Origin of the sequence: Dorea sp. AF24-7LB (genome assembly GCF_003478575.1) — a bacterium.
Lineage (GTDB): Bacteria > Bacillota > Clostridia > Lachnospirales > Lachnospiraceae > Dorea_D > Dorea_D hominis.
In genome coordinates, this window is the sequence record NZ_QUFR01000004.1 from 57185 (window position 1) to 172527 (window position 115343).

A 115343-nucleotide genomic window follows, 5' to 3' on the forward strand; every position below is an offset into this window, starting at 1 on the left:
CCTTACGATATTATCCAGATGGCTGATGCTTACAAGCGCCCGGATCTCTGCAATTATTACTGCTCTCATAAATGCGAAATCGGTCATCGTTATGTCCCGGAAGTCGAAGTTTCTGACTTATCCAATATAATCCTGGAAACCATTGCCAGTCTGAATGAGATTAATCCTCTTACCACACGTCTGATCCAGATTGCCCGTGACGGTAAGATCAGCGATGATGAGATCAAGGATTTTGCTTTTATCAGTAACAAACTGGATGAAATTTCTCTGGCAATAGATTCTCTGAATCTCTGGGTTGACAAAACAGCCGGAGAGCAGGGACTAAACATTGAATTGCTCAGAGAAGAAAAAAAGAAACAGAAATAAGTATGAAAAAACAAGGCAGCGAACCTATTTATGGTCCACTGCCTCTTTCCTTTACATATGCTGTAACTGGTTTATGATGTATTCCGTTCTGCGGATAGCTTCTTCCACCTGATATCTGGCATTATTGATTCGATCCTGCACCATCCAATCCACAACAAATCCATCAAAAAAATAATCTGCAAAAGATAAGAAGTCTCCAGTATTGATGTTTAAATTACAAGTCATGTTCACATCATTTAATTCCCTACTGAAATTACGAAGATCATATTTCGCCTGTTCCATATTTTGTCTGGCTTGATCCATCTTGGAGTGTTTAAACATCGTAGAAAAGAATCCACCGCCAAACATATCCACCAAGCCCCAATTTTTTGCACTGTTCAGGTTTTCTTTTGCTGTCCGAAGACTACTTAACGCACGTTGTCCTGCTTCAATCGCTTCTCGTTTCTCTTTTTCTATATCATATCCCATAATTTCTTCCCTCCTCGTATTTTTATGAGTTAGATGATATAAGTGCAATGATTCCACCGATGATCAACAATGGAAATGCAATATAAATCAGTCCGCCAACAACCATTCCTATCAAAATCACCGGGAAAAATACAACTGTACAGAGCAGCTTTAAGATTCCCCAGGATGCTTTTACACCAAATATAAAAAATTTTCCAATAAACCAGATCATGCATATAGCAAATAGTAACGATAACATATTCTACTCCTTCTGACTCCTGTTATGATTTGAATCATTCATTTTTTTGATTGTTTACTTGATATAAACTCAGATGTATTTCTCACACCGATTTTACTACTGAATTTTGGGTTCTTCTCTATTTTTTCAATCATCCGAATTAACCTTATTCTCTGTGCTGTATCCATCTGCTCACCTCATTCTAACAGTTCTGCCTTTTGATATTGTCAGTATAACCGGATAACTTTTCAAAATATATACCTAATACAAAGAATTGAACATATGTAATTCTCAATTTTCGAGGAATCTTAAGAAAGACCCAGAGGAAATTCCCTGAGCCTATTGGTTATATAGCAGTATTTTTTTCAAACAGAATCAACTTAACATCTATTCCATCCAACTTCTCATTAAATTCAAAAGCTCCTTCTGCTCTTTTTCGTCCCTTCTCATCTGTCCCATAATCAAACCATTTCGCAAAATCTAAAACAACAAGTGTATTTTTTGATATAGCTGATGAACAGCTGCAATATACAAATACAGCATCGTATTTTTCATATTCGCTCTGATTTACTTTTTTTGTAATTTCTTCTCTGGAAGTCTTCGAAGCAAAGTGCATACTTACAAATTCAACAGCTTTTCTCCCCTGTACAAAACGTATAAATTCATCCTCTTCACAATTAATAGCACATATTCCCGGTGTTGCAATTCTCTGAATTAGTTTCTCACATTCATCAACAATTTCTGCTGCTACCGGAAGTAGCATCTTTTGATTTCCGTATATCTACACGGCACTGCAAGGCGGAAGCATCATGCACGGCTGGATGAATGATGACAAGGTCATGATTGCCTGTTGTAACGATGGGACAAGACCTGTAATTTTTAAGATTGAACGAATAGACATTGATGAATAATTATACGTTTTCTGAAAATGGGCAATTCCGTAATGGAACTGCCCATTTTTTACAAAATGGCGATTCAAGTTTTTTACAAAAGAGAGAATTCTTTTTTATAGATCAATTTTAAATTTATCCTTTTTTTCTGTCACAGTAGGTGTTTCATCGATTGACTCATCTTCACTATATCGATGATTACATACATCCTCAACATCTTTATAAATTTCATCGTCAATATCTTTTACAACCATAAATTTATTAAGTATATACTCTGGTGTCATAGATGGAAACATATCAAAACTATAACTATTTACTATCTCTCCATCACTCAAGTCAACCCTGATAGTTGCATAACGCTTTGAAAAATTATATTCCATTAGAATATAACTTAACAACACCCTTTCATCCTCTGGACACTCAAAAGGAAAAGCTGCTTCCATATCACATATACCCTTTTCATTCACAATTATTCTGCAAATAGTATGCATTTTTTCATCTACTGAGAAACGAATATTAAAAACTGTTTTATCTCCTCTCTCGTCCCTCGAATAATTCCAATTTTGAATTTTAAAGGCTTTTTCCACGAGATCTCCATATTCTTTTAATGTCATGATTTTTCCTCTTATACCTTCGGTATATCCCTTCTATAAGTGCTATAACAAGTTTTTCCACATTTTTTACAAACTTTATTAACACGATATGTAATGCGTTCTCCAGGGACATACTGTTCTTGAGAGCCTACGACTTCTCCCTTTCGATTTCTTGTATTAGTATTTACAAGTACAGAAACATTCTCTTTACTTACAACTTCTTCACCGGTTGTTTTCAAGCAAAATGGTTTTTACAAGATGGACATCGATTATCTTTACCATACCAATAATAAATGATTATATACATAATTCCTACAAATATAGCTGTCATAATAAGCATTCCTATTTTCTCTAAGATGCTATTTCCTCTATATACATCCGTCACTCCTAATACTCCGCAAATACCAGAAATAATAAACAAAGCTACTATAATTGTTACGCCCAAACGTAATTTATTCATAAATCCACGAAACATCATTTTACCCTTTCTTTAGTTCAATTTTAAATTCTTACAAATTCAGTTTGTGCCAACTGTACATCAGATACCATTTTTATTAGCACATTTTCTAGTTTCCCTTGAGATGACAAATACGATTTAACAGTTAACATATTATCATCCACAAAAAATGTTACATCCGTATACTCACAATTAAGTGTATTTAATTTTCTTAATAATGTTAATTCATCAAAATCCTTTATTGGTTTTCTGACATAAATTTCCACATCATTTTCATTTTCATAGAAGACAATCGCAATATTATATATGCAATCTTTTTCTCCTCTTTCAGGGAAAGAAACAACTACAAATCCATCCCCTCTTTCTTCATAAATAGCATTTTTGTCTATCTCTTGCGATACCACATATGCATAAAAATCATCCAAAATTTTCAACAATCCCACTTCCTTTCTTTTGCAAAATACTTCCTACCATGCTCCACCACCACCCCCTCCACTTCCAGATAGCGGGTCCTTATGTATATCATCATAAAAATCAGTCCCGTCCTTTAACTTTTCAAAAATTCCTTTTGCGATAATAAACGGTGGTGCTTTGGGTTTTTTTACTGCTAACATTTTTTTCTCTTTGTCTATTTTATATTGTTCCACTTCCTTTTCATATTTAGCCAACTCATTTCCTAACTTATGAAGAACTTTATCCACAGCTTTCGGCTTAACATGTATATCATTTTTGACCATATACTTAGCTGTTTTTTCAACTAAATCTAATACATTTGTACCTAAATCGGGAATTTCTTTTATAACTGCATAAGGATTTTGTCCTACTATAGCACTCCCCATTTTTACAAGACTTTCGCTTGTCTTCATTTTTGCTTGAATAACATCAAGTTTTCCTGATTTTCTCCATTCTTCAATATCTTGTGCATTTTCTAATGTGGTAGGAATAGCCTTCTTCAGCTTTTCCAGTGTAGGAACTTCAAAATCAATTCCTCTTCCTTTGTTAATAGCTTCTCCTACTCCACAAACTCCATCAATCAATTCTTTTGCATCATTATATACTGCAATCCCTTTAATTATTTTTCTTGCAAGAGATTTTTTGGGTTTTGCAAATTTTAATTCATCCAATTCATCTAAATTCTTACTTATTTTTGCAATCAGCCCAATTCCCGCATCAACAACATCGCTTTTTTTCTTAATACCTAATGCTGCAAAAGCCGTAGTTTTTACAAGACCCAAAGATGCTTTTGTAATATCCTGTCTTCCTTCACGTTTTTTAATAGTTGTTAATATAGCAAGCCTTTTTTTCTTCTCTTCAACATTAACACCAAACTCTTGTAACATGGTGTCATACTCACTAAACAGCTGTTCAAACAATCCTTTAACCGTGCAGTAAAATGAATACATTAGAGTACATATATAATCATTTTCGTCTGGTATATTTACTTGATATTGATCCAGTAACGTATTATATCCCGAAAACGCTCTATATACTTCATCCGAAGCATTTGGCACATATGGATTTGATGTATCGGAGTTAATCTCTCGTATATTCTGACTATGAATTACTAATCTAGAAAATATATCCTCCGTTTCGGACAATTGCATTTTTAAGTGATTAACAGAACTATCTGATGCCCTAATTTCTAATGTCAATTCTTCTATAGATCTCTTAACATCTAGAAATTCATTTTTTATTTCTTCCGATACAGAAATTTCCATATCTCTGATTTCATTTGAAAATCTATTAAACGCTTCGTAATGATATGACTCCAGATAAGTTCCTGCATTTTCTATAAATACGATTAAAGCACACGTTAATCCTTCTATTTGATCTGCAACCCTGTGAATATATGAATATGTATCTTCATTTAATTGCATATTTTTCCCCCTTCAATCAATTTAAAATTGTATCAAAATCAATTTCGGGGACTACAACCTCTTGCAGTTCGTACTTAAATTTCTTAAAGGACCTTTGTGTTGCACTACTGCTAATCGCAAAATCAACAGCAATTGAATTCTCTGATTTATGAGTGAATGGAAGTCTAAGCTTATTATAATAACTCTCATTGTTTCCTGTAACAAATAAATAATCACAAGCCTTATGACACATATAAAAATCATTAAAGTCATTATTTGATGCAACCAACACAAAAAGCATATTATAATTCATAGCATCAGTAAGTACCGATTCCATCTCTTTTGGAAATTTTCCAACCATTTCTGCTCCAATAATCCAAAAAATACTTGGAGCAAAAAGATCGATCATAGATTTACCATTTATTTCTTTTTCATAAAGTAAGTTAATTACTCTAAAATATGATTCATCAAAATCATAGTCTTCTAAAATCGCCTTTTGAATATCTGGAATATCAGCAATGGATTTGTTTTCATAATACATACTCAACTCTTGAAGTACTAGTTTTTCTTCCTCAGACAATTTCAAAATTAAATGCTCAGCTCTTAAACAAAAAGCTTCATAAGCAAATTCTTTTAATGCTGGATACTGCTGATAACTACTTATCAATGCAGCTTCTCTACTACGTCTTTTAAACACACCAATTATTTCATCAAGAAATTCTATTGAATAATATACTCTGCTGTTAGCCACATTTAATTCTCGTCCAAGATCCATTTTTTTCATAAACAAATCATTTCTAGCAAGAATATAATGTTGATACTCCTCTGCTTTCGGTGAACTTTTAAAATTCTCTGCCAGTAATTTACAAACATACACGGTATCATCAACTATAGGACTAAACACACCTATATTTTTTCTAACACCTCTCTCCAAAAATACAGTTTCATAATCATATTTCCTGTAGTTGAATACAACCGCCTCTCCTAATGTAACTATATCAAATAAACTACTATTTTTTTTCAAATACTCGGCTCGTACATCCTTAATCGCATCAAGTACATTGCTCAGTTCATCCATCCCTTTTATGCTATCTTCTTGATAAAATTTGTGTACAGAATTGAAATTAACTTTCGAACCTAGCTCTGTAATATTCTGAAGATATTCATAAAAATATTCTTCTGAAACAAATGGGACTTTAAATAATTGATTTGTATCTTCTTTGCCCGCTCCGACATTAGCAAGAACTAACCCCTTTTTTTCTAATCTAGCTGCTCCAGAATTTCCTAATATCCTCCCTGATATCTCTGCATCACAAGCCAATGCAAATCTTGCTTTAAAATTAGCAAATGTACTTTGGCTCATAGTTCCTGACATTTCCTGACTTGCAAACATTAAATGAAAACCCGTTGCTCGACCAAGCTTAGTGATTGATGTAAGCAAATCAGTAATTTGTGTTGCTTCTCGAGGTGTTGCTTCTAAAAATAACTGTTGGAATTCATCAACAATCAAAAGTACTCTCGGTAGAACAATTTGATACTTTTTTCTCACTTCACTTAATTTTTGTTGTCCGATCAACGCAAAAAAATTCTGTCTTGCAATCATACAAGTAGCTAAATAATTTAATAGGCTAAGAACATATCTTATTTCACTTGTTGCTGCTACAGCTTTAATATGTGGAACATTACACTTCGACAAATATCTACTAAACTCAACTTTTTTAAAATCCGCTAAATACAAATCTAACTCCCACGGAGAATATTCAGCCAGTAAAGAAAATATTATGCTATTCAAAAACACTGACTTACCAGAGCCAGTACGTCCTGCAACCAACGAATGCACCGCATCATCCCCCAATGTTATCGTTGTTGGGCTAGACCATTCTTCGTCTTTTAATCCAGGTCGAAGATTAATACCATTTTGAGTTGTATTAAACCATAATCCTTGTGTATCTTCACATTCCTCAATAACCTGTTCAACCACTCTAGGATCTTTTATAGCTAATAATTCTTGAAATAAACTTTTACATTCATCTTGCCCATTACACCTATTAAATAAATTTATAAATTCTAGCGGTTCTTTAATGCAAATAAATTGCTCATTATGTGATTCTGGCTTTTTTATAGAATCATATATTTTAGGATTCTTTTCATAAATTAATGTCTTAAGATTATCTAAGTAATCTTTATATGGGAGCTTGCTTTTTTCTTTTTCTCTTTGCTTTTTCAATTTCGCAAGGTCGTCTAAAGTCAACATATCCTCTGGCATAACTTCCTCCAAAATCAATCTAAAATTTGTTTTACTTTTGCTTTAAGTGCTGAAGCACCACTGCTTACAAAAGACTGTGCTTTTGCTGTCGTTGTCTGGGCTGTTGCTGCCCCCAATCCTTTTACTTTATTAGATTTATTTTCAAACTCTTGTGCCAGTTCAGCAAAACTTCCGCTTATTCCTTCTCTAAATCCAGCAATTACAATCGAAATAGACTGTATTACTACTGGCTCAATCGAAACATAAATTTCATTCTCTGATTTTCGATTTTCCATATCATTTTCATATTGGTTTTGCATTGTCTCCAGTTTTTCAATAAAACGATTTATCTCTTGCTTTATATTTTCAAAATCTGAAGCATCACATTTCCAATTTTTAGTATCAATCTCAGTTAAAGAGTCTTCAATTCCTTTCCATGACTGTATCTCCTCTTCAATTTGTGCTTCCAACTGCTTACTTCTATTTTTTGCACTATCGCCTGCCGACATTTCTTCCATTACTTTAGTAAAACTTAATTCACTGTTTTCCCAATCCTCCATTGCTTTTATTTCATCTTGTTTTAATGCTTCGTTATAGTATTTAACTGCTTCAATAGATAATTTAACCACCGGTTGATATTTAAGTTCATTTGCGAAATCAGCTAAAGTGTCAGCAATTCTTTTCGTTTCTTTATGAATTTCATCCAAACAAACTATATACAGGTTGTACATCTCATTAATTTCTTCTTCTGCAAAATTAAATCCCATCTTATCTTCTCCTTAAAATTATAATCTCTTAATATTCGTTGTAACAAAATCTGGTATTTTACCATTTATAGTAAAGAATTCGACGAAATCATATTGTGTGAAATATTCATACAACTTTTCACTAATATCATTAGTATCAACATATAACGAGCTCTTAACTGAAATAGTTTCTTCTGAATTTAAAATATCTTCAAATTCTTTAAACGCCAGAACTTTTTTCACACACAATTTTTCTTCCAAATTTTTCTTTTGATCGGATATTATTAACTCATATTCAAATTCGTTAATAATACCTTCATATCCATAAATTTGTTCTGACTCTTTAATCTTTTTTATAACCTTAGAGAATGCCCGTGCACTATTATCTTCTGACAATAAATCACGTGCTATAGTCTGTTTCATAAATAAAATAGGGATAAAGCCGAAATTTTCGCCCTCGATAAATAACTGAACTATCTCTCTATCCATTGAAGCAAAATCTCCCCCAGTAAAAAAAACAATGTTATACTTAATTGGATTTTCTCTTTTTCTTAACCTATCAGGATTGATTGTTGCAATTTTTCCATCTGCCAATGAATTCACAAGATCTCTAGTATTTTTTAAATCAGTGTATAAGTTTTGTAATTCCCGCTGAGTTCTTATGACTTTCATCATTCCACGAGTTCTACTTTCCGGAAAATGGAGTCCCTCAAAATCCACGAGCCACATGTCAATAATATCCATTGAACTTTCTCCAAAAAATCCAGTCATAAATTTCTCAATTAAAATCGCAATATCTTTTCTTAGCTTTTCACTGTTTTTTGCAGTTTCCTCATCATAACAAATAAGCATTGGCTTATAATTATGTTTAAAAGATACCAATTCTTTAACACCATACTTTTCATCATTCGCAAATCCAAGGGCAACATAAGGAGAAAGTACCCCATGATTATGATTACTATCGCCAATTAATCCGATTACTTCCTTTTCTTTAGAATTCAATTCAGCAATTAAATCTTCTGTACCTTTCATTGCCATGTCGGCTTTACTAATACATTTCTCCATTTCCACTTCTTTTTTAGCAATATCTGAACTCAATTTGTCATAATTCTTTTTGAGTGCTTCGACAATTCCCGAACTTATATATTCCACCTTTTCAGAATTCTCTTGCTGTTCTAGCGGAAGACCGTTCTTCTTGATATACTCTATTTCATTTTTCCAATTATTAACTGTTCCATTTATAAATTCTGAAAGCTTATAATCATATAATGCTTTCTCAATTTTTTGAGGGTCTGTAACTGCCATATAAATCAATTTATTTTTCAGCATATAATTCTTAGCAAAATATTTTGTTGCACAATAAATTGCTAAGTTAAGAAAAATAATTATTCCAACTATAAGAACCACCCTTGTTATGCTCATATGTATCATTTTTTCATATTCTTCAACTGTTAATGGAGTGTAAAATCCATTCTTCAGTGAAATTTTATTGTATACACCATTAACAATTTTAGGAACCAAAATAATTCCCCATATGATTATTGCTGCAATCACTCTCAGCACTTTTGGTAAAAAAGCCAAAAAATCAAAGCGAAAAATAAACCCAAAAAACTTGTTAGCTAAATAAAAAATATCGAATTCCGAATTATTTTTAACTTTCTCTGTATCAATCCCTTGGCTACAATCTAACTCATTTTGTGATACGATTTTATCTACCTCTTTGGGATTAAGCCATTTTATAACCTTTTCAAAATTTTTCTTTGCCTTATCACTTGTATTCGTGATTTCTTGCATTTGCTTTTTAACTTCTGCTTGCAAATTAAGCTTTTTTTCTTTAATCGCACTGTCTATATGTGATTCCATATATTGAATTACAATATTGGCATCCGCATAATCATATTGCTGTTGACGTTGTCGCAGTTGCTCAATTTCTGTCTTCAACTGTTCTACAGGCTCCTTGGACTCCTCTACACACTCAAGTGCTTCTTCATATTTAGAATACAATGTTTGGTATTCTTGAACTTTACTTTCCATAACTCTCATTTCCTTTCCATGTATATATTGCAAAAGCAATAACAGCTATAATAATTTGCTTCTTTCATTTTTGTTTTTATTTACCATTTAATTGATTCCTAGTAAAATTTTCGTAGAGTATCACACTCCACGAAAAAATACCATCCAATAGATAAAATCACTACTGGACGGTATCTTGACAATTTATTTGACGACTAATAACCCGGAAAGTTTCTGCATATTTTTCATTTTTAGCTCATAAGTAGGATGAACATAACGATTCATTGTGATGTTCACGGTAGCATGTCCGAGAATTTCACTAAGACTTTTTACATCAAAACCCAATTCAACGCACCTTGTGGCAAAAGTATGTCTCAAAGCATGAAAATTGGCATTTTCTATACCTGCATCATTTAATATTTTTTTGAATTTATTTTGCATCGTTCTCGGTTCTACAAATTTATAGTTATCATTAGTCAATAAATATCCTGATGACGATTTTTGATTTAAAACAAGGATTTTTGATATTTCATCAGGTAATGGGATTTTTCTAATAGAACAAGTACTTTTGGGCGTAGTCACAACAACTTTTGTCTTTGCTCCATGATCCTGATGAATTTGAATTCTTTGTAACGTGTGATGGATATATATTGATTGGTCTGAATATGAAATGTCCTCCCAACGCAAAGCACAGATTTCTCCAACACGTAATCCTGTAAACAAACATACTAGAATTCCTATATTGCAAGGTTCAGGATTTTCTAATATATGATTACATAATTGATTTTGTTCGGCTATGCTGAAAACACGCATAGGTTTAACATCTTGCCTTATCTGTACAGCACTAGCATCACATGCAACATAAATTCCTTTCCTGATTGCAAATTTTGAAATATTTCGAATTATAGCCAAAACATCACTTACCGTTTTGGGAGATAAACCATTACCTTTTTTTCCACCGGATTCCAACAAAAATTTACAATGTGATTCTATGAAGTCATAGGTTATTGCATTAACGGGTTGATTACCATATTCTGGAAGAATATAATTTATGAGCATGTTATGATATTTATTTTGCGTAGATGTCTTGGTATGCAATTTAATACTTTCAAACCACTCTGAAGCAAGACAAGAAAATATATGCGGATTTTTATTAGTTAATTGGATATTGTATGACGCAATTTTTGCTTTTTGTTTTTCTTTCGTTTCACGATAAGTTTTTGCGTACACATACCCATATATTATTTTTCCTGCTTCTGTTCGAGATTTTATATATCGTCCTTCCCATCTGCCATCTTTTCTTTTATATATGTTTTCTCCTTTTTTAGGCATAAAACCATTACCTCCTTTACATTGACTACCATTTTGACGGTTTATAGCAAATAACCAATCGATAGATTATCCGAAATGTTTAGTTTTTCGCCATTTTCTCCTGTTTTGCAGTAATTCTTGAATTGACGAATACAGCATGAAGAGGTAAAATAGATGCATATGATGTCGTAGAATAGCATTTAAAACAATTCGTGGAGTGTGATACTCCACGAAAACTTTGTCCCAAACGGGACATTATTTTTTGTTCTTCATATAGGCAATATTGCCTATCACACTCATACTTCATTATAGGCAATAATGAATATATGTCAATATCAAAAGGAGGCATATATTCATTGATTTCCTATGAGCCGCTTTGGAATACAATGCAAAAAAATGGTGCATCAACGTATACACTCCAAGTTAAAGGTGGTATTAGCAGTTCGACGATTCGAAGATTGAAAGCTGGTGAATCTGTATCAACAAATACTCTTGATGCGCTCTGTAAGATACTTCACTGTTCAGTTCAAGATATTATTCAGTTTTTACCCGAAGAATAGACTTCCGATCATATTTAGATTTCGGTGATTCTTTCTTTGAAATGAATGTATTACAAAACAATTGGACACAACAAAAGGGAGCCACAAGTGCTCCCTTTTGCCATGTCCATATCAAATACTTGATGTGTTGAATATCATCTTTTTCTATTACGCCTTTACCCGAACAAACTTCTTCATTGCTTTATGGAATTATCTGTTTGGATTGTTTCACAAGCGTATCTATGACTTCATAAATTCTGTTCCAATCTTTCGTTGCAAGTTTCTCAAGCTTTTCATTCAACATGGAGTTCTTAACGGTATATCCTGTATCCAGAACATCTACAAGAACCATATCGCCTGACACACCCAAAGCATTTAATATCTTTATGAAAGTTTCAAGTGACGGAATTTTCTCTCCACGCTCAACCATCCCAATATAATTTGCTGTCAAACTTGTTCTCTCAGCTAAATCTTCCTGTCGTAATTTCTTTGCAAGGCGGAATTTTCTTATATTCTTGCCGATTGTATCGAGCTTCATCACATCACCTCCTCTAGTATGTCTCTATAACTATCAGTATAGATTATACTAACTCATCATTACTGTCCACTCGAAGCAGTACCGGTGTCAGTACACCACTAAGCTTTACGCTTTCAATCAAATCCTGCATCTTCTCATCATCAAGAACCTTAAATGGATGATTCTTGAACACATGAATCTTATTGATCTCGATCTCCATTGCTGATTCTTCATTAACAACACCTAATAATTCATCAAGACTTGCCAGTTTAATTTTCTCACCCGGTCTATTTTTCATCATTCATAACCTCCTGTGTCAGATTCATATATGCCATAGATACTTTACCTTTCGGACAATGCGTGTAAATGCTGATTCCTTCTGCACTTGTCTCTGCCGCTTTTACTGACATTGGAATTACATTTTTAAAGATCGCAATCTGGCTTCCATAAGTTTCCTGCACAAGTGCCGCAATGTCCTTCGCATAGTTTGCTCTGAAATCTACCATGGTCAGAAGGATTCCTTCTATCGTCAATTTCCGGTTCAGTCTTTTCTTCACCATAGAAATTGTTTTGATTAGCTGCTGTAATCCCTTCACTGGAAGATAGACTGCCTGGACTGGTATTAAAACAGAATCCGAAGATACCAATGCATTGATTGTCATCATTCCAAGACTAGGTAAGCAGTCAATCAAAATATAATCGTATCGGAATCGTATCGTATCGATGTATTCCTTCATAATCATTTCCCGGCTCATTACATTTCCCATCGTCACTTCCAAAGTTGACAATTCGATATTGGCCGGAAGCAGATCTACATTTTCCTAATGATGCAGAATACCGTCTTCCTCTGATATTTCATCTTCGTTGATCACTTTTGTCATGATGGTTGCCAAAGTAACTCCCAGTTCATCCGGCTCTACATATCCAAGACTTGCTGTCAGACTTCCCTGTGGATCTGCATCGATCAATAAAACTTTTTTGCCTTCTCTTGCCAGACCAATTCCTAAATTTACGGTTGTGGTGGTCTTGCCGACTCCACCTTTCTGGTTTGTAATGGATATCACTTTACACATATGTTGTTCCTCCTGTTCTTTCATCAAAATTCTTCATCACGGAATGCTTCCAGATATTCATCAATAAGATCCAGATTAACTAACACTATTCGTTTGACATGGTATACTGCTCTGGCATCTTTCGCTAACTGTTGAAATGTATGGATCCCCATGGAATAAAGCATTGCACCTTCTTCATAACGGACAAATTTCTTACGTCCTCCTTTGACAAGCTTTTCCAAATCCGGAACCTTGCTTCGGTTATTTCCCATAACGCTTCCTCCTTCTCTTCTTTAATTCTGATACAACCTCAGGATTGCCTTCTAAAAAATCATCCAGAATATTCAGATCCACAATGGCTGTCTTTCGAATCGGATAATTGGCTTCTGCTTTTTTCGCCAGTCTGACAAAAGGCCAGTAGGACATCTTATAAATCTTTGCTCCTTGTGTGTAATTTACAAATCTGCGTTTCTTTCCTTCCAGATATTTTTCCAAGTCAGGTGTTTTTCGTTTTTTCATGGCTTCCTCCTTGTTTCCAGAAATCTGTATATTACCAGATACTCATTTTATTTGGCAGGTACGTGAAAGGATGTTATATCTTAAAAAACAAAAAGGACACATCCAAATGGTATTTCTACCAAAAGTGATGTGTCCTTGCTTAACACTATATTTTCGAAAAATGCTCCTCAAAAATAATCGATATTTTGTTCTTTAGACATATAAGATAAACAGTCAGGAATCCATAGAACCCCTTATTCTATTCTCTTATAATCCGTACGTCACCATTTAAACTTATACAGCTCCAAGCCGTTTCATGTAGCTCCATGTCAATCCGTGGAAGCACTTTTCCTGATTGGACGTCTATGACTACCAAACCGAACTCTTTTTTCTGGATTAGTACAGCTTAGCACCTGCCGGAATATGGTTATCAACCATCAGAAGATGCAGTTCTTCATCCTCTGAATCCTTCAGGTTATTCACTGCTGAAAGCAGCATACCGCAAGACTCGATTCCCATCATCTTTCTTGGCGGAAGGTTGGTGATTGCGATCAGTGTCTTACCAACTAATTCTTCCGGCTCATAGTAAGAGTGGATTCCGCTTAAGATCGTGCGGTCTGTACCTGTTCCGTCATCCAGTGTGAACTGAAGGAGCTTCTTGCTCTTCGGAACTGCTACACACTCTTTAACCTTTACGGCACGGAAATCAGATTTGCTGAATGTATCGAAATCAACCTCTTCTTCAAATAAAGGCTCAACCTTTACGTTGGAGAAGTCAATCTTCGCGTTGTCTTTGAAGAATCCGTTGTTGTCGTTTGCAGTTGCTTCTTCTACTGCTCCGGATTTTCCTGCTTTTTTGTCAGAGTCAAGACTCTTCATTGTCGGGAACAATAATACGTCACGGATTGCTTCTGCTCCTGTAAGCAGCATACACATACGATCGATACCAAATCCGATACCACCTGTAGGCGGCATACCGATCTCCAGTGCGTTCAGGAAGTCTTCATCTGTTGTGTTTGCTTCCTCGTCACCCTGTGCAAGCAGTTCTTCCTGTGCTTTGAAACGCTCTCTCTGGTCGATTGGATCATTTAACTCAGAGTACGCATTTGCCATCTCCCATCCATTCATGAAGAACTCAAAACGTTCTACATAATTCGGGTCTTCCGGTTTCTTCTTTGTAAGTGGAGAAATCTCGATCGGATGATCCATAACAAATGTTGGCTGTAACAGGTGTTTCTCAGCATACTCCTCAAAGAAGAGACTTAAGATATCACCTTTCTTATGTCTTGCTTCGTATTCGATATGATGCTCGTCAGCTAACTTCTTCGCATCTTCTTCTGTCTCAACTTCATTCCAGTCGATACCTGCATATTTCTTAACAGCATCGATCATTGTAATTCTTTCAAACGGCTTACCAAGGTCGATCTCGATTCCTTTGTAAACAATCTTAGTTGTTCCGAGAACTTCCTGTGCAACATGACGATACAGGTTCTCTGTCAGATCCATCATTCCATTGTAATCTGTATATGCCTGGTATAACTCCATCAGCGTAAATTCCGGGTTATGTCTTGTGTCCAGACCTTCATTACGGAATACACGTCCAATCTCATAAACTCTCTCCATACCACCGACAATCAGTCTCTTTAAGTACAGCTCCAGAGAAATACGAAGTTTCAGGTCTTCGTTCAGTGCATTGAAATGTGTCTCGAACGGTCTTGCTGCTGCACCACCGGCATTCTGTACCAGCATTGGTGTCTCAACTTCAAGGAATCCCTGGCCATTCAGATAATTTCTGATAGATGCGATAATTCTGGATCTCTTGATAAATGTGTCACGTACTTCCGGGTTCATGATCAGATCCACATATCTCTGACGATAACGTGTATCTGTATTGGTCAGTCCATGGAATTTTTCCGGAAGGATCTGAAGACTCTTAGATAACAGTTTTACAGCAGAGGCATGAATAGAAATCTCTCCTGTTTTTGTTTTGAAGACTTCACCTTCCAGTCCTACGATATCTCCGATATCCATCTTCTTGAAGTCTTTGTATTCTTCTTCTCCAATGCTGTCTCTTGCAACATAAGACTGAATGTTTCCACTCTGATCCAGAATGTTACAGAAAGAAGCTTTTCCCATAACACGTTTCTGCATGATACGTCCCGCAAGTGTTACGTGTTTTCCTTCCATCTCTTCATAATTGTCTTTCACATCAGCAGCGTGACATGTCACATCATACTTTGTAATCTCAAATGGATTCTTTCCATTAGCCTGTAAATCGGCGAGTTTCTCTCTGCGGACTTTCTTTAACTGATTTAAATCCGGTTCCTGTGTCTTCTTCTGCTCTCCCATTCTTTTCTCCTTCCCTTTTATGCGACTAAACCCCTCAGTCTCTGAGGGGTTGGATTGTCATCTTCTAAATTAGTTTGAGCGGCTGATATCCAGTACACGGTACTGCATAATTCCTGCCTGTGTCTCTACTTCTACGACATCGTTCACTGTCTTACCGATCAGAGCATGTCCTACCGGTGACTCATTGGAAATCTTACCTTCCAGACTGTTAGCCTCTGTAGAACCTACAATCTTGAATTCCATCTCTTCATCAAATGTAATATCAAATACTTTTACAGTACATCCAACGTTGATTTTATCATAATCTACTTCATCTTCTACAACAACTTCTGCATTCTTTAAAATGCCTTCCAACTCTTCGATTCTTGCTTCTATGTCTCTCTGCTCATCTTTTGCTGCATCATACTCTGCATTCTCTGACAGGTCTCCCTGCTCTCTTGCCTCTTTGATTTTTCCGGCAACTTCTTTACGTTTTACAACTTTCAGATTCTCAAGCTCGTCTTCCAGCGCCTTCAATCCTGCATAAGTAAGTAATCTCTTCTTTGCTTCCATTATGCTTTTACTCCTTTTCTTTTATACTTGCAACTTTGGTATACATATTCATAAATCTGTTATTTTTATTCATTATTCTGCCTGTTCAGGCACAAATAAAGACACTTTCACAATTTCATTATTATATAGAAAGTTCCTGTTAATGTCAATATTTTTCTTTTCTAATTATATGCTCTTTATATTCAAATTAAAACAGGAATAAACATCCAGCCATGTTTAATATATCTCGTCAATAGGCTGTTGATAATTAATTGTTCCTTTTCTTTTTTCCGTATCTATACTAAGCCTTTCCTTTTCGTTCTGTATATTTCTTTTTCCTATATCCGAACATCACTCTACTTTTTATTATCACAACATTTTTGAATGGTTAATATAACTTTTTTCATATCCAATGGCTTTGCGAGATGTGCGTTCATTCCCGCTTCCATACTTCTTCTCGCATCTTCCGCAAATGCGTTTGCTGTCATCGCAATGATCGGAATCGTCTTAGCATCTTCCCGGTCTAACACACGAATCACACGAGTTGCAGACAGTCCGTCCATTACCGGCATCATAATATCCATTAGGATTGCATCAAATGTTCCTTCCGGTTTTTCTATGAATAAATCTACCGCCTGTTGTCCATCTCTGACAATTGTAACGTCTGCTCCTGCTTCTTTCAATTGTAATTCTGCAATTTCCGCATTTAATTCATTATCTTCAGCGAGTAGCAATGACAACCCATCAATCGTTCCATCAATCGGAAGTTCTTCGGATTTTTTCACCTCAGATTCCTCTGCCAGCTCAAAAGGAAGCGTAATCACAAATATACTGCCGACTCCTTCTCTGCTTGAAACTTCAATCGTTCCGTTCATCTTATCAATAAGTGATTTTACGATCGCCATTCCAAGCCCCGTTCCTTTGTAAATACTTCTCGCATCGGAATGTTCCTGTGCAAATGGTTCAAATATATGCTCCAGAAATTCTTCAGTCATTCCGATTCCCGTGTCAGAGATTGTCCACTGGTATGTTACAATGCCATTTTCCATGCTGGCACAGCGCATTTTCGTCGTAATTCTGCCACCAAGTGTATTATATTTGATTGAATTACTGTATATGTTCAGGAAAATCTGGCGAAGATGCAGAGCGCTTCCATATACATATGGATATTTCACTTCGTCCATCGACCGTTCATATTCTAATGTAATTCCTGCCTCGGACGCACGCAGATCAATCATATTCAGAACATCCTGCGAAAGCTGATGAAGATCAAGTGCTTCATGCATCAGGTTCACTTCTCCATTTTCCAGCTTGCTCATCTGTAAAATGTCATTGATCAGCGATAACAGATGATTTGCTGAAATCATGATCTTCTTATAATTCTCTTTTACCAGTTCTTTATCATTTTCGTGTTTTTCATTAATACGAATCAGCCCGATAATTCCATTTAACGGAGTCCTGATATCGTGACTCATGCGCGACAGGAAGCTTGTCTTTGCTACATTTGCGCGTTCTGCTGCTTCTTTGGCTTCCCGAAGTTCTCTCTGCCTGCGCTCATCTTCTGTGACAATTGCCGTAACATCACTGTGATAACCGCCTAACACCTGTTCTTTTTCTCCTTTTTCATAACATGCCCCACCGCAACGCACATAGATCATGCCCTTATCCGGATGCTCCCATTGATAAGTATTTTCTGAAACATTTCCATCCAGCATTTCCTGCACACTGTCCTGCACAGATTGTACTGCTTTCTCCGGGATACGGGAATACCAGAAATCATAAACTTCTTCCTCTGATAAAAACTGTCCCTCGATTCCAAGTACCTCTTTCATCTTCGGATTTGCATACATCCGCGGCTTTTTTCCTTCCATTAGGCGGATATACCATATTCCAAATCCTGCAGTTTCCAGAATATTGTTTGTATCCTGCAGTTCACTTTTACTCTTTTCCTGTGCTTTAAATGCCTGCGCTATTACAATATTGATAATGATAAGCGCCGCCATAAGTGCCAGACCTAGGAGCGCCGTTGTCCCCGGAACGCTCACATTGGCTTTCTTTAACGGATATGTCACCGCAAGATTGTAATTTTTATATTTCTCACTAACCAGATAATTCCATTCTTTTTCAATCTTATCTGTCTTCTTTAACCGGACTCCTTCCTTCTTCGGAAGCGGAAGAAAACTCGCCCCGTCATCTTCCCATATGTAAATTGTCATTGTCTCTGTGAATGGCATTTTAGAAATAAATTCTGTAATGTCCGCTCCATCACCGGCATTTTTATCAATTACAGATTCCGCCTGATCCAGCACCATACCGCATGCCATTCTGGCACTTTTTTTATTCATATTTATCTGCAATTCCACACTTCCACCCAGAATAAATACAAATATAATAAATAAAATAAAATTAACCTTTCCTGCGCTCACATTTTTCCGAAACATGTGAAAACCTCCCATTTTATCCCCCTCTATCTTCAATGTCACTTTTTATCCATATTTTAGACTAAAATTCAGTCTTATTATACCATAAAGTGATACCCGAAAAAATTATTAAACAAAATCGTTACCTCTTTAAAGCAAAATTGTTATATAGTTAAGAAAGCTACGGATATCTCAAGTATGAAAGTGAGGGGGTGAGGATCTGAACAAATATTTACTGGAACAACTGTATAAACGCTACTACAGAGAACTGTATCTTTACATCTATTCACTCAGTTCAAACTGCACTGTAACTGACGATATTTTACAGGATACATTTTTAAAAGCCTGGCTTTCGCTGAAGGATTCTCACACCAATATGCGTGCCTGGCTTTATATGGTAGCGAGAAATCTTTACTACAATTATTATAAGAAAGCAAAAACTCTTGCATCACTGGAGGCAATCCATACAGAAGATGTAGCTCCTGTTTCGGAATATTTTATCAAGAAGGATGTTCTGGAAGAAATTTTACAAAAAGAAGGGACAAAACAGCTTTGGGAAGCGATCCACCATTTAAAAGGACAGCAGAAAGAAGTCATTCTTTTACAATATTTTGGAGATTTTTCCCAGAAAGAAATTGCCGCCATGCTACGGCTCACTACCGGCAGCGTGAAAATGCTTGCCTATCGTGCGAAAAAAGAGCTCAAAAAATATCTTATATCATATCAGGAGGAAACAAGATGACTTATCGTGAATTAATTGAATTATATAAAGCCGGCGAACTTGAGCTGGAACAGCAGAAAAAAATAGAACAGGACATTGAGCGTCAGGAAGCTATTGGTGATTATCTTTATGAAAAAGAGGAAATTCCGGAATTAGGCGATGTATTTACGGAAAAAGACGATACCGATTTTGTCAAAGTCGTCAACCGCTCTATCCGAAGTGCTTTCCGCAAACTTGGACTCGCTGTGCTTGCAGTCACACTTGTACTGGTGTTATTTATACAATTTTGCCTGCCGTCAGTCGTTTCCAGATTTTATTATAATCCTGCCAAAGAAGCCAAGGCCGGTCAATCCACCCAGACACAGTTCAGCCGGGATATGGCAGCTTACACAGAACTGTTTCTTCCGGGTAAGCGCAGAGTTTCTGCCACTGTGGAATCAAAAGGATATGGTGATTATAATTTTACAATTCCACAGACTTTCAGCATGACCGGAACGATGACAGATGTCTCCGGTTATATTACACGCGGAAAAATCCATTACTATGACAGCAATGTTTTAAAAACGCCAGTCGGCAATTCATTTTTCTGGAATCAGGCAGATGCAAAGTCAAAAACCTCTTCTGCTTCTGAAAATGTTGCATACATGGAAAAAGTTGCAGATTTGAAAGAAGGCGAATCTATTTCCACAAGCGCCGGTGGAAACAAAGAAGATTCAAAAGCTTACATCAAAGATCTGGATTCACGTAAAATGTACTTAGCTTATGTATCTCTGGAAAATATTATGGATTATCCTTCTTTTGCAAAATATATTCAAAAGCAGAAGATCAACGAAGTATGGTGCGGTGTGCAGACAAATGCATTTGATTCTTTAGATGGTGATCCATCCTATACACTCCATACCTCAAATATCGGTTTCGTATGCAATCCTTCTTCTTTCAGCCCGATTGCATGGAATGATAAGAAATATCCTAATTTATTTCCGGGATGTAAGATCAATAAAGATGGCTGGATTGATGAAGCAGATAGTGCAATTAAAAATCTATACAAAGGAAAATATGCGAAGCAGCATTTTCTGAGCCTTTTAAATTACCTTACCGATCAGGAAAAATTTGTACAGATGATGTCCGAATCCGGTAATACCGGAACTTTTAATGCCGGAATACTTGCACAGGCGAAATCCTATGTGAAGAAACACGGACTTCACATCTATGGATACGCAACCGTTACGGATAAAGAAACTCTGGAGGAACTGATTAATCAGAAAGAAGTCTATTCAATCTATACAGAAGAGATGCAGTAAAACTAAATTTGGGACGGGGATTTTCTAGAAAATCCCCGTCCCAAATTTAACACTTTATCACATTAAACTTATCGTTATTTTTTTAATTAATATGTTAAAAAATTATCACACTTTTTTGAAATTGTGCTATACTATAGACGACAACAAAAAGATATATATAATTTCAGGAGGTAACTGATCATGATGGAGAGACTTAGAGCAATGCGTGAACCACTCAAATATGTACAGGGCAGAGATGCACTTTTGAAATTTCAGGAAGAAATGGGCTATATGGGAAAAAGATGGTTATTTGTCTGTTCCCGGAGCGGATATAAAGCCTGCCACGATAAAATCGAGCAGAGTTTTGGAGATTTAGACGACTACAGACGTTATGAAATTTTCGGCGGCATTTCCAGCAAAAGTGAAATAGCCAAAATGCAAGACATTGTAAAAGAAGACAAAATAGACACTGTTGTTGCTGTCGGAGGTGGAAGTGCAGTCGATACAGCAAAAGCAACTGCATACTATTCAGGAAAACATATCGTTATTGTTCCTACAGTTGCTGCAACTGATGCACCATGTACCGGACTTTCCGTTATTTACAACGACGATCATAGTTTTGATAAATATTTATTCTATCCTACTAACCCGGATGCAGTCATGGTTGATACGACGGTCATCGCCAATGCGCCGGTAAAATTCCTCATTGCAGGAATGGGCGATGCACTCGGAACTTATTTTGAAGGTCGCGCTTCTATCCGTACTGAATCTGCCAGTCTGGAGGGTACTGGAATCACAAGAGCCGGTCAAGCACTTGCAAGATTGTGTTATGACACACTTCGTGAATATGGTAAACAGGCTGTAGAAGCATGCAAAGTACATGCTGTTACTCCTGCTTTGGAGAATATTGTAGAGGCAAATGTATATCTTTCCGGTGTTGGTGCTGATAATGTAAACTGTGCCGCTGCACACTCTTTCTACAATGGTGTAACTTCTCTTGGAATCGCACATGCCGACCACGGCTGCTGCGTTGCACTCGGAACATTGGTTCAGCTTATTCTGGAAGGTGCTCCAAAAGAAGAATTTGAAGAAGTACAGAATTTCTGTATGGAAGTCGGTCTTCCTGTTACACTTGAAGAAATTGGAGTTACTACTGCAGAACAGGTTGAAACAATCGCCAAAAATGCCTGTGTACCAGGTGAAACCATCCACAATCTTGCCGGCGACGTACAGCCGGTTGAACTGTATGATGCCATCCTTCAGGCAGATGCAATGGGTAAGCTCGCACTTGGCAAATAATATAATCATACATTAATAAACGGGGCTGGCGCTTTAATGATTACTAGCGCGACAGCCCCGTTGTATTTCTTAATTATAACATTTCTCTATGATTCCGCACCTACTGCATCTGATGCATTTTCCTTTTCCGGAAATAATTTTCCAAAAATAAAACGAATACACGGTCCGCAGTAAAAAATCTGCCAGAATAATGCAACCGGGAAATTAAAAAATGTTGTTTCAAACCATGTTGCAAGCACATTTGCTCCTGCATTTTTGAAAAGTACTGTCGCAATCAGACTCATAACCGGACACATAATGCATACGATCATTGCAGAAATTGCAAGCACGATTACAATCTGTCTGTCCTTCGGTGTCACAATACGGAACGCAAGTGCATGTGCCATCTTATCTACTACAAAGAACTCCAGTAAAAATGCAACCGGCCACATGATTTTCATTTCTCCAAAAGCCATCAGGAAAATTTCATTGCTCATTCCACCCATGTTCAGTGCGATATTGTAACAGACCATGACGTAGACCATCAAAAATGACATCATCAGTGTAAAAAAAATGTTTTGAAATAAAGTTTTTGGCATTGTTTGTTCTCCTTTTCTCTCATAAATTCTTAAAATGGGTACAAAAAAGACACTTGTGTTGTTCGTTAATCAAGCATACACTTGTGTCGTTTCCAATTAATACCAAAATCTTTATTTATTTTTCATACGGTTAATTATTCTAACAAATTCCCGTCGAAAATGCAACTCTCAACTCCAAAATATTCTTTGATTTTTACCAGGAAAGCATTATCTTACTTTCCTGGCATCTCTTTCATTTACATCTCATCTTATAACACATCATCATAGCATATCTAAGACAATCGCTTCTGCTATTTCAGAGTTAATGTTCTGTCCTCTGCTGCTTTTGTCACAGGTACTTCCGCTTTCACAGATGCATTATCGATTGCAACACTGTAAGTCTTATGGATCAGGCAGTTTACCGGATCTTCTGTTGCAATTACAATCGCAAGGCTATGTCCCGGCTGCACCGTATATCTGGTCGCATTCAGATAAATGTTATAATCGTGATATTCACCCTTTTTAAGTTCAATACTGTTCTGCGCTGTCTCCGGTTCGTATCCTGCTTCCGGGTTACACAGGTCTGCAAATGCTCTTGTGATCACACGGTATTTTTTATGTACTGTCTTAAATTCAGCTTCATCAAATGCCGGAAGATCTCCGCCATTTACAATGCCGCCTTTTTTTACGACCTCTACCGGAACAATATTTCTCTCCGGATCAACTGTCTGAATGCTGTCAAATTCCTCATCACACACATCGCAGAGAAGAACTGCAACTTCCACATCATCCATCTTACCGGAAATTTTTGAGTTTCCAAGCTTCATCGTAAGTGTATCTGCATCATTTCTGTTCTCCGGATGGAAATCGCATTCCGCATCTCCGTCTTTTAATGCAGCTCTCATCTTCAGGCACACAGTACCCTGCACTGTAACAGCTTTCTCAAATGGTGCTGTCACATAACGTTTGCCCATGTTGGTAGATGTAATACCCATCACGTCATCGAAGTTTTCTGCACTGATTCCGGCTTTCTCCCAGTCTGTATCGATCACTGCCTCTCCCGATTCAGCGCTGTTAAGCTTCATGCTGTCACTTACGAGCCATGACTTTTCTGTTTCCCACTTCTTCTGATCATAGTTCGTCTGTGCCAGAACTTCCGGCATCTCTTCTGCATCATTTTCCACATCAAACAGATAATGAGAAATCCATTTATTTACAACGTCATCATAGAATTGACCATTGAGCAAAATACCGTAATTTTTATTCGGCATAGTCGGTGTGATATGTGGTCCCTGATGCACGATTGTCTTCACCGTCTGTCCTGCCTGTTTGAAAGAACGGTACATCATCTCAAACTGTTTCGTTGAAACATTCTCATCATTCAATCCCTGTACGATCAGAGCGCTGCATTTGATCTTATCTGCATTTAATCGATAATTTCCGCTTCCCCAGAACTCCGGATCATAGTCAAATCCACATTTTAACTGCTGCAAACTTAATTCGTGATGAAATGCGGCGATATCATCCAGCTGCTTTTCGGATAATGTCTCGTCATTATAGCGGCTGGAGCAGTAGTAAGCCAGAAAACTATTTAACATCTCTTTTGGCCAGTAACGCTGTGCACCCTGCATATTCTGCTGTGTGTACCAGTCTGCGATTCCTGCAACCGGAACGATTGTCTTAAGACCTTCCACACCGGTTGTTGCCACTGCAAATGGCATTGTTCCTGCATAAGATCTTCCAGTCATGGCAACTTTTCCATTGCACCAGTCTGCCTTTGTCTCGGTTGTTCCTGTGCGGTCTGCGTAAGCAGTGCGGTCTCCGTGCAGCCATTCTACCACACATTTGAAAGCATCTCTTTCAAAATCTGAACCGACAAAATTAAATCCATCTGAGCCGAGTGCACCAAATCCTGCGCTGACAATCACTGCAAATCCACGCACAAGATAATAGTTGAAATTCTCTAAATTCTCGTAAACCATACTGTTGTTGTTTCCTTTATCCGGGTAATACCAGTCAGACGGATCTGCTTTAAGTGCCAGTTCCATTGCACTGACAGAACCCGTCGGTACACGCGGATCTGCCTTGTGATTCAACTCTTCCATATCAAATTTGCGGTATTCCTTCTCCGCTACATCTTTCATATGCTGATATCCGTCTTCCTGCACACCGGCACAGTACGGACGCGCCTCGAATAAAGCAGGTGCTTTATAATTTCCCTCTACAGCACTTCGCGGAACTTGGATCAATGCTTTGACAAGATCTCTTTTTCCGTCTCCGTCCATATCATAATCGGATTCAACATAAACACAATATCTCACTGTATCAGATGTCTTCGCATCGTATTTTTCTCCGCTTTTCCCATCGGTAAATGGAAATACTGGCTGAGCCATTCCATTTTCAAATACCGGTACTTTACTGTAACACTTTTCTTCCATTGTAAAACCTCCAAATGACAAATCATATCTTTTTATGATTTTCGTATTTTTTCTCCAGACTGCTCTTATAGTCTTCGCCCCAGTCTTTCATGGCATCCAGGATCGGCTGCAGGCTCCATCCAAGTTTCATCAGGGAATACTCAACTTTCTGCGACACACTTCCAATTGATTTCTTCAATTCACCGAACCGTTTCGTCCCGGTCAGCAAATCTCTCAAGATCAGCACTTTCCATTTATCTCCATTCAATGTCAGCGTTGTCTCTATCGGACATGCCGGCTACGTCTTTGCATTTCCCTGTACACTCATATACTTAACCTTGCTTTTCCTGTATCCAATTATGCAAATCGCTCTGTGCTTTGCACTCACGTAATCCTTCTCCGAATATTCATAATCCTTGAAGTTTTCGCTACATGCTTATGATAACACATTCGATTCTTTTATCCAATATTCCCATCTGTTTTTCCATCACCTTCTTAAATTTTTTGTATTTCAGAGACTCCGATTTCCCCTATAAACACGCAATCGTTTCCTCCAGGGTACTACACCACTTAATTGTGTGTACTTGTCGGAGAGTGCCTTCCCCAATAAAATAAAACCAGATTCAAGCCAGACACACATGCGTCCCGGCGCATAATCCTGATACAACGCCAATCAACAGAAAGTACTTACAACACTCTGATATTTATTTTAATAATAATATCTTCTCCTCCGGGAGATAAAGCCATGCCGGGAGACCTCGCTCTTCCAGCATTTTCCACTGGTCGCGCTGCACAAACCAGCACACATTTTCGCTTGCTTCTGTTTCTACATTTTCTTCCCGGCATTTCTCGGATATCCGCAGAAAAAATCTGTGCTCAAATGGAAGTTTTGCTACACTTTCAATTTTCACCGGGATCCGGTTGTTATTCAAATTTTCATTCGCTTTCTCCTGATTCCGCTTTCCTTCATCTGAAATCTCATCCCACACCGGCACAAAATCATGTGCGCGGATTCCTATGTACTGGATTTCTTCCGATATCTCCTGCTTCAGTGCAAGACAGATTTCCCATGCCGGCACCTGTAAATGATGGGCATCTTCACGGATTACTTTCGTGATATTTTTACACCCGGTCAATCTCGCTGCTTCTTTCCACTCCGGGTATGCAAAAATCTCTTCTGTCTTTCCGGCGCATACCACTTTTCCCTTGTCCATAATGACAAGTTCTTCACTGAAACGATAAATCTCATCCCTGCTGTGAGACACTAAAATAACCGTACCCGGATAATCTTCCAGCATTTCCATCAGTTCCTGCTGCAATTTATCTTTCAGAAATTCATCCAGCGCTGAAAATGGCTCATCCAGCAAAATCGCATCCGGTTCATATGCCATAATTCTTGCCAGCGCCACTCGCTGCTGCTGCCCGCCGGACAGTTCCCCCGGAAGTCTGTTTCCCAATCCGGTCAGCTGGAATTTCTCGATCATCTGATCCGCAATTTTTTCCTGCTCTTCCTGGCTGCATCGAAGTCCTGCCATAATATTTTTCCGCACAGACATCGTCGGAAACAGCGCATAATTCTGAAAAAGATAACCAATCTTTCTCTTCTGCGGTTTGATGTTAATCTTCTGAGTGTTGTCATACAAAATCCGCTCTTCCAGTACGATCTGCCCCTGATCCGGTGTCTCTATCCCCGCAATACACTTTAATGTCATACTTTTCCCACAGCCACTTGCGCCGAGGATACCGATTCTTTTGCTATTACTTTTCACATGCATATCCAGATGAAATCTGCCCAATGTTTTCTGTATGTTTATCTCAATCATTGTCTCTCCCACACTCCACTTTTGCCGCCGGATTTGCGCAGCAAATGTACTTCATTTATTTCCATTCCCTTATCCACTGCCTTACACATATCATAAATCGTAAGCAAAGCGACATTTACCCCAGTCAGCGCTTCCATTTCCACACCGGTCTTCCCGGTTGTCTTCGCTGTGCACCTTGTCTCAATTTCAAAAGTATTGTCATTGAAGATAAATTCCACTTCCAGTTTACTTAAGTTTAATATGTGACAAAGCGGAATCAGCTCGGAAGTCTTCTTAGCGCCCATGATTCCGGCAATACGCGCGACACCAAGCACATCTCCCTTTTTCATATCATCATTTTTTACTTTCAGGTAACACTCTTCTGACATCCGTATCCGTCCGGACGCTGTTGCCTCCCTTACTGTATCTTTCTTCTCGCTAACATCCACCATAACGGCTTCACCCTGCTTGTTAAAATGTGTAAAATCACTCATCGTTACTCTTCCTTATCTTTCTTTAACATATCTGCAATGTTTCCGCTCACTTCTCCGATATCTTTTGGCACTCTCGTCAGCAGAAAAATGACCGGTGTCAGGAAAAATGTTCCTCCCAGTGACACCGCCAGAAACAGATTGGCATAATCGTTTCCTATTATAAATAATATTATTGTGATGATATATAGCACCGGTATTGCCAGTGCTGCAATAAGTGCAATCACTCGTTTTGCGTTCATAGTATATCTCCTTTAGAATTCATCCTGTTTATTTTCTATACTCATGATATTCCTTTGTCTCTCTGTAGATTTTCATAATACTTCCTGAAAATCTGCAAATACTCTGCCTCCGCCACATCAAACGAACACACCGTATAATCCAGCTCAATGCGAAGCTCCGGCTTCCCCTCCTGCTGTTTTTCTTTCAGCAGCACTTCCAGATCATATAAGCCCAGAGCATGATCAATTTTATCTAACTGCTCCTGTTCTTCTTCCGTCAATGCCGAGCCAAGAAATTTCTCATAAATCATGCGAAGCAGACGTTCTTCGCGCTCCTCGTACTCCGGGAGCTGCTTCTTAAAAGGTGTCGGGACATCCGACATATAACACTCGCTGGCGTCATGAAGCAGGCACGCAAGCACCATGCGGTCCGGCAAACCTCTGGCTGCCGCTTCCTTCGCACAACAGATGCAATGTTCTGCCACCGACCAGAATGTATGCACATGTCCATTTCCCCGGCAAATCATCGAGAGCGCATGCGCAATGTCTTCCACCCGGATTAGCTCCGGTTCCGGTTCTGTCGGTTTAAAATGTATTCCTGTATAAGTCGTTATATATTCACTCATATGACTGTTCCTTCGTTTTATACTTTATTTTATAGTTTAAGTTCTATCTCCAGTTAAACAAGTCCAGTATAACACAATCACTAGCAATAAAAAAAGATGCCAGAACCATCTGACACCTCTTCCTGTCATTTATTTTTCATTTATAATACCAACAATAATGCACTCGCAATTGTTATAACCGCGCCACCCCCGCTTCGCTTGGTCGCGCCTTTCTCTACCAGTACTACCTTTTCTCCCTTGACTACCTTCCGTTTTCATCTTTTATTTGCATTTTGCAAAATGCATAATATATCATGTTAAATAGACTATGTTACTTCACGCATTAATGTCAAGCAGTGGTACCCCCATGCATAACCTCATATGAGATTTCTGTTCGTCAGACCAGAGATTTGTCCATGAGTTAGTCGGCTATATCCTTCTCACTACCGGGTGGATTCGGGACTTTAACCCGTTAGAAACGTGCGCCGCTAGGCGCACATATGCAAAAAAGGATTTCCAGAAACCTCCTGGAAATCCTTTTCGCATCTCATTCTTTTACTTTGTAATCTTTACTTTTTTTACAGTACTCCATCCAGAGTAGTATGTCTTTTTCGCAACTTTCTTACAAGTGCGGATACGTACATAGTATGTCTTGTTTTTGCTCAGCTTACTGATCGTACAGCTTGTTGTACTATTTTTACTGATTGTCTTTGTCTTATTTCCTTTGGCAAATTTACTGCTTGTAGAATACTGGATCTGGTAACCATTTCCGGATGTATTCTTTTTCCATTTTACCAGCATCTTTTTGCCTTTTACATTTTTCACGCTGGAAAGAGTTGTCATCTTAACTGAAACTTTGTTTGTGATATTAACCTTTTTTGTCACAGTTTTGAAAGCTTTTCCATTGCGGTAAATCGTTCCGGTGATTGTCAATGTTCCCGCTTTCTTTGGAGTCAGAATACGGTTTGGTACACCTCCGCCGGCACCAATACCAATATTGGCAAAATCTGATTTCAAACCCTTTTCATTGTCATCAATGTTAAGTGTTTTACCGTTTTGTGAAAGCTTGATCTTATAGAATGTATGAGATCCATTCTTATAGTTCCAGCCCCAGTCTGCACCACCCAAGTTAAGCCAATAAGTTTCTCCTACCTTTAATGGTTCTGTTGCTTTCTTAAATGTCTTCATATCATTGATAGAAACAGCTAATTTGCAGTTTCTAACATTCACAGCTTGCTCGTATGAATATTCCACAGGTTCTCCGTCAAAACATGGAGAGATATCTACTGTACCTTCGCCAAGAGAAGATGGTGCTTTTACCGTACAAGTAGATCCACCCTCCGCAATATTATATGCCATTGAATTCCACATATATGTAACTTTCTTACTGTCGTATCCTTTAATATTGGCTTTCAGCGTCATACTTTCTTCCGGAAGCATGTTAATCCACCCGTACGGCGAATCACATCCTTCTACCGACAGTTCAAAACAAGTACATGGTAACGTCTGTTTGAACAATGTAACTCCTGTTTCCGGAGATGTAACCTCATAAGTAATTTGGATAGAACCTGTTTTTTCTGTTGAAAGTCTGTCATCCTCTGTGCTTACAATCTTTGGCGAAGCACTTGTAAGATCCAGTGCGAAAATATCTCCCAACACACCATCACTTGTGAATTCTACCGGCATCTTACTTGCATCTGCTTTGATCGTGATCCAGTAGCTGAACTTTGCTGTACAATTCTTCGGAATGAACACCTTGTTAGTTTCTGTTGTGAGGCTATTTGTCACTTCTCCATCTTCATTTTCCAAACCAACATCAAATGTAAATTGTACTGCCTCATCTGAGAGTTTCTTATAGGATACAATTGCACCGTCATCACCGTCATCATTAAACTCTAATATTGTATAGTATGGTTTGAGATTTGGCTTTTTAGGATCAACCCAGACACCATAGTCATCGTTTCCGTCTTTTGATTGCCCAAGCTCAATGCACTGTAATGAATCCCCACTAGGTGCCCATTTGATTGTCACTTCCCGCGTAGCACTGTCATAGGAGAAGAAATCATTTTCTCCGATATTTGCCAATTTCGATTCGTCAAAATCTGTCGCTCCTGCAAAAGTATTCTTTACCTGACTGCAAAAATCTGATGCGAGAACCTTTTCCTCGCCATCCCAGAAATATTCTGCAGCAGTATATTTTGCAGCTGTTTCATCTGTTGGTTTTTCCGTGAAATAAGCGTCCTCGCCAAGCATTGCTGCAACCAACGACCACTTCTTCAACCGACTCATCTCTTCGGCAGCAGATACTTTCATCTGTGGCAATGCAGCTAACGAAAATAACATCGACATTGCTACAGCAAGCGAAAGCACTACCGCACCTGCCCTTTTCATCATCTTTCTCATGGCATATCCTCCTCATAAGCTTTGATACTCTAAGTATATAACTCGTGACATACAAACACAAGAAGATTGTTTTTTATTTTGTCACAACCGTTTTCTTGCCACTCCATCCAGAATAATATTTTACTTTGGACACTGTTTTATATGTACGGATCTGAACATAATATTTCTTATTTTTCTTAAGATGTGTGATCTTTTTGGATGTCGTCTTGTAGTTTTTAACTGTCACTACTTTTGATCCAGCCATGGAAGATTTCATGCTGTATCGAATCTGATATCCAGAAGCTTGCGTAGCTACTTTTCCCCATTTTGCTGTAAATCCATTTAATCCTCTTTTGAATGAGGTCAGTTTTGCTGATTTTGGATTGATCGTGAAGTAAACTATCTTTTTCCCTTTGTATCCATTTTTAAATGTTATTGTATATTTGTATTTACCAACATTTTTACGGCCAGATGACTTCTTTACTGTGTAATATTTGGAAGAAATCTGTTTGCCTTCTGTATTGTATACTTTGATCGTTGGATTTTTCACTTTTCCATCGTAAGTATAAGATGTTTTGGATAGAGATACTGCTTTGATTGTTGATGCTGTATTTGGTGTCACATTTGGTTTTGGGTGTTCATCGGATGAAACCTTTGAATCTTTATAGCTGTATGCTGGCTTATCTTTATTTGTAATATTAAACATAATAGAATCACCAGTTGTTATCCAGCCCTCTTCACCTTTTTCGCGAACAGCAATTGTATACCATACATACCCTGGTTTCAAAGTTGTAACTGTATGCTTATCACTATCAATCTTAAGCAGAGTCTTTCCATCTACCGTATCCCCTTTTTCATCAAAGGCCTGCACATATTCATATACAATCTCATATTTGGGGTTGTCTAAATATGATCCTGCAATATCCGTAGTGACAATTCTTCCACTTACTCCTGTTTTTACGTAAAGTTGTCCTTTGTACATATAATATTGATCTGTTTTCATATTTAAAGTCTGTTTCTTACCATTTTGATCAAAATAATATGTTTTCCCGCCAATGGTTCCGATATCCATATTTCTTAAAACACTATCAGGATCTGCAAAATACTTACCATTGCCGTAGCTTACCCATCCATCAACATAATTATAACCACTTTCTGGATTTTTTCTTCCATCTTCATACTTAAATCCATCATGCCTACCTAACCTATCACTATACGGATAATATTGCTGGAACGATGCAAGTGTTGGAAAATATAAATCTTCCATCCAAATAGAGCAAAGCCCAACTGTAGCCTCTTCATATGTTGAGCTGCATACTTCTCCATCCTGATCTACGCTATAATCATTTCCACGATTGCATAAAAGGCCGCCGTCAAGCGTAACAATATCTCCCTTATAGTATGCGGCTGTGATGGTTCTTCCAAGCGAATCGTCCATTCCAATCAAAGCTGGATCTACACCATTTCCCACAATTGATATTCCTTCCACCCAGCAAAAATAATATCCTAAGTCTGCCATCTTTTTGGCATCTGTCATATCATAGTTATCAAATAAAACATCATACATATGCCATTTTCCATCGAAATAAATCATATCCCATCCATGCCCGGCAAACTTGTGGCGGTCATAAGAATGATACAGATCATCGATCGTCCATTTTGTAAGATCAGCTTTCCATCCAGATGCATATGCTGCAGGCATTCCTAATGCACGGCAAAAATCTGCGATCAACGAAGACATTCCCTGACAGTCTCCTCTTCGATTCTTAAAGACTGCGGTAGAATAAGAACTTGTATTGGTATCATAAGTAATATTATTTTTTACCCATTTTGCAATGGCATCTACTTTCTGTTTGTCGGTAGTACATCCTTTGGTAATGATACCTGCCATCTTTTTAAATGCTGCAATATCATTCTGATCCACATGATCAATGCGTGTTGAAAATGATGGATTGGGTGAATAAATTTTATTCAAATATTCAATACTTGTCTGGGCTTGTGCATTTGCAATCGTTGAAGCCTTTGTTTGCTTCCGTATCGCAAAAGTATGTTCTTTGTTGAGATAGGTACGGGTCTGACTGATTTTCTTTATGGAAACATTGTATGACGTTGCTCCTTCAAAACTTGTACAGGCAATATAACATACAGCTCCCTCTTTTAAATCATAATAAGAAACTCCATCTCGCACAACCTCGCGTCCTGACAGATATTCCAGACGATTCTCGGATACATTCAATAAATCCAACCGTGCCGTGTTTTTTGTATCTTTATAGGTAATCTTATAACGTCCTTTTTCCGGTACCTGAAATTTAAACCAGTGAATATCTTCCGAAGAAGATACATCTACATGTTTGCTTTGTGAATTACTAAGTTGCTGTGCATTCGAAGGTATCTCTATTCCTTCCCATGTATCATATATATTTCCTTGGCTTCTAATTTCAAAGTTTCCACAACAGTCATCTACGCCGCCTAAATAAACATAATAGTCGGTATCTTTATCCATATGAAAATTGAATTGCTTGTAGCCCTTATTAAGATCCATCTCTTTTATCTTTTCATAAGAATTGCCCGATTTTTTCCAAAATTCAAAGGTCATAAGAATCTTGTCTGATTCATAATCCTTCATTGTATATTCTTTATCTGGCCAGAATTCTATCCTATGCCAGTTTGTATCTGCTCCTTTGAAATGATACCAACCTGGTAATACATCATTTTCATTCGCCTTGTCTCTCCATTCTTTGATATCATTTGCATCGACTTTTCCGGGATTTGTATTACTGCCGTATGTCGTATTTGCCGATTGTTCTGCAGATTGATCTACAGTTGTTTCCGCCTTCACACTTAATGGAACTGCGGAAGAAATGGTCGTTGCCACAACCACCGATAACAGTACTGATAGTATTCGTTTTTTCATACTCTTCCTCCTCGTATATTTGTAAATATTTCTCCTTTTCGTCTGCTTCTTCTTGCGTTATAGTTAAAAAAGGCTCTCACCAAGAGCGGGGTATCCATTATTCGTCCTCTCGATCCCATATATCATGCCAGTCTTTGGCACTTTCCCACAAGAATACCTTTCCTTTGATCAGTCTTCTCTGTGGCACAATTGCCGGTTCAATTCTTTCCACGCGCATGTCCTCCTAGTCTGTAAAAAATATGTCAGCTTACGCTGACCATAATCACACGCCAAGTCTCGCGGCTGCTCGACTTGAATATGTTGCTTATAAAATAATTTTATTCTGCATATGAAGATGAAGCAATGTTTTTTTATGGTTTTGAGACACATTTCTATAGAATAAAAAATCCCAGAAGCCTAAGCTTCTAGGATTTTTATTTGAGTTAACGTTCCTAATCCGCGATCAGTGACGCAATTTCCTCTGCCGCAATTCCATACACCACATGCTCCATAATTTCCATCGGCAGCCTCTTTACCCATCGCTTAGTGCTTTACGCACTTGATGGTGTATATATAACACAAGCATGTGTATGCAGACAAATTGCTATTTTTTATGCAAATATATAAATTGTCTATCTCGACATTTCAGTGCGATATTCGATTACTCTTTGTACATGATCTTTTAGCATATCAATTATATATTGGTCCATACATTTTTATCCCTTTTGAACCATATTGGTGACAAGCGCTATGCATTTTCTATTTACTTGCTATCCCTGATACCTTATTCTTTCAACCAGCGTTTCCTTTTTCAGATTACTGCTTAAAACGCAGGAAAGTACAATCTGCAACAGACCGACCAAAAAAATCATAATAAAAATTGGTACGATTGGAACATGATAGATATTCATTCCAAATATTCCATTATGTTTTGCATAGGAAAAAAGTGCATAACCGAGCGGCAGACCAATGAGCAAAGCTACGCATATGGTACCAACCGTAAAAATCAGTCCCTGTAACTGCAGGCATAAATTTAATTGTTTATTTGTCATACCCACAGCCTGTAATACACCATATTCCTGCTTTTTTGTCGTAATATTCATGATCATGGTGTTTGCCATATTCATAAAACCGATGAGTCCTACAACCGCCATAAACAGATAACAGCCAAGCTTCATCATGTGAGCTGTGAATTCTGCAGATTGTAACTGTGCATGATAGGTATCCATTTTTATATGCGAAGTATTAGAAATCAAAGTATTCAGCCTCTGTTCCACAGATGCCACATCTTTTTTATCACAGTCCACCCACAGATAGCCATAGGCTGTTCCCCTCGGATTCATGGAACGGTATACTCCTTCCGGAATGACAAGATAAGTGTCCGCGCTTACAAAGGATCCTGCAATCTTTCCCTGATAGGTATAGGTTCCACTTCCGTTCTCAAAGTCAAATGCAATTGCTTCATCTGGAGCATATCCATCTTGTTCCATCCACGCCGACCAGCCAAAGAAAATATCACCATTCTTTACCGCCTTATCATAGTCCATAGAACCAATATCCCCATCTTGGCGCATAAAATCAAAATCATTTTTACTCACAATATCAGCCGGAAATCTTGTTCCGTTCAGATTTACAGAGACAATCTCTCTCGTCATGACATCTGTCACTCCCGGAATGCTTTTGATTTCTTCAATCATTGAATCATTCAATGGATTATCCGTCAGAATCGTATCCAGATTATTCTCCGTATATCTTTCATCGTACTCAACAGAATAGTCAAGCTGCAGTTCAAATTGTCCATGATTAACGGAAAGACGTGCTTCATGCTCCGTATCAATATTTCCTACATAATTAGAGATAATCACAAACAATGCGCAGGAAAGCCCCAGTGTGAGGATGGTACCAATGGTTCTTTTTGGATTACCCGTTATATTTGCCATTGCCATAGAAAACACGGTGACATTTTTTCTGCCATTTCGTTTTCCTTTTTTGTGTGTTTCTGTATTTTCTAAATACCGTGTTGCTTCGATAGGTGAAATCCGTGAAACAATTTTCATTGGTTTACGCAGCGCCAAAGCAACGGTAAAAAATGACACGAAAATACAGAGAAGCATAACAGGCAGGGAAAACAGTGGCATCTGCTGATTTTGGACTCCCATAGAGCCAGTTCCGGTTGATACAAGGTTTCCCTGTTCTACCAGCCAGTTAAAACCGCATTTTGCAATCAGAAAACCAAGAAGCAATCCAACCGGTATTGAGGAAATTGTCAAAAACATACCCTCTCTGAAGATCAGTTGTTTCATCTGCTTTTTTGTCGCTCCCAGAGCCTTGATTTTTCCATACTCCTGTATCTTGTTGGCAATACCAACCTGAAAAATATTATAAATGACCACAACAGAGAAAAGTACAATTGCAAGAATCAAAACCCCGCATACCGCAATCGTTTCATAACTCGGCTGCAAGACCCATTGCAAATAGAGATCATTGACTATAACGTTTTTTTCTTCGATCCCACAAGCTGCTGCAATCTGCTTTATAACCGAATCAATATTATTCATAGATACATTTGCAGAATCATTTAAAGTAAAATAAATATTATACTGTCTGTCATTCTCTGCGACGTGCTCATCATAAAACTCCTGTGACCCGAAAGCAACATAAGATGCCTCGATGGTATACTCATCCCGGTCATATAGGATTCCACTGACAACAAATTCTTCCGGCTTATATTCTGACTGCATCCCTGCGCGGTAATCCAGTGTAACCGTATCTCCGATCTTTACATCACCATACCCCATTGCACGAAAAAATGCTCTTCCTGCGGCAATTTCCTGCATTTTTTCCGGATACTTTCCTTCCTTCAACTCATATTCTTTATTATAAGGAAGCATTTTTCTTGCAGTCTCATCCATGCAGACAAACCCGCCTTTTTCATTGCCTTTTATGATACCTTCGGTGCACATAGTGCCTGTAGCGTCTATTTCCGCACGGCGGTTTACTTCTTTTAACTGCGATCCGTCTGCGGAAACAAACAGACCATAATTGCTTCCATATGATCCTGCCGCCTGACTTTTCTGTAAATGAATTACCCCATTTCCCACAGTACTGATGATAACAAGCAGCATCGTGGTCAGACAGATTGCCATCATGATCAGTATACTTCTTGTCCTGTTCCTTTTGTCATTGTTATATGCAATCCTGCTTATTGTCTTCATCTGAAATCCACCACCTGTCCGTCCTCAATCACCAGAATACGGTCAGCGACCTGTGCAATTTCGTCATCATGGGTAATCATTACAATTGTCTGTCCATATTTTTTTGCTGTCATCTTAAGCAGAGCGATTACCTCATCACTGGTCTTAGAATCAAGATTTCCTGTCGGCTCATCTGCAAATATAATTTCCGGACGATTCACCAGTGCTCTTGCAATTGCTACTCTCTGCTGCTGTCCTCCGGATAACTGATTTGGCAGATTATAAATCCGGTTTTCAATCCCCAGAGTTGCAATAATATCATTTACATACGCTTCATCCACTTTTCTTCCATCCAGCCCCAGTGGCAGTACAATATTTTCCCAGACATTAACGGATGAAACCAGATTAAATGCCTGAAAAACAAATCCGATTTTTCTTCTGCGGAAAACAGCAAGGGCATCTTCCTTCATCCTGTATAAATCTTTCCCGGCTAAAGTAACACTGCCTTTTGTCGGGGTGTCTAGCCCTCCAAGCATATGAAGTAATGTACTTTTACCGGAACCTGACTTTCCGACAATTGCGACAAATTCTCCCTGCTCAATCTGAATGTCCACCTGATTGACCGCTTTGACCTGATTCTCACCCGCGCCATAAAATTTACAAAGCTGCTTGGTTTCTAATATCACACTCATGTGTTACCTCCTTTTCAATTCTGTAAAACGTACCTTTTCAGCACACTTTCTTTGCCTGTTTATATAATTGGTCATTTTTCAACCTACATCCAAATTGTATCAGGATAATCTTTCATTTCACTTTCAAAAAACGAGCAGAAGTCTTACAGAATTGTAAGATTTCTGCCCACTTAAAATTTAACCAACATATGGTAATTGAATCACAAACGTGCTTCCTTTTTTCTTTTTGCCGGAGGTTACCATGATTGTACCTCCGTGTTTTTCGATAATTTCTCTCGATAGAAAAAGTCCGATTCCTGTACCACTCTTTTCCATGACCTTCCTGGAACTTCCTCTGTAAAATCGTTGAAAAATTTTGTGATACTCATTCTGCGGAATACCAATTCCCTGATCCTCAATTTCCATTCTTACAAGATCGTTTCTTTTTTGTAACCGGATAAATATTTTTGAACCATCCGGACTGTACTTGATTGCATTATCCAGAACGTTGATCACAGCTTCACCAAGCCATCTTTTATCCTGCATAACCATGCATGTTTCCAGCTCTTTTGCATAGTCAAAAACGAATTCAATTTCTTTCTCATCCGCTTTTGGATAAGTACAGTTCACAGCAGATATGACAGTATCCATAAGCGGAAGTTTTTTCTTATTAATCTGAATCAGTCCAGTTTCCATCTTGGATATTTCAAGAAGCGACTGCAATAATGTCTCCAGTCCGTCCAGAGCACTCCGACAACGGATACGAAACTCCTCCTGTTCTGTGGCACTTAAGTCATTCTGCATCAGCACACTAAAACATGTATCCAAAGCTGCAACCGGTGTCTTTAACTGGTGAGAGATATCAGAAACCATTTCTTTCGTGCTCTCTTTTTCTTCCCGTGCTTCTTCCTTTAGCAACTGAATATGATGTCCGATTGCTTCAAGCTGGTCATTCAATTTTTCCAGTTCTGCTGGATTTTCCGTTTTCAGTAAAGCATCAAATTTATTTTCACGGAATCTGATCAGAATTTCTTCCAACTGATCTAAAATTTTCTGATGACACGCATCTTCTTTTTTCTTCCAATAAAGTAAAAAAGTCAAAAGAAGCACGCATATCACAGTGCTTACAGCACCGGTCACCATAATCTGATGCCGGAATTGCATATAAAATGCATTCCCTTTATTTCCCCAGTATCCATATTGCTCCAATAATCGCCTTCCCTGTTCGTTGGTTTCAATATCCTTATCCTTAAGCAATTCCGAAACAGCATCCAGCCCGGAAAATTCTTCCTTTGCAGCAATCTCTGTCATAAGATTCATTTTATATTTATAATCTTCATAAAACACATACGTGGTAAAGCAATTTAATATTGCAAACAATACTATGACAGGCACTACCAAGGAGAGCACTACTGTGATCTTCTTGCGATATCTCTTTGTCACTGCCTTACCTCCTGATTCCATATATACCCAAGACCTCTGATATTCTTTATATAGACCGGTGTAGCCGGATTGTCTTCGATTTTCTCACGGAGTCTTCTGATATTGACAGCGATTGTATTTTCATCCACAAAATCCCCTTCCAGATCAAACACATTTTCCAATATTTGTGTTTTTGAAAGAATCTTTTTCGGATTCTGAAGAAAAAAAGTCAGCATTTTCAACTCCGTTTTTGTCAGACTGATTTCACGACTCTTTATCAGGACTTTCATTTCTCCTGCGATAAATACGATATCTCCCGAAATCATCTTTCCTGCTTCCGTTTTCTCCTGTCTGCGACGGAAATGTGCTTCTATTTTCAAAAGAAGTACCGAAAGACTAAACGGCTTTGTAATATAATCATCTGCCCCTGCTTCATATCCCATAACCTGATCCATCTCCTGGTCTAGTGCTGTAAGGCAAATAATGTATGTATTATAATTGCATCTCATCCACCTTACAAATTCCAGTCCATTCCCATCCGGAAGATTCACATCACAAATGGTAACATCCACATTATTATCACTTGCAATTCTTTTCGCTTTTTTCACTGATTCTGCCGAAAAAACCTCATATCCGGATTTTTTCAGTGAGAATGTAATTCCACGATTTAAATTTTCATCATCTTCAACCACGAGTATACCTGGCATAGCATATGCACCTCTCTTTGTTAACTATTTCTCCTCTTCGTTAAGACCTAGAGCGTGTCTGAAAAAGGCTTTTCGTGAGCTGCGAGTCCCAGTTTGTGGGAGATTTTATCCGAATAAGGGCGGCGTAGCGGGCTACGGCAACCGAATGAGGGTAAAATATACCGCAAAGTGGGGCTTGCAGATTGCGGAAATGATTTTTCAGACACGCTCTAGTTCATTACCTCTGTCAATTCCGATTTTTCTTCACTTTATTTTACCATAGTGTTTTCTAAAGTGCTATTCCAATATATACAAAAGTGTAAATGAACGATCTTATCGCCTTTTTTCATTCCCTAGGCTAATCTTTCGTAAATGCTTCCTTTTGGCATTTACTCCATCCGTCTCTTTTCTTCCATGACTTTCTCGTTTTGAATATCCTGCTGTACTGCTGCATCTACAGTTTTTTTTCCAAGAACACGCACAACACGATCATACCTATCAGAAACACCTTATAATATATCTTTTTCGGCATCTGAATCATTGTTCTCACTGTCGGCTGGATAAGCTGAACGCTACCCAGGAAGAATGGAAACTGCGTGCTACGGGAACTACAATAGGTTGTCATACCATCGGTTTCTTACGTTTGGACACAACGTTATCTTGCGATAACAAATCTATTGTATATGCGCCAATCTCACGACTTCGTCGTTCGTTCGCGGGCATTCGTAAAATGCCCACTTCCAAAGCGATAAAAAAAGAGACTTGCAAGCAAGCTTGCAGTCTCTTTTTTTATCGCCTTGATTGGCGCTTTATTCATTGCTTTCGCGTATATTACTCGATGATTGTAGCAACACGTCCTGATCCTACAGTACGTCCACCTTCACGTTTGTGAGGTTCTTAAAATCCCATTATTTTCTGTGATTTTCGTGTCCATATTGTCCTGTATTGCCAATTTTCCGGGTTATATTTTTTTTCTCTTTACTTTTTAGTATCAAAATGGTATCACAGCTCCATTTTTACGCACTGGCAACTTTCCGGTTGCGGATTCCTGTCCTGACTGTTATAATCGAAACATGGGTGCTACCATAACGGTAGGCGGTTAGTCCTTCAACAGAGGGACTGTGACCCTCTGATTACATAGAAACCCGAAAGGGAATCCACTGGAAAGGAGGGCTAAGCCATGAGTATTGTTGACTTCATAGCTGTGGTTAGCTTCGGCTTAACCTGCTTTGGTCTTGGATATACCTTTGGCAAGGATAATAATAAGCCACAAAAATAGCCGCCCAAGCCTGGTAAACTGAAGCGGCAATTTTTGTCACATCATATATCGGACTAACCGTCTATCGGTAGCACTCTTTTTCTATAATCATATTATCACGCATCTGTGAAAATGTCAAAAAGTTCTTTTCCATAGTATGTAATACAAACTTGAAAATACTTATAAGCCGAAAAAATGCACCAGTACCAGCTTAATCACAGCAGCTCCACCAAAAGCGACAACTGCAGTTACAACTAAGCGAATAGATTTGGGGAAATTTTCAAACAAGAAAACTTTCCTGCTCCGCAACTTGCTTAAAGATCCTGTCGTAAATACTGCCATCATTATGACTGACACAGATACCAATGTCTCACAATAGCCGGTAAGCTTTCCTAACACATCATTATACATATATGCACCTGTTTCATGCAGAATCCAGTATAGAACCAATGCACAAACTCCCATGATACTTTGGAGCTTCATTTCCTTAAAAATCTTCTCTTTCTCTGTAGTTGCATAATCTGACATTGTTTTAGCAATTTTTCTTTCTTCTTCGTTCATCATCTCGCTTTTCCTTTCTCCACTGATAATCTCAGGAATACTGATATCATAATAATCTGCAATATCCACAAGAATACTGATATCAGGCATATTGTTTCCGGTTTCCCATCTGGATACGGTCCTTCCAGAGACACTTAATGTTTCTGCCAACTGCTCCTGTGTAATGCCTTTTTCTTTGCGAAGCTTTTTTAAAAAAGTTCCGATTTTTACTTGATCCACCTCAACTCCTCCTTTCATCATCAAATATAGAATCTGTTATCTACGAATAACACGACACAAAGCGAGAAATGTCGTATTTTCACTAATAGACACAGTTGTCTACGCGTTTTTAATTTTTTCAATTATACAAACTGGATTTTAGGATACTTTACGTATATGAAATATCAATCTTCAAACTCTTTTAACTCGTCAAGCGGGTCCTTTGAAGTATCAATTCCCATGCCAGCCTTCAACCAATCTGCTTTACTGTAACCAGTTCCTGTCAATTCAAATATTTCGCCTTTATACCCTACAGCTTTAACCCATCCCCATTCGATAAGACGGTCTAACGCCTCTATCCATCTTGCTGATTCTCTTTTTGAGTTGTCAGCCATAAACTGCTTACCCGATGTAAAAATCTGAGCAGGCGAGCTAAGTGTCTGTGTCTTTATTATTTGACCATCACCATTAGCTGCATACACTAACAGAAAAGCCGAGTCCACAGGAATATTACCAACGTCATCTTGACCTATAACTGATTTATCTCCCGCTGGATTTCCAATGATTAATGTGTTGTTTTCGACCCGAAATAATTTATCAATATCTTCACTCGTTACTGTGGGGATTTTCTCCCAACTTATCCGTTTATTCTCCATATCGGTGAGTTTGCTTCCAAATTGAGACAACATGTCTTTCATTTCTTCTAACATTTTCTGTTGATGCTCTCCAAATTCAGCGTTGACCTTGTTTCGCCCTTCTGCCTCTTCATTGATTACATCTACGATATCTCGATATCGAACCCATCCAGCATAATCATCAACGTAGTTAATGGCATTTCTAAATGTCGGTGATGCTTTATACTTTAAACTATTTATATCCGTGAAAAAATCAATAGTATTCCCGTCATTCTTTACTCTGTTTCTGAATTTCTCCAGCATTTTCATTTTCGTATATTTGTCATATTTTTCATCTCCAATATCCTGTTCACTTTCAGTGATTGCGGAGGACTCCTTAATCAATACAAGCACGGGTAGTCCCTTGTCTTTTGCATAATTGTATTCTTTCTCCGTATAGCTTATACCTGCTTCTTCATCGATTGAGCCATACCGCCCTCCAATAACAAGAAGGTAAAAATCACACTCATCAATCATCTTTGTTATAACATTCCATTGGCTTGTAGGTGCAGCGTGAAATTGCTCCATTCCCACGGGAATGAAATTATTCTCAAGTGCTACCCCCATTAATGCCTGTCTTTCATTTTTGAGGTCTTCATAGGTAGAACTAATAAAAACAGAAAACTTCCGTATATTTTTCATATCAATATTCTCCTCGTATATTTTTCTTTTATCATTTCACAGTATGAGCAATTGCCCGGAAAGTTGAAATTTACCAACTCCACAAACAACTATTTACGCTTTCTTAATCGGATGTCTAATTACAGTTTTCCATTTCTCTGGGGCAACCTTTCTTGCATCAGACATATAAATCTCGTGATGCATTCTATCTTTGTTAATATCATTAACATACCCATTTTGTTCTAAATAAGTATCCATAAGAGCAACGGTTGCTGGTTCATCATCAAAAGAACCTATATGCATAATTTGAACGCATAATCCTTCATCAATCGTAAGATACTCTGCTGACGAACAATCGAGTTTTTTCTTTTTCGTTGCTGTTTCTACTGCCCAATCAAAATCAGCTTTAGAAATAAAATCAGGCAAACGAATAACAGAAATCCAGTTAAAGGCAGATTTATTCGTATAATCTACACCCTTGACATCATCCTGCCACCAAAAACCTTCCAATGGTGGAACAACATATTCAAAAAAACCTTCAATTTTATAATCGGTCTTGTAACTCATTTTTAATGTGTATGCAACAGCATATAGAACACTGATTGCTTGTTGATATGCACCGCCTTCTTCATTCGGATTGCCTTTACCTCTAACCGCAATGTAATTAGCCTTCGGGACATTTACAATCTCTGGTTTTTTCTTTGGCATATAAAATTCTTTATACTCTTTTTTTAAATCAAAAGCCATAGCTACCTCCGTCAAATCCCGATTTTTCTTCACTTTATTTTACCATAGTGTTTTCTAAAGTGCTATTCCAATATATACAAAAGTGTAAATGAACGATCTTATCGCCTTTTTTCATTCCCCAGGCTAATCTTTCGTAAATGCTTCCTTTTGGCATTTGCTCCATCCGTCTCTTTTCTTCCATGACTTTTTCGTTTTGAATATCCTGCTGTACTGCTGTATCTACAGTTTCTATTCCAAGAACACGCACAACACGATCATACCTATCAGAAACACCTTGTAATATATCTTTTTCGTCATCTGAATCATTGTTCTCACTGTAGGCTGGATAAGCTGAACGCTACCCAGGAAGAATGGAAACTGCGTGCTACGGGAACTACAATAGGTTGTCATACCATCGTTAAGAAGGGCACTGAAGGTAATTCCATCAAGACATATGATCTGACATAATTTTTGCAAAAGAAAAAGAGCCCTTATGAGCTCTGAGTTTTTAGTGGTCTGGGTGGGAGTCTGCTTAGTATGTTAAACCGTGCAACCATAACGGTAGGCGGTTAGTCCTTCTCCAGAGGGTTGCAGAGTGCCAGTGGCACTCGTTTTGCAACGACCGAAGTGAAACGGAGACCTGTGACCCTCTGATTACATAGAAACTCGAAAGAGAATCCACTGGAAAGGAGGGCTAAGCCATGAGTATTGTTGACTCTATAGCGGTGGTAAGCTTCGGCTTAACCTGCTTTGGTCTTGGATATACCTTTGGCAAGAATAATAATAAGCCACAAAAATAACCGCCCTGTCTGCAAACTAAGCGGTTATCTTTGATAGATATTCTAAATAGTATAACGGACTAACCGTCTATCGGTAGCACTCTTTTTCTACAATCAGATTAGCACGCATCTGTGGAAATGTCAAAATTTTTTTCTTTTTGAAGTTTTGACATTTCCGATCCATGCCGGATCATCATCAGAATATCCCGTTTTTAATTCAATGTACATCAAATTATTAATCACTCTTATTTTCTCCTGATTCCAAATTTTGCAACATCTCGACAACTTGAAGTTCGTAACTCTATTCTTCCAACATAATAGTCTCTTCGTGTGTCTGAACATCCTCTGTGGTCGGGTAAGCAGAAAAAAATGCAATATTCATAACTATAAGAATAATACATACAACGATGATTACTGCAAAGGCTATTCCTATCGTTTTCCATATTCTTTTACGTTGACGATTTCTGATTGCCATCTGTTCAGCAATATGTGCTAGTTGCTCTGCATAAGCATTCTGTTTTTCTTCTGTTGTTTGCACATCACTATCTACCTTTACTTCAAGCAACTGACTTGTTTGAACCTCTAATACATCTGCTAATTTTACAAATACTTCAGCATCTGGAACCGAATAGTTTTTCTCCCATTTTGAAATAGTCTGTCTTGTCACATGAAGTCTGTTGGCAACTTCTTCCTGTGTATATCCTTTTTTCTGTCGATAAGTTTTTATATTTTCACCAAGCATCTCTAGTTACTCCTTTCGTTTGATAAAACTAGTATACTGATTAGCCATCAATACATCAAGCAACGCAAATTAACATTCATGCAACGCCCAATATTACAAGGATTCATTAAGTCCTCTATAAACTTGAATCTATTAATTCCTTTATTATCTAATCTGTTAGCAATCTATCCAACAGCATCTGCCTGTTGTTTATAAACATTTCTGTTACCTGATAACTCTCTGTTTCTTCATATTCGCATAAATGTATGCGTCCATTATCAAAACAATAGATATCTGCATCAGGTATTCCTAACAAAATTGGCGAATGCGTAACTATAATAAATTGTGCTCCCTCTTTTGCACAACCATATATTTGCATCAACAATGTAAGCTGTCTCTGTGGGGATAATGCAGCTTCCGGCTCATCAAAAAGATACAAACCATTTGGATGCAGATTGTTCTGTGTCAATGCGAGAAAACTCTCTCCATGTGATTTTTCATGATATTTGGCAGAAGGATGTGCGAGATCTGCATATTCTTCTTCCTTCGTTGCAACATTATAAAAACTTTCCGCCCTAAGAAAATAACCCCACTTTTCCTTCCGATAACCTTTGGAAATTCTTATCGCATCACACAACTCTGAATGTGTATCATGCGTAGAAAAAGCATAATTCTTTGTTCCACCCTCGGGATTAAAACCATGTGCTACGGCAAGTGCCTCCAATAAAGTTGATTTACCACTGCCATTTTCTCCGACAAAAAAGGTGATTGCTTTGTTGAAATCAAGTTTTTGAATTCCCTTAAAAGCCTTAATTCTCTTTAAATAACTATCGTTATCAATTCTATTCCAATCAAATATTATCCCTTGTAAAAATTGATCATTCATCTAATCACCTTTCTGTAAAAGACACTTTCTAATCCACCAATCCTTCGCTCTAAAGAACTCGGTCAACTGAAAATTGTCACTCTGATTTTCGCCAAAACAATCCTTCTGAGGTTGCAATTTTCTCAAACAGCATACACATTTCTTCATCTGGATTATAAATACTCATATTTAAACAATCCCATCCAAACTGAAGAAGCGCATCTTTACTTGTAAATAATATATTTACATCTCCAGAATGATTTTCCAGTATAGTATCAATGATTTTTGTTACTTGCTCAGGGGTAGGCTGTTCAACCCATTTGCCCCATTGAACCGATACAGGATAGTAACACATTGCTTTTAAAATAACGCCAACAAATCTATCCCTTAACCCACAGCAATCATAGTGGTTGAGTAGATAAGTTTCTACTTTAAAAAACTGGCCGTCACAATTCATGGGTACTTGTTTAGGAAGAAAATCCATTATGTAGCAAGGGGTTTCCAAAAGTTTGTCAATTATGTCCACTGAATCACGCTCCTTTAACAATCCCGATTTTTCTTCACTTTATTTTACCATAGTGTTTTCTAAAGTGCTATTTCAATATATACAAAAATGTAAATGAACGATCTTATCGCCCTTTCATACTTATGCATATACCATATTTTTCAATACAATTTCTTCTGCACTGAATTTTATATTATTCATCAATCTGACCCACATCATCTGATCTTGTCTCTTTAAGTTATCATTCACACCCTGTTTTTTTACCATCTGTTCTGTAAGTATTTCCACCTGATTTCTGGCTTCTTGATCAATCTGATTCAGGTGTTCCGTCAGCTTTCCAATCAATAACAAATACCGATATCTTGCTGATCTGTATTTTTTTAAGAACTGTTTTCGTAACATCCGCTGATGTACCTTTTCGGTAAGAACAGTATGCCTGATGTAGATAATCTGCTTACATCGTTCTATCAGCTTGATGATGAAGCCAGACAGGAAGTTGTGGAAACAATCCGTTTGAAACTGCAATATCATCGTGATCCGGAACGTGCTGAACAGATTAAACAGATTAAAGGCTGGTAAAAAAATTACTCCTGTGAATAGCAAACATTCGCAGGAGTTTCTTTTTGGCACCGTTTTGGCACCGCAAGCCTTATTTTTCAATTTTAAATTTATCCGTATTTCATCTTGCTGATAAATGTTTCACTGTTTCTAATCTGATAAATTTACGAACAATTCTTTTCTTAGAGTACAGAAAAACCCCAGAAACACAAGGTTTCTGGGGTTTCTTACGTTTGGACACAACGTTATCTTGCGATAACAAATCTATTGTATATGCGCCAATCTCACGACTTCGTCGTTCGTTCGCGGACATTCGTAAAATGCCCACTTCCAAAGCGATAAAAAAAGAGACTACAAGCAAGCTTGCAGTCTCTTTTTTTATCGCCTTGATTGGCGCTTTATTCATTGCTTTCGCGGTATATTACTCGATGATTGAAGCAACACGTCCTGATCCTACAGTACGTCCACCTTCACGGTATCAGAATGGTGTGTTGCAGAAGCTAAATGGTTATTTTTCGTTCATTTTGTGTGGGAAAATACGGGTTTTCCGCTGTGTCCGTGTGGTTTTAGGGGATTTTGTTATCATGGTGTTATCACTTGATATACTAATTAGCTTTTACCATTCCCACCTTTTCTTCGTGCTCCATATGCAACATATAGATTGGATAGGTTTTAAATTCTTCTTTATCTGCTAAACATAATTGCCCAAAGGACTGCTTTAACATTTTCTCATCACCTAACAAGATATATTTTCCACACTTTTCTTTTTCATCATCACATTTCATTTTAGACAATACTTCTATCTCTTTTGCCCCAAACAAGTTTTGTCTCTTTTTTATTTGCATTTTGTTAATAATATAAATATTTTTTTCTCCGAACATCTTTATTAGTTTTGTATATAAGCGGTCTGCAATTTTTAATAAATTCGGATCATGTTCCTCATCCCCATCATACGCATGAATTAAACTAAGTCCTGCCATATTCATACTACTTTCTGTTATCAAATTAAAGTCCGCTTCAAATATTTGTTTTTCAAATACATTAGCATCATATTTGAAAAGATTCCGCATAACATGGCCTTTAATGTGTGAAAGTATTGGTACTCGATAATAGTTTCCCTTATCATCTGCCACTGCAGTTTGGCAACTTGTGGAATATACAGCATTATATATATTGTTTCTTCCTCCTTGCTCATTTTTGAAAACTATTAAAGGAATATATTTTCCATCAATTTCCAAATCATATGTATGTACATTTTCCGTGAATAAATTATTCTTTTTCCCTTCTTGCAGTGCAATGAGATCCGTGAATTTTTTTATTGTAGATTCTGCAATTTCAGGAAACGGCTTTGCATACTCAAATTGTATTTGAGAAAGTAATTCATCTAATTTTATAAAAAATTGCAACTTTTGATATAAAGTTTCTGGCATTTGTACATTTTTAATCGGAAATACTTGTTCCTCAATTGTAAAGTTTTCATTTTTCATTTCCGCAAGCAAAAATTCTGCATCACGTCTCAATGTCTTAATATCGGTATTAGGCGTAAATGTAAATTTTCCTTTACTCATACTAATTTGAACATTATCACTTAAAATTATTGTCATTTCTTCTCTAGAACTTAAGGTGATTTTATAAGAATCATAAAATTGCTTTCCTGCAACGCTTACCTTTTTATTAACATCTTGTTCTATATAATAAACACTATCTTCCTGCCATTCGACCGGAACAGAAAAAGGTGTTCCTTCTAATTTTGCATAAAAGCTCACATCCCCCGTGCCAAGCTTTTTGATAAACTCATATTCATCAGAGGCTCCCACTACAGAAGCCGTGATTTCTTTCACCTTACCTATATCTGCTACTTTAATAGCATTTTGAACTAATTGCTCATGACCAAATCCTTGTTTTTTGCTTTCGTTGCTAAACTGCTTCACCACATTATAAAAAACATCAGATTTTTTTTCTACCTTAACAAATGTTATATTTATGTTCTTTTTACTCTGTTTTTTTCTTGCATTGTCTAAGTAATATTTTAATTTTGTAGGGAACAATGAAGCATAAAATATTTCCCTTCTTTTTCCATCTCTGGACATAAAAATTTCAAAATATAAAACACCTCTATCTCTAAAATACACCTCTAAATCTTCTAATGCTACCGGATATGTTATACGTTTTTTATTGCAATATTTCTCTTTTTCATCTATATGTCCTTTTATCTGAACAGGTACTTTATCATCATAATTGTCCTTATTTTGGCTCCCGTTTACATTTTTAAAAATCCATATATATCCATCCCAGCTCATCTCTTTATCCATAGAATTAAATTGGTGTCCCATTGTTTGGTGATCATCGATTAGATTTGATAATGCACCTATAGCTCTATCTTCTATTTTTGAATTAGATGGTGTGTACATAGCCGAAACATACCTCTTTTCTATTATTAATCTTATGTCAATTCGAAGTTATTGCAACCTTTTCCCATATTCATAAATCCGTTTAAGCATTCCGTCTTTGTCTTCTCCCAATTCACCACGAATCTTATCGCCAAACCCCATATATGTATTAAATCCAAGCATATATACAGCCATTGCCATAGATAACTCTCCATTTTCTTCGCCATACAGTGATGCTACTTTTCTCAATTCATCGATAACCGTATCGTGTGGTACCTCAACGCCACCTTCTTCATTTACAACAGAATTAATTACCTCCGGCAATGCCATACACATCTTGTAAAATGCATCTTCTTCACCAGTGAGAATTGCATAAAACTGATCCATGCTTACACGGCGAATCAATCTATGCTGCACGTTCTTCCCATCAACCTTTGTTGACCATTTTATATTCTGTGATTTCTTTGCAATTGCTTCAACCAACAGACACGCACAATCATCATCTTCCAGAATCTGTCCCTGCATCTTTATATATGTTTTTGCAGAAGATGCAGAATTCATAGTATTGTGTTTGTTTTTCATTTCCACATATATTGTATGCACAATATCTCCATCTGGCATTTGTATTCCATCTGGATTTCTGTAAATAACATCCCAGCCTGCCTGCGGGACTTCGCAGCCTTTGAAATAGGAAAAAATATTCTGGTGAAAATATCCTATATCATTATTATTAGACTTATCTCTCTGCCGGAAAATTTCATTATTTACAATTTCTTCCCAGCTTGTACGATACACCGATTTATCAAAAATCAGCTTGATCGGATCAATCAGGTTACTATTGAACCGCTTCAAATCATACGATTCCAGTTTTTCTCCATATTTCATAATCGTTGCACGCACATGCTTCTTAAAATCTTCTTCTGATATAAAATCTAAATTCCACGCCATTTATTTTACCCCCTCTAATGATTTATGTATCTCTAACCCAATTTCATATGCTAAATTGACAGGAACAGCATTTCCAACCTGTTTATACTGAGATTGAACACTTCCACAAAATTGCCATTCATCTGGAAATGTTTGACATCTTGCATTCTCACGTACCGTAAACGGTCTTGCTTCCAATGGATGACATCTTTCTGTTTGCTTCTGAGACGGTGAAGTCAATACCGTCAATGACGGTTCATCCAAGCTCATTCTCCTAAGAATTCCTGTTCTTCCACCTTCCATATCCCAGCAACTTTTCATATATGCTTTTGCAATCTCTGGATCAATATCTCTCCAATATCCTCCGGGTGGGACTAATTCAAATATTTTCCTTTTATTTTCTCCGTATGGTACTCCTGGTCCTTCTGGACAATCCAATAAAACATCTCTCAAAACAGGCTTATAATCATGTTCTTTAGGAAATGAAAATGAAACTTTTCCCACTAAATCATTTCTAATTCCAACAGTGATTAGTCTCTCTCTTTTCTGTGGCACACCAAAATCCCACGCATTTAAAACCTTTTTCTGAATGGTATATCCCGCCTGTTCAAAAATATTTGTTATCGTTGCATATGTTCTTCCCTTATCATGAGTCAGCAACCCCCGCACATTTTCAAACAAAAACATCTTTGGCTGTAATTTTTGTAAAAAAGTTGCATAGTGATAAAAAAGTGTTCCTCTTGCATCTTCAAGTCCTAATCTTTTTCCAGCATAAGAAAAAGCCTGACACGGTGCTCCTCCCGATAATAAATCCAATTCTCCTTTTTTTATACCAAAATAATCTTCCAAATCCAAACAAGATATATTAGCTATATCATCATGAATAACTCTCCAGTTCGGCCTATTGGTTTTCAAAGATTCTGCCGCATCTTTATCAAACTCTATTAGTCCCAATGGTTCAAATCCAGCTTTTTCGATTCCCAAAGCCAGACCTCCTGCTCCAGCAAACAGTTCTATGGTTGTAAATGCATCAATATCGATTTGTGGTGATTCTTCTTTTTTTATCTCTACAACATCTTCTATCTTGCAATTTAATGTAAAACATATTTTTTCTATTGATTCAAATGAAACTGGCTCATTCTTTCCTAATCGAGCTAATACATTAAAACTTATTCCTGACGCTTCCTTCAATTCTGTACGGTTCATTTTTTTATCTATCAGTAATTTCCATAATTTGTCATAACAAATCGCCATTAAAATTCCTCCAAAATCAAAAATAGTACAACTCATATTTTACCATATACCACAATTAGCAACAAGCAATTTTCTCACTATATCGTTAGATTTCCTCTTGTATGTTTCTTAACCCCTTTGCTATTTCTTCTGTTTTTTGATAATATATTCTTATCAGTTCAGGCAGAAAGAAGGTACCTATATGTCACGTGATTCCGCTACTGTTTCAAACAATATGCGTAAGATCCACAGCAAAGATACTTCCATAGAATTATTACTCAGAAAAGCTCTATGGCACAAAGGTTATCGCTATCGTAAAAATTATAAAGCTCTCCCTGGTTCTCCTGATATTGTTCTTACCAAATATAAAATTGCTATTTTTTGCGATAGTGAATTTTTTCACGGAAAGGATTGGGAGATTCTCAAACTTCGACTTGAAAAAGGGAAAAATCCAGACTTTTGGATCAAAAAAATCGAACGAAATCGTAATCGTGATTATGAAAATGATAAAAAGCTTTTATTCCTAGGCTATACTGTCCTTCACTTCTGGGGGCAAGACATTTCCAAACATACAGATGAGTGTTTACAAGCCATTGAAGAAGCCATTTGGGATACAAAATTTTCTGATACAGCCACCGACTATGATATATCTGAAGAATAACCCCTCCTATACAGGAGGCTGTCCACAACGCCTGCAGACAGCCTCTTTTCTACATAAAGATTATATTTTTATATACTATTTCTTCAGCAGTTGCTTTGATATTATTCATCCTCCTCACCCATTCCATCTGACCCTGCATCTTCAGTTCTTCTGTCACGCCCCACTGTTCGACCATCTGTTCCATCAACATCTCGACTTTTTTTCTTGCTTCCTTATCAACCTGATTCAGATGCTCCGTCAGTTTCCCGGTCAGTACCAGATACTGATACCTGGCACTCCGGTGTTCCTTCAAAAACTGTTTTCGCATTATTCCATATTTTCCATATGTAAGTTCTTCTTCATTGATTTCCAAATCCGGCAGATAATAATCTCCATGCAATGTGTAACTCAGTCCATTCTTTTCATCATAAATTTGTTTCTTCATATCCTTACAACTCCATTCCTCTGTACTTTGCTTTATTCTTCTTAATTTGTGCATTGTGTTCTTCACTTCGTTCTTTCGCCCACGGTATGCGATCACTTATTTTTTTCGGCATTTGCTCTTTCTGCTTTTTCGCTTCAAGTTCCGCCTGCATCCGGATATCGTCCTGCACCAGTCGTTCTACCATATTTTTCCCCAACATGCGTAAAAGTCGGTTATATCTGTCTGCAATTCCCTGCAATATTTCTTTCTCACTGGATAACTTCTGATGATCTTTCTGAACTTCCGCCAGTTCCTTTTTTGTGGCTTCATGCTCTTGCCTTTTCTTCTGAAACTTACTTTTCCAGCTATCTCTTTCTCTTGTGAGTTCTTTCACCAGTGCAGCCATCGCACCGATTTTATTCTTCATTTCAATGAACAATGGTTTGATCTTCTTATCCCGATAAGTTACCGCACGTTCTAACGTAGTAGCTTCCGGCAAAAATGTTTTGATCATTCCATATTCTTTTATTTCCTTACTGACATTATCCATCACCGGTTGCAGGAATTCTCTTCTGTCCTCCAGTTTTTTCAATTCCATTTCTGCTTTCTCCGCACGTTTTTCCGCTATCTCTTTATCTTTCTGGAACTGAATTTTTTCTTCTTCCAGAAGCTTAATATCTGCCCTTGCGTCCGCAATCTGAGAAGTCAGACCTTCATTCTCTGCTGTCAGATTTTCTTTTTCCTGTTCCAGTTCCTGCACTTCCCTCTTACGCTCTTTCTTTTTGAAATTGTAAACATCCAGATGCTCTTCATGTGTACCTTTCTGCTCCCATTCAATTCCATGTTGCTTTGCGATTTCCGCCAGTACTTCCTTTTCATGGTTTATCCACTGATTCAGTTCTGTATCATGCTTATTTCCACCTTGAAATCCAAGACTTTTCAATGCCTGTTTCAGTGAAACTCTGGTATCCATTCCTTTTCCCTTCCAGTTGGTCACATAAGGTACAAAGTCAATGTGCAAATGTGGAGTTGCTTCATCTTGATGCAGATAGCAGCTAAATACCCGAAGTGTCGGATTCCGCTTCTGGAAGTCTTTCACATATTCGTCCAATACCTTTACAGCCAGATTTCCTTCTGCCGTACCAACTGCCATATCCTCACGATTTCCTATCTGAAAAATCACTTCATGGAACAGCTTCTCCTGTTTTCCTTGCCGAATTTTTTCATAGTAATTTGTAATTTGCCGATCCTTTCTTTTCCCGATATTGTATCTCTCCACCGCATCGTCAAACAACTCTTTATAGACTTCTTTCAGATTCTCATTCTTATAACAAATGTTCAGTTGTACTCTGTCTGGATTTACATTTTCTGCTACAAAATCCCGTCTGTTATGAGCCAGTGAGCCGGCTCCGATCATGCCACTGATTGTTCGTTTTATCATATGTTTTCTCACCTCTTCTCTGTTTGAGTGCCAGATATGGCACATAATTTTTATATACGCCAGACATGGCGATATTTAAGAACCTTTCGCCGGATACGGCGTTTTTGTTACTTTTGTCAAAAGTAACGCAAAAGCACTTTCGACAGCCGTACCGTCCATCAAAAGTCCCCTTGCGCCCTGCCGGGGGCAAAACGTCCTTATGGACGTCTGTTCTGCACCGACCGAATCGGATCATAAGCCTATTTATTCCGATATCCTCGCCTGCACATATTCCAAATCTCCACAATATGGTGTCCCCACCAGATACCATTCTCTTGCCAGATTCATCTCCATTCTGGTCTGTACCCATTCATCATCTACCAACACTTCCAGTCCTTCTCCACAGTGAAATCCTGTATCAATCCATAAGTCTGATGATAATAATCCATATCTTCCATTGCTGCTGTTATATCCTAATCTTCCCTGTTTCATCATTTTTTGCTCCTTTCCAGTCTGTAAACGGAATCTGTAAACGGGGCTCAAAAGATTTTAAAAGTTAACTTTTTAAGTTTTTCCTTCGAGTTCCGTTTACATCGTTTACAATAATCTTTACTCAAACGGTATTTCTAACTGTTCCGGCACTTCCATAAATCCGTCTTTATCTTTCTTCACAGAATCTTCCATCCGTTTCCATGAACGCTGTATTCCATATTCCTTTCCGAACCGATGTGTACCATGTGGTTTCCAGCCTTCAATCGCATTGTTCATAATATTTGCAATCTCTTTGCCTTCCCACTGTTTCATTTCTCCGTTTCGATGTAATGCATCATCGAACAGAATTCTGGTACATACATAATCGTCATCGTAATCATCAAGAAATGCCTGTATGATTCCGGCATTGGTATCTTCCGGCATGAATTCCTTCTGCAGACGCTTTGCCTCTTCTTCAATTTCCTTTGTGAATCCTAAGAACACATTTCCCTGTCGATACAGCACCATTGCTTCCGCCCAGGCCTGTTCGATATAGGCTTTGCTCTCTGCCTCATTGTCCAGAATATGAACTTCTGCTTTCGACATATCTGTCATCACAGGAGCAAATCGTCTGTTTCCGGTTCTGTCCAGAGGAAGAAAATTCAGATCATTTGAAGTACCGCAAAATACACACTGTCTCGGTCTGTCTTCCGGATGAACTTCATAAGGTACTTTATAAGTTTCTTTCTGTCTGCTCAGAAACGATTTTATCTGTTCAATATTCTTTGCTGTGATAGTTGCCTTCATTTCTCCCATTTCGATAATCCAGTGGTTCTGCAGTTTTCTGTATATATTTTCATCGTCCAGATGATCCAGATTGTCGCTGAACCATTCTTCTTTTATCGCCAGATATTTGAAAAACGTAGACTTTCCGGCTCCCTGACTTCCAACCAGACACAACATAATGTCATATTTTATTCCCGGTTCATAAATTCGTGAAATCGCTGCCAGCATGTGCATTTTCATCACTCCGATTGTATAGTTGGTCTTTTCTGCTCCCAGGAAATGCGGAAGCATATTTTCTATTCTTTGGATTCCGTCCCAGATCAGATTCTCCAGATAATCTCTGATTGGGTGATATTTATTTTCATTGGAAACAATATCTACTCCCGCTTTGATCACACGCTCGCTTGTTATTTCATAATTCTCTTCCAAATACATTTTCAGATTGTACTCATCCGTATCTGTAACCGTAGGACTGTTATTCCTCCGCTCCCAGGGTACCTCTTTTACAATATCCATTCTTCCGGAAAGTTCATTTCGTTTAATCGCTTTTTTCAATACCGGATCATTTTGAAGTACGGTTACACAATTTCTGATTGTCTGCTTTGTTCTTCCTTTATCCGTATGCTCCAGCATATCATTGACATCTTCTGTTGTAAGCATCTCCTCGTTCACAATATCTTCTAATTCCATCAAGGACTTCTCGCTGATATTCGTTAATTCTTTCTTCAATTTTTTCAACCTCCCTTCTCTTCATCTTAAAAAACTCTACAATCTCTTCTCCTGTTCCAAACATCAGCACGTCCAGATAGTCATTTATCTTTCTTTCATTTGCCAATGCCTCCGTAAATAATTCGTGCCACTCTTCATCCGGATCTGGTCTGTAAAACTCTTTCCAGAACTGAATCCATTTCAGATATCTAATCAGCACATCTGTTGCCTGTTTTAACCACTGCTCCAGTTTTTCTCTGATCATCACAACTTTTGACTGCTTTTGTTTTAAGAGAGCTCTGTTTCGGGGCGTCCTTTCGTATTTGCTTCTGTTTCCTACTTTAATATCCAGTCCAAAATCTTCTATCAGCTTTTTCGCAGCTTCATACTGTGATATTCCAAATAATCTTGCTGTAAAATCTATTGCATCACCGCCCACTCCACATGCAAAACAATGATACATTTTATCCACCTTCATACTTGGGTGTCGGTCTTTATGAAACGGACAACATGCCATTCCATTTCCCTTTACTTTAATCCCGTAATGCTCTGCAGCCTGTCTCGCTGTCACACATCCTTTTACCTGTTCAAATAATGTCACTTCTACCTCCTGCCCCTCCGGGCAAGTCTCTGATGAACAGATATTCGGGAATTGTTGTATCTTCCAATTCGTGATATACTTAATCTGCCAAGATGGTATATCAGTGAATCTGATTATCAGAGAACTTGCTCAGATATTTTATCTGGGCTTTTTCTTTTTGTCTGTCAGTAGTCATAGCTTCTGCTCCTTACACAAATCTCCTTGTAGGAATAATGATAATTTCAAATTTGCTTCCGTCCTCTAATTCAAGAAGAATCACATAATCTGAATCCCGATCTGGTAAGATGGAACTTATCTTCAACTTCTTACTGTAGTTAATTGCATCAAATATTTTTCCGACTACTTTCTTTGTTTTCATCTACTTCTTCCTCCGTATTAACGTTTATTGTCCAGCATCTCAGCTACTTTTTTCTGCTGTGACGGGTACAGATGCCCATAAGTGTTCAATGTCATCTGAATATCTTTATGCCCCAGTCTTTCCTTGATGATCAACGGCTCAATTCCTTGATAAATAAGATAAGCCACATGACTATGCCGGATATCATGCACTCTGATTGGTTTTACACCAGTCAATGCTTCATATTTCTTGAGACGTTTCTGCAGCGTTCTCGCCACAATTGGGAACAACCGCTGATCTTCCGGAAATCCATAATGCTTCTTCGCATACTCCTGTACCTCTTCCTTAAGAAAATTCGGAATATCAATGGTACGAACTGAATTCTCTGTTTTTGGAGTATCAATCACATCTCTTTTCCTGATTCGATTATAGGTCTTATTGATATGCAGGAGATTTCCACTTATATCAAAGTCCGAAAGGCTCAATGCCAGAAGCTCTCCTTCCCTGATTCCTGTCCAGAACAGGATTTCAAATATCAGATAATCCTCACTCCCCGGCTCAATCCCGGCGATAAATCTGTCATATTCCGCTTTCGTCCAGAATTCCAGCTTATTAGCATCGGATTTTCCCATCTTTTTTACTTTCTTGCATGGGTTTTCCTTCAGATTGTAAATTTTCTGTGCATGATTAAACAGTGCATTTAACTGATTCTGGATCATACGCTCATAAGTCTTGCTGTATCCTTTTTCCTGAATGGTATTCTGCCACTGGATAATCTCTGCCGGTGTGATCTCATTCATTTTTCTTGTTCCAAAATACGGAACAATGTGTTTGTTCATCATATGCTGCTTATTTCGGACTGAATTTTCTTTCAGTTCATTCTTTTTATCTTCAAAATAGACTTGAATAAAACTGTTCATCTCCATTTTCATATCCGCCGCAGTTTTTCTTATGAATTCCTTTTCATAATTCAATGCTTCTTTCTTTGTCTTGAACCCTCTTTTCAGCTTCTGCGTTTTCTTTCCTGTCCAGTCAATATAACGGAAGCTCACATACCAGGTTCCCTGTGTTTTGTCCTTGTAAGCTGACATCTTAACTCCTCCTTCATACTGCTCTCTGAGAGCATCCATAAAATTTTGTTTCCCAGTAGGGACGTGGAATCTTTCCACGAACTGCTACATATCCTTCCTTTGCCAGTTCATCATTGAGCTGCTTCAGAATAGAATATGCTTTACTGCGTTTCACACCTAATTCTTCCATGACATCATCAACAGTCATCATATAATTAGTTCTCATAGCGTCCTCCTTTCCAGTCACTTTTGTGACTCTCTTGATGTTTTCTACTATAATTCACTTTTGTGACTTTGTCAATAACCTTTTGCGAATTTTATTTTTATATTCCATTCTACATTTTCGGGCTCTGCGAAAATCAACCTCTTTCGCATCATTCACTTTTGTGCTAGAATAGAATCACAAATATTATTAAGGAGGCAGCATGTTATGATAGGTAAAAAAATCCGGGCATACCGGGAATTCAGAGGATACAGTCAGATACAGTTAGCCGAGCTGTCCGGCATTAACGTAGGAACGATCAGAAAATATGAATTGGGAATCCGAAATCCAAAACCGGATCAGTTAGAAAAGATAGCAACTGCATTGGGTTTAAATGTAAGTGTTTTCCTGGATTTTAATATTGAAACGGTCGGAGATGTACTCTCTCTGTTGTTTTCTATTGATGATTCAGTGAACCTCTCACTTGCTGAAACACCTGAGCAGAAGATTTCACTGACTTTTGATAATCCTACGATGCAGGACTTTTTCAGGAAGTGGTGTCAATTTAAAAATGTCTATGAAAAGGAAAAAGCTGAAATATTAGCTATTGAAGACGAAGATAAAAGACAGGAAGAACTGGATAAGCTGAACGCTACCCAGGAAGAATGGAAACTGCGTGCTATGGGAACTACGATAGGTTGTCATTCCATCGTTAAGAAGGGCACTGAAGGTAATGACATTAAGACGTATAATCTGACTTAATCCACAATCACATCTCTGATTTGTGGATAAATCCACTTTATCTGTTATCATATTTGCGAAAATTATATATTTTGTTATCATTCTGTTATCACAAACGGTTGTCAGGACACTCTCCCGGCAACCGTTTTTTTATACTGTTCGTTATTCTTTTCCACTCTTTTTTATATTTCCAGGCAACAGAAAAACCCGTAGAACCGAAGTTCTACGGGTATCTTACGTTTGGACACAACGTTATCTTGCGATAACAAATCTATATTCAGATTGTATTACTCGATGATTGTAGCAACACGTCCTGATCCTACAGTACGTCCACCTTCACGGATAGCGAAACGAAGTCCCTGCTCCATAGCAACTGGGTGAATCAGTTCGATTGTCATTTCTACGTTGTCACCAGGCATGCACATTTCAACACCTTCTGGAAGTTCGCAAACACCTGTAACGTCTGTTGTTCTGAAGTAGAACTGTGGACGATAGTTGTTGAAGAATGGAGTATGACGTCCACCTTCATCTTTTGTCAGAACGTAAACCTGAGCTGTGAATTTGTGGTGGCATGTTACTGAACCTGGTTTAACAAGAACCTGTCCTCTTTCGATTTCAGTTCTCTGGATACCACGAAGCAGAGCTCCGATGTTATCTCCAGCCTGAGCCTCATCAAGAAGCTTACGGAACATCTCAACACCTGTTACAACAGTTTTCTTTGTTTCTTCGTGAATACCAACGATTTCAACCTCGTCAGATACATGAAGAACACCACGCTCTACTCTACCAGTAGCAACTGTTCCACGTCCTGTGATAGAGAATACATCCTCTACAGGCATCAGGAATGGCTGGTCTGTTGCACGCTGTGGGTCTGGAATGTAGTTGTCAACAGCATCCATAAGTTCCATGATCTTGTCTCCCCACTCTCCTGAAGGATCTTCAAGAGCTTTAAGAGCTGATCCCTGGATGATCGGTGTGTCATCTCCTGGGAACTCATACTCGTCTAACAGTTCACGAATTTCCATCTCTACTAATTCAAGAAGTTCTTCGTCATCTACCATATCACATTTGTTCATGAATACAACGATGTAAGGAACACCTACCTGACGAGAAAGCAGGATGTGTTCTCTTGTCTGAGCCATAACACCATCAGTAGCAGCTACAACAAGGATAGCTCCATCCATCTGAGCAGCTCCTGTAATCATGTTCTTTACGTAGTCAGCATGTCCTGGGCAGTCAACGTGTGCATAGTGACGTTTCTCTGTCTGGTACTCAACGTGAGCTGTAGAAATTGTGATACCACGTTCTCTCTCTTCTGGAGCTTTATCGATATCTTCAAAGTTCTCTGCTGTGTTTCCTGGTACTCTTGCTGCAAGTGTCTTTGTGATAGCAGCTGTAAGAGTTGTTTTACCGTGGTCAACGTGACCGATAGTACCGATATTACAATGCGGTTTTGTTCTTTCAAATTTAGCTTTAGCCATTTTGAATAATCCTCCTTATTATAGTGCCATAAAAGGCAAATTTATAATTTACGTTTGCTCGGCTATCTCTGATTATATTTCATATCAGTAGGTTTTTCAAGCACTTTTCAAGCTTTTTTCAAGCTTTTTAACGATTATTAGTCGTTTTTGCTGGATAATACTTTTTCCTGTACAGACTTCGGAACTGGTTCATATTTCTCGAAGAACATTGAGTAGTTACCACGTCCCTGTGTTCTGGAACGAAGATCTGTAGAATATCCGAACATCTCGGACAACGGAACATATCCACGAACGATCTTACCGCCGCCAAGATCATCCATTCCTTCGATACGTCCACGACGTGAGTTAATGTCACCAATAACGTCACCCATGTACTCTTCCGGCATAGTAACTTCAACCTTCATAATAGGCTCAAGAAGTACCGGAGATGCCTTCTTCATAGCATCCTTGAATGCTAATGATCCGGCAATGTGGAATGCCATTTCACTTGAATCGACTTCATGGTAAGAACCATCATATACGTTAGCCTTAAGACCAACAACTGGGAATCCTCCAAGGATACCAGACTGCATAGCCTCTTCGATACCTTCACCGATCTTCGGAATGTATTCTTTCGGAATAGCTCCTCCGACTACAGAAGATTCGAATTTGAATGTCTCCTCACCGTTAACATCCATTGGCTCAAATTTAACTTTACAGTGTCCGTACTGTCCACGTCCACCTGACTGTTTAGCATATTTGCTGTCAACGTCAACTGCTTTTGTAAATGCTTCTTTGTAAGCAACCTGTGGAGCGCCCACATTAGCCTCTACCTTAAACTCACGCAGAAGTCTGTCTACGATGATTTCCAGGTGAAGCTCACCCATTCCGGCGATGATTGTCTGACCAGTTTCCTGATCTGTATGAGCACGGAATGTCGGGTCTTCTTCAGCAAGTTTTGCTAAAGACTCACCAAGTTTACCCTGAGAAGCTTTTGTCTTAGGCTCGATAGCGAGCTCGATAACCGGCTCTGGGAATTCCATGGACTCCAGAATTACCGGATGCTGCTCGTCACAGATTGTATCACCTGTTGAAGTGAACTTAAATCCGATTGCTGCAGCAATATCTCCAGAATATACTTTTGAAAGTTCTTCTCTCTTATTAGCATGCATCTGCAGGATACGTCCCACACGCTCTTTTTTGTTCTTTGTTGCATTCAGTACATAGGAACCTGCGTTCATTGTACCAGAGTAAACTCTGAAGTATGCCAGTTTACCAACGAATGGGTCTGTCATAATCTTAAATGCAAGTGCTGAGAACGGTTCTTCATCTGAAGAATGTCTTACAACATCATTTCCGTCTTCGTCAACACCCTCGATTGGAGGAATGTCTGTCGGAGCCGGCATGTATTCAAGAATAGCATCCAACAGTTTCTGTACACCTTTGTTTCTGTAAGCAGATCCACAGCATACCGGAACAGCTGTACACTCACATGTAGCTTTTCTTAAAACTTTCTTCATATCTTCGATAGAAGGTTCGTTTCCTTCCAGATATTCCATCATAAGATCATCATCCAGATCACAGATCTTCTCTACTAATTCTGTACGATAAAGTTCTGCATCATCTTTCATATCTTCCGGAATATCTACGATAGAAATGTCATCACCTTTTTCATCATTGTAGATGTAAGCTTTCATTTCCATCAGGTCGATGATTCCCTTGAAATCATCTTCTTTACCGATTGGCAGCTGCAGACAGATAGCATTCTTACCAAGTCTTGTCTTAATCTGCTCTACGGCATTGTAAAAATCTGCACCAAGGATATCCATCTTATTGATGAATGCCATACGTGGTACGTTATATGTGTCAGCCTGACGCCAAACGTTCTCTGACTGTGGCTCAACACCACCCTTTGCGCAGAACACACCTACAGCTCCGTCAAGTACACGAAGTGAACGCTCAACCTCAACTGTAAAGTCAACGTGTCCCGGTGTATCAATGATATTGATACGGTGCTCTAAAGCGCCCGGTTTCGGTTTGCAATTCTCTTCCAATGTCCAGTGACAAGTTGTAGCTGCTGAAGTGATTGTGATACCTCTTTCCTGCTCCTGTTCCATCCAGTCCATGGTAGCAGTTCCTTCATGAGTATCACCAATTTTATAGTTTACACCGGTATAGTAAAGAATACGCTCTGTAAGTGTAGTCTTTCCTGCATCAATATGAGCCATGATACCGATATTTCTGGTTCTCTCTAATGGGTATTCTCTTCCAGCCATTGTAGCCTCCTAAATAATTAGAAACGATAATGAGCAAATGCTTTGTTTGCTTCTGCCATCTTGTGCATATCTTCTTTCTTCTTTACAGATGCGCCTGTATTGTTTGCTGCATCCAGAAGTTCGTTTGCCAGTCTCTCTTCCATTGTCTTTTCTCCTCTTTTACGAGAATACAATGTGATCCAACGAAGTGCTAAAGCCTGTCTTCTGTCAGCTCTGACCTCGATCGGTACCTGGTATGTTGCTCCACCGATACGTCTTGCCTTTACCTCAAGTACTGGCATGATGTTGTTCATAGCCTCTTCGAATACTTCGATAGCTGGCTTATCGGCTTTTTCCGCAATTCTTTCAAATGCTCCATATACAATCTTCTGAGCTACGCCTTTCTTACCATCAAGCATGATGTTGTTGATCAGCTTTGTAACCACTTTATTGTTGTATAACGGATCCGCTAATACGTCTCTTTTCTGAGTATGTCCTTTACGTGGCACGGTCCTTCCCTCCTTAAACATATAATTTAATTCATCGGTACTCACATGTGTCTTTCTAATGATCATGTGTAGCGCTGGGCATACATATCTATATACCTTGCAGCTTACTTAATCATAGTTCTGTTTGTGACTACAGTTTCTAGATTCGCTAATTATTTGATTTATTTCTTAGCGTCTTTTGGTCTCTTAGCACCGTATTTAGAACGTGCCTGTCTTCTCTTAGCTACACCTGCTGTATCAAGTGTACCTCTGACGATGTGATAACGTGTACCTGGAAGGTCTTTTACTCTTCCTCCACGAATCAGAACAACGCTATGCTCCTGAAGGTTGTGTCCTTCACCTGGGATGTAGCTTGTTACTTCAATACCGTTTGAAAGACGAACTCTGGCGATTTTTCTAAGTGCTGAGTTAGGCTTCTTCGGTGTTGCTGTCTTAACAGCTGTACATACACCTCTCTTCTGTGGGGAAGATGCGTCTGTACTTCTCTTTCTTAAAGAGTTATACCCTTTCTGAAGCGCTGGAGCTGTAGACTTCTTTACAGATGTCTGACGTCCCTTCTTTACTAACTGGTTAAATGTTGGCATTCTCTTTCACCTCCTATGATTTTAATAAGCTGCTTCATTTTCATGAATCTTTGGCGCACAAAAACACAATGCATTTTCATGCACGCCTGTTTATCTTAGTACGAATCCTCGCTGTTGTCAAGGGCTTTCACTAGTTTTTCCTGTTTTTTTAGCGGAACCTTTCTCTTGCTTTTTCACTGTAAAGCGTCACGTTTTAAAGTCCCAGTTCATCTGCAATCGCACACATTTCTTCCAACGCCACATCGATCAGATTGTCCAGGCTCAGACCTGTAAATTCGATTGCTTCCATATAATCTCTGTTAGCGCCTGCTGCAAAACGCAATTCATTAAATCGTTTCATCACGGATTTATGTTTTACACTTGCGACTTTTTTATCCGGATAAATCTGTGCAACAGCCTTTACAAATCCGCTCATCGGATCTGCTGCCAGAAGTGCATACTGGATATTTGTCTTTGCCTTCACTCCGCTTTTCGGATTGTGTGCACAGATCGCATCAAACAGCACCTGATCTTCCACACCTTCTTTTTTCAGGATTTCCACAGAAGTCGGTCCGTGTACGCTCAGGTCATTCTGCCAGTCACACTGTTCCTCATCCAGGTCATGCAGAAGTCCCGCGATTCCCCAGTATTCCACATCATCCGGAGCCAGTTTCTTCGCAAGCCCTCTCATAATCGCTTCCACTGCATAAGAATGTTGAAGGTAACGCTCTCCTTTCATATATTTGTGTAAAATCTCATATGCCTGTTCTCTGTTCATTTTCTATTCCTCCCTTGCGTTTCTTATCTTATGATGTCTGCTGAACACTTTTCATTGTGTACTCTCACAGTTCATTTTCTTTATTCATTATATAGCATTTTCTTAACTTCATTATCATTCAGATTACTCTTCGTGATCCATGTATATCCGGTATCCACGACTGATTCATTTCCCATGGAAAGGGCTGATCTCGCCGCTGCGATCACAGATGCATATCCCATTGCGTATGGATTCTGTACAACCAGGCCATCAACTTTTCCTTTTTTGAGCATATCGATTTCTTCTTTGTCTGCATCATAGCCAACTACCATAACATTGTCTTTTTTTGTTCTGTCCATGCCGGAAACAATGGTCTTTACAGCAGTCGCGTTCGTTGCAAAGCATCCGCACACATCTGGATGTTTCTGCAAATAATAATCAATAATATCATCTTCTGTGATATCAGTCGGATTGATTTTCTCATCACCGGTACGCAGTCTTGCGTCTCCGTCCGTACTTCTTGCATAAGTACCAGTGTTGATCTCAGCAGCAACATTTTTCTGTAATTTTTCAATGTTATCCATATAATAAACGCTTGCAACTGACATCTTCGGATATTTCTTTTTTAATTCTGCCTCGAATCCTGCAACTCTCTCTTTTGCCGCCATGGATTTTGAATCATGTGCAAGGATAAGAACCTTTCCTTTGCTGCTCATCGCCTCTGCCAGTTTATCTGCTGCTTCTTTTGCCGACTTGGTGTTATCTGTCGATACCGTTGCCATCAGTCCCTGATAATCACTTCCGCAGTCATATGCCACGATCGGGATCTCATTGTCTGCCGCCATATCAAACTGTACTTTACAAGACTGCTCATCGGCTATGGAAATTGCAAGTGCCGCCGGCTCTCTCGCCAGTTCTTCGTCCAGAAGATTCACCTGCTGGTCTACATCGTCCGCATCCGCCGGTGCATTGAAAGTTATTTTCACTTTATCTTTGCCTGTATAGCCCAGATTCTCATTGATATCATCAGTGGCTTTCTCTACACCTTTCTTTACTTCGCTCCAGTACTCACCGGTACTCGCCTTACCTATAATAGAAATATAAGTTCCTTTTTCCAGTTTTAATCCTTTTGCATTATTGTAAGCAGCCGGATTAACCACATCCAGCTTCGCCTGCGCAGATTCTTCTTTAGTAATTTTTTTATTCTCTGCTTTCTTCGTCGTTTCTTTCTCCTCTTCAGAAGAACTCTTCTGCAAACCGCATCCTGCTGCCAGAAGTGTTATGCTTATCAATAACGCAACGATCTTTTTGAAATTTTTCATGATTTCTTCTCTCCCTCTTCTGATCTGTCACATTTTTTTCATATTATTAAATGCAGATGTAATCTTAACAACAAACACTATACACCATAATTTTGAAAATTTGTTGAAAAATTTCTTAAATTTTCTTTTGAATTGATTTTTCTTTTGTCCTCTTGTATATTTTTTTCATTTGTATTATTATAGTGAGAGACGTAAATTGTCAATCATAAAAAGGAGGTACATACCTATGGCACACGTAATTGGTGATGAATGTGTTAGCTGTGGAGCATGCGAAGCAGAATGTCCAGTAGGAGCTATTTCTCAGGGAGCAGATCATTACGAGATCAATGCTGATTCTTGTGTTGACTGTGGAGCTTGTGCAGCTCAGTGTCCTACAGGAGCTATCTCTCAGGGCTAATCGTTATTCATATGAACGTAACAAAGAGCATTGTTTCCGGATTTTCCGGGAGCAGTGCTCTTTTCATGTAATTAAGAAACTTCGTTTTTATTTATTCACCTTTCACCGTTTGACGTATTTCGCACATTGCACATGCTATACTTGTCCCGTCAGAAGTTCTATTATTATAATAAGGGGGTTTTACAATGAGCAAGGCACTGGAACAACTCAGACGTGAAACAAAGGACGATGCCAGACTGTATAACTGTGTAAAAGAATTATACGAACAGGGAGTACCTTTTTCCGAACTCAAAGCATTGATCCCGGATATCCGCCGCACAAAAGAACAGTTACATATGAAGCGGATGCTGGAAAATAACAACGAAGTACTGCTCTCCATGTTCAGTAAGGAAATGTCATTCCTACTGGATGCAAAGGAGCGTCAGGAAGAACAGGAGTTTAAAAAACTGGACCAGCTAATCCGGCAACAGCAATCCTTCCGGAGAGCTGCCGCAGACCACGGTCCAGTCAGTAAACTAAGGCGTATTTTCCTGCCTGCTTAGATTTGCGAACTTCGTGTATTCGCCGAGCCAAGCCAGATGAACGGTCCCTACCGGGCCGTTTCTTTGTTTTGCAATAATAATCTCTGCCTGCTTCTTATATTCAGAATCTTTGTTGTAATATTCATCACGGTAAATAAACATAACAACGTCCGCATCCTGTTCGATTGCTCCGGATTCACGCAGATCCGAAAGCATTGGACGCTTATCCGGTCGCTGTTCTACTGCACGGCTAAGCTGTGACAGTGCGATCACCGGCACATTCAGCTCTCTGGCGAGCGCTTTTAAAGATCTGGAAATATCCGAAATCTCCTGCTGTCTCGATTCGGAACGTCCTCCGACACTTCCGCTCATCAACTGCAAGTAGTCAATGATGATCAAATCCAGTCCGTGTTCCATCTTGTATTTTCTGCATTTGGACCGCAGTTCTGAAATCGAAATACTCGGTGTATCATCAATGATCAGATTCGACTGCCCGATAATTCCTGCTGCTTCAATCAGTTTCTCCCAGTCAGAATCCTTCATATTACCGGTTCTGAGTGCCTGCGCATCTACCTGTGATTCCAACGAGAACAGTCGGTTTACCAGCTGTTCCTTCGACATCTCAAGGCTGAAAATAGCGGTGCATTTATCTTTCTTAAATGCAACGTACTGTGCAATATTCAAAACAAACGCCGTCTTACCCATGGAAGGTCTTGCCGCAACCAGAACGAGATCCGATGGCTGCAATCCGGACAGTTTATAATCCAGATCAATAAATCCGGTCGGAATTCCCGTAACAGTTCCCTTGCTCTTCGATGCTTTTTCAACTTTCTCCAGTGCATTCATAACAACCTGTCTGATTGGCACATACTCTCCGGCATTCCGGTTCTGAAGTAGCTGAAATACAGATTTTTCTGTCTTCTCCAACACAGATTCCAGTGGTTCATTTCCCGCATAGCAGATATTCGACAACTCGTCATTCATCTTGATCAGCTTACGCATGACTGCTTTATCCGATACGATCTGCGCATAGTAACGCACATTTGCCGATGTCGGCACTGCCGCAACCAGATCACGCACAAATTCCAGACTGGAGATCTCCGGCGGCACTTCCTTCTCTTTCAGACGTTCCTGCAAAGTGATCAGATCCACCGGCTTGCCTTCATTAAAAAGCTCTACCATAGAATCAAAGATTACACCGTACGCATTCTGGTAAAAATCGTCACCGCAAATAATCTCCGAAGCTGCAAGAATGGCATCCTTGTCCATCAGCATCGCACCAACTACTGACTGCTCTGCTTCCACGCTGTGAGGCATCACCCGTTTGATGAGTGTCTCTTCCATCGTTTTCCTCCTACGCTTCCTCTTTCACGACAACCTTTAATTTGGCTGTTACTTTCGGATGTAATTTGATCGGCACTTCGTATGTTCCAAGTGCTTTGATCGCATCTTTCAACTGTACTTTCTTCTTATCTACTTCCAGTTCCATCTGTGCTTTTACTTCTGTTGCGATCTCTTTGGAAGATACAGAACCAAAGGCTTTTCCGCCTTCTCCGGTCTTAATGGAAACCTCGATCTTACCTGCTTCGATCTTCTTGCCAAGTTCTACAGCAGCCTCGTAATGCTCCTGTGCTACTTTGTCATCATTTGCTTTCTTGAGTTTCAGATCGTTCAGGTTCTTTGTATTTGCTTCGATACCTTTTCCTGTCTTCAGGATAAAGTTTCTTGCATATCCGTCACTTACATTTACAATCTCACCTTTTTTCCCAAGGGATTTTACATCTTCTTTTAAAATTACTTTCATTATTCGATTTCTCCTCCTTCTATCACGTCATCGATGACCTGTTTCAAATCTGCAACAGCCTCATCCATGTCTGTGTGGTCAAACTGTGCCCCGGATGCGTTCATATGACCGCCACCGCCGAGACGCTCCATAATGATCTGTACATTAACTTCATCAATTGATCTGGCGCTTACATAGATTCTTCCATTGTAAGTAGTCAGTACAAAAGAAGCTTTCACTTCGTTAATATCCAATAATTCATTTGCCGCCTGTGCACCGATAATCGTCGGGCTCTCAATCGTCAGATTCTCTCCTCTGGCGATCGCATATTTGTTATGGTATACTTCCGCACTGCTGATGATCTGCGCTTTTGCACGGTAAGATTCCATATCGTCACGGAACATCTTACGCACCAGTGTAATATCCGCACCGCTTCTTCTCAGAAATGCGGCTGCTTCAAATGTACGCACACCTGTCTTATTCATAAAATTATTCGTGTCGATCATAATACCGGCATAGAGACTGCTTGCCTCCAGATTCGGAATCTTAATATCATCCACAATATACTGCAGAACTTCCGAAACCATTTCGCACGCCGAAGACGCATACGGTTCAATGTAAGACAGCAGCGCATTGTCAATATTATCACTGCTCTGTCTGTGGTGGTCAAGCACAACGATCGTCTTCGCAACATGAAGCAGTTCTTCACATTCTGTCATACCCGGGCGGTTCGTATCCACAACAACTACCATCGAACTCTCATCTGCGAGTTCCAGCGCTTCTGCCGAATTTAGGAACAGGCGCTCCGGATAATCCGGATTGTTCTCATAAGCAGTATACAGTGGTTTCAGAGAGGCAGACACTTCGTTGATAACGATATATGCTCGTTTCTCCAGTGCATTTGCCGCACGGTAAATACCGATCGCCGCGCCAAAAGAATCCACGTCCGTAAGCTGATGTCCCATAACAAAGATCTTATCCTTGACGGTAATGAACTCACGCAGCGCTTCTGCTTTCACGCGGGCTTTTACACGTGTATTACGGGAAGTCTGATCCCGCTTGCCGCCGTAATATGTAATTCCATTGCAGTCTTTGATAACCGCCTGATCGCCGCCTCTTGCAAGTGCCAGGTCAATAGCTACACGGGCATAGTTATAGCTCTGCGAATATGCTTCGCTGCTAAGTCCCAGTCCGATACTTAATGTCGCCGGTATTCCATTTCCTATATTCACAGATTTCACATCTTCCAGAATCGAAAAACGGTCGTCTTCCAGCTGTTTGAAATATTGCTTCTGGACAACGATAAAGTATTTATCATTCTCCATCTTCTTCACAATTCCATCTACTTTGGCAATATACTGATTGATCTTACGATCCACAAGCGCCATCAGAAGTGATTGTCGGACTTCTTCTACACTGTTGATCACTTCATCATAATTATCAATATAAATAAGTCCCGCTACAAGCCTCTGTTCTTCATTTGCACGGATCGCCTTATTCAGATTCGTCACATCCTGTAAATAAACAGCGATAAAATATTCTTTTTCCTCCGGCAGTTCCAGAACCTGTTCCCTCTCGCTGAATCCTCTTGCAGAAACTCTCCTGAGTTCTGCCTGATACTCCCGTTCCTCAAAAAATATATCCATATGTACCACATCATTCTCCTGACGTGGGTAAATAGATCGGTTCAGTTCCGGCATGATCTTGCTGATATATGTGTCACCTTTTGCACGGTCGCCTATCAGCTCTTCAAACTGACTGTTCAGCCATATGATCTTCCCGTCTTCAAGCAGAATCGCATACGGAACTGCCAGTTCCTTCAGCAGCGTATTCTGTATAATGCCATATTGCGCAGCAAATTCGATCAGATCCTTTACCATCAGCGAGTTCGTGTACAAATACATAACCGCCGAAAGTATAATATAGATCAGCACAAATACACCCATTAAAAGACCTGCGCCCTTATTGATGGCATAAATCCATATGTTAAGTGCTACCAGTACGACCGCCATGATTGCCGGCCACTGCATATAGAATTTGAGCTGTCCTTTCAATCGAATCTTCTGTCTGTCTTTCTTCTTTTCTTCCATGACTATCCCCTAATTTGTGAATTCAGACTTTTCAACATATGGTAACATTATACCACTCCTGCCAGAAAATGAAAAGCAACAAAAAGATCAAAAAATGCGAAGGCTTTTTCATCCTTCGCATTCTCATCTCATATTTATTTTTTTGTTATAAATCTATGCTTCATATCCTTTCGGATTTGCAGACTGCCATCTCCAGGAATCTGCACACATCTCATCCAGACCTCTCTCCGCTTTCCAGCCAAGCACTTTCCATGCCTTCTCCGGATCCGCATAGCACATAGCAATATCTCCGGCTCTGCGAGGCTTGATCTCATACGGAATCTCTTTGCCGCATGCCTTTGAAAATGCTTTTACCATATCAAGAACAGAATATCCGACGCCGGTTCCGAGGTTGATCACTTCCAATCCCGGATTTGTAAAAATGTAGTTGATTGCTTTTACATGTCCGATTGCAAGGTCTACAACATGGATGTAATCGCGGACACCGGTTCCGTCCGGTGTGTCGTAATCGTCTCCGAATACACCCAGTTTTTCAAGTTTACCGACTGCAACCTGTGAAATATATGGCATCAAATTGTTCGGGATACCTTTCGGATCTTCTCCGATTCTTCCGCTCTCATGCGCGCCAACCGGATTGAAATAACGAAGCAGGATTACATTCATCTTCGGATTGGCTTTCTGCACATCTGTCATGATCTGCTCCATCATGGATTTAGTCCATCCATACGGATTCGTGCACTGTCCTTTTGGGCAGTCCTCTGTGATCGGCATTGTCTCCGGATTGCCATATACTGTTGCGGAAGAACTGAATACGATATTCTTCACGCCAACCTGCTGCATAACTTCCATTAGCGTCAGTGTACCTGTTATATTATTACGATAGTATTCCAATGGCTTCTGCACAGATTCTCCAACTGCTTTTAATGCTGCGCAATGGATAACCGCATCGATCTTCTCTGCTTCAAACATTGCTTTCAAAGCTTCTGCATCCATTACATCTCCTTCATAAAATGTAATGCTCTTTCCAGTCAGCTCTTCCACTCTCTTCAGTGATTCTCTGGAAGAATTGCAGAGATTATCGTATACAACAACCTCATAACCTTCTTTCAAAAGTTCCAGTGCAGTGTGACTTCCGATATATCCTGCGCCACCTGTTATTAATATCTTTGCCATTTTATTGCCTCCTAATCGTCCTGTGCTCATTTCATTTCCTGTAAAGTATAGCACTTTTCGCCTGTACTCTTCAAGAAATCCGCACATTCCTGCTAATATCCTTTTATTTTTCCCATAAATTCTTAGGATACAACCCTTCCTCTTTCATACGTTTCATCGCCGCAACAACAACCGGTTTATCTTCTTTGTAAGTAACACCGTACCATTTATCCTTTGATTCCAGAACTGCTGCCGTTGCCTTCTCCTCTCCGAGCAGTCTGCTGACAACTGCCGGCAGGAAATATTCACATTTCATCGGATTTTCTTTTAATCCTTCATCCAAAAATGCCGGAAATCCTGCTTTAATCTCACGCAGAATACTCTCTGTAAATCCCCACATATTCATGGAAACAAGTGTATCTGCCGGAACTTCCGTCCAGTTTGCGCCGTCATCTTCTGTATAAGCGATGCCACCATTTCTCTTCTCAATACGGGTTCTCTCGTTGATCGCCTCCAGCTCGCCACTCTCATTTAACGTGCATACACCACGCGCTACATGTCCGTTGTCAGTCACAGTATTTCCAAGATGGTATCCGACCATTGCATAGCGGTATTTCTCATCGTCCGGATGACTGGATAGATAATCGTAGATCAGGCGGAATGCTTCAACGCCATAGTAGTCATCTGCGTTGATAACGGCAAATGGTCCATCGATCTGATCGATGCAGCTTAACACTGCGTGCGCAGTTCCCCATGGTTTCACTCTTCCTTCCGGAACTTCATATCCCTCCGGAATGTTAGAAAGCTCTTGAAATGCATATGAAACTTCCATGTATTCTGACATCCGGTCACCGACTGCTGCCCGGAAACTTTCTTCATTTTCTCTCTTAATGATAAAAATTACCTTTTCAAATCCGGCTCTCTTTGCATCATACATGGAAAAATCCATAATGATATGTCCTTCTTCATCTACCGGATCAATCTGTTTCAATCCACCATAACGGCTACCCATTCCTGCCGCCATAATGACCAATACTGGTTTGTTCATAAATCTGTACCTCCATATCAATATCAAAAAATCTGATACTATTTCTTATCATAACGAAACGCGCAAAAAAAAGCAATCCCACAACTTGTTTTCCCTACTATTGCGTCCGGGAAATCTGTGGTATACTGATGATATCAGGGTAAAAAAGTCATACGACCACATGAGCTTGCTCATAAGTGGATGTATGACTTTGGAACCCGCCCCGACATGAGCATAAAAGCGGGATTTTAATCCTGCGATATGCGAATGGTGGGGATAGATTGTGAGAGTGCGTAGCACGGAGCAATCTATAGATATCATAGCCGAGAGTTTTAACTATAACATTACCATATTACGCAATATAAGGGGAGATATATTATGTCAAGAACCAGAGGCAGAGTGACTCTGCCAGTCCAATCTATTTTTTCAGAAGATGCGAAAACATTCACCGAGCGTTGGGGCGCTGATGTGCTTCGTCTTGATGGAAACAAAACACCGGATGAGCACTCCAAATCTCTGGATGTTAAGATCTGTACAACATACACACCCGTAAAAGGTGACAACGATTTCGCCATGGAGCATATGGATGAATGCCAGCAGGTACTTCTGATGTCCAGACATTTTCTGGCAAAAAATACAACTTTAACAATTGATTTTCTGGACGGATTTTACCGCGAACAATTCGTTGCCGATTATATCCACGATCCGAAGAGATGGTGGGAAGTCATCGACCGCACAGCCGGCAAGACCGTTCCTTCCCACAAATGGGAATACGACCGCATACATGACAATCTGACGATCACAGATGCCATTCCATTTCACGAATATACGGTATCTTTCTTCGTCTTTATCATATGGGATCCAACGCAGATGTACGAGCTTCTCTCAGACGATCTGACAAATGAGCCGCATCACATTCCGATCGATGTGCGCCAGCCACTCTCAGCAGCTTATTCCAAAGAACGTTTGAAGAAATGGCTCAGCGAACATTCTCATACAGATATTGTGCGTTTTACTTCTTTCTTCTATCATTATATTTTGATTTTCAACGAAGAAGCAAACGAACAGTATACGAACTGGTTCGGCTATGGCACTACGGTTTCCACACAGGCGCTGGAAACTTTCGAGCAGGAATACGGATATGCCCTGAAGCCGGAAGATCTGGTCGATAACGGATATTTCAATTCTACTTTCCGCGTGCCGACCAAGGCTTACCGGGATTACACTCATTTTATCCAGAGATTCGTATCCCGCCGTGCAAAAGAACTGGTGGACATGGTACATGCAGCTGGCAAACAGGCTTCCATGTTCTTCGGTGAGAGCTGGATCGGAACAGAGCCTTACGGCCCATATTTTCAGGATATCAGCGTAGACTGCATTTCCGGAAATGTATATAACGGAACAACGCTCCGGATGCTCTCTGATATTCCGGGTATCCATGACACAGAGGGACGGCTTCTTCCATATCTGTCCGAAGAGACATTTGAAGATGAGAACGATGCATGTATCACGGCTTCTGCAAACTGGATCGCAGCAAGACGTGCCATGATGCGAAGCCCGCTGGACCGCCTTACTTTTGACGGTGATCCGGGAACTGCCTCATCTTCAACCACTTTTGTAAACTACATTGAGAAAATAACCGACGAATACCGTACCATTTACGACAATGTAAAGGGACGCAAGCCATACAGTGGACTGAAAGTTGCCGTCCTTAATTCCTGGGGTACACTTCGTTCCTGGCAGGCGTACACTGTTCTTCCGGGACGAAGTTACAAGAAAACCAATCCTTATTTCGGTATTCTAGAAGCACTCAGCGGTTCGCCTGTCGATGTATGCTTTTTAAGTTTTGCGGATATCCGCAGGGACGGTGTGCCGGATGATGTTGATGTGATCATCAATGCCGGAGATGCTGGAACTGCTTTTTCCGGTGGAAGAGAATGGCTGGATGCAGACCTCGTTACGATCATACGAAAATGGGTTTATGACGGCGGCGGATTTATCGGTATCGGAGAACCATCGGCTGTTTTACACGGTGGTCGTTTCTTCCAGCTTGCCGATGTACTCGGTGTAGACCGTGAACTTGGCTTCACACTTTCGACTGCCAAATACCACATTGTTCCGAGGCTTGCGCATTTTATTACAGATGAGCACTGGGGAGCTTACCAGCTCGGTGAAGGCACACCGGACGTGTACGCACTTACCGGCAGTACAGAGATCATTGATTATTCCAATGATGAAGTCCACATTGCCGCAAATGCATACGGAGACGGACGCGGTGTATATTTCTCTGCACTCGCTAACGATCCGGACAACACAAGACTTCTTCTGCGCGCCTTATATTACGCTTCCCACAAGGAAGATAATTATTACATCTGGAACGCAGACAATATCAACTGCGAAGTCCACGCTTATCCGGAAAGCGGTAAATACGCAATCCTGAACAACTCCGATTCCCCGCAGACAACCGATGTCTACGACGGAAACGGATCCCGCGAAACCATCAACCTCGAACCACGCGAGATCATGTGGAGAATCATGTGATACCAGAGTACCAGATCTGAGTACACATGAGCTTGCTCAAATGTGGACGAAAGATCTTGGGACTCGCCCCGTCATGAGCAATACAGCAGGATGCTAATCCTGCGTTTTGCGAATGTCGGGTAGGATTGCGAGAGTGCTCTGCACGCAGCAATCCGATGGTATCACATTAACTTCCTCAAACACATCTGCAGGATGCTAATCCTGCGTTTTGCGAATGATGGGGAGGATTGCGAGAGTGCTCTGCACGCAGCAATCCGATGGTATCACATTAACTCCCTCGAGCACATCTGCAGGATGCTAATCCTGCGTTTTGCGAATGAAACTTCATTATATAAAAAGAACAACTGCTCCACGGAAACTCCACAGAGCAGTTGTTCTTTTATTTTAAATTATTGAAATTCAATGAGTACTCCGGCGCCTACTGGATCTTCACTTTGCAAACAACTTTCTTTCCAGAACCATCTGTTGCTTTAACAGTAATCTTCACCGTCTTACCTTTTCCAGCTTTCAGCGCATGCACTACACCTTTAGAAGATACTGTTGCATATCTCTTGTTGCTGGATGTGTAAGATAACTTCTTATTCACCGCACTCTTCGGTGTGACTTTCACCTGAATCTTTGCTTTCTTTCCGGCTTTTAAAGTCAGCTCTTTGTCTTTCAGTGTCAGTTTGGAAACTGCTTTGCCAAAGCTTGCAGAAGCAGTTGTATTTCCAGTCAGGCGGATCGTTTTAGACGTACCGCTTACTTTCTTACCTGCCACTTTGAAAGATTTCACTGCATAACCTTTATTTGCTTTTGCAGTAAGTCTTACTTTATTTCCCGGAAGGATACCTCTGTTCGCTCCGGAAATCTTACCGGCTTTGGATGCCTTTGCAGTTACTTTTACAAGCCCACTGCCGATTGTTGCCTTGTAACCCTGTCCATCTTCGTCAAAGATGTAAAGTGTACTTCCGACAGTGATAGCGTCGTAATCTATGCATTCTTCATCTTCATCATCGTCATAGTCATAATCATAATCCTCATCATAAACATCCAGATTTGTTATCTGATTATATTTCGTAGAATTATAAGTATCTTTTGCTACATTATAAGTAAATGTATCACCTAATCCAACCATAGGATTACCCACATATACAAGTCCTCCCGCACAGATATTTACACTGACATCATACTTTTTAAATGCTTTACTTCCATTTACGACTTTTGTAACAGCTCCATATGTCGATAAGGTCTTCTTGGATGCTGTCCACTTATTTCCACTTAATATCAAATTAACCGGACAAGTCTGTTTTTCATATTCCACACCGTCCTGTTTTTCACCATACCCAAGTGTATAAACCAGTTTTCCACCACTCTGCAATGCTTTTCCACCGGCTCTTCCTTCCGGAAGGGATGGTCCCTGACTCCATTTCTTTGTACCTGGATTATAGATGTAAACTTTCTTGCTACATGCTTTCTGTTGGTAATCATATCCGCCAATAAGATAGATTCTTCCATTATAAGCCGCAAGCGTCCAGTCTTCTGTTTTCATTACTGCTGACGGAAGTGTTCCAATACACTGTACCTTTCCGTTTGAAGTATTAAATGCAAATAATTTATATTCGGAAGAATATGCCGATTCCGTAGTATCGTCATCATCATCGTCGTCATCACCCTCATCTATATCCTCATCTGTACTTCCCTGTACTTCTGAATATGCACCAATGTTGTACAACATTCCATCCGCATAGACAAGATCATTTCCAAATGCAAAATCGTATCTGCCCTGACTGCCTGCCTCTTTCTTGAAATATTTTGTCGGCTTTACAACTGTCAGTGGGTATTCATCCACTTCTTCCGGATCAGACTGGTCTAATATATTGATGCTGTCTGAACTAGAATCAGCCATGTAAATATTTCGACCATCTGTTGCCATATTAGATGAACTTTCTACTTCCAGACCTTTTACTTTTTTGTAAGAAGATTTTCCGTCTACCAGATAAATATTCTTCTTTGTTGCCGTCCTTCCATTCCCTGTAACCGCAATAGATGCCACTCGATTCAGCCATGCTTTTCCATCAATAACTACCTGTTTTTCTGTTTTCTTTACAATCTTTGCTGCTTTTGCAGTCGTGCTGCCTTTTTCGGTTACATTTACGCTCAGATCTGTTGCATCCAGCCCACTTCCATTAATCGTAATCTGTCCGTTACTCTGATTTACTTTCACAGTACTGATTCTTGGCGCATTTGCTACTTTTTGTGTATAATCCAACGCGCCTCCGGTTGCTACCTTTCCTTCCAGTACATCTGTTCGTTTCACCTGAGATAATACTGCTGAAATACGTTCCAACGCTGTACTCTTTGGATTCTCTGCTGCTTCCAATGCGACTGCTCCTGTAACAAACGGCGTTGCCATAGATGTTCCACTTTCATATTCATATTTGCCAAAATTGGAAGAAGCAACATTTTCTTTGCTGAGTCCCAGATCATCCAATGTAATTGTATAATCTCCTTTTGCCTCTGCCATAAGTGACAGGAAGATAGAGCGTTCTCCGGTCTTCGGGTTCTTTTCTTCCTGTGGCACTTCCAGATGTACCCAATCTTCCATTTCTCCACTTATCTCATATCCGTTATAATTATATGCAATATCCCAATTTTCATCTATCAAATCATCTGTACTTTCTGGCAAATCACGATCAGCCGCACATTCTCCAATAATAAGTACACTTCCGCTGGAAATCATAGAAGCAGTTGATTTTGGACCACTCACCTTCGTCATTGCACTAAATTCAGGAAATTCTTTTGTTCCTTCACTTACTGTATATGGAATCCGAACAGAAATCGTCTCACCTGCGCTGACCCCTTTCAGAGAAATTTTCAAAGATTTTCCATCTGCATCCCCAAAGTTGTCATCGCTTAACTCGGCTTTGTAATTAGATTCTTTTCCTTCAGTTGTACTTGTAATTCTAATATTCTCCGGATTCCATTCTGCCCAGCTGCTCTCTCCATTAAAATCCGCAAGTTTCTGCGTTACTTCTTTCTGTTTTTCTGCAGAATAAATGGATGGATTATAACAATCCTCTGCATATGTAGAGAGAATATCACTTCCTGGAGCTGCAATATCCACTTTCTCTTTTCCATAGTTCGAATAATTGCTGAGCTCACCCTTTTCATTTGTAGCAGCTACACTGATCTTATAAGCGCAATCATCGTTTGCCGGATAAATAGCCGTTTCATCATTATCTGCCGACTCATTTCCTGCTGCACATACAGATACCGCGCCCTTTGCTCCAACCAGATCCATCAGTTTCTTAAAAATGGCGCTCTTTCCTTCTCCGCCCCAAGAATCGTTGATTGCCGCAACATTTACTCCCAGGTTTATAGCTTTGTTAATATAATTATAAGCATCAATCAAATCACTATCGGAACCACTGCCTCTTTCATCTAATGCTTTCAGTGCCATAATCTTCACATTGTGGTTCATACCACTGACACCGACACCATTATCGCCCTTTGCTCCAATAATTCCGGCGCAGTGTGTTCCGTGTCCTTCATCATCCATCGGATCTGTATCAGCATTCGCAAAGTCATATCCATATTCGCCTCTTAACTTCGGCTGGTATGTATTCTCCCACATATTGTCTTTCAGATCTTCATGTGTATAATCTACACCTGTATCTACAACAGCAACGACAACATCGTCAGAACCTTTGGTCTTTTCCCATTTTTTCTCTATGTTCGTGGCATTTCCTTCCACGCCGCCATTCTGACCCGTATTTTTAAGTCCCCACTGTTTACTGAAATATGAATCATTTGTCAGCGCATGTACACGGTAGTTTGGCTCTGCTATCTGCACATCACTGTCCGCAGATAATTTCTCAATTAACTTCTTCGTGCTTAATGTCTTCGAAGTAACCAATCCGACTGTAAGTGATGTTGTAGTCGCACTTGACTGTGCAGAAGCCGCACTCTGCGTACTTGCCCTTCCCTTTGATTCTTCTGCTGCATCAAAATTCCATACCTTTGACACGCTGATATCGCTTACATTAAGCGCTCTCTGCGCAGCCGCTTTCGTTGAAATCTTGTTGTCCTTATACAAAACCAGCGCCTGTCCTTCTACATAATCGCCTTTATTCGCGCTCTCTTTCTTGCTAATCTTATCTCCGGTCTTAATCTTCTGATACGCACCCGTCCCGGCTGCTTCCGTTGTGATCGTACTGGTCGCCAGAAATGTGGCCACCATCATGAGCGATAACAATTTTACCGTTCTTTTCTTCATATGATTCCTCCTTTTTCTCCCCTCAGGTTCTATTCTCTCCCCCTCAAACGAGTTATTTACACTCATTATACTTTGTTTTATCAGAAAAATCTTCCGTTTTGTGTCTTTTTTGTGAAAATTAAGAATATCTTAACTTTTATCGTTTTATGTATTTGAAACTGTAGAAATAAGTGAGTTCTTATAAAGAATTCTTATTGTGTTCTATAACGGGATGCAAAAGAGAACGGAAAAACAGGGTTTTATCCTAACAACAAAAATGCCTGTATATAACTACAGGCATTCACAACAAATAAAAATGTAGAAAATCAGATATCAATGGCATCCTTTTTCTTACTTATACGTCACCAGTTCATCCAGGCTGATTCGCTCTGTTTTATGACGATCCGGTCCTTTTTCTTCTGTATCCGCATAACCAAGTGCCAGCAGATTGATTGGTTCCAGATTATCCGGAAGTTCGAACTCTTCTCTGACAATCTTTGGATCAAACCTGCATACCCACAAGCTTCCAAGTCCCTGTTCGGTTGCTTCCAGCATCATATGGTCTGTCAGAATCGAAGCATCGATATCTGTCGTCTGCATCTGGTCGTATTTGCGCACCCATGCTTTATCGTGATCGGCGCATACGATAATAACTGTCGGTGCACCATAAAGGCGCGCAGCTTTGTCCAGTTTCGCTCTGCCTTCTTCACTCCGTACCACGATCAGCCGCACCGGCTGCGCATTGGTAGCTGTTGGTGCAACGTGTGCTGCTTTCTTGTCATCCGGAGTATTGTTAAAATCAAATACTGGCATAGCGCTCTCCTTTTATATCTTTGTAAATATTTATATTTCTTTCCTTATGTATTGCCTTTCTTTTATGCATATCCATGCATAATTATAACGTATCTGTCGGAGTGCGTCTACCCTGCTCTTTAAATTTGGCTATATCACTTAGAAGATTTAACAGGATCCTGCTCTCTCTGAGTCTGTCCGTAATCACCTGTTCATGCACCATTTTCCATAAAAAATATACCGGATCTTTTTCTGTTCTTTTTTCCACTTTTAATATGACACATATCCTGCATATCATTAATCAGAAACAAATTCAGATAATCTTTTCGTTCTCCATAGTCTATCATCTGTTTGTCATGTGTTTTCATAAAAATGTCATTCTTTTTCTTTGAAGCGCACTTATTTTATCACTCTTTACTAACGCAAACAACGCTTATATTTATACAGCTATCAGATACCCAAAAAGGCGGTGCCACATAACTGAAGGATTTTATGCTGCATCGCCTTTTTAATATAGAGGGTTCACTATCAATAAGTTTTTATTGGATTTTCATATAAATCAACAATATGATATTTTATAGTTTCAATTCTTCTTCCGAGAAGCTTACATCATATGGATCTCTCTTTGGACCTGCTCCCGATGCCGAAGTAAGCAGGATATTTGATGCCGGCTTCAATTCACCGGTTCGGATAAACAATTTAGCATTTGCCGAAAGTTCTATAAACTCTTCCATGGATACCTCTTTTTTATCCTGTTTCACAAATATCTTCTGCAGCTCATCATAAGTTTCCCGATTATACTCTTTCATAAAATCAAAGATTGTACAATCTTCCACGATCAGCTCATTCAACACTGCTTTTAACACAAGCATGAAAGAGGGTACTCCGGCAATTAATGATACATCCACTACATTCGCATCTTTTGGAACCGGAAATCCGGCATCACAAATCACGAACTGATCCATATGACGAAGTTTTGTTAATTCCATCATCAACTGCACATTAAAAATTCCTGTTTTTTTCATATTTCATCCTTTCTACAACTTTGTATAACCCATTTTTTTGATATATCTTTCATATTTTTCTTCATATCTGGATTTTTCTTTATTTTGTGGTTCAAATATATCTTTCACGCACACCATATGTTCAACCGCTTCATCCAAATTCTTATAAATACCTACTTTTACAGCAGCAAGCACTGCACTTCCAAGAGATGAACACTGAATATTCTTCATTCTTTCAATATTCCTGCCGGAAATGTCTGCACGAAGCTGCATCCACTCATCAGAAACAGCTCCACCACCGCATACTCTTACACTGTTGACTTTTTGTCCTTTGCTCTTTTCACACATATCAATTAATTTTCTGTTTTCAAAAGTAAGTGCTTCTATAATTCCTTTAAAAATATCCGATTTTGTACTGGTCATTCCAAGTCCTTCTATTTTCCCGCGCCCTGCATCAAATGTAGGACAAACGAAAACATTACCTTTTCCATCAAAATTCACATGATCCCAGTAATATTGATAATCCACACTTTCTGCACTTCCGTGAATTACACGCATGAACCATTCTAATGTAGCACCCGCCGTAGGGAACGCTCCAAGAATGCTCATTAAATATTTCAAAGCACCATGAGAAGAACACAATTCTGTTTCCGGCTGTTCTTTTTTTATATTAATCATGTGTTCTGCCGAGTAGCCGACATGATCAAAAGTTCCAATCACATCCCCGATAATATCCATATCCTCATGGATCAGACCCATACCGATCAATGCCATATCACAATCATGTCCACCTGCAATTACCGGAATTTCTTTATTAAATTCCACATTGCCATAATGGTTAATATATCCTACAATGGTATCACTTGGTACAATTTCCGAACCAACTTCCTCTTCTGTCAATCCTAATGTTTTCATAAACGGTTGTGACCATTTCAGCGATGTCAAATTACAGATTTGTTTCCTGACCGCCATTGTATAATCATTCACCGGAGACAAATTCAACCTTCTGAAAATAAATTGCTGCAAAGAATCATATCCGGCAATCTCTCCCTGATTTCTGGCACCATGTTTTTTTATCCAGGCTACTTTGGTCCCATACTTATACGGCATAGAATACCAGTCTCCAATTTCATCAATCTGCTGTTCCTTCGGTATACTTTCATTAATCTCACACATCTCCTGCTCACCGCGAGCGTCCATACACAAGATACAATCATTTAATGCGTTTCCATCACAATCTACCGGAATCAGATTGTCACCGAAAAAGGAAAAAGAAAGTGCCACATATTCTTCGTCCACTCCAAGACTATCCATAACTTTTTTCATACACGAAACCGAATGCATCCATAAATCATTTGTGGATATTTCTGCATATCCCATACCTTTATCTTCCATAGCATATTTTTGAGAAGCTGAATGCACAATGTCGCCAGTAGCTGTATCGATCATATTTACGCGCACATTTGACGTACCATAATCTATAACAATAATTTCTTTCTTCATTCCCTGCATCATCCACCTCCATTAATTTACAACATGCTTCCATTCTCCTGTTTGCAGATAATGCTCCAGTGTATCCATCATGATATCTGCTGTCATCTGGAAAATATCCGCACAATGTCCTGCCATATGGTTGGTAATTGTTACATTATCAAGAGAAAGCAGCAGATTGTCTTCTGACAACGGTTCCTCATGGAATACATCTAAGCCTGCTCCGGCAATTTTATGATTTACAAGTGCATCCATCAAGCATTCTTCTTCAATCAGTCCCGCTCTTGCTGTATTGATCAAAAAGCAGCTCTTCTTCATCTTTGCGAACTGTTCTTTTCCAAGAAGACCTTTACTTTCCTCCGTCAGTCGGTAATGCATAGAAATAACATCTGCCACAGAGCATAACTCATCCAGGCCCACCGGTGTATATCCCATTTCTTTGATTTTTTCATCCGCCATATAAGAATCATATACCAGTACATTTGCCTCAAACGCTTTCATAATCTGCGCGACACGTTTTCCTACTGCACCACATCCAATAATTCCAATATTTTTTCCTTTCAGATTAACCGAATACGGAGCATTCGGGAAATCATTATCGAATATATGCTTCTGCATTCTTTGATGTGATCTTGCAATATTTTTTATTTCAGAAATAATCAATCCTACTGTAAACTCTGATACTGGAACCGCAAGTCTTCCAGGTGCATTTACAACCTTGATTCCTTTTTCTATTGCATTAGGAAGGTTAATATTTTCTACACCACTTCGCATAATGCATGCCGCTTTTAAATGTTTTGCTGAATTAATCGCTGCTGTATTCAATGCGCTGATATGCGAAATCACGATATCTGCATCCTCGATTGCATTAACCAATTCTTTTTCTTCCGGTATTACATCCGGACCATTTTTTTCCATTTGCAGGAAAAATTCAGCAAAATCATCTCCTGTTTCAATATCTTTCTGCACTGTAATATATTTCAATTCAACATCATATTTCTCTTTTAATTTGTCAAAGACATGCATATCATCTGTCCCACGTACAGTAAAGTCCTCAATCACTAATATTTTTTCACTCATTTTTTTCTCCTTCCAACAGACATACGCCCTTAATGTAATCCGGATTTCCCATAAGTTTCATTGTCGGAATAATCTCTTCTAATGTGGTAAATCTATGTGTGATCAATTCATTAAACGGAAGTTCTTTATAACGTTTCAAAAATTCAAACGCACGGTTAAAACATGCCGGTGTATTTGCAACAACACTTGTAATGTGTGCATTTCTTTCAAAAATGACCGCCGGAATATTTACTTCGGAAATAATATGTGCTCCAAAATCAATTGCATTTCCGATCTCAACATAATAGCCACATTTTCTTACCATCTGAAGCGATTCAATGCAGGATGACGGATGATTTGCGCCATTTATTACAATGTGTGCACCACCTTCCGTCACCTTATTTATATATTCGATACGTTCTTGTGATGTCATCTTTGATGTATTGATCGTAAGATCTACATTTGCAATTTTCTTTGCCATTTCTAATTTTTCATCAAAAAAATCTGTAATGATAACCTGTTTTGCTCCCATCTGTTTTAACATCATAGCTACCATAATACTAATTGCCCCGGCACCAACAATCAAACATCTGGATGAAATACTGAAGCCTTCACCGGTTCCGCCTATTGGTGTTAACACCTGCTCAACTGCACGCATAGCTACTGCACATGGATCTAATAATGTTGCTATTTCTGATGGCATATCTTCTGGCACTTTCCATAAATATGTTCCCGGAAAAATATAGCAATATTCTGCGAATCCACCTTTAAAATGTGGCCATATTTCTGCTTTATGGTTTTTAATTTTCGAAGGATCCTGTGCAAAAAACACACCTCCGTAAATAAAATCATCTTCGCAGATTCCACAATAGCCGTCTCCATATGTCATGCATGAATCACATGTTCCACATGTAATATGCGGATAAACAGCAACTCTGTCTCCAACTCTTAATTTTCCGCCATAGCAATGCATATGTTCGTTGGCGTTCTTTCCCATAGCAACAATCCGTCCCATGAATTCATGTCCCTGGACTCCTGCCGGATGTTCATCTTTCATTTTTACGAAATGTTGATCGCTTCCACAAATTGCAAACGCCTCGATCTTAATAACCATTCCATCATCTTTTGGTTCCGGCACGGCATATTCCTGAATATCCATTGTATAATAGCCTGTATTTACAGCAAGCTTTCCTTTTTTTCCCATCACATATACCTCACATCTTATTGTAAATGCTCATCTGTATTTATTGATACATCTGCATATTTTTTTATTTTGTCAATGGTTTTGTTCCGAATATCTCAATATGTTCACTGACAATGTCTTCCGCAGCTTTCTGCCCTACTTCAATGATATCGGTCATTGTAAGCTTATCATGTTCAGCCAGTAATTTTCTTACTGCTTCTGATGCTGCCAGTGTCATCGTTGTAAAGAAATTAATTTTATTTGCACCATGTGCAACTAATTCTTTGTAATCCTTTTCTTTCAGGCCGGAACCTCCATGAATAACAACCGGGATTGGAAGCTCATCGCGAATAGCCTGTAATCTATCCAGATCCAAATGTGGCTCTCCTTTGTACACACCATGTACAGTTCCAATTGCTACAGCAAGGCAATCAACCTGTGTATCCTGATAAAACTGCATAGCTTCTTCTACTGTTGTGAATGCACTTTCATCGGCAATATTACCATCTAACATATTTCCTTCGTGTCCCGATACATGACCAATCTCAGCTTCCACAGTTACTCCTGCTGCGTGAGCCATTTCCACAACTTTCTTTGTAATAGCAACATTTTCTTCATACGGAAGTGCAGAACCATCAAACATTACTGATGTGCATCCCAGATGAATTCCTCTGGCACAATTTTCAAAGGATGGGCTATGATCCAGATGCACTGCAACAGGAACTGAACTCTCTCTGCATCTTGTAACTACATATTCCATGAATCTTTCTGAATCCGGTCCTTCTATACAAGGAGGTACAACCATTAAAATAACCGGCACTCCCTTTTTCTCTGCCGCATTTATAATTGCTTCTGTAAACACACGATCCAAACTGTCAAAAGCTCCTACTGCGTATTTTCCTTCAATAGATTCTTTTAAAACTTCTTTCATTGTAACTAATGGCATCTTTCATTCTCCTTTTCTTTTTTATTATATTAATTCAATTGAATTAATATAATTATCTCTACTTTCATCTTTTTTGTCAATATATTTTTAATCAAAAAGCTGTTTTTAGTTATTTTATACAGATTTTTCCAAAAAAAGGAAGTGCCATCGTAATGCACTTCCTTTAGGATCTTTTTCTTTTACGGTACCAGCACTACTTTTGATGCTTCTTGATTTTTTGTCATGTCAAATCCCTGCTGATATTCTTCCAGTGGAAGAATACATGTAATGATCGGCTTTAAATTTAATTTTTCTGCTTTTGCCAATGCCAATGTATTTCTCCAGGATTCCTGGTTATATCCCATATGTCCGGAAAACCGAATATTTTTGAGCGAGAAACCATCCAAACTGTCTTCATACGTTTTGTTACTCATTCCTATCCGGACAATGCTTCCTTCACTTCTGACAATCTGAATTGCAGCACTTGTTAATGCTGGAACTCCCGCTGCGTCTACTACTAACGCAACTCCGTCTTCTCTCGCTGCTTCTTTTACTTTTTCTACTATATTCTCTTCCTCATCCGATGCGAAAAATTCATCCGCTCCATATTTTCTGGCAATTTTTTCTCTTCTTTTGCGATCCGCTTTCATTCCGACTGCGATAATTTTAGATGCACCCGCAATACTTGCCTGGGCAATCGACATAAGTCCCAGTGCCCCGACTCCAAATACGACAACAATCTCTCCTGATTTCAAATTGCCCTGCTGAACTACTGCATTGTATCCATTTGCTGCCGGATCCATTAATGTAGCTTCTTCAAAGGACAGATTCTCCGGAATTTTCCATAAACAATTTTTATACATTTCCAATAATGAACCAGGAATTTTTACATATTTTGTAAATCCTCCATCCATGGTTATTCCCATAGTCTGTCTCTGTTCGCAGGCAACAAAATTCCCCCTTGCACAGCTCGCACATCTTCCACATGCTCCTCCGGTATTATCCGATACGACACGATCTCCAATTTGCCAGTAATCCTCAACTTCTTTTCCTTTTTCAACAATGATTCCTGCAAATTCATGTCCCATAACCAAAGGCACTTCTCCAATCGGTTCCATTCCCCCATAAAAAAAGTGTAAGTCACTTCCGCAAATACCACATGCTTTTACTTCAATCAAAAGATCTCTTTCTCCTATTTGTGGTTTTTCTACTTCTCTATACTCTACTTTACCACGACCACATAATACTACTGCCTTCATTTACTTCCTCCGTTTAATATTTAAAATTCAATCACAATTTTCAATACTTCCTGTTTATTATGCAGTGCTACATCAAATGCTTTCTGTGCTTCTTCCCAGGAATAGATATCTGTTACGATCTGCTTAACATCAATCCGCCCACTGTTCACACTTTCCAATGCCATTGGATAAATGTTTGCATAACGAAATACATTTAGAATGTCTACTTCTTTTGAATTAATTTCAAAAAAGTCGTAGTCTACCGGCTGATGTACCTGACCAACCATTACAATCTTTCCCCCACATTTTGCAATTTTAGCTGCTGCCTTAGTTGTAACAGGATTTCCTGCTGTTTCAAACACATAAGTTGTTCCCTGTCTGCCTGTCAGACGCATGACTGCTTCTGCCATATCTTCTTTTCCTGAATTAATACAATATTTTGCACCCATTTCCTTCGCTTTTTCCAGACGATTTTCAAACAGATCCATCATTATAATGTTATCAATTCCTCTTGCTTTAAGTGCTAGCAATGTCATTAGCCCTATACAACCTGCTCCCAGGATGGTAACCGTATCTGCAGGCTGTGGATTTGCCCGCTTTACAGCATACATACCAACAGACAATGGTTCAAGAAGCGCACCTTCTACTGTAGAAACATTTTCCGGCAGTTTAAATGCCCAGCTGGCAGGATGCTTAACATATTTACTCATTGCCCCTGATTTAAAAGGCGGAGCAGCCATAAAGTTGACTTCTCTACATAAATTGTAATGTCCACTTTTACAATATTCACATTCGCCACAAGGAATGCCAGGTTCCAGAGCAACCCTGTCTCCGACTTCCAGTGTTGAAACTTCATTTCCTTTATCTACAACCACACCTGCACATTCATGTCCCAATACGATTGGCAGATTGTAATCTAAGGCACCCTGTACCGTATGCTCTTCAAAAAAGACTACATCCGATCCACATATCCCCATACTTTTTATCTCTACCAATACATCTTTTGGTCCGATTTTTGGAATTTCTGTTTCTTTATATTCAAATTTCTGATCTTCTGCCAAATATATTGTTTCATTTTTCATATTCTATTTCTCCCATTCATATCTTTTTAACATATCTGTTAACTGTTTCCGGTTTTTAACACCTGTAGAGGCACCATCATACTGTATTGCAATCGCAGCTGTTGCATTTGCATACTTACAACATTCTTCTAACGAACAGTTTTCTGCTAATCCTGTCATAAATCCTGCCGCAAAATTATCGCCTGCTCCTGTTGTATCTTTTGGTTCTACCAACAATGGTGGTACGATCATACTGCCCTCTTTATTTACAGCCATACAACCTCTTTTTCCAATCTTTATTACAACATTTTTTATTCCCTGATCCAGCAGAATCCGGGCAATTTCGTCTACATCTGTCCTGCCGGTCAGATTTGCTGCTTCATCCTCATTCGGGAAGAAGTAATCTATATATGGCCACACTTCCTTGTATTTCTCCAGCGTACAGCTGCCGTCATTTACCCACATCATATCTGCACATATGATACTGTTATTTTTTTTCGCTTGTTTTACGATCTCCAGTGTATTTTTTTCATCCGATAATGGTGGAAAATACAAACTTCCTAACGATACAATATGTGCGCCTTCTATTTTTTTCGGATTCATATAAAAGTTCAACGAATCACTCAATCCGGATGCCAAGATTCCACGTTCTGCATCTTGAAACACAATCGGAACCGCTATGGAAGTTTTTCCTCCTTCCTGCACCTCAGACAAATGATAATCTACATTTGTCTCACGCATGATACTCTTCAATACTTCTGCTGCACAGTCACTTCCCAACCCGGTATATATTTTTACATTATTTCCAAGTTTTCCCAGTACAACCGCTTCATTAAACGCATCTCCGCCTCCCCAAATGGTTATATTGTCTGCCGGAATATGTTCCTGCGAACGGTCAATCTTATGCATTCCACGGACCAGGACATCTACACAACAAAATCCTACACATATAATACTATTTGACATTTTTACCACCTCTTTATTTTAATTCAATTATACTTTATCCTTTTACATTTCTCTTTACTTAATTTTATTTATTTAATATAATAATAATATAATTATAAAACAAGTGAGGAAATTCTATGAAAAAAAAACATACTCTTTCACAACAACGTGGAAATAACAGCACTGATCTTCTTTTTTATAACAGGAGGTTGATTTTAAAGCTCATACGAAAACATTCAGTCATTTCCCGAATTGAACTTGCTGAACTTAGCGGACTCAAACCTGCCACTATCACGATTATCATCAATGAATTCATCGAGAAAAATCTCGTTGAAGACTGTGGACTCATCGAAGGAAAAAATGGTCGCCGTGTAAAAGGTGTACGTCTGGTTGATTCAAATTATTGTACCATTTCTGTCCGCATTACATCTTCTTATTTTGCTATTGGCATTTTTGATATCAATCTCTCCTGTATAGCAGTCGAAAAGAAAAAATATAAATCATATGACAATTTTTATCAGACACTTGTTGATATTAATAATAAAATAGAAGAATTTTCTATTCTTGCCAATGATTATGAAATACTTGGCATATCTCTTGGTCTGCAAAATGACTTTTTTATGGACTATAGTTCTGATGCAACCTTCTGTATCTTTGGTCCTGATTCGCGGATCGATATTGCCGCTTTCTTTAAAGCATCCTGCCCTTATCCGGTTTATATTGAACGCGCTGTTGATTTTACGGCTTACCATGTTTACACCAAAGATTACATTCATAACATTAACGAAAAAATCGTCCTTACCCTAGACTTCAGTACTTCTGTTGACCTTAGTATTTTACATCATGGCAGCCTCTATCATGGTGCCTATTCATCTGCACATTGTTTCAGCGAAATCTATGTACATGACTCAGAAAATACATTGAAAAACATAGAAGAAGTGCTTTCTATTGATGCTATTATGCAACACGCTATAAACTTACTTCCCGATTATCCAGGCTCTTCTCTTCAGGATCTTTCAGAGTTCACATATCGTAATCTGATCAACGCTTACTCAAACAAGGATCCTCTGGCATTAGTAGTTTATGATCATATTGCCGATATGCTTGCCCAGTTTCTAATTATATTAATGAAGCTTTTCTCTCCGCACAGTATTTTAATCGGAGACGAAATTCCACCTGAAGCAGCCTTCTTAAAAACGGTTACTTCTTATCTGACCAAATATGATACCTTTTCTCTGTATTCTAAAACAGAGATTGTCAATATCACAGGAAGACGTTCCACACAGTTAGACGCTGTTCTTCTTGGTGGAAGCTCTCTGGTGATTGACAACGAGCTTCCAAAGCATATTTTATAAAGTATATTTTAATAGGTAATTGCGCACAACTAAACTGATACGCAATTACCTATCCTTTTATGCACCAAGAGTTTCCTGAATATCCTTCGTAATACTCTCTACATCTTCCTGCTCCAACTTCCATTCAAATGCAGCACAGTTTTCTTCAGCTTCTTTTTTATTACGAACACCCATCAAAATGGTATCCAAGAATCCACTTTGTGTATTCCAGTTAATTGTCACCTGCGAAACCGGCACATTATATTTTTCTGCATATACATCCAGACGTTTTACTAACTGCATTACTTTTGAAAATTTCGGTTCCTTGAAATAATCATAAAAATTCAATCGCATATCATCTTCAGAAAATTTCGGCATTTCCCGAATACTTCCTGTTAAAATTCCGGCTCCAAGGGATCCATAAGACATTGTCCCGATATTATTCTTATGTGCCCATGTTAACAGCTCTCTGAAGTCCTGCGCAACCATAGAATACGGATGCTGTAAGACGTCAAATGAAACATATTTTTCACTTTCTAAAACCTCTTCCTTCGAAAAATTAGAAGCTCCGATAAAGCGGATCTTTCCATCCTGTTTTAATTTATTCATTGCATCCATCATTTCCTCAATTGGGGTCACTTCATCCGGCCAGTGAATGAGATACAAATCGATATAATCAGTCTTTAATCTCTGCAATGATTCTTCACAATCCTTAAGAATGGACTTGTAATCTGATCTTTTAAAAGGAACACCTTTTTCATTCCAACCTGTACCGGCTTTTGTCAGCAATACAATATCATCTCTCTTGTCACGGATGACCTCACCAACTATTTTTTCAGATTCTCCTAATCCATAAAACGGTGCTGTATCAATCAGATTTACACCTCTTTCAATCATCGTCTCAATGGCTTCCATGGATTCTTTTTTATTCACATCACCCCATCCGGCACCTCCGATTGCCCAGGTTCCGATTGTAGCTTGTGATACTTTTAATTCCGTTTTTCCAAGCATTGTATATCTCATATCTTTCTTCTCCCTGTATAAGTCTTTAATCTATAGTTACATCCAACGGCTCCCATAATTCATTGATTCCTGATGCAGAATACAAAATCACATTACAACATGGTGTGATTTCTGCTGTCCGTATCACAACTCTTGCACTCTTTGCTTCCTCAAGAAATTCATCTGGATTGGCAAGTACCTTTTCCTGTTTTGCCAATGTATCATTTAATTTATTATAAATTGTCGGATTTGCTTCTGTTAATGGTGCAAACATCATAATTTTTTCTATTGCAACTTCATTTAAAACCGCTTTCATAACATCCATGAATGTTGGAATTCCTTTTACAAGTGTCAAATCCACAACCTCACGACCTTCCGGAATCGGGAAACCCGCATCAGCTATTACTATCTTATCCGTATGGCCAAGCCCTGCCAGTATTCCCATTAATTTCCCATTAATAATTCCTTGCTTTTTCATTTTATCTTACCTCCACACAATTTTCTTTTTTATGGGTGGATCACAATTTTCAGCTGACTTCTGTCATTGATTGTTTTATCTAATGCAATAAAATAATCATCCAACGAATATTCAGAAGTAACTAATGACTTTACATCTACATCTCCGCTGATCATCGCATCCAGCGCACGTCCAAAACAATGTGTCTGTGCTTTTGTTGCATAATATGTAAATTCTCCAAGGAAGAATTCCATCGTATCGATTGGTGCTATTGCGCCTTCGTGTGTAACCGCATATTGCAATAATCTTCCACCTGTTTTCAACAGTTTGAAATCATCTGCAATACTTTGTGCATTTCCTGTTGCATCAATAACTGCATCTACTCCAAGCGGGTACATTTCACGGATTTTTTTGAAATGTTTTAATTCTCCTGATGTATCAGACTGAATTCCGATTGCTCCATGCGCTTCTGCAAGTGCAAGTTTTTCCGGATGTTTATCAATCAAAAAGACCTTGTTAGCGTTTGAATGACATAACATCTGGCTTAAAATCTGTCCGTTTGGTCCACCACCAACAACGACGACAACTTCACCATACTGAACATTTAACCGATCCATTGCATGAATACAGCAAGCTACAGGTTCTGTCATACATGCTGTGTTGAAATCCATATCATCAGGAATTTTAAATATTTTTTCTTTTTTTACAACAACATACTCTGCAAATCCACCATTTATATTATGACCAATTGATCCAAAGTTTTCACAATATAAAGGTTTGTCCTGTTTACAAAAATAGCAGTCATCACACAATTCTGTATTGTCTGCTGTTACTCTGTCTCCTACTTTTAATTTTGTAACATTTTTTCCGACCTCTGTAATAACACCTGCAAATTCATGCCCAGGAATAACCGGGTATGTAGATAAACCAGTTCCATTGTTTGCATGCCCAACTTCGACTCCTTTACAGATACTTGCTGATTTTACTTCAATAATAACCTGATCATCTCCGCATAATGGTTTTGGAATTTCTGTAATTGCTCCTTTTCCAGCTTCCGTATAATATAGTGCTTTCATTTCCATGTCCTCCTTTGTATTGATTATTTTTCTCTGCTTTTTTATTTTAATTCAATTGATTTAATATTATTTTTCCATTTTTCCCTGTTTTTGTCAATATAATTTATATAAAAGAGCTTTTTTTGTTAAATATTCATATATATTCACATCTTTTTTGTTGAATATGTAAATTGTTTTTATTATTTTTATTTGATAAAATTAATACATGCTAATTTAATTCAATTGTTTTAATATTGTTTCTATCAATAATTATACTACTATGGAGGACTAAAAATGAACCCTAATAATTTAAAAAAGAGTTTTATATGGAAACAACGACTCGGATTCGGAATTTGTGACTTTGCATGTAATATTGCATATCTTCTTGTTAATACTTATTTGTTATTCTATTACACAGACATCGCTTCTATTAATGCTGCAAGCATTGGTTTTATGTTTGTTGTAACAAAACTGATTGACGCTGGTACAGACTATATGGTTGGTTCCTTTGTCGACCGTACACATACCAAACTTGGACAATGTCGTCCGTGGATGATTGCCGGTGCTCCTGTTCTAGCTGTTGGAATGGTTTTACTGTTCTGCGTACCTACAGGTTTTTCACCAACAGCAAAACTGGTATATGCATACGCTACTTATATTTTATTCTCTTTTGGATATACATTAGTAAATATTCCTATGAACGCATTATTACCTGCTTTGACACCAGAACCTCTGGAAAGAACCAACATCACGACAACTCGTATGTTAATGGCAAGTCTTGGTTCTTTAGTTTCTGCATCCTTTGTAATTCCTGCAGTTAACTTCTTCAGTGATAACGGAAAAAATATGGCTGTTGGATATCGTTATACAAATATGGTTCTTGCTATTGTTGTAATTGTAATCGTATTTCTTTCTGCAATTAATGTAAAAGAAATTAATCCGGCTCCGGTTGTTGAAAAGAAAACAAGTTTAATTACTGATTTTAAATATGTAATCTCAAACAAACCTTTTATGATTGTTTTCATTGAAACATTCTTATTGTGCGTAGCCTGGCTTGGTGCTTCCGGCGCAATGCAGTATTACTTCACTTATATTGTCGGCGATGTTTCAAAAATGACACTTGCTACTTCGCTTATGACAGTGGGACAGTTCATCTCACAGCTTCTTGCTTCTGTCGCAAACCGTTTTATGAGCAAACGTGATATTATGCAGATTTCCACTGTCTTTATGCTTATCGGATTCATTGGTTTATTATTAGTACATGGAAACCTTGTTCTTATCTATGCCTTTGTATTCTGTGTAGGTTTTGGTTTAGGTGCACGACTCGTTATGGTATTTTCAATGATTGCGGATACAATCGACTATGGCGAGTATCTCCATGGCAAATCCATGTCTGGTACACAAAATGCATTTGCCGGATTTATGAACAAATTCTCCAGTGCTACTGTAAGTGCTCTTACTTCTGCATTACTTGTTTGGGGTCATTACAGTGCCTCTGCTACTACACAGCCGGATTCAGCCATCACAGCTATTCAGTTAGCTTTCTGCGGAGTTCCGTTAATTCTGTGTATTCTTTCTTTAATTTTAATGGCATTTTATAAATTAGATAAAATTTATCCAGAAATTAAGAAAGAAAATGATGCACGTCGTGCAAAAGCAAATAATTAAACTTTGAAATTTTAATATGAAAATCACAACCACCGGCTTAGCCGGTGGTTTGCTTTGACCCTATAAGAGTCTGTTACCAGCACTGGAGTCTAAAGACTCATCGAAATAGATTCCCCAATCGCAACATCATTTACTCACTAAGCCCTTTCGGGCTTATCTTTATCTGTTATGTTTTACTGGCTCACCCGTGAACGGGTCAATATACTCTTTCAGTGCCATTTGATCATATTCCAAATCACTCTGTAATTGATTTGCTATATATTCTTGTATTTTCTTCGCATTTTTCTCTACCATATCTACATAATATCCTCTGCACCAGAAATGTCTATTTCCGTATTTGTACTTCAAATTTGCATGACGTTCGAATATCATTAATGTACTTTTGCCTTTTAAATACCCTACAAAATACGATACACTTATGCTCGGTGGAATCTCAACTAACATATGCACGTGATCTGGACATATCTCTGCTTCCACAATTTTTACACCTTTTCTCTTGCATAACATACTTAAAATATTTGCAATATCTTGCTTAATCTTTCCATATGCTACTTTTCTTCTATATTTGGGAGCAAAAACAATATGATACTTACAATTCCATTTCGTATGTGATAAACTATTATTATCCATATGGATACCTCCTTTGTTAAATAATGCGGTTGGCGAACCTAACATTATTATAGCACTGGAGGTTTTATACTGTAAGCTGAAGCAACTTCAACCACCCCCAGCAGGTGGTTTATTTGTTTTCCAAAGTTCCGTTTTTCGGATCAACGAAAAACTCCACAATGTAAAACAGGGCTTTGCCCTAACAACAAAAATGCCTGTATATAACTACAGGCATTCACAACAAATAAAAATGTAGAAAATCAGATATCAATGGCATCCTTTTTCTTACTTATACGTCACCAGTTCATCCAGGCTGATTCGCTCTGTTTTATGACGATCCGGTCCTTTTTCTTCTGTATCCGCATAACCAAGTGCCAGCAGATTGATTGGTTCCAGATTATCCGGAAGTTCGAACTCTTCTCTGACAATCTTTGGATCAAACCAGCATACCCACAAGCTTCCAAGTCCCTGTTCGGTTGCTTCCAGCATCATATGATCTGTCAGAATCGAAGCATCGATATCTGTCGTCTGCATCTGGTCGTATTTGCGCACCCATGCTTTATCATGATCGGCGCATACGATGATAACTGTCGGTGCACCATAAAGGCGTGCAGCTTTGTCCAGTTTCGCTCTGCCTTCTTCACTCTGTACCACGATCAGCCGCACCGGCTGCGCATTGGTAGCTGTTGGTGCAACGTGTGCTGCTTCCAGGATTTTCGCCAGCTTCTCCGGCTCTACCTGCTGCTCTTTGTATTTGCGTACTGAAAATCTTTTTTTCATTACATCAAGTAATTCCATTGTCATATCCTCCTGCTATCCGTTCCTGTAATACTGCTCTGCTTTTTATTGCCATATGTAAATATTTATTGCGACAGATTAACCAAGCAGTTCATTTACCATTTCTCTTGTGTATGTGATCGCACCTTTATGCTCCACTTCGATTTGATAAAGTGCATTTGCTGCAATATGCTCTGCTGCCTGCTCCAGGTCACGGATACCTGTCGTATCTGCATATTTTTCAATAACCGCATCCAGTGCATCGTCTGTCACGATACACTCTTCTTCTTTCAGGCTCATTCGTTTGAGCACTTTTGGAAGTGAGAATTTTGAGAAAATCACTTTCTTCTCTTCAAATGAGTAATCCGGAATGTCGATCACTGCGAAACGTGACATCAGTGGCGCACTGATCTGTTCTTTGTCATTAGCTGTTGCGATCGGATAAACACCCACAGTCGGCACCATACATTCCATATAGTTGTCTGTAAATCCAAGGTTATCTAACAATGTCAGCAGAACATCTGCCGGGTTGCCGTTGCCTTTTCCGGATGCGGCCTTGTCCAGCTCATTAATAATAAATACAAGATTGGATTCTCCTGCCATTGCAAATGCATCCATAATAATTCCCGGCTTTGCGTTGGAATAGATACGGGAACTTCCGGTAAGCTGCTCCGGATCATTGATGGAACTCATATCCAGTGTTGTCCACGGCAGTTTCAGAATTCTTGCCACTGCATAGGCAATCTGGGATTTACCGGTTCCGGCAGGACCTACCAGCAACAGTCCGTATGCCGGCAGCGTATGTGTACGATTGATCTGGATGATCGTCTCAATGATACGTTGTTTTACTTTTTCCATTCCATATAATTCTTCATCCAGAATCCGTCTTGCTTCTTCCGGATCGATTGCTTCAAAATAATCACTCTTCCATTGCACATTCATCATAATGGAAAGCGCTCTCTGTGCATGTCTGCGCTCTTCCGGTGAGACTTCGTGGGATTTTGCAACCGCCAGGTTTCTTCTCGCCCAGAGACGGATATTATCCGGCAGTGTATTTCCGGCACAGTCCATAAAATCAATGATGCTCTGTAAGCTGGTGAGCTTCATGCTGTCACCCATCTCTTCCAGTTCTTCGTCACTGACCTGTGAAGTCGGCGCATCGCTGGCAAGCAGACGCTCAATCATAAACTGTAAAAATCCATCTTCCGCCGAAAGCTTTGTTCCACCGCCGAAAGCAATCTCACGGATCTTGTAAACTGCATAACCTTCTTCTGTATTCTCTCCTGACAGGCGGACATTGATATGATTTTCGCCGAGCCATTTCAGAAGGCTTACAAATCTTGCGTCAATTTTCAGAATGTCCGCACTGACAGTTCCCGTCTCCTGCTGAAATTCAAATGCAGTACGTTTTACCGGATTTGTAAACATTCCAAGGGAATGATGTTCCCATTTTTTCATCTGGTTATCCAGCACCATCATTGGTTTTTCCGGTGTTGCTTCTCCTTCACCGGAGTAAAAAATCGTGTATGTGCACTCCGCTGCTTTCTTGTCATCCGGAGTATTGTTGAAATCAAATACTGGCATAGCGCTCTCCTTTTATATCTTTGTAAATATTTATATTTCTTTTCTTATGTATTGCCTTACTTTTATGCATATCCATGCATAATTATAACGTATCTGCCGGAGTGCGTCCACCCTTAAAATACTTCTTTTATGTTCACGAAACTTTATCACCTGCAGAAATGCCAATAGATACTTTCTTTCTAACATCAAAAAAGCTTCAGGAATTAACCTAAAGCTTTTTTAGAGGCGCCAACCAGATTTGAACTGGTGATAGAGGTGTTGCAGACCTTTGCCTTACCACTTGGCTATGGCGCCATATTATAAATACTATATATGAAAAGCCCGAAAGCTCTGAGTGACTCCAACGGGAATCGAACCCGTGTTACCGCCGTGAAAGGGCGATGTCTTAACCGCTTGACCATGGAGCCTTATATAAATCACTATCAAACGTGACCGAAGATTAATATAACACACTCACATACAGATTGCAAGTATTTTTTAACTTTTTTTGCAATTTTTTTTGCAAATATCTGAACAGTTGACACCCCGCCAGAAATCCGCTATGTTGAATAAAAAAACTCTTATTTAAGGAGACTTACATCTATGAAATCACTCGTTTTAGCAGAAAAGCCTTCGGTCGCACGCGATATTGCGCGCGTGCTGAAGTGTCATAAAAATCTGCCCGGTGCAATCGAAGGCAATTCCTACGTTGTCACATGGGCGCTCGGGCACCTGGTCACACTGGCTGATCCGGAAAGCTACGATAAAAAATTCAAAGAATGGAATATGTCTGTCCTGCCAATGATTCCGAAGAAATGGGAGCTCGTCGTCATTAAACAGACTTCTAAGCAATACCAGCATGTAAAAACACAACTATTCCGGAAGGACATTTCAGAAATCATTATCGCAACCGATGCCGGTCGCGAGGGCGAGCTGGTCGCACGTTGGATTCTGGATAAGTCCGGCTGCCGCAAACCGATCAAGAGGCTCTGGATTTCTTCTGTCACAGACAAAGCGATCCGGGAAGGATTCCAGAATTTAAAAGACGGCAGAAAATATAACAATCTTTATTATGCAGCAAGAAGCCGCTCCGAAGCGGACTGGCTTGTCGGCATCAACGCGACCCGCGCCTTAACCTGTAAATACAATGCGCAGCTTTCCTGCGGACGTGTCCAGACACCGACGCTTGCTATGATCGCCGCAAGAGAGACGGAGATTCGCTCTTTCAAACCACAGGATTATTATGGTATGACTCTGCAGGCAGGCGGAATTACCTGGACATGGCAGAGTGAAAAATCCAAAAGCACCCGTTCTTTTCACAAAGAACATCTGGAACAATTACGTGAAGCACTGACAAAAAACCGCACAGCCGGTGTAACCTCACAAACCAACTCCGCAAACCGGCAGTCTTTACAGATTACAGATATGCACAAAACAAAGAAAAAAACATTTTCACCAGGTCTCTATGATCTGACAGAATTACAGCGGGATGCCAACCGCCGTTTTGGTTTCTCCGCAAAAGAGACGCTGAACATTATGCAGCGCCTGTATGAAAATCATAAAGTACTGACTTATCCGCGGACAGACAGCCGCTATATTAGCTCGGATGTTGTTCCGACGATCAAAGAGCGTCTGAAAGCTATCAACTTCGGTCCGTATAAAGCCTTTGTTCCAACACTTTTAAAAGCTCCGATCCACACAAGCAAATCTTTTGTCGATGACAGGAAGGTCAGCGATCACCATGCGATCATTCCAACAGAGGAATTTGTCCAGCTGGATCATATGACAAATGAAGAGCGAAAAATCTATGACCTCGTCGTGCGCCGTTTTATCAGTGTCCTTTATCCTGCTTATGAGTATGAGCAGACTTCCCTCAAGGGAACTGCCGCCGGTCAGTCATTTTCTTCCAAAGGAAATAAAATCCTTACTCCCGGTTGGAAAGCGGTGTATGAGAATGACAGCAATGCGCATTGGGAGGACGATTTCGATAATGAAACGCACAATTTTTCTGTATCCGGGCAGAATCTTTCAGAGCTTAAAAAAGGAGAATATCTTACAATTGACCGCGCCACTCTGACTTCCGGCAAAACAAAACCTCCGGCAAGATTTACCGAAGCCACACTACTTAGTGCAATGGAAAATCCCGTCAAATATATGGAATCAAAAGATGCTGCCGCCCGCAAAACACTTGGTGAAACCGGCGGACTCGGAACCGTTGCGACAAGAGCTGATATTATAGAGAAATTATTCCACACATTTTTGATAGAAAAAAAGGGACAGGAAATCTTGATCACTTCCAAAGGAAAGCAACTGCTTGAACTGGTTCCGGAAGATCTGAAAAAGCCGGAGCTTACCGCCTCCTGGGAGATGGAATTGTCCCACATCGCGAAAGGCACACAGAAAGAGCAGGTTTTCCTGCATGATATTCAGGATTACACCCGGTCTCTGATCCAGGATATCAAAACAGCGGACGGCACCTTTAAGCATGATAATCTTACCAATCATAAATGCCCACGTTGCGGAAAGCGCATGCTTGCCGTGAACGGCAAAAACGCAAGACTTCTCGTCTGCCAGGACCGCGAATGCGGCTACCGCGAGACAATCGCACGCACAAGCAATGCCCGCTGTCCGAACTGCCATAAGAAAATGGAGCTTATCAAGAAAGGAGATACGGAGACATTTGTATGCTCCTGCGGACACAAAGAAAAACTGGAAGCATTTAAAGCAAGACGCCAGAAAGAAGGCGCAGGTGTTTCTAAAAAAGATGTCCGCAAATATCTGAACAAACAAAAAGAAGAACCTGTCAACAATGCCTTTGCACAGGCATTGTCCGGGATCAAATTAGATAATTAAACCATGTATCCGGGCAGTTCTTATATTGCCCGGAACTGTACACCGTATTCCTCCACTGCCTCTATGCGCACCTGTGCGTGCAATGGCAGTGTCATGGAATCTCCGATATGCCCGGCCCTCACTCCATAGATGACCGGGCATTTTACATCTTCAAGTACCTCTTTCACCGCTTCCAGTGCTGTTCCCGGACGGTCTTTCGTATCACAACCACTCAGATCTCCGACAATGATTCCTTTTACTTCTTCAAATTTTCCTGCCATCTTAAGCTGCGTCAGCATGCCATGCAGCCTGTATGGCTTCTCGCCTATTTCTTCAAAAAACAGGATTTTCTCACGCGTATTCACTTCATAAGGCGTTCCGGTAAGCCGGCTTAATAGTGTCAGATTGCCACCTGTCAGAATTCCTTCGCCAATTCCTTCTTTGTATATATGAAAAGGTTCTCCGTTAAAATTAGAAAACGCTTTTCCTCTGACCGGTGTCGTCACACTCTGATATACCGCTTCTTTGGCATCTTCTGTTATCGTCCTCGTCCTTCCATAAACTGCACCTCCGTGAAATGTCACCAGCCCGGTCTTCTGCCCGATTGCAAGATGCAGCGCTGTAATATCACTGAATCCGGTAAATACAGGCTTTCTTTCCCGAATCATTTCATAATCCAGATAATCAAGAAGTGTCATGGTGCCATAACCGCCCCAGATGCACATAACTGCTTTATTTTCTTCATCAGCAAATACTTTATTTAATTTTGCCGCGCGCTCTCTCGGTGTTCCCCTTTTAAATGCCATCTCCGGTGCACAGATCACTTGAAAACCTCTCCCTTTCCAATAACTGCTGACCGCTTCGATGGCTTCCTCTGTGTATGCATTTGCCGGATCGATCAGACAGATCTGATTACCCGCCTTCAACGGCTTTGGATAAAGGATTCTTTTTTTTATTTCTTCCATATTTATACCTCTTTTTCTGTCACTAATGATCGCCTTCATATTCATTATATCGGCTAATTTTTCATTTGACAATTCAGTTCACTGATACCTTGCGCCATAATATTCGTAACTCTTGTTTAACGTTTTGTTACTCCCCCCTAAAAACAGAGGTGTTTATACTTAAAATACACATTTTTATACGGTAAATCTACAAATATTTCAGCACCTGCTAAGCACTAACAGAGAAAAATCCCCGCTTTCTGCGAAAATGGGCTAAAAAGGTTGACAAATATAGGCTTCCGCGTTAAGATAAGTGTAGTTTCGCACTTTAAACAGCTAAAATTTTACAGTGTGAATATGGAGGAGAACACTTATGATTATTGTATTAAAACAACACTCCGGTCAGAAAGAAATTGACCGCGTAGAGAATCTGATCAAAACAAAAGGTCTGGACACCCATATTGTAAAAGGTGCAGGTCAGACAATCATCGGCTGTATCGGTGATACAAGCCGTATCGATGCAAAGCTTTTCGAAGTAAACCCATACGTTGACAAAGTTATCCATGTACAGGAGCCTTACAAACTGGCAAACCGTGCTTTCCACCCGGAAGACACTGTTGTAGATGTATCTGGTGTGAAGGTTGGAAGCGGCAACATGGCTTACATCGCAGGACCTTGCTCCGTTGAGACTTACGAGCAGGTATTATCCATTGCAAAGGATATCAAAGCTGCCGGAGCGAATATGTTACGAGGCGGTGCATTCAAGCCTAGAACAAGCCCGTATTCTTTCCAGGGACTTGGACCGGAAGGTCTTGACATCTTATGCGCAGTAAAAGAAGAAGTCGGACTTCCGATCGTTACAGAACTGATGTCTCCGGAATATCTGGATGTCTTCAACGAGAAAGTAGATCTGATCCAGATCGGCGCAAGAAATATGCAGAACTTTGATCTGTTAAAACAGCTCGGTCAGGTTGACCGCCCGATCCTCTTAAAGAGAGGTCTGAATGCGACATATGAAGAATGGATAATGTCCGCAGAGTATATTATGGCTTCCGGTAATGAGAATGTCATTCTGTGCGAACGTGGTATCCGTACTTTTGAAACATATACAAGAAATACACTGGATCTGCAGAGCGTTCCTGTACTGCGGAAGCTGACACACCTCCCGGTTATCATCGATCCAAGCCATGCCGGTGGAAAATGGTGGCTCGTAGATTCTATGGCAAAAGCATCTGTTGCAGCCGGTGCTGACGGACTGATGATCGAAGTACATAATAATCCGGAAGCTGCTCTCTGCGATGGAGCACAGTCCTTAAAACCAGAAAAATACAGTGAACTGCTGAAAGATGTAAAACAGATTGCTGACATCATTCACAGACAATAGAACAGGAGTAAAGCTACAATGAAACTAACCGTTAATCTTGAAAAAAACAGTTATCCAATCTATATCGAGAATCACATTCTTGCAGATGCCGGAACTTATATTAAGGAAGTCTTTCATGGCAGAAAGATCATGATCGTCTCTGACGATAACGTCTATCCGATCTACGGAGATGCATTGTCGGAAGTACTGGAAGCTGACTTTGAAGTCTTTCATCTTGTGCTTCCGCATGGAGAGGCTACGAAGAAATTTGAGTCTCTTCCTCTGATCTATGACGCATTGCTTCAGGCACGATTTTCCCGCAGCGATCTTCTGATCGCTCTGGGCGGTGGCGTGATTGGTGATCTGGCAGGATTTGCAGCGGCAAGTTTCTTACGTGGAATCAAACTGGTCCAGATTCCAACTTCCCTGCTTGCGCAGGTTGACTCTTCCGTTGGCGGAAAAGTTGCTGTCGATCTGCCGCAGGGCAAGAATCTGGTTGGTGCATTTTATCAGCCTTCCCTCGTCCTGATAGATCCGGAAGTATTACAGACACTGCCGGACCATTTCATTCACGATGGCATGGGCGAAGTGATCAAGTATGGATGCATCCAGGATCCAGAATTATTTTCCCTTCTGGAAACACATACTTCCTTTGCCGACTTAAAGGACGAACTTGGCAATATCATTTACCGTTGTGTAGACTGCAAACGTGTTGTAGTCGAAGAAGATCAGTTTGACACAGGAAGCCGTATGCTCCTGAATTTCGGGCATACGCTGGCACATACGATCGAACAGTATTATCATTATGAGCGTGAGAGCCATGGTGAAGCGGTTGCGATCGGTATGTATCAACTGACGAAACTCGCAGAAGAGAAAGGTCTTACACCGGACGGAACCTCTATACGGATCCAGGATCTGCTTACAATCTACGGACTTCCTTCTTCCTGCGGTGTTGCGCTTGGCGCTTTGACAGAAGCCATTGCACTGGATAAGAAGAATCTGAACAATCACTTGAATCTGATTCTCCTCCATGGGATCGGCGACAGTTATATCTATCCGGCTGCTTTGGATTTCTTTGACGATACTGAACGAATTGTTTAGGTAAATGAATGATTATATATTGATAACTACTTATTTTTGGAGGCTGAATAAATGAAATTAGAAGGTAAAATTGCAATTGTAACAGGTGCCGGCAAGGGCATCGGAAGAGAAGCGGCTCTCGCGATTGCCGCAGAAGGCGCAACCGTTGTCTGTGTTGCAAGAACGCAGGCAAACCTGGATGAGACGGTACAGATGATCGAAGAAAAAGGAGGAAAAGCTACTTCCCTTTCCCGTGATCTGACAGATGCCGCACAGGTACAGTCCATGGTTGATGCTGTTGTAGAACAATTTGGACGCATTGATATCCTGATCAATAATGCCGGTGGATACCCATCTGAGATTTATGACAAAGTCGGACATCAGGCAATCAAGATCTGGGAGTGGAGCGAAGAGCAGTGGGACCAGATCATCAAGACAAATCTGAAGATTCCGTTCCTCTGCCTCAACAAAGTTGTGCCGGTTATGATCAAACAGCATAGTGGTGACATCGTAAGTGTTTCTTCCCGCATGGGACGTATCGCTTCCCAGATGGGTGGCTACGCAGTAGCAAAAGGCGGTATTGTGACACTGACAAAGACAACCGCAATCCAGACAAAAGAATATGGCATTAAAGTCAATGCTGTTGCCCCTGGTATGGTAGATACACCGGGACAGCGGGTATACAACCACAATGTCGGTCAGGACAATGCTGTTATGGACAGTGCTGCAGATGTAGCAAAAGGTATTATCTACCTTTTATGCGACTCACCGAAAGTCATGACCGGACAGGTGATCGATATGTTTACCACACTTTAATTTAAGGCAAATCTTCATTATATGAATTTTCCTCAAAAGAATAGGAACGGCAATTACTTTGCCGTTCCTATTCTTTCGCCCATCTTTACGATAGTTTCATATCCTTCTTCTGTATTACGGATGAGATCGCTATCCAGCACTGCTGCATCCTTTTGCAATAACAGGATAATCGTCGATCCTCCAAACTCAAACTTTCCTTTTTCCTGTCCCTTACGGACTGTTCCTGCTTCTTCATAGTTTGTGATCCGTCCAACCATAAGAGCGCCGACTTCCATCATTAAAATCGTCTTAAACTGCTTTGTCTTAAGCAGACTGTACTCTCTTGTATTCTCTTTGTAAATCGGATACACATCATTGGCTACCGGATTCACCGTATGGAATACTCCCTGAATATGATAATTCTGGGATTTCTCTCCGTCTGCCACGTAACAATATCTGTGATAATCATCCACTGTCAGACGGAACACAAGCGCCATGCCGCCCTCATACTGCTTTGCCAGTTTGCCGGATCTCAGAAGTGATGAGGTTGTATAAAGTGTATCCTTGATCCGGAATGCATTCTCTCTACCTGCTATATCACTGATCGGATATACGCTTAATTTCCCATCGCAAGGGCTGATCAACGTCTTTTCATCTCCCTGCGGTATGCGTGCTTCTTCTCTTAATTTTCTTGTAAAGAAATCATTATATGAACGAAACTTTGTCTTCTCACACATAGACAAGTCAATATTGTTCTTTTTTACAAACGGACGGATGCCGATCTTGGATATGAAACTGTCCAGAACATATCCGCCAAGCCTGCTCACCCACGGACGGATCATGATCCGGATAACAGCTCTTCCAAATGCATTTCCATATAAATGTTTTAAAAACTGATCCTGTCCGGTCTCAACACCGACATCTCTGCCTTCCCGGTCTCTGTATTTCATCTGTGTTCTCCTCATATCCTGCCGTCTTCTAATCTCTTATGTAACCTTTTATCTTCTGCAAAGCCATGGCCAGTTCATCTGCATATTTACTTTGTACTTTGTAAATATCATCATAATGATCACTGCCGCGCCAACGACCAGCACAAGAAGTGCAAGTGTTTTATTGCCTGGTTTTTTTAATTTAAAGTCTACAACAAATAACAGTCCGACAATAAACAGTGCCAGATGCAGGCAGATACGGAAAACAAAATCCGGTACAAAAAACTGGATCATGAATACCAATGGCAATACAATTGCCATGGATGTGATCGGCAATCCCTTATAGAACTTCTCTCCGCTCTCTGTTACCAGTGCCTGTTTTGCTTCCATTACATTAAAATAAGCAAGCCGGATCACCGAATTGATACAATAAAATGCAATTAAAAGCAGACCGATTGGTCCACGTACTCCCAGCAGATAACAAATCATTGCCGGAAAGATTCCGAAACAGACTACATCACACAGTGAATCAATCTGGATACCAAAAGCTTTCTCATCATCTGTACGGTCTTTCTTAGAACGCGCAACTTTGCCATCAAACATATCGCAAAGCCCGGATAATGCAAGACAGAAAATCGCAATCTTAAAATGTCCGTGTATTGCCTGTGTCATTCCAAAAACGGAAGAGCAGAGACTCATATAAGTCAGCACAACCGTATAATTATAAATTCCTATCATTTTTTCCCTCTTTTCTTTCCGCTGAATTAGCCAGCCTGTTGTTCACAAGTTTCTGTTGTCTCTTCCCGCCCTCGTCCTATCCGAATATGCGCAACCAATGTCAGTGTTGCGCTGAAGAGAAGTTGTACATAAAACGCAATTCCTCTGCTCAGTACCATTCCCGGTAACAGAAGTCCTGCTGTAAATACTGTTTTAAAAATAATCAGGAACAGATTCTCACTAATTCCCATTCCTCCCGGAAGTGGGAGCATATCCACTGATACAGATACGACTGCCTGCAGCATCACTACATCATATATGCTCGTTCCGTGCAGTCCGAAAGCTTTGTATACAAACCATGTTACAAAAAATAATGAAAATCTCTGAAAAAATGTAATCAGTATAACATTAAAGATCACTTTCTTATGCGTTCCGAAATAAGCCGCCGTAGCCTTATACTGTTCCATAGAATCTGCAAGCTTTTTCGTTCTCTTTTCCTTATGTTTCATAAGCCGGCTCTTTTCCAGAAGCCTGAGACCTTTCATCATGATCCATTTGGCAAGCTCCGGATGAAATGCCAGAATCGACATTGCAACACAACAGCCTACATTTAATGCAACTCCCAGATAAAAAATCGGCAGTATTCCTTCCAGATATTTATGAACAAATCCTCTCTGGAAAAATGCAACGAACAGACCAACAAATACCAGTACAGATTTGTATGTAATCGTAACGATCATCAGTACAAGCGTTGCTACCGGAATCGGTATTTTATTCTTTCTCATATAATAGATCTGCATCGGCTGTCCGCCGCTTGCAGACGGTGTCACCGCACTAAAAAAGAAACCTACACAGGAATATAAAAAACACGTCCGTTTCTTTTCATGAATATCCAGTGTACCGAACATATACCAGATAATGATCGATTCCCCCCAGATAAACAGGATTACACCTGCTGTTCCCGGTATCAGATACCACGGATTCACTTCACCGATCGTCCTGAGCACCGCCGGAAAATCTTCACCATGGAATACACTGTAAAGTGTTAATGCGAAAATCAAAACCAGAAAAATGGTATTCGCAATACTTTTCTTCTTATTTAACAATCTTTTTCCCCTTTTCCCGGCTTCGCCGCTCCATAATCTTACCGGAAATCCGGTAACAGATCTCTGCCACAGCAATGCCTCCAAAAACATCCACAATATAATGCTGCTTTGTTACCTGCGTTGATACACAGACTAAAATTGCAAATACAAGACTGAACCTCTGATACCACTTCGGTATCTGCCTCTGTCCACGGATCCCGATATAACAGAACCAGCTTACCAGACAATGAATTGACGGAAACAATCTGGTCGGATCATCTATCTGATACACCCATCTTAACATCTGGCTGAAAATATCTGTTCCATTCACTACCGGACGCACATTCGTTGTCGGCATTACAATATAAAAGAAACCACATACAAGTCTTGACATAACATCCGCCAGAATAAAACGATAACAGTGGCTTCTGTTCATTCTGGTGATCATAATATAATTTACGATCCAGAATAAATAACATCCGATATAAATGACTGAAAATGCTGGAATCACCGGAACCATTCTGTCAATCGGTAAGGTCAGATCATAAAAATTGCGGTGCTCCATCAGCTTATCTGTTCCTATATAAACTGTGAAATTCACAGCTATACAGATCAGCAGCGGAAGTATTGCATAAGAAGGTATCATTTTTTTCTTCTGTGTCGTGTCTTTCTTCATAATGCACCTCTTTTCACCGTATGTTGTTCATTATAGCAGACTTTTTCCTGCTTGTGCACATTCTTCTTATTTCTTTAAAATATCTTTAAAGTTTCTTCAGAATTTAAGATGCCAGGGTCATAAGCCTGCAACCACAATGAGCTTGCTCAGGAGTGGGTGCATGGCTTAATGACCCGCCCCGATATGAGCATAAAAGGGAAGCGCAAGCTTCGCGATATGCGAATATTGGGCAGAATTGCGAGAGTACGCTGTACGGAGCAATTCGTCTGGCATTTTTTAATTTTAATATTCTTATGCCAAGGTCATAAGCCTAAAACCACCATGGGCTTGCACAGGAATGGGTTTGTGGCTTAATGGCTTTTTATAAGAAAATGTATTTGTTAACATTTTTTTCTTAATCTCATCACACTTTCATCACAATTTCTGCCTATACTATAATTGTTCGAAGAAAACGAACACTTATAATTCTTTTTCATAACTTTTTCCTCAGGACTGCAAACCTCCCAATCTGCAGTCCTATTTTAATATGCCAGACTGTTCCAGAGATCTCTCAAATCCAATTTCAATTCCTGCCTGCACTGCAACATGCTCGCGGAATTCTTTCTCATCTCTTCCTTCCAAAAGGATCTCATATTTGTCATAATATTCTTCAACCAGTGTATCGATATCTGCCTGTGATACTGCATTCTATGTGCAGAAGATCCGTCTGGAACATGCGGAATCCATGCCGGAACACACGGATAAAACCGTAGACGAGATTATGCACACTATCGGTTATAACAACAAAGGATATTTTTATAAAATATTCCAGCAAAAATATGACACACCCCCTGCGAAATACCGCCATAGCCATTGATTTCCTAATATGTGACCGGCAGACACTATGATTTTTGTCCTCTTTTCATATGATAAAGATAGAGAAGTGAACGTTAAAACCTATACTTATCAAAATCATGAAAAGGGGGGCGCACTATGAACAGACTACATCTTAAGAAAATATTCTCCGGCATCTTTCTTGTCTCGATTCTTACCGTGACAGGAACGTTGTCCTCACTTATCTGTCCGGCGGAGACCGTCCAGGCATCCGACACTTTATCCAATCCGAAAATCACCGATGATTCTTCTCTCTATGCCGGGAAGAAAGTCACCTGGGACTGCGTCTGGCTCGGAAGCTATCCGCAGTCTGAAGTCACAGCAGAAAATGGACAAATTTACGAAAAATTAAAAGCTGCCGACGACTCCCAGTGGGATGAAAACGGAGATATTACCATTGGAAACTACAAATATCGGAGGCTTTGCCGCAGCCAGACGGATGTTTCTTCTCTCCTGGTTCCGGACTACTGGCCAACCACTAAATATTCCCAGACTTATGATATTTTCCCTTGGGAAGATGACAGCACCTGGCACTATTTTCGATACGAGCCATTGAAATGGCGTGTGTTAAAGATGAATAAATCCACCGCTTTTCTTCTTGCTGACAAGATTTTCTACCGGGGAAGTCTGACAGATATTCCTGACTTCTTTAATAACAAACTATTTTTCCAGATATTTTCTTCCGAAGAACAGGCTGCTGTCGTTGATACAACCCGCAATAATTATAAGCCTTCTGTAAATAAACTTTTTCTGTTAAGCAACTCGGAAGCCTACGGTTCGGAAGCTCTGGCATATGGATTCACAGATGTCACCCTGCTGGAAGATAATGCAAGACGCGCGAAGTGTACAGACTTTGCATTTGCACAGAATGTCTGGCGTGACAAACGTCCACAATATGCCGGAAACTGCAACTGGAGATTAGAAACTTATGGTACAACGAGAGCATTGTATGACAGTGTCCAAACGACAGGTGAAATCATGAAAACCAGCATGGCATCCCAGGATTACTATCCTTTACGTCCTGCAATGTATGTTGATCTTTCAAAAGTAAATTATTTATCAGCTGGTACGGTTTCTTCCAATAATACCATGTTCGAAAAGAATGTAATGGTAATCAATGAAAATGAAACGCCAAAGCCTAACAAACCAGAAAATCCGGTTTATAAAGTAAAGAAAATCCGGTTATCCGGTCTTTCCCACAAGATTGCTGCCGGAAAAAAGCTCACTTTAAAAGCCACGATTTCTCCTTCCAACGCAACCAATAAAGCTCTGCAATGGAAATCAAGTAACACTAAAGTTGCTACTATTTCTTCCAAAGGTGTTGTCACTTTAAAGAAAAACAGCGGTGGAAAATCCGTTACCATCACTGCCTTATCCAAAGATGGCAGTAAAGTACAAGGCTCTTTTAAGATTACTTCCATGAAAGGGATTGTAAAGAAGCTGAAAGTCACCGCACCGTCAAAAATAAAAGCCGGAAAAAGTACGAAATTAAAGGCAGTTGTCACTGCATCCGCAGGTGCAAATAAAACTTTAACCTTCACTTCTTCAAACACGAAATATATGACTGTTTCCTCCAAAGGTGTCGTGAAGGCTTTAAAAGCCGGAAAAGGAAAAACTGTAAAGATTACAGCCGCCGCAACCGATGGCAGTGGCAGAAAAGCAACCGTTTCCGTCAAGGTATATTAGAAAGGATGGTGCATTATGAAAAAGAATGATAAACGAAAAATAAGAATCTGGAAGAAAACATTTGCCCTGGCACTTTCCTCTGTCATGATTTTTTCCTGTATTCCAATGACTCAGGTAAAGGCCGGAGATGAATCGCCGGAAGCGATTATAAATGGGCTTGTGGATCTTCCGAAAACTTTCATCGACAAAGACTCACAGGATCTCGGCAGTGACCGCGTTTTTTACCGTAATACTAATACAGATCTCTCCATGCTTCCGGCGGAATGTTATAAAAAAGCACTACAATCTTACATTATAGATGATGACGTTCCTATGGGCACACGCAAGGGCGACTATCTGCTATCCGACTGGGATTATCTTGGATGGATCTTATCTGTCGAAAAAGGGCAGGGAAATTATGGTTATCTGAATGATACACTTTGTAATATGACCATTTATGGAAATCGGCGGAAATCTGAACTGAAACTGGACGATGCCTGGTATAACTGGGGCGGGTATTTCAGTGAAAGCAGTCTTGCGAATGCACAGCAGCATATCGCAAATGATCTTACGAGTACACCGCTTGGATCGCTTCCATTAAAAAAACTCGATTCCATTTCCAATGATACCGAAGAATCTCCGGTTGTTGTCCGCTGGCATGGCGCACTCCGCGCAAAAGACAGTGATATCGCCGGACGCTACAAAGCTTACGCTGTGTATTTTCATAATTTCCGTGTGTCACCGATTTTCCCAATGTACGATAACTCCTACAAACGGGTGATCAGTGACGAGAAAAAGACCAGTAATATTTACAGCTCCGATATCCGCAACAACAGTGGCGTGGAAGTGTCCGGCACGCAGTCGCTGACAAATTCAACTACTTACGGTGCTTTGAGCAGCATCAGTGGCTCCAAATCTTATACTTATGAAGAATCCGTTACAGTTACACATTCCAAGAGTCTTCCATTCTTCGGAGATTTGGAAACTTCCATCGGATTTTCTGCCAGCCAGTCCATTGAGAAAGGCTGGACAAAAGAGGAGAGCGAAGAGCGTTCAACGGAAAATACTTCCGAAGTATCTCTTTCACTCCTGCCTTATACTGCAGCTCTTATCCAACAGCAGACAAAAACACAGACTGCAACGACTTATTATAAATGTCCGGTCTATATCAATTACGATGTTACAATCGTTGAATATGACCGCAACTTAAGAGGCGGTAAATTAAATTCTTACGTTCTCGCCAGCTTCACCGGCGCAGGTTCTAAGAATGCCCGCACGAATCTTAAGAAACGAAGCTACATCCAGGCGAGCATGACGGATCCGGATGGCATCAACTGGGGAACTGTAAAAAAATATAAATATGGAGATGAATTATTGAAACGTATCCGCAGAAACGGACTGATGAGCGCAGCAGGCGGCTCTTACACAGAAACATTATCTTCCGTTTCCAGCAAAGTAGATGATCTTATCCCGACACTTCCGCTTAGTGATATCAGTGTAAAAAGCGGAGCGCCAAAATCAGTCAATATAAAGCAGAACTATTCTTTATCAAAGATTAAACTGGCGGCAACCAACACAAAAGGTGCTGACTATTACGGTTTTAACGCCAAAAAAGGAATCTGGAAGATTACAAATGCCAAAGGAACTCCGGTAAAGAGCAGCACTGCCACACTTTCCGGAAATGCCGGAAAGCAAGTGCTGACCGGTAAGAAAAAAGGGACGCTGTATCTGACATATTTTATCAATGATAACACTTACAGCACTGCAGATTATATAGAGAAGTATTCTACAAATAACTCCGTGGACCGTCCGACGCTCCGCATCAGCATTACCGGCAATACCGCTCCGAAGATCAGTGGCAACACAACATACAAATCTTCAAAGAAAACATCCGGCACGGTTACAATACCGACGTATATCAAGCGTGACGGCAAAACTTACCGCGTAACTAAGATTGCGAGCAATGCTTTTAAAGGTAACACGAAAGTTAAGAAAATCGTTATCCCGTCAACCGTAACAAACATCGGCAAAAAAGCATTCTATGGCTGCAAGAATTTAAAGGCTGTCACCATCAAAACCTCGCAGCTTACAACTGCCCGCGTCGGCAGCCAGGCATTTACGAAAACACATGCAAAAGCGATCATCACTGTGCCGAAAGGGAAAGTAAAATCTTATAAGAAAATCTTCCTGAAAAAAGGGCTTTCGAAAAATGCGACGGTGAAATAACTGGCTTACTCTCTGTAATCTCATAACGACTTAAAAGGGGACGGGGGGTTTTTTTAAAAAACCCCGCCCCCTTTTATTATTAAATCCGCCAGTCTTTTTCCTTCGATGCACGAAGTCTTGCCATAGCTCTTGCAAGCGATGCCTGCGACAGCTGGTATTCCTGAATACTCTGCTTCTGCCGGAGCTGCTCCTGAGCACGCTCTTTGGCTTCTGTCGCACGTCTGACATCAATCTCTTCCGGGCTCTCCGCTGTATTTACCAGTACGGAGACACGGTTGTTCATGATCTCTGCAAAACCTTTAGAAACCGAAGCGGTAATCCAGTTTCCTTCTTCATCCTGCAGATGCAGTTCACCGATTTCCACTGCAATGATCATATTTTCATGATGCGGCAGGATGCCTTTCTGTCCGTCCGGTGCCGGAATGATAAGCTGTTTACAGCGTCCTTCGTAGAACACTCTGTCGCTGGATATGACTTTCAACTGAAATGTATCCATAATTTCACTCCTTCACTGGTACTAAGCTTCCATTGCAGCTTCTTCTGCTTTGGCTTTCTCGATGACTTCATCGATTGTTCCGACATTAAAGAATGCATTTTCCGGATACTCATCCATCTCACCGTCAATGATTGCTTTGAATCCACGGATCGTCTCTTTTAACGGTACATATTTTCCAGGGATTCCGGTAAATGTTTCTGCTACTGAGAATGGCTGTGACAGGAATTTCTGCACTTTACGCGCACGGTTTACTGTCATCTTGTCTTCCTCGGAAAGTTCTTCCATACCAAGGATTGCGATGATATCCTGCAATTCTTTATATTTCTGCAGGATTTCCTGTACTTTACGTGCAACCTGATAATGTTCTTCTCCAACTACGTCCGGCTCCAGGATTCTGGATGTAGAATCCAGCGGATCTACCGCCGGATAAATACCCTGCTCCACGATCTTTCTGGATAATACGGTTGTCGCATCCAGATGGGAGAATGTTGTTGCCGGTGCCGGGTCTGTCAGGTCATCGGCCGGCACATAAACTGCCTGTACAGATGTGACAGATCCGTTCTTCGTAGAAGCAATACGCTCCTGCAGTGCTCCCATTTCATTTGCCAGCGTCGGCTGATAACCTACGGCTGACGGCATACGTCCGAGAAGTGCGGACACCTCGGAACCTGCCTGTACGAAACGGAAAATATTATCAATGAATAACAATACGTTCTGATGTTCCTGGTCACGGAAATATTCTGCCATCGTAAGTCCCGTCTCAGCAACACGCATACGTGCTCCAGGTGGCTCGTTCATCTGACCGAATACCAAAGCGGTTTTGTCCAGAACTCCCGATGCACTCATCTCTGTCCAGAGGTCATTACCTTCACGTGAACGCTCTCCGACTCCTGTGAAAATAGAATATCCACCATGTTCGGTTGCAATATTGTGAATCAACTCCTGGATCAGCACGGTTTTACCAACTCCGGCACCACCGAACAGACCGATCTTACCACCTTTGGCATATGGCGTCAGAAGGTCGATGACTTTGATTCCTGTCTCTAATACTTCTACTGCCGGACTCTGCTCCTCGAAAGAAGGAGCTTTTCTGTGGATTACCCAATGCTCTTTATCTTTGGCGATCGGTTCTCCATTATCAATTGTCTCACCTAATACATTAAACAGACGTCCCAGAGTCTGTTCTCCTACCGGCACTTTGATACCTGCTCCGGTAGCGGTTACTTCCATATCTTTGCACAGTCCGTCACTGGAAGCCAGCATGATACAACGTGCAATATTATTTCCGATGTGCTGCGCTACTTCCATGACACAGCGTTTTCCGCCATTGTCAACCTCCAGCGCATCTTTGATATATGGAAGTTCTTCTTTGCTTTTAAATTCTACGTCTACGACAGGTCCCATAACCTGTACGATTTTTCCTTTTGTCATAGCGCTTATCACTTCCTTTTCTGTGCATTCGCTCCGCCGATAACCTCAGTCAGTTCCTGTGTGATATCGGCCTGGCGCACACGGTTATAAGTTATATTTAACTCATCCAGCATCTTTGTGGCACTGTCTGTCGCATTCTGCATCGCCTGCATTCTGGAATTCTGCTCACTGCAGTAAGATTCAACCAGACAGCCATAGATCATACCATTAATATAATTCGGCACAATATTTGCCATCACACTATGTGTGGATGGATAGAACACCATACCTTCCTGATAGACATCTGCAAGTGCGTTCAATGTTTCCTTCGGAAGGAAATCTGCCTTGTG

At 39.6% G+C, this 115343-nt stretch carries 106 protein-coding genes, 2 tRNA genes and 4 pseudogenes (2 of these 112 running past the window's edge); 22 read left to right on the forward strand and 90 right to left on the reverse strand.

Translation table 11 applies throughout. From position 1 onward, the window contains the following. Positions 1-366: the 3' portion of a helix-turn-helix domain-containing protein gene (locus DWY31_RS05530; RefSeq protein WP_028087387.1), read on the forward strand. 150 nt of this gene lie to the left of the window's left edge; 366 of the gene's 516 nt are visible here — the last part of the coding sequence; its start codon lies beyond the left edge, outside the window; its stop codon occupies positions 364-366. A 51-nt stretch (positions 367-417) separates the two neighbouring features. Here the strand turns inward: DWY31_RS05530 and DWY31_RS05535 are convergent, their stop codons facing one another. The 3 genes from DWY31_RS05535 to DWY31_RS05545 form a co-directional block, all read right to left on the reverse strand. Then, the gene (locus tag DWY31_RS05535; RefSeq protein WP_118519744.1) at positions 418-834 is read right to left on the reverse strand and encodes a hypothetical protein; all 417 of its coding nucleotides are present in this window, start codon (positions 832-834) and stop codon (positions 418-420) included. A 22-nt stretch (positions 835-856) separates the two neighbouring features. After that, the gene (locus tag DWY31_RS05540; RefSeq protein ID WP_028087389.1) at positions 857-1072 is read right to left on the reverse strand and encodes a hypothetical protein; all 216 of its coding nucleotides are present in this window, start codon (positions 1070-1072) and stop codon (positions 857-859) included. 325 nt (positions 1073-1397) lie between these two features. Further along, complete coding sequence (locus DWY31_RS05545) at positions 1398-1814, reverse strand: hypothetical protein (RefSeq protein ID WP_118519745.1); 417 nt, start codon at positions 1812-1814, stop codon at positions 1398-1400. Positions 1815-1830: 16 nt separating this feature from the next. On the opposite strand from DWY31_RS05545, the gene DWY31_RS05550 reads away from it, so the two are divergent. Beyond that, positions 1831-1962, forward strand: coding sequence for a TIGR04076 family protein (locus DWY31_RS05550; RefSeq protein ID WP_279220067.1), 132 nt, complete (start codon positions 1831-1833; stop codon positions 1960-1962). Positions 1963-2057: 95 nt separating this feature from the next. Here the strand turns inward: DWY31_RS05550 and DWY31_RS05555 are convergent, their stop codons facing one another. From DWY31_RS05555 to DWY31_RS05590, 8 genes are all read right to left on the reverse strand, one after another. Beyond that, entirely contained in the window at positions 2058-2555 is a 498-nt protein-coding gene (locus DWY31_RS05555) for a hypothetical protein (RefSeq protein WP_118519746.1), read from the reverse strand. Between the two features lie 214 nt (positions 2556-2769). Next, complete coding sequence (locus DWY31_RS05560; RefSeq protein ID WP_147364890.1) at positions 2770-2994, reverse strand: hypothetical protein; 225 nt, start codon at positions 2992-2994, stop codon at positions 2770-2772. A 41-nt stretch (positions 2995-3035) separates the two neighbouring features. Continuing rightward, positions 3036-3425 carry a hypothetical protein gene (locus DWY31_RS05565; RefSeq protein ID WP_118519748.1) on the reverse strand — a complete coding sequence of 130 codons (390 nt, stop codon included), beginning with the start codon at positions 3423-3425 and terminating at the stop codon, positions 3036-3038. A 33-nt stretch (positions 3426-3458) separates the two neighbouring features. After that, a complete protein-coding gene (locus DWY31_RS05570; protein WP_118519749.1) occupies positions 3459-4868 on the reverse strand; it encodes a hypothetical protein in 1410 nt (469 codons plus the stop codon). Between the two features lie 16 nt (positions 4869-4884). Beyond that, complete coding sequence (locus tag DWY31_RS05575) at positions 4885-7113, reverse strand: FtsK/SpoIIIE domain-containing protein (protein WP_118519750.1); 2229 nt, start codon at positions 7111-7113, stop codon at positions 4885-4887. A 14-nt stretch (positions 7114-7127) separates the two neighbouring features. Next, positions 7128-7859 (reverse strand): hypothetical protein, encoded by a 732-nt coding sequence (locus DWY31_RS05580; protein WP_118519751.1) that lies wholly within the window; start codon positions 7857-7859, stop codon positions 7128-7130. 18 nt (positions 7860-7877) lie between these two features. Further along, a complete protein-coding gene (locus tag DWY31_RS05585) occupies positions 7878-9872 on the reverse strand; it encodes a hypothetical protein (RefSeq protein ID WP_118519752.1) in 1995 nt (664 codons plus the stop codon). Between the two features lie 183 nt (positions 9873-10055). Continuing rightward, a complete protein-coding gene (locus DWY31_RS05590; RefSeq protein WP_118519753.1) occupies positions 10056-11183 on the reverse strand; it encodes a tyrosine-type recombinase/integrase in 1128 nt (375 codons plus the stop codon). 365 nt (positions 11184-11548) lie between these two features. Here DWY31_RS05590 and DWY31_RS05595 point away from each other — a divergent pair, with 365 nt between their 5' ends. Further along, positions 11549-11722, forward strand: a complete 174-nt coding sequence (locus tag DWY31_RS05595) for a helix-turn-helix domain-containing protein (protein WP_243060445.1) — start codon at positions 11549-11551, stop codon at positions 11720-11722. 181 nt (positions 11723-11903) lie between these two features. Here the strand turns inward: DWY31_RS05595 and DWY31_RS05600 are convergent, their stop codons facing one another. The 8 genes and pseudogenes from DWY31_RS05600 to DWY31_RS05635 all read right to left on the reverse strand — a co-directional run bounded on the left by DWY31_RS05600 (position 11904) and on the right by DWY31_RS05635 (position 19089). Next, positions 11904-12239, reverse strand: coding sequence for a helix-turn-helix domain-containing protein (locus DWY31_RS05600; RefSeq protein ID WP_118519755.1), 336 nt, complete (start codon positions 12237-12239; stop codon positions 11904-11906). 52 nt (positions 12240-12291) lie between these two features. Next, positions 12292-12516 (reverse strand): annotated as a pseudogene (locus tag DWY31_RS05605) (ParB N-terminal domain-containing protein); the annotation flags it as partial. Further along, a pseudogene (locus DWY31_RS05610) lies at positions 12506-13291 on the reverse strand (ParA family protein). The pseudogenes DWY31_RS05610 and DWY31_RS05605, both read right to left, overlap by 11 nt. Positions 13292-13314: 23 nt before the next feature. Further along, positions 13315-13542, reverse strand: a complete 228-nt coding sequence (locus DWY31_RS05615; protein ID WP_118519756.1) for a DUF6462 family protein — start codon at positions 13540-13542, stop codon at positions 13315-13317. Continuing rightward, on the reverse strand, positions 13532-13789 hold the full coding sequence (locus tag DWY31_RS05620) for a DUF6462 family protein (protein WP_009245610.1): 258 nt from the start codon (positions 13787-13789) through the stop codon (positions 13532-13534). The genes DWY31_RS05615 and DWY31_RS05620 overlap by 11 nt, the downstream gene beginning before the upstream one ends. A gap of 375 nt (positions 13790-14164) precedes the next feature. Then, on the reverse strand, positions 14165-16117 hold the full coding sequence (lysS, locus tag DWY31_RS05625) for a lysine--tRNA ligase (RefSeq protein WP_118519757.1): 1953 nt from the start codon (positions 16115-16117) through the stop codon (positions 14165-14167). Between the two features lie 69 nt (positions 16118-16186). Then, positions 16187-16669: a transcription elongation factor GreA gene (gene greA, locus DWY31_RS05630; RefSeq protein WP_021859512.1), complete on the reverse strand. Its 483-nt coding sequence runs from the start codon at positions 16667-16669 to the stop codon at positions 16187-16189. 335 nt (positions 16670-17004) lie between these two features. Next, positions 17005-19089 carry an ATP-binding protein gene (locus DWY31_RS05635; protein ID WP_243060439.1) on the reverse strand — a complete coding sequence of 695 codons (2085 nt, stop codon included), beginning with the start codon at positions 19087-19089 and terminating at the stop codon, positions 17005-17007. A gap of 223 nt (positions 19090-19312) precedes the next feature. Between DWY31_RS05635 and DWY31_RS05640 the strand changes: the two genes are divergently transcribed. From DWY31_RS05640 to DWY31_RS05650, 3 genes are all read left to right on the forward strand, one after another. After that, the gene (locus tag DWY31_RS05640; RefSeq protein ID WP_279220068.1) at positions 19313-19810 is read left to right on the forward strand and encodes an RNA polymerase sigma factor; all 498 of its coding nucleotides are present in this window, start codon (positions 19313-19315) and stop codon (positions 19808-19810) included. Next, positions 19807-21090 (forward strand): anti-sigma factor C-terminal domain-containing protein, encoded by a 1284-nt coding sequence (locus tag DWY31_RS05645; RefSeq protein WP_118519760.1) that lies wholly within the window; start codon positions 19807-19809, stop codon positions 21088-21090. Before DWY31_RS05640 ends, DWY31_RS05645 begins: the two co-directional genes overlap by 4 nt. Before the next feature lie 183 nt (positions 21091-21273). Beyond that, complete coding sequence (locus tag DWY31_RS05650; protein ID WP_118519835.1) at positions 21274-22368, forward strand: glycerol dehydrogenase; 1095 nt, start codon at positions 21274-21276, stop codon at positions 22366-22368. An 86-nt stretch (positions 22369-22454) separates the two neighbouring features. Here the strand turns inward: DWY31_RS05650 and DWY31_RS05655 are convergent, their stop codons facing one another. The 14 genes from DWY31_RS05655 to DWY31_RS14475 form a co-directional block, all read right to left on the reverse strand. Beyond that, entirely contained in the window at positions 22455-22946 is a 492-nt protein-coding gene (locus tag DWY31_RS05655; RefSeq protein ID WP_021859517.1) for a DUF2798 domain-containing protein, read from the reverse strand. 290 nt (positions 22947-23236) lie between these two features. Continuing rightward, complete coding sequence (locus tag DWY31_RS05660; protein WP_118519761.1) at positions 23237-25363, reverse strand: CocE/NonD family hydrolase; 2127 nt, start codon at positions 25361-25363, stop codon at positions 23237-23239. Between the two features lie 22 nt (positions 25364-25385). Further along, positions 25386-25628, reverse strand: a complete 243-nt coding sequence (locus tag DWY31_RS05665; protein WP_118519762.1) for a winged helix-turn-helix transcriptional regulator — start codon at positions 25626-25628, stop codon at positions 25386-25388. 418 nt (positions 25629-26046) lie between these two features. After that, positions 26047-27165: a sulfate/molybdate ABC transporter ATP-binding protein gene (locus tag DWY31_RS05670; protein WP_117537599.1), complete on the reverse strand. Its 1119-nt coding sequence runs from the start codon at positions 27163-27165 to the stop codon at positions 26047-26049. Next, positions 27162-27638: a cyclic pyranopterin monophosphate synthase MoaC gene (moaC, locus tag DWY31_RS05675; protein WP_117537598.1), complete on the reverse strand. Its 477-nt coding sequence runs from the start codon at positions 27636-27638 to the stop codon at positions 27162-27164. Before moaC ends, DWY31_RS05670 begins: the two co-directional genes overlap by 4 nt. A gap of 2 nt (positions 27639-27640) precedes the next feature. Further along, the gene (locus tag DWY31_RS05680; RefSeq protein ID WP_117537596.1) at positions 27641-27877 is read right to left on the reverse strand and encodes a hypothetical protein; all 237 of its coding nucleotides are present in this window, start codon (positions 27875-27877) and stop codon (positions 27641-27643) included. A 41-nt stretch (positions 27878-27918) separates the two neighbouring features. Next, a complete protein-coding gene (locus DWY31_RS05685) occupies positions 27919-28482 on the reverse strand; it encodes an HD domain-containing protein (RefSeq protein WP_118519763.1) in 564 nt (187 codons plus the stop codon). Between the two features lie 534 nt (positions 28483-29016). Next, positions 29017-30864 carry a fibronectin type III domain-containing protein gene (locus DWY31_RS05690; protein WP_118519764.1) on the reverse strand — a complete coding sequence of 616 codons (1848 nt, stop codon included), beginning with the start codon at positions 30862-30864 and terminating at the stop codon, positions 29017-29019. A gap of 73 nt (positions 30865-30937) precedes the next feature. After that, the gene (locus DWY31_RS05695) at positions 30938-33757 is read right to left on the reverse strand and encodes a transglutaminase domain-containing protein (RefSeq protein ID WP_118519765.1); all 2820 of its coding nucleotides are present in this window, start codon (positions 33755-33757) and stop codon (positions 30938-30940) included. Positions 33758-34506: 749 nt separating this feature from the next. Beyond that, on the reverse strand, positions 34507-36951 hold the full coding sequence (locus DWY31_RS05700) for an FtsX-like permease family protein (protein WP_118519766.1): 2445 nt from the start codon (positions 36949-36951) through the stop codon (positions 34507-34509). Continuing rightward, complete coding sequence (locus DWY31_RS05705) at positions 36948-37622, reverse strand: ABC transporter ATP-binding protein (RefSeq protein WP_006426335.1); 675 nt, start codon at positions 37620-37622, stop codon at positions 36948-36950. The genes DWY31_RS05700 and DWY31_RS05705 overlap by 4 nt, the downstream gene beginning before the upstream one ends. 177 nt (positions 37623-37799) lie before the next feature. Beyond that, on the reverse strand, positions 37800-39065 hold the full coding sequence (locus tag DWY31_RS05710) for a sensor histidine kinase (protein ID WP_118519767.1): 1266 nt from the start codon (positions 39063-39065) through the stop codon (positions 37800-37802). Beyond that, complete coding sequence (locus tag DWY31_RS05715) at positions 39041-39730, reverse strand: response regulator transcription factor (RefSeq protein WP_118519768.1); 690 nt, start codon at positions 39728-39730, stop codon at positions 39041-39043. Before DWY31_RS05715 ends, DWY31_RS05710 begins: the two co-directional genes overlap by 25 nt. A gap of 40 nt (positions 39731-39770) precedes the next feature. Next, a complete protein-coding gene (locus tag DWY31_RS14475) occupies positions 39771-39911 on the reverse strand; it encodes a DUF6783 domain-containing protein (protein WP_334294653.1) in 141 nt (46 codons plus the stop codon). On the opposite strand from DWY31_RS14475, the pseudogene DWY31_RS14480 reads away from it, so the two are divergent. Beyond that, positions 39849-39992: pseudogene (locus DWY31_RS14480) on the forward strand (DUF6783 domain-containing protein); the annotation flags it as partial. The gene DWY31_RS14475 and the pseudogene DWY31_RS14480 sit on opposite strands and share 63 nt — an antisense overlap. A gap of 1155 nt (positions 39993-41147) precedes the next feature. Here the strand turns inward: DWY31_RS14480 and DWY31_RS05730 are convergent. The 7 genes from DWY31_RS05730 to DWY31_RS05775 form a co-directional block, all read right to left on the reverse strand. Then, positions 41148-41747 carry a helix-turn-helix domain-containing protein gene (locus DWY31_RS05730; protein ID WP_243060441.1) on the reverse strand — a complete coding sequence of 200 codons (600 nt, stop codon included), beginning with the start codon at positions 41745-41747 and terminating at the stop codon, positions 41148-41150. Between the two features lie 164 nt (positions 41748-41911). Further along, positions 41912-43042, reverse strand: coding sequence for a DUF4062 domain-containing protein (locus DWY31_RS05735; protein ID WP_199671929.1), 1131 nt, complete (start codon positions 43040-43042; stop codon positions 41912-41914). A 93-nt stretch (positions 43043-43135) separates the two neighbouring features. Then, positions 43136-43768 carry a GyrI-like domain-containing protein gene (locus DWY31_RS05740; protein ID WP_118519770.1) on the reverse strand — a complete coding sequence of 211 codons (633 nt, stop codon included), beginning with the start codon at positions 43766-43768 and terminating at the stop codon, positions 43136-43138. Between the two features lie 1059 nt (positions 43769-44827). Then, positions 44828-45268: a helix-turn-helix domain-containing protein gene (locus tag DWY31_RS05760; protein ID WP_021859523.1), complete on the reverse strand. Its 441-nt coding sequence runs from the start codon at positions 45266-45268 to the stop codon at positions 44828-44830. A 148-nt stretch (positions 45269-45416) separates the two neighbouring features. Further along, a complete protein-coding gene (locus DWY31_RS05765; protein ID WP_118519771.1) occupies positions 45417-46133 on the reverse strand; it encodes an AAA family ATPase in 717 nt (238 codons plus the stop codon). A gap of 76 nt (positions 46134-46209) precedes the next feature. Continuing rightward, positions 46210-46638, reverse strand: coding sequence for a hypothetical protein (locus tag DWY31_RS05770; RefSeq protein ID WP_226977337.1), 429 nt, complete (start codon positions 46636-46638; stop codon positions 46210-46212). 120 nt (positions 46639-46758) lie between these two features. Further along, complete coding sequence (locus DWY31_RS05775; RefSeq protein ID WP_118519772.1) at positions 46759-47019, reverse strand: TnpV protein; 261 nt, start codon at positions 47017-47019, stop codon at positions 46759-46761. A 30-nt stretch (positions 47020-47049) separates the two neighbouring features. On the opposite strand from DWY31_RS05775, the gene DWY31_RS05780 reads away from it, so the two are divergent. Further along, positions 47050-47196, forward strand: a complete 147-nt coding sequence (locus DWY31_RS05780; protein WP_226977336.1) for a hypothetical protein — start codon at positions 47050-47052, stop codon at positions 47194-47196. A 584-nt stretch (positions 47197-47780) separates the two neighbouring features. Here the strand turns inward: DWY31_RS05780 and DWY31_RS05785 are convergent. The 3 genes from DWY31_RS05785 to dcm are packed head-to-tail and all read right to left on the reverse strand — an operon-like array spanning position 47781 to position 51746. Further along, on the reverse strand, positions 47781-49586 hold the full coding sequence (locus tag DWY31_RS05785; RefSeq protein ID WP_118519773.1) for a hypothetical protein: 1806 nt from the start codon (positions 49584-49586) through the stop codon (positions 47781-47783). Positions 49587-49634: 48 nt separating this feature from the next. Beyond that, entirely contained in the window at positions 49635-50513 is an 879-nt protein-coding gene (locus DWY31_RS05790; protein ID WP_118519774.1) for an Eco47II family restriction endonuclease, read from the reverse strand. Further along, on the reverse strand, positions 50514-51746 hold the full coding sequence (gene dcm / locus DWY31_RS05795; RefSeq protein WP_101872325.1) for a DNA (cytosine-5-)-methyltransferase: 1233 nt from the start codon (positions 51744-51746) through the stop codon (positions 50514-50516). Positions 51747-51927: 181 nt separating this feature from the next. On the opposite strand from dcm, the gene DWY31_RS05800 reads away from it, so the two are divergent. After that, positions 51928-52386, forward strand: coding sequence for a very short patch repair endonuclease (locus DWY31_RS05800; RefSeq protein ID WP_009461558.1), 459 nt, complete (start codon positions 51928-51930; stop codon positions 52384-52386). 49 nt (positions 52387-52435) lie between these two features. Here the strand turns inward: DWY31_RS05800 and DWY31_RS05805 are convergent, their stop codons facing one another. The 8 genes from DWY31_RS05805 to DWY31_RS05835 form a co-directional block, all read right to left on the reverse strand. Beyond that, positions 52436-52810 (reverse strand): TnpV protein, encoded by a 375-nt coding sequence (locus DWY31_RS05805; protein ID WP_118519775.1) that lies wholly within the window; start codon positions 52808-52810, stop codon positions 52436-52438. A gap of 4 nt (positions 52811-52814) precedes the next feature. Continuing rightward, positions 52815-54230: a plasmid recombination protein gene (locus DWY31_RS05810; protein WP_279220065.1), complete on the reverse strand. Its 1416-nt coding sequence runs from the start codon at positions 54228-54230 to the stop codon at positions 52815-52817. A 243-nt stretch (positions 54231-54473) separates the two neighbouring features. After that, on the reverse strand, positions 54474-54701 hold the full coding sequence (locus DWY31_RS05815) for a DUF5348 domain-containing protein (RefSeq protein ID WP_118519777.1): 228 nt from the start codon (positions 54699-54701) through the stop codon (positions 54474-54476). A gap of 117 nt (positions 54702-54818) precedes the next feature. Then, positions 54819-56156: a virulence-associated E family protein gene (locus DWY31_RS05820; protein WP_118519778.1), complete on the reverse strand. Its 1338-nt coding sequence runs from the start codon at positions 56154-56156 to the stop codon at positions 54819-54821. Further along, positions 56101-56775 (reverse strand): CHC2 zinc finger domain-containing protein, encoded by a 675-nt coding sequence (locus DWY31_RS05825; protein ID WP_118519779.1) that lies wholly within the window; start codon positions 56773-56775, stop codon positions 56101-56103. The genes DWY31_RS05820 and DWY31_RS05825 overlap by 56 nt, the downstream gene beginning before the upstream one ends. Before the next feature lie 187 nt (positions 56776-56962). Then, the gene (locus DWY31_RS14020) at positions 56963-57133 is read right to left on the reverse strand and encodes a hypothetical protein (protein ID WP_009243121.1); all 171 of its coding nucleotides are present in this window, start codon (positions 57131-57133) and stop codon (positions 56963-56965) included. 17 nt (positions 57134-57150) lie between these two features. After that, positions 57151-58203, reverse strand: a complete 1053-nt coding sequence (locus DWY31_RS05830; protein ID WP_118519780.1) for a site-specific integrase — start codon at positions 58201-58203, stop codon at positions 57151-57153. Between the two features lie 13 nt (positions 58204-58216). Beyond that, a complete protein-coding gene (locus tag DWY31_RS05835; protein ID WP_009243123.1) occupies positions 58217-58408 on the reverse strand; it encodes a helix-turn-helix domain-containing protein in 192 nt (63 codons plus the stop codon). 204 nt (positions 58409-58612) lie between these two features. Between DWY31_RS05835 and DWY31_RS05840 the strand changes: the two genes are divergently transcribed. Then, positions 58613-59146, forward strand: a complete 534-nt coding sequence (locus DWY31_RS05840; RefSeq protein ID WP_118519781.1) for a helix-turn-helix domain-containing protein — start codon at positions 58613-58615, stop codon at positions 59144-59146. A 266-nt stretch (positions 59147-59412) separates the two neighbouring features. On the opposite strand, the gene tuf is transcribed toward DWY31_RS05840, so the two are convergent. The 6 genes from tuf to DWY31_RS05870 all read right to left on the reverse strand — a co-directional run bounded on the left by tuf (position 59413) and on the right by DWY31_RS05870 (position 65991). Then, positions 59413-60606, reverse strand: a complete 1194-nt coding sequence (tuf, locus tag DWY31_RS05845; protein ID WP_117537566.1) for an elongation factor Tu — start codon at positions 60604-60606, stop codon at positions 59413-59415. Positions 60607-60743: 137 nt separating this feature from the next. Beyond that, the gene (gene fusA, locus DWY31_RS05850; protein WP_118519782.1) at positions 60744-62861 is read right to left on the reverse strand and encodes an elongation factor G; all 2118 of its coding nucleotides are present in this window, start codon (positions 62859-62861) and stop codon (positions 60744-60746) included. Between the two features lie 17 nt (positions 62862-62878). After that, positions 62879-63349, reverse strand: coding sequence for a 30S ribosomal protein S7 (gene rpsG / locus DWY31_RS05855; protein ID WP_021861466.1), 471 nt, complete (start codon positions 63347-63349; stop codon positions 62879-62881). 161 nt (positions 63350-63510) lie between these two features. Continuing rightward, entirely contained in the window at positions 63511-63933 is a 423-nt protein-coding gene (gene rpsL, locus DWY31_RS05860) for a 30S ribosomal protein S12 (RefSeq protein WP_021861467.1), read from the reverse strand. Positions 63934-64126: 193 nt separating this feature from the next. Continuing rightward, entirely contained in the window at positions 64127-64690 is a 564-nt protein-coding gene (locus tag DWY31_RS05865; protein WP_021861468.1) for an HD domain-containing protein, read from the reverse strand. Between the two features lie 80 nt (positions 64691-64770). Then, entirely contained in the window at positions 64771-65991 is a 1221-nt protein-coding gene (locus DWY31_RS05870) for a substrate-binding domain-containing protein (protein ID WP_118519783.1), read from the reverse strand. A 226-nt stretch (positions 65992-66217) separates the two neighbouring features. Between DWY31_RS05870 and DWY31_RS05875 the strand changes: the two genes are divergently transcribed. Then, a complete protein-coding gene (locus tag DWY31_RS05875; RefSeq protein WP_021861470.1) occupies positions 66218-66388 on the forward strand; it encodes a DUF362 domain-containing protein in 171 nt (56 codons plus the stop codon). 185 nt (positions 66389-66573) lie between these two features. Then, a complete protein-coding gene (locus DWY31_RS05880) occupies positions 66574-66930 on the forward strand; it encodes a hypothetical protein (RefSeq protein ID WP_021861471.1) in 357 nt (118 codons plus the stop codon). On the opposite strand, the gene dnaB is transcribed toward DWY31_RS05880, so the two are convergent. From dnaB to DWY31_RS05905, 5 genes are all read right to left on the reverse strand, one after another. Then, positions 66904-68253 (reverse strand): replicative DNA helicase, encoded by a 1350-nt coding sequence (gene dnaB, locus DWY31_RS05885; RefSeq protein ID WP_021861472.1) that lies wholly within the window; start codon positions 68251-68253, stop codon positions 66904-66906. The two genes, DWY31_RS05880 and dnaB, sit on opposite strands and share 27 nt — an antisense overlap. 10 nt (positions 68254-68263) lie before the next feature. Next, on the reverse strand, positions 68264-68713 hold the full coding sequence (rplI, locus tag DWY31_RS05890) for a 50S ribosomal protein L9 (protein ID WP_021861473.1): 450 nt from the start codon (positions 68711-68713) through the stop codon (positions 68264-68266). Beyond that, positions 68713-70782 (reverse strand): DHH family phosphoesterase, encoded by a 2070-nt coding sequence (locus DWY31_RS05895; RefSeq protein ID WP_118519784.1) that lies wholly within the window; start codon positions 70780-70782, stop codon positions 68713-68715. The genes rplI and DWY31_RS05895 overlap by 1 nt, the downstream gene beginning before the upstream one ends. Positions 70783-70935: 153 nt before the next feature. Next, a complete protein-coding gene (gene galE / locus DWY31_RS05900; RefSeq protein WP_021861475.1) occupies positions 70936-71955 on the reverse strand; it encodes a UDP-glucose 4-epimerase GalE in 1020 nt (339 codons plus the stop codon). A 103-nt stretch (positions 71956-72058) separates the two neighbouring features. Next, complete coding sequence (locus tag DWY31_RS05905; RefSeq protein ID WP_117537558.1) at positions 72059-72982, reverse strand: sugar phosphate nucleotidyltransferase; 924 nt, start codon at positions 72980-72982, stop codon at positions 72059-72061. Between the two features lie 357 nt (positions 72983-73339). Here DWY31_RS05905 and gnpA point away from each other — a divergent pair, with 357 nt between their 5' ends. After that, complete coding sequence (gnpA, locus tag DWY31_RS05910; protein WP_118519785.1) at positions 73340-75502, forward strand: 1,3-beta-galactosyl-N-acetylhexosamine phosphorylase; 2163 nt, start codon at positions 73340-73342, stop codon at positions 75500-75502. 418 nt (positions 75503-75920) lie between these two features. Here gnpA and DWY31_RS05915 read toward each other — a convergent pair whose 3' ends face one another. The 11 genes from DWY31_RS05915 to DWY31_RS05960 form a co-directional block, all read right to left on the reverse strand. Further along, positions 75921-79760 carry a S8 family serine peptidase gene (locus DWY31_RS05915; protein ID WP_158575489.1) on the reverse strand — a complete coding sequence of 1280 codons (3840 nt, stop codon included), beginning with the start codon at positions 79758-79760 and terminating at the stop codon, positions 75921-75923. 330 nt (positions 79761-80090) lie between these two features. After that, the gene (locus DWY31_RS05920) at positions 80091-80552 is read right to left on the reverse strand and encodes a nitroreductase family protein (protein ID WP_118519787.1); all 462 of its coding nucleotides are present in this window, start codon (positions 80550-80552) and stop codon (positions 80091-80093) included. 191 nt (positions 80553-80743) lie between these two features. After that, complete coding sequence (locus DWY31_RS13910; protein WP_158575490.1) at positions 80744-80899, reverse strand: hypothetical protein; 156 nt, start codon at positions 80897-80899, stop codon at positions 80744-80746. 207 nt (positions 80900-81106) lie between these two features. Beyond that, complete coding sequence (gene rbsD, locus DWY31_RS05925; protein WP_021859743.1) at positions 81107-81556, reverse strand: D-ribose pyranase; 450 nt, start codon at positions 81554-81556, stop codon at positions 81107-81109. A 12-nt stretch (positions 81557-81568) separates the two neighbouring features. Continuing rightward, complete coding sequence (locus DWY31_RS05930; RefSeq protein WP_158575491.1) at positions 81569-83038, reverse strand: FGGY-family carbohydrate kinase; 1470 nt, start codon at positions 83036-83038, stop codon at positions 81569-81571. 21 nt (positions 83039-83059) lie between these two features. Then, entirely contained in the window at positions 83060-84106 is a 1047-nt protein-coding gene (locus DWY31_RS05935) for a 2-hydroxyacid dehydrogenase (RefSeq protein ID WP_021859745.1), read from the reverse strand. Next, positions 84099-85289, reverse strand: coding sequence for a zinc-dependent alcohol dehydrogenase (locus DWY31_RS05940; RefSeq protein WP_021859746.1), 1191 nt, complete (start codon positions 85287-85289; stop codon positions 84099-84101). Before DWY31_RS05940 ends, DWY31_RS05935 begins: the two co-directional genes overlap by 8 nt. 64 nt (positions 85290-85353) lie before the next feature. Continuing rightward, positions 85354-86214 carry a class II fructose-bisphosphate aldolase gene (locus DWY31_RS05945; protein ID WP_118519789.1) on the reverse strand — a complete coding sequence of 287 codons (861 nt, stop codon included), beginning with the start codon at positions 86212-86214 and terminating at the stop codon, positions 85354-85356. Positions 86215-86393: 179 nt separating this feature from the next. Beyond that, positions 86394-87452, reverse strand: a complete 1059-nt coding sequence (locus DWY31_RS05950) for a zinc-dependent alcohol dehydrogenase (protein WP_118519790.1) — start codon at positions 87450-87452, stop codon at positions 86394-86396. Between the two features lie 20 nt (positions 87453-87472). Further along, positions 87473-88513 (reverse strand): NAD(P)-dependent alcohol dehydrogenase, encoded by a 1041-nt coding sequence (locus DWY31_RS05955; protein WP_118519791.1) that lies wholly within the window; start codon positions 88511-88513, stop codon positions 87473-87475. Between the two features lie 3 nt (positions 88514-88516). After that, positions 88517-89458 carry a carbohydrate kinase family protein gene (locus tag DWY31_RS05960; protein ID WP_021859750.1) on the reverse strand — a complete coding sequence of 314 codons (942 nt, stop codon included), beginning with the start codon at positions 89456-89458 and terminating at the stop codon, positions 88517-88519. A gap of 116 nt (positions 89459-89574) precedes the next feature. On the opposite strand from DWY31_RS05960, the gene DWY31_RS05965 reads away from it, so the two are divergent. Beyond that, entirely contained in the window at positions 89575-90792 is a 1218-nt protein-coding gene (locus DWY31_RS05965) for an ROK family transcriptional regulator (RefSeq protein WP_021859751.1), read from the forward strand. Positions 90793-90849: 57 nt separating this feature from the next. Here DWY31_RS05965 and DWY31_RS05970 read toward each other — a convergent pair whose 3' ends face one another. From DWY31_RS05970 to DWY31_RS05980, 3 genes are read right to left on the reverse strand one after another with little or no spacing between them, the layout of a single operon-like run. Beyond that, positions 90850-91794 (reverse strand): aldo/keto reductase, encoded by a 945-nt coding sequence (locus tag DWY31_RS05970; RefSeq protein WP_118519792.1) that lies wholly within the window; start codon positions 91792-91794, stop codon positions 90850-90852. A 25-nt stretch (positions 91795-91819) separates the two neighbouring features. Further along, a complete protein-coding gene (gene rbsD, locus DWY31_RS05975; protein ID WP_021859753.1) occupies positions 91820-92251 on the reverse strand; it encodes a D-ribose pyranase in 432 nt (143 codons plus the stop codon). A gap of 29 nt (positions 92252-92280) precedes the next feature. Further along, complete coding sequence (locus DWY31_RS05980) at positions 92281-93306, reverse strand: alcohol dehydrogenase catalytic domain-containing protein (protein ID WP_158575492.1); 1026 nt, start codon at positions 93304-93306, stop codon at positions 92281-92283. Positions 93307-93579: 273 nt separating this feature from the next. Here DWY31_RS05980 and DWY31_RS05985 point away from each other — a divergent pair, with 273 nt between their 5' ends. Further along, positions 93580-94953, forward strand: coding sequence for an MFS transporter (locus tag DWY31_RS05985; RefSeq protein ID WP_118519794.1), 1374 nt, complete (start codon positions 93580-93582; stop codon positions 94951-94953). Positions 94954-95112: 159 nt separating this feature from the next. Here the strand turns inward: DWY31_RS05985 and tnpA are convergent, their stop codons facing one another. The 5 genes from tnpA to DWY31_RS06010 all read right to left on the reverse strand — a co-directional run bounded on the left by tnpA (position 95113) and on the right by DWY31_RS06010 (position 98330). Continuing rightward, positions 95113-95583: an IS200/IS605 family transposase gene (gene tnpA / locus DWY31_RS05990; protein WP_118519795.1), complete on the reverse strand. Its 471-nt coding sequence runs from the start codon at positions 95581-95583 to the stop codon at positions 95113-95115. 264 nt (positions 95584-95847) lie between these two features. Beyond that, positions 95848-96360 (reverse strand): nitroreductase family protein, encoded by a 513-nt coding sequence (locus tag DWY31_RS05995; RefSeq protein WP_118519796.1) that lies wholly within the window; start codon positions 96358-96360, stop codon positions 95848-95850. A 78-nt stretch (positions 96361-96438) separates the two neighbouring features. Next, positions 96439-97923: an AAA family ATPase gene (locus tag DWY31_RS06000; RefSeq protein ID WP_118519797.1), complete on the reverse strand. Its 1485-nt coding sequence runs from the start codon at positions 97921-97923 to the stop codon at positions 96439-96441. Positions 97924-98146: 223 nt separating this feature from the next. Further along, positions 98147-98217 (reverse strand) — tRNA-Cys (locus tag DWY31_RS06005). A 41-nt stretch (positions 98218-98258) separates the two neighbouring features. Further along, a tRNA-Glu gene (locus tag DWY31_RS06010) sits at positions 98259-98330 on the reverse strand. A gap of 175 nt (positions 98331-98505) precedes the next feature. Here DWY31_RS06010 and DWY31_RS06015 point away from each other — a divergent pair. After that, a complete protein-coding gene (locus DWY31_RS06015; protein ID WP_118519798.1) occupies positions 98506-100755 on the forward strand; it encodes a DNA topoisomerase III in 2250 nt (749 codons plus the stop codon). A 20-nt stretch (positions 100756-100775) separates the two neighbouring features. On the opposite strand, the gene DWY31_RS06020 is transcribed toward DWY31_RS06015, so the two are convergent. Beyond that, positions 100776-101699 carry a S66 peptidase family protein gene (locus DWY31_RS06020; protein ID WP_243060442.1) on the reverse strand — a complete coding sequence of 308 codons (924 nt, stop codon included), beginning with the start codon at positions 101697-101699 and terminating at the stop codon, positions 100776-100778. Between the two features lie 352 nt (positions 101700-102051). Here DWY31_RS06020 and aroF point away from each other — a divergent pair, with 352 nt between their 5' ends. From aroF to DWY31_RS06035, 3 genes are read left to right on the forward strand one after another with little or no spacing between them, the layout of a single operon-like run. Then, positions 102052-103062: a 3-deoxy-7-phosphoheptulonate synthase gene (aroF, locus tag DWY31_RS06025; protein ID WP_021859576.1), complete on the forward strand. Its 1011-nt coding sequence runs from the start codon at positions 102052-102054 to the stop codon at positions 103060-103062. A gap of 18 nt (positions 103063-103080) precedes the next feature. Then, positions 103081-104142 carry a 3-dehydroquinate synthase gene (aroB, locus tag DWY31_RS06030; RefSeq protein WP_118519799.1) on the forward strand — a complete coding sequence of 354 codons (1062 nt, stop codon included), beginning with the start codon at positions 103081-103083 and terminating at the stop codon, positions 104140-104142. A gap of 51 nt (positions 104143-104193) precedes the next feature. Beyond that, entirely contained in the window at positions 104194-104937 is a 744-nt protein-coding gene (locus DWY31_RS06035) for an SDR family NAD(P)-dependent oxidoreductase (protein ID WP_117537542.1), read from the forward strand. A 53-nt stretch (positions 104938-104990) separates the two neighbouring features. Here the strand turns inward: DWY31_RS06035 and DWY31_RS06040 are convergent, their stop codons facing one another. From DWY31_RS06040 to DWY31_RS06060, 5 genes and pseudogenes are all read right to left on the reverse strand, one after another. After that, complete coding sequence (locus tag DWY31_RS06040) at positions 104991-105866, reverse strand: phosphatidylserine decarboxylase (RefSeq protein ID WP_118519800.1); 876 nt, start codon at positions 105864-105866, stop codon at positions 104991-104993. Between the two features lie 48 nt (positions 105867-105914). After that, complete coding sequence (locus DWY31_RS06045) at positions 105915-106583, reverse strand: CDP-alcohol phosphatidyltransferase family protein (protein WP_021859580.1); 669 nt, start codon at positions 106581-106583, stop codon at positions 105915-105917. 26 nt (positions 106584-106609) lie between these two features. Next, positions 106610-107668 carry a lysylphosphatidylglycerol synthase transmembrane domain-containing protein gene (locus tag DWY31_RS06050; RefSeq protein ID WP_118519801.1) on the reverse strand — a complete coding sequence of 353 codons (1059 nt, stop codon included), beginning with the start codon at positions 107666-107668 and terminating at the stop codon, positions 106610-106612. Then, positions 107658-108323 (reverse strand): phosphatase PAP2 family protein, encoded by a 666-nt coding sequence (locus DWY31_RS06055; RefSeq protein ID WP_118519802.1) that lies wholly within the window; start codon positions 108321-108323, stop codon positions 107658-107660. Before DWY31_RS06055 ends, DWY31_RS06050 begins: the two co-directional genes overlap by 11 nt. 534 nt (positions 108324-108857) lie before the next feature. Beyond that, positions 108858-109010 (reverse strand): annotated as a pseudogene (locus DWY31_RS06060) (L-arabinose isomerase family protein); the annotation flags it as partial. A gap of 4 nt (positions 109011-109014) precedes the next feature. Between DWY31_RS06060 and DWY31_RS14595 the strand changes: the two are divergent. From DWY31_RS14595 to DWY31_RS06075, 3 genes are all read left to right on the forward strand, one after another. Further along, positions 109015-109179, forward strand: a complete 165-nt coding sequence (locus tag DWY31_RS14595) for a helix-turn-helix domain-containing protein (RefSeq protein WP_147364891.1) — start codon at positions 109015-109017, stop codon at positions 109177-109179. Positions 109180-109295: 116 nt separating this feature from the next. Then, positions 109296-110882: an Ig-like domain-containing protein gene (locus DWY31_RS06070; RefSeq protein WP_118519804.1), complete on the forward strand. Its 1587-nt coding sequence runs from the start codon at positions 109296-109298 to the stop codon at positions 110880-110882. 15 nt (positions 110883-110897) lie between these two features. Continuing rightward, positions 110898-113087 carry a leucine-rich repeat protein gene (locus DWY31_RS06075; RefSeq protein WP_118519805.1) on the forward strand — a complete coding sequence of 730 codons (2190 nt, stop codon included), beginning with the start codon at positions 110898-110900 and terminating at the stop codon, positions 113085-113087. A 79-nt stretch (positions 113088-113166) separates the two neighbouring features. Here the strand turns inward: DWY31_RS06075 and atpC are convergent, their stop codons facing one another. The 3 genes in view from atpC to atpG are tightly spaced (at most 21 nt apart) and all read right to left on the reverse strand, a layout consistent with a single transcriptional unit that may run on beyond the window. After that, positions 113167-113583, reverse strand: a complete 417-nt coding sequence (gene atpC, locus DWY31_RS06080) for an ATP synthase F1 subunit epsilon (protein ID WP_117537530.1) — start codon at positions 113581-113583, stop codon at positions 113167-113169. A 21-nt stretch (positions 113584-113604) separates the two neighbouring features. After that, positions 113605-115014 (reverse strand): F0F1 ATP synthase subunit beta, encoded by a 1410-nt coding sequence (gene atpD / locus DWY31_RS06085; protein WP_021860096.1) that lies wholly within the window; start codon positions 115012-115014, stop codon positions 113605-113607. Between the two features lie 8 nt (positions 115015-115022). Continuing rightward, a protein-coding gene (gene atpG / locus DWY31_RS06090; protein WP_117537529.1) for an ATP synthase F1 subunit gamma crosses the window boundary here: on the reverse strand, positions 115023-115343 show its end. The gene runs 579 nt beyond the window's last position; only the last 321 of its 900 coding nucleotides appear in the window; the start codon falls outside the window, past its right edge; the stop codon is at positions 115023-115025.

Bases quoted from the DNA above. Each gene is read 5' to 3' on its own strand.
- DWY31_RS05535 (WP_118519744.1), bottom strand. From the start codon at position 834: ATGGGATATGATATAGAAAAAGAGAAACGAGAAGCGATTGAAGCAGGA.
- DWY31_RS05540 (WP_028087389.1), bottom strand. From the start codon at position 1,072: ATGTTATCGTTACTATTTGCTATATGCATGATCTGGTTTATTGGAAAA.
- DWY31_RS05545 (WP_118519745.1), bottom strand. From the start codon at position 1,814: ATGCTACTTCCGGTAGCAGCAGAAATTGTTGATGAATGTGAGAAACTA.
- DWY31_RS05555 (WP_118519746.1), bottom strand. From the start codon at position 2,555: ATGACATTAAAAGAATATGGAGATCTCGTGGAAAAAGCCTTTAAAATT.
- DWY31_RS05560 (WP_147364890.1), bottom strand. From the start codon at position 2,994: ATGAATAAATTACGTTTGGGCGTAACAATTATAGTAGCTTTGTTTATT.
- DWY31_RS05570 (WP_118519749.1), bottom strand. From the start codon at position 4,868: ATGCAATTAAATGAAGATACATATTCATATATTCACAGGGTTGCAGAT.
- DWY31_RS05575 (WP_118519750.1), bottom strand. From the start codon at position 7,113: ATGCCAGAGGATATGTTGACTTTAGACGACCTTGCGAAATTGAAAAAG.
- DWY31_RS05580 (WP_118519751.1), bottom strand. From the start codon at position 7,859: ATGGGATTTAATTTTGCAGAAGAAGAAATTAATGAGATGTACAACCTG.
- DWY31_RS05585 (WP_118519752.1), bottom strand. From the start codon at position 9,872: ATGGAAAGTAAAGTTCAAGAATACCAAACATTGTATTCTAAATATGAA.
- DWY31_RS05590 (WP_118519753.1), bottom strand. From the start codon at position 11,183: ATGCCTAAAAAAGGAGAAAACATATATAAAAGAAAAGATGGCAGATGG.
- DWY31_RS05595 (WP_243060445.1), top strand. From the start codon at position 11,549: ATGCAAAAAAATGGTGCATCAACGTATACACTCCAAGTTAAAGGTGGT.
- DWY31_RS05600 (WP_118519755.1), bottom strand. From the start codon at position 12,239: ATGAAGCTCGATACAATCGGCAAGAATATAAGAAAATTCCGCCTTGCA.
- DWY31_RS05615 (WP_118519756.1), bottom strand. From the start codon at position 13,542: ATGGGAAATAACCGAAGCAAGGTTCCGGATTTGGAAAAGCTTGTCAAA.
- DWY31_RS05620 (WP_009245610.1), bottom strand. From the start codon at position 13,789: ATGAAAAAACGAAAAACACCTGACTTGGAAAAATATCTGGAAGGAAAG.
- lysS (WP_118519757.1), bottom strand. From the start codon at position 16,117: ATGGGAGAGCAGAAGAAGACACAGGAACCGGATTTAAATCAGTTAAAG.
- greA (WP_021859512.1), bottom strand. From the start codon at position 16,669: ATGGAAGCAAAGAAGAGATTACTTACTTATGCAGGATTGAAGGCGCTG.
- DWY31_RS05635 (WP_243060439.1), bottom strand. From the start codon at position 19,089: ATGTTTCGGAAAAATGTGAGCGCAGGAAAGGTTAATTTTATTTTATTT.
- DWY31_RS05645 (WP_118519760.1), top strand. From the start codon at position 19,807: ATGACTTATCGTGAATTAATTGAATTATATAAAGCCGGCGAACTTGAG.
- DWY31_RS05650 (WP_118519835.1), top strand. From the start codon at position 21,274: ATGGAGAGACTTAGAGCAATGCGTGAACCACTCAAATATGTACAGGGC.
- DWY31_RS05655 (WP_021859517.1), bottom strand. From the start codon at position 22,946: ATGCCAAAAACTTTATTTCAAAACATTTTTTTTACACTGATGATGTCA.
- DWY31_RS05660 (WP_118519761.1), bottom strand. From the start codon at position 25,363: ATGGAAGAAAAGTGTTACAGTAAAGTACCGGTATTTGAAAATGGAATG.
- DWY31_RS05670 (WP_117537599.1), bottom strand. From the start codon at position 27,165: ATGATTGAGATAAACATACAGAAAACATTGGGCAGATTTCATCTGGAT.
- moaC (WP_117537598.1), bottom strand. From the start codon at position 27,638: ATGAGTGATTTTACACATTTTAACAAGCAGGGTGAAGCCGTTATGGTG.
- DWY31_RS05680 (WP_117537596.1), bottom strand. From the start codon at position 27,877: ATGAACGCAAAACGAGTGATTGCACTTATTGCAGCACTGGCAATACCG.
- DWY31_RS05685 (WP_118519763.1), bottom strand. From the start codon at position 28,482: ATGAGTGAATATATAACGACTTATACAGGAATACATTTTAAACCGACA.
- DWY31_RS05690 (WP_118519764.1), bottom strand. From the start codon at position 30,864: ATGAGAAAGATGATGAAAAGGGCAGGTGCGGTAGTGCTTTCGCTTGCT.
- DWY31_RS05695 (WP_118519765.1), bottom strand. From the start codon at position 33,757: ATGAAAAAACGAATACTATCAGTACTGTTATCGGTGGTTGTGGCAACG.
- DWY31_RS05700 (WP_118519766.1), bottom strand. From the start codon at position 36,951: ATGAAGACAATAAGCAGGATTGCATATAACAATGACAAAAGGAACAGG.
- DWY31_RS05705 (WP_006426335.1), bottom strand. From the start codon at position 37,622: ATGAGTGTGATATTAGAAACCAAGCAGCTTTGTAAATTTTATGGCGCG.
- DWY31_RS05710 (WP_118519767.1), bottom strand. From the start codon at position 39,065: ATGGAATCAGGAGGTAAGGCAGTGACAAAGAGATATCGCAAGAAGATC.
- DWY31_RS05715 (WP_118519768.1), bottom strand. From the start codon at position 39,730: ATGCCAGGTATACTCGTGGTTGAAGATGATGAAAATTTAAATCGTGGA.
- DWY31_RS05735 (WP_199671929.1), bottom strand. From the start codon at position 43,042: ATGAAAAATATACGGAAGTTTTCTGTTTTTATTAGTTCTACCTATGAA.
- DWY31_RS05740 (WP_118519770.1), bottom strand. From the start codon at position 43,768: ATGGCTTTTGATTTAAAAAAAGAGTATAAAGAATTTTATATGCCAAAG.
- DWY31_RS05760 (WP_021859523.1), bottom strand. From the start codon at position 45,268: ATGCTTGGTGAAAATATAAAAACTTATCGACAGAAAAAAGGATATACA.
- DWY31_RS05765 (WP_118519771.1), bottom strand. From the start codon at position 46,133: ATGAATGATCAATTTTTACAAGGGATAATATTTGATTGGAATAGAATT.
- DWY31_RS05775 (WP_118519772.1), bottom strand. From the start codon at position 47,019: ATGTTACGAAAACAGTTCTTAAAAAAATACAGATCAGCAAGATATCGG.
- DWY31_RS05780 (WP_226977336.1), top strand. From the start codon at position 47,050: ATGCCTGATGTAGATAATCTGCTTACATCGTTCTATCAGCTTGATGAT.
- DWY31_RS05785 (WP_118519773.1), bottom strand. From the start codon at position 49,586: ATGTACACACCATCTAATTCAAAAATAGAAGATAGAGCTATAGGTGCA.
- DWY31_RS05790 (WP_118519774.1), bottom strand. From the start codon at position 50,513: ATGGCGTGGAATTTAGATTTTATATCAGAAGAAGATTTTAAGAAGCAT.
- dcm (WP_101872325.1), bottom strand. From the start codon at position 51,746: ATGGCGATTTGTTATGACAAATTATGGAAATTACTGATAGATAAAAAA.
- DWY31_RS05800 (WP_009461558.1), top strand. From the start codon at position 51,928: ATGTCACGTGATTCCGCTACTGTTTCAAACAATATGCGTAAGATCCAC.
- DWY31_RS05805 (WP_118519775.1), bottom strand. From the start codon at position 52,810: ATGAAGAAACAAATTTATGATGAAAAGAATGGACTGAGTTACACATTG.
- DWY31_RS05810 (WP_279220065.1), bottom strand. From the start codon at position 54,230: ATGATAAAACGAACAATCAGTGGCATGATCGGAGCCGGCTCACTGGCT.
- DWY31_RS05815 (WP_118519777.1), bottom strand. From the start codon at position 54,701: ATGAAACAGGGAAGATTAGGATATAACAGCAGCAATGGAAGATATGGA.
- DWY31_RS05820 (WP_118519778.1), bottom strand. From the start codon at position 56,156: ATGGAATTAGAAGATATTGTGAACGAGGAGATGCTTACAACAGAAGAT.
- DWY31_RS14020 (WP_009243121.1), bottom strand. From the start codon at position 57,133: ATGAAAACAAAGAAAGTAGTCGGAAAAATATTTGATGCAATTAACTAC.
- DWY31_RS05830 (WP_118519780.1), bottom strand. From the start codon at position 58,203: ATGTCAGCTTACAAGGACAAAACACAGGGAACCTGGTATGTGAGCTTC.
- DWY31_RS05835 (WP_009243123.1), bottom strand. From the start codon at position 58,408: ATGAGAACTAATTATATGATGACTGTTGATGATGTCATGGAAGAATTA.
- DWY31_RS05840 (WP_118519781.1), top strand. From the start codon at position 58,613: ATGATAGGTAAAAAAATCCGGGCATACCGGGAATTCAGAGGATACAGT.
- tuf (WP_117537566.1), bottom strand. From the start codon at position 60,606: ATGGCTAAAGCTAAATTTGAAAGAACAAAACCGCATTGTAATATCGGT.
- fusA (WP_118519782.1), bottom strand. From the start codon at position 62,861: ATGGCTGGAAGAGAATACCCATTAGAGAGAACCAGAAATATCGGTATC.
- rpsL (WP_021861467.1), bottom strand. From the start codon at position 63,933: ATGCCAACATTTAACCAGTTAGTAAAGAAGGGACGTCAGACATCTGTA.
- DWY31_RS05865 (WP_021861468.1), bottom strand. From the start codon at position 64,690: ATGAACAGAGAACAGGCATATGAGATTTTACACAAATATATGAAAGGA.
- DWY31_RS05870 (WP_118519783.1), bottom strand. From the start codon at position 65,991: ATGAAAAATTTCAAAAAGATCGTTGCGTTATTGATAAGCATAACACTT.
- DWY31_RS05875 (WP_021861470.1), top strand. From the start codon at position 66,218: ATGGCACACGTAATTGGTGATGAATGTGTTAGCTGTGGAGCATGCGAA.
- DWY31_RS05880 (WP_021861471.1), top strand. From the start codon at position 66,574: ATGAGCAAGGCACTGGAACAACTCAGACGTGAAACAAAGGACGATGCC.
- dnaB (WP_021861472.1), bottom strand. From the start codon at position 68,253: ATGGAAGAGACACTCATCAAACGGGTGATGCCTCACAGCGTGGAAGCA.
- rplI (WP_021861473.1), bottom strand. From the start codon at position 68,713: ATGAAAGTAATTTTAAAAGAAGATGTAAAATCCCTTGGGAAAAAAGGT.
- DWY31_RS05895 (WP_118519784.1), bottom strand. From the start codon at position 70,782: ATGGAAGAAAAGAAGAAAGACAGACAGAAGATTCGATTGAAAGGACAG.
- galE (WP_021861475.1), bottom strand. From the start codon at position 71,955: ATGGCAAAGATATTAATAACAGGTGGCGCAGGATATATCGGAAGTCAC.
- DWY31_RS05905 (WP_117537558.1), bottom strand. From the start codon at position 72,982: ATGAACAAACCAGTATTGGTCATTATGGCGGCAGGAATGGGTAGCCGT.
- gnpA (WP_118519785.1), top strand. From the start codon at position 73,340: ATGTCAAGAACCAGAGGCAGAGTGACTCTGCCAGTCCAATCTATTTTT.
- DWY31_RS05915 (WP_158575489.1), bottom strand. From the start codon at position 79,760: ATGAAGAAAAGAACGGTAAAATTGTTATCGCTCATGATGGTGGCCACA.
- DWY31_RS05920 (WP_118519787.1), bottom strand. From the start codon at position 80,552: ATGCCAGTATTTGATTTTAACAATACTCCGGATGACAAGAAAGCAGCA.
- DWY31_RS13910 (WP_158575490.1), bottom strand. From the start codon at position 80,899: ATGAAAACACATGACAAACAGATGATAGACTATGGAGAACGAAAAGAT.
- rbsD (WP_021859743.1), bottom strand. From the start codon at position 81,556: ATGAAAAAAACAGGAATTTTTAATGTGCAGTTGATGATGGAATTAACA.
- DWY31_RS05930 (WP_158575491.1), bottom strand. From the start codon at position 83,038: ATGAAGAAAGAAATTATTGTTATAGATTATGGTACGTCAAATGTGCGC.
- DWY31_RS05935 (WP_021859745.1), bottom strand. From the start codon at position 84,106: ATGAGTGAAAAAATATTAGTGATTGAGGACTTTACTGTACGTGGGACA.
- DWY31_RS05940 (WP_021859746.1), bottom strand. From the start codon at position 85,289: ATGGGAAAAAAAGGAAAGCTTGCTGTAAATACAGGCTATTATACAATG.
- DWY31_RS05945 (WP_118519789.1), bottom strand. From the start codon at position 86,214: ATGCCATTAGTTACAATGAAAGAAGTTTTAAAAGAATCTATTGAAGGA.
- DWY31_RS05950 (WP_118519790.1), bottom strand. From the start codon at position 87,452: ATGAAGGCAGTAGTATTATGTGGTCGTGGTAAAGTAGAGTATAGAGAA.
- DWY31_RS05955 (WP_118519791.1), bottom strand. From the start codon at position 88,513: ATGAAAAATGAAACAATATATTTGGCAGAAGATCAGAAATTTGAATAT.
- DWY31_RS05960 (WP_021859750.1), bottom strand. From the start codon at position 89,458: ATGTCAAATAGTATTATATGTGTAGGATTTTGTTGTGTAGATGTCCTG.
- DWY31_RS05965 (WP_021859751.1), top strand. From the start codon at position 89,575: ATGAAAAAAAAACATACTCTTTCACAACAACGTGGAAATAACAGCACT.
- DWY31_RS05970 (WP_118519792.1), bottom strand. From the start codon at position 91,794: ATGAGATATACAATGCTTGGAAAAACGGAATTAAAAGTATCACAAGCT.
- rbsD (WP_021859753.1), bottom strand. From the start codon at position 92,251: ATGAAAAAGCAAGGAATTATTAATGGGAAATTAATGGGAATACTGGCA.
- DWY31_RS05980 (WP_158575492.1), bottom strand. From the start codon at position 93,306: ATGAAAGCACTATATTATACGGAAGCTGGAAAAGGAGCAATTACAGAA.
- DWY31_RS05985 (WP_118519794.1), top strand. From the start codon at position 93,580: ATGAACCCTAATAATTTAAAAAAGAGTTTTATATGGAAACAACGACTC.
- tnpA (WP_118519795.1), bottom strand. From the start codon at position 95,583: ATGGATAATAATAGTTTATCACATACGAAATGGAATTGTAAGTATCAT.
- DWY31_RS05995 (WP_118519796.1), bottom strand. From the start codon at position 96,360: ATGGAATTACTTGATGTAATGAAAAAAAGATTTTCAGTACGCAAATAC.
- DWY31_RS06000 (WP_118519797.1), bottom strand. From the start codon at position 97,923: ATGCCAGTATTTGATTTCAACAATACTCCGGATGACAAGAAAGCAGCG.
- DWY31_RS06015 (WP_118519798.1), top strand. From the start codon at position 98,506: ATGAAATCACTCGTTTTAGCAGAAAAGCCTTCGGTCGCACGCGATATT.
- DWY31_RS06020 (WP_243060442.1), bottom strand. From the start codon at position 101,699: ATGGAAGAAATAAAAAAAAGAATCCTTTATCCAAAGCCGTTGAAGGCG.
- aroF (WP_021859576.1), top strand. From the start codon at position 102,052: ATGATTATTGTATTAAAACAACACTCCGGTCAGAAAGAAATTGACCGC.
- aroB (WP_118519799.1), top strand. From the start codon at position 103,081: ATGAAACTAACCGTTAATCTTGAAAAAAACAGTTATCCAATCTATATC.
- DWY31_RS06035 (WP_117537542.1), top strand. From the start codon at position 104,194: ATGAAATTAGAAGGTAAAATTGCAATTGTAACAGGTGCCGGCAAGGGC.
- DWY31_RS06040 (WP_118519800.1), bottom strand. From the start codon at position 105,866: ATGAAATACAGAGACCGGGAAGGCAGAGATGTCGGTGTTGAGACCGGA.
- DWY31_RS06045 (WP_021859580.1), bottom strand. From the start codon at position 106,583: ATGATAGGAATTTATAATTATACGGTTGTGCTGACTTATATGAGTCTC.
- DWY31_RS06055 (WP_118519802.1), bottom strand. From the start codon at position 108,323: ATGAAGAAAGACACGACACAGAAGAAAAAAATGATACCTTCTTATGCA.
- DWY31_RS06070 (WP_118519804.1), top strand. From the start codon at position 109,296: ATGAACAGACTACATCTTAAGAAAATATTCTCCGGCATCTTTCTTGTC.
- DWY31_RS06075 (WP_118519805.1), top strand. From the start codon at position 110,898: ATGAAAAAGAATGATAAACGAAAAATAAGAATCTGGAAGAAAACATTT.
- atpC (WP_117537530.1), bottom strand. From the start codon at position 113,583: ATGGATACATTTCAGTTGAAAGTCATATCCAGCGACAGAGTGTTCTAC.
- atpD (WP_021860096.1), bottom strand. From the start codon at position 115,014: ATGACAAAAGGAAAAATCGTACAGGTTATGGGACCTGTCGTAGACGTA.